The organism is Lysinibacillus sp. FJAT-14745 (assembly GCF_001275675.1).
Taxonomy (GTDB): Bacteria; Bacillota; Bacilli; order Bacillales_A; family Planococcaceae; genus Lysinibacillus.
This window is the reverse complement of the sequence record NZ_LITM01000003.1, coordinates 56766-142725: the sequence shown is the minus strand read 5'-3', so window position 1 is coordinate 142725 and position 85960 is coordinate 56766. Positions and strand designations below refer to the sequence as shown.

The 85960-nt window shown below is 36.4% G+C and carries 83 protein-coding genes, 1 tRNA gene and 3 pseudogenes; 56 read left to right on the top strand and 31 right to left on the bottom strand.

From position 1 onward, the window contains the following. The first annotated feature begins 354 nt into the window (after positions 1–354). The 7 genes and pseudogenes from AMS59_RS06325 (at position 355) to AMS59_RS06300 (ending at position 7051) form a co-directional block, all read left to right on the top strand. Complete coding sequence (locus AMS59_RS06325; RefSeq protein WP_053482914.1) at positions 355–843, top strand: nitrous oxide reductase accessory protein NosL; 489 nt, start codon at positions 355–357, stop codon at positions 841–843. 43 nt (positions 844–886) lie between these two features. Beyond that, complete coding sequence (locus AMS59_RS06320; protein ID WP_053482913.1) at positions 887–2293, top strand: nitrous oxide reductase accessory protein NosL; 1407 nt, start codon at positions 887–889, stop codon at positions 2291–2293. Between the two features lie 104 nt (positions 2294–2397). Next, a complete protein-coding gene (locus tag AMS59_RS06315) occupies positions 2398–3048 on the top strand; it encodes a peroxiredoxin (RefSeq protein WP_053482912.1) in 651 nt (216 codons plus the stop codon). 398 nt (positions 3049–3446) lie between these two features. Beyond that, on the top strand, positions 3447–3728 hold the full coding sequence (locus AMS59_RS06310) for a hypothetical protein (protein WP_234007698.1): 282 nt from the start codon (positions 3447–3449) through the stop codon (positions 3726–3728). Then, a pseudogene (locus tag AMS59_RS26905) lies at positions 3689–3781 on the top strand (hypothetical protein); the annotation flags it as partial. The gene AMS59_RS06310 and the pseudogene AMS59_RS26905, both read left to right, overlap by 40 nt. 66 nt (positions 3782–3847) lie before the next feature. Continuing rightward, a complete protein-coding gene (locus AMS59_RS06305) occupies positions 3848–4546 on the top strand; it encodes a hypothetical protein (RefSeq protein WP_053482910.1) in 699 nt (232 codons plus the stop codon). 690 nt (positions 4547–5236) lie between these two features. Then, positions 5237–7051: a methyl-accepting chemotaxis protein gene (locus AMS59_RS06300; protein ID WP_082337407.1), complete on the top strand. Its 1815-nt coding sequence runs from the start codon at positions 5237–5239 to the stop codon at positions 7049–7051. A gap of 400 nt (positions 7052–7451) precedes the next feature. Here the strand turns inward: AMS59_RS06300 and AMS59_RS06295 are convergent, their stop codons facing one another. Next, the gene (locus AMS59_RS06295) at positions 7452–8918 is read right to left on the bottom strand and encodes an amidase (protein WP_053482908.1); all 1467 of its coding nucleotides are present in this window, start codon (positions 8916–8918) and stop codon (positions 7452–7454) included. Between the two features lie 134 nt (positions 8919–9052). Between AMS59_RS06295 and AMS59_RS06290 the strand changes: the two genes are divergently transcribed. Next, positions 9053–9784, top strand: a complete 732-nt coding sequence (locus tag AMS59_RS06290) for a LuxR C-terminal-related transcriptional regulator (protein WP_053482907.1) — start codon at positions 9053–9055, stop codon at positions 9782–9784. 302 nt (positions 9785–10086) lie between these two features. After that, positions 10087–10812: a Fic family protein gene (locus AMS59_RS06285; RefSeq protein WP_053482906.1), complete on the top strand. Its 726-nt coding sequence runs from the start codon at positions 10087–10089 to the stop codon at positions 10810–10812. A gap of 270 nt (positions 10813–11082) precedes the next feature. Here the strand turns inward: AMS59_RS06285 and AMS59_RS06280 are convergent, their stop codons facing one another. Beyond that, on the bottom strand, positions 11083–11505 hold the full coding sequence (locus AMS59_RS06280) for a hypothetical protein (RefSeq protein ID WP_053482905.1): 423 nt from the start codon (positions 11503–11505) through the stop codon (positions 11083–11085). A gap of 251 nt (positions 11506–11756) precedes the next feature. Further along, positions 11757–12098 carry a BRCT domain-containing protein gene (locus tag AMS59_RS06275; RefSeq protein ID WP_053482904.1) on the bottom strand — a complete coding sequence of 114 codons (342 nt, stop codon included), beginning with the start codon at positions 12096–12098 and terminating at the stop codon, positions 11757–11759. Positions 12099–12357: 259 nt separating this feature from the next. On the opposite strand from AMS59_RS06275, the gene AMS59_RS06270 reads away from it, so the two are divergent. Then, complete coding sequence (locus AMS59_RS06270) at positions 12358–13161, top strand: MBL fold metallo-hydrolase (RefSeq protein WP_369814310.1); 804 nt, start codon at positions 12358–12360, stop codon at positions 13159–13161. 117 nt (positions 13162–13278) lie between these two features. On the opposite strand, the gene AMS59_RS06265 is transcribed toward AMS59_RS06270, so the two are convergent. Continuing rightward, complete coding sequence (locus AMS59_RS06265) at positions 13279–13656, bottom strand: VOC family protein (RefSeq protein ID WP_053482903.1); 378 nt, start codon at positions 13654–13656, stop codon at positions 13279–13281. Between the two features lie 639 nt (positions 13657–14295). Here AMS59_RS06265 and AMS59_RS06260 point away from each other — a divergent pair. After that, positions 14296–14565, top strand: coding sequence for a hypothetical protein (locus tag AMS59_RS06260; RefSeq protein WP_053482902.1), 270 nt, complete (start codon positions 14296–14298; stop codon positions 14563–14565). A gap of 301 nt (positions 14566–14866) precedes the next feature. On the opposite strand, the gene AMS59_RS06255 is transcribed toward AMS59_RS06260, so the two are convergent. Next, entirely contained in the window at positions 14867–15358 is a 492-nt protein-coding gene (locus AMS59_RS06255; protein WP_053482901.1) for a hypothetical protein, read from the bottom strand. Positions 15359–15626: 268 nt separating this feature from the next. Here AMS59_RS06255 and AMS59_RS06250 point away from each other — a divergent pair, with 268 nt between their 5' ends. From AMS59_RS06250 to AMS59_RS06225, 6 genes are all read left to right on the top strand, one after another. Beyond that, entirely contained in the window at positions 15627–15779 is a 153-nt protein-coding gene (locus AMS59_RS06250; RefSeq protein ID WP_234007697.1) for a hypothetical protein, read from the top strand. A 220-nt stretch (positions 15780–15999) separates the two neighbouring features. Next, positions 16000–16317 carry a hypothetical protein gene (locus AMS59_RS06245; RefSeq protein WP_053482899.1) on the top strand — a complete coding sequence of 106 codons (318 nt, stop codon included), beginning with the start codon at positions 16000–16002 and terminating at the stop codon, positions 16315–16317. Between the two features lie 6 nt (positions 16318–16323). Then, the gene (locus AMS59_RS06240; protein ID WP_053482898.1) at positions 16324–16719 is read left to right on the top strand and encodes a MerR family transcriptional regulator; all 396 of its coding nucleotides are present in this window, start codon (positions 16324–16326) and stop codon (positions 16717–16719) included. A gap of 184 nt (positions 16720–16903) precedes the next feature. Continuing rightward, a complete protein-coding gene (locus AMS59_RS06235; RefSeq protein ID WP_053482897.1) occupies positions 16904–17671 on the top strand; it encodes a nucleotidyltransferase domain-containing protein in 768 nt (255 codons plus the stop codon). Between the two features lie 477 nt (positions 17672–18148). Beyond that, positions 18149–19630, top strand: a complete 1482-nt coding sequence (locus tag AMS59_RS06230) for a malate:quinone oxidoreductase (RefSeq protein ID WP_053482896.1) — start codon at positions 18149–18151, stop codon at positions 19628–19630. A 228-nt stretch (positions 19631–19858) separates the two neighbouring features. Next, positions 19859–20434: a Crp/Fnr family transcriptional regulator gene (locus tag AMS59_RS06225; protein WP_053482895.1), complete on the top strand. Its 576-nt coding sequence runs from the start codon at positions 19859–19861 to the stop codon at positions 20432–20434. A gap of 14 nt (positions 20435–20448) precedes the next feature. On the opposite strand, the gene AMS59_RS06220 is transcribed toward AMS59_RS06225, so the two are convergent. Then, on the bottom strand, positions 20449–21165 hold the full coding sequence (locus AMS59_RS06220) for a DUF4386 domain-containing protein (protein ID WP_053482894.1): 717 nt from the start codon (positions 21163–21165) through the stop codon (positions 20449–20451). Between the two features lie 211 nt (positions 21166–21376). Between AMS59_RS06220 and AMS59_RS06215 the strand changes: the two are divergent. Further along, positions 21377–22456, top strand: a pseudogene (locus AMS59_RS06215) (ankyrin repeat domain-containing protein). A gap of 241 nt (positions 22457–22697) precedes the next feature. On the opposite strand, the pseudogene AMS59_RS26165 reads toward AMS59_RS06215, so the two are convergent. The 9 genes and pseudogenes from AMS59_RS26165 to AMS59_RS06170 all read right to left on the bottom strand — a co-directional run bounded on the left by AMS59_RS26165 (position 22698) and on the right by AMS59_RS06170 (position 28740). Continuing rightward, positions 22698–23164: pseudogene (locus AMS59_RS26165) on the bottom strand (SDR family NAD(P)-dependent oxidoreductase). Between the two features lie 39 nt (positions 23165–23203). Next, positions 23204–23485, bottom strand: coding sequence for a hypothetical protein (locus tag AMS59_RS06205; protein ID WP_053482892.1), 282 nt, complete (start codon positions 23483–23485; stop codon positions 23204–23206). After that, the gene (locus AMS59_RS06200; protein WP_053482891.1) at positions 23482–24138 is read right to left on the bottom strand and encodes a hypothetical protein; all 657 of its coding nucleotides are present in this window, start codon (positions 24136–24138) and stop codon (positions 23482–23484) included. Before AMS59_RS06200 ends, AMS59_RS06205 begins: the two co-directional genes overlap by 4 nt. Before the next feature lie 160 nt (positions 24139–24298). Further along, positions 24299–24712 carry a MarR family winged helix-turn-helix transcriptional regulator gene (locus AMS59_RS06195; RefSeq protein WP_053482890.1) on the bottom strand — a complete coding sequence of 138 codons (414 nt, stop codon included), beginning with the start codon at positions 24710–24712 and terminating at the stop codon, positions 24299–24301. Between the two features lie 121 nt (positions 24713–24833). After that, a complete protein-coding gene (locus tag AMS59_RS06190) occupies positions 24834–25865 on the bottom strand; it encodes an alpha/beta fold hydrolase (protein ID WP_053482889.1) in 1032 nt (343 codons plus the stop codon). A gap of 38 nt (positions 25866–25903) precedes the next feature. After that, positions 25904–26563 (bottom strand): hypothetical protein, encoded by a 660-nt coding sequence (locus AMS59_RS06185; RefSeq protein ID WP_053482888.1) that lies wholly within the window; start codon positions 26561–26563, stop codon positions 25904–25906. Positions 26564–26566: 3 nt separating this feature from the next. Continuing rightward, positions 26567–26974 (bottom strand): permease prefix domain 1-containing protein, encoded by a 408-nt coding sequence (locus AMS59_RS06180; protein WP_053482887.1) that lies wholly within the window; start codon positions 26972–26974, stop codon positions 26567–26569. Then, a complete protein-coding gene (locus AMS59_RS06175) occupies positions 26971–27300 on the bottom strand; it encodes a PadR family transcriptional regulator (protein ID WP_053482886.1) in 330 nt (109 codons plus the stop codon). Before AMS59_RS06175 ends, AMS59_RS06180 begins: the two co-directional genes overlap by 4 nt. Before the next feature lie 249 nt (positions 27301–27549). Then, a complete protein-coding gene (locus tag AMS59_RS06170; RefSeq protein WP_053482885.1) occupies positions 27550–28740 on the bottom strand; it encodes a M14 family metallopeptidase in 1191 nt (396 codons plus the stop codon). 607 nt (positions 28741–29347) lie between these two features. Between AMS59_RS06170 and AMS59_RS06160 the strand changes: the two genes are divergently transcribed. Both AMS59_RS06160 and AMS59_RS06155 read left to right on the top strand, forming a co-directional pair. Then, positions 29348–32095 (top strand): ATP-binding protein, encoded by a 2748-nt coding sequence (locus AMS59_RS06160; protein ID WP_053482883.1) that lies wholly within the window; start codon positions 29348–29350, stop codon positions 32093–32095. Between the two features lies 1 nt (position 32096). After that, positions 32097–32936, top strand: coding sequence for a protein-glutamate O-methyltransferase CheR (locus AMS59_RS06155; protein WP_053482882.1), 840 nt, complete (start codon positions 32097–32099; stop codon positions 32934–32936). Between the two features lie 70 nt (positions 32937–33006). Here AMS59_RS06155 and AMS59_RS06150 read toward each other — a convergent pair whose 3' ends face one another. Both AMS59_RS06150 and AMS59_RS06145 read right to left on the bottom strand, forming a co-directional pair. Continuing rightward, positions 33007–34146, bottom strand: a complete 1140-nt coding sequence (locus AMS59_RS06150) for a SpoIIE family protein phosphatase (protein WP_053482881.1) — start codon at positions 34144–34146, stop codon at positions 33007–33009. A gap of 180 nt (positions 34147–34326) precedes the next feature. Further along, positions 34327–35334: a hypothetical protein gene (locus tag AMS59_RS06145; protein ID WP_053482880.1), complete on the bottom strand. Its 1008-nt coding sequence runs from the start codon at positions 35332–35334 to the stop codon at positions 34327–34329. 394 nt (positions 35335–35728) lie between these two features. Between AMS59_RS06145 and AMS59_RS06140 the strand changes: the two genes are divergently transcribed. Next, positions 35729–35965: a hypothetical protein gene (locus tag AMS59_RS06140; RefSeq protein WP_053482879.1), complete on the top strand. Its 237-nt coding sequence runs from the start codon at positions 35729–35731 to the stop codon at positions 35963–35965. A 43-nt stretch (positions 35966–36008) separates the two neighbouring features. Here AMS59_RS06140 and psiE read toward each other — a convergent pair whose 3' ends face one another. Further along, positions 36009–36464: a phosphate-starvation-inducible protein PsiE gene (psiE, locus tag AMS59_RS06135; protein ID WP_053482878.1), complete on the bottom strand. Its 456-nt coding sequence runs from the start codon at positions 36462–36464 to the stop codon at positions 36009–36011. A 232-nt stretch (positions 36465–36696) separates the two neighbouring features. Between psiE and AMS59_RS06130 the strand changes: the two genes are divergently transcribed. Further along, the gene (locus tag AMS59_RS06130; protein ID WP_053482877.1) at positions 36697–36921 is read left to right on the top strand and encodes a hypothetical protein; all 225 of its coding nucleotides are present in this window, start codon (positions 36697–36699) and stop codon (positions 36919–36921) included. Positions 36922–37258: 337 nt separating this feature from the next. Here AMS59_RS06130 and guaC read toward each other — a convergent pair whose 3' ends face one another. Further along, positions 37259–38242, bottom strand: a complete 984-nt coding sequence (guaC, locus tag AMS59_RS06120) for a GMP reductase (protein ID WP_053482875.1) — start codon at positions 38240–38242, stop codon at positions 37259–37261. Between the two features lie 568 nt (positions 38243–38810). Between guaC and AMS59_RS06115 the strand changes: the two genes are divergently transcribed. Then, positions 38811–39230: a VOC family protein gene (locus AMS59_RS06115; protein ID WP_053482874.1), complete on the top strand. Its 420-nt coding sequence runs from the start codon at positions 38811–38813 to the stop codon at positions 39228–39230. A 96-nt stretch (positions 39231–39326) separates the two neighbouring features. On the opposite strand, the gene AMS59_RS06110 is transcribed toward AMS59_RS06115, so the two are convergent. Beyond that, complete coding sequence (locus AMS59_RS06110; protein ID WP_053482873.1) at positions 39327–41276, bottom strand: methyl-accepting chemotaxis protein; 1950 nt, start codon at positions 41274–41276, stop codon at positions 39327–39329. Between the two features lie 380 nt (positions 41277–41656). On the opposite strand from AMS59_RS06110, the gene AMS59_RS06105 reads away from it, so the two are divergent. Beyond that, the gene (locus AMS59_RS06105) at positions 41657–42031 is read left to right on the top strand and encodes a VOC family protein (protein ID WP_053482872.1); all 375 of its coding nucleotides are present in this window, start codon (positions 41657–41659) and stop codon (positions 42029–42031) included. A 91-nt stretch (positions 42032–42122) separates the two neighbouring features. On the opposite strand, the gene AMS59_RS06100 is transcribed toward AMS59_RS06105, so the two are convergent. Beyond that, positions 42123–42869, bottom strand: a complete 747-nt coding sequence (locus tag AMS59_RS06100; RefSeq protein ID WP_053482871.1) for a hypothetical protein — start codon at positions 42867–42869, stop codon at positions 42123–42125. Between the two features lie 271 nt (positions 42870–43140). Between AMS59_RS06100 and AMS59_RS06095 the strand changes: the two genes are divergently transcribed. The 5 genes from AMS59_RS06095 (at position 43141) to AMS59_RS06075 (ending at position 47535) form a co-directional block, all read left to right on the top strand. Beyond that, on the top strand, positions 43141–44304 hold the full coding sequence (locus tag AMS59_RS06095; RefSeq protein WP_053482870.1) for an acyl-CoA dehydrogenase family protein: 1164 nt from the start codon (positions 43141–43143) through the stop codon (positions 44302–44304). 13 nt (positions 44305–44317) lie between these two features. Then, positions 44318–45211: a transporter substrate-binding domain-containing protein gene (locus tag AMS59_RS06090; protein WP_053482869.1), complete on the top strand. Its 894-nt coding sequence runs from the start codon at positions 44318–44320 to the stop codon at positions 45209–45211. A 133-nt stretch (positions 45212–45344) separates the two neighbouring features. After that, complete coding sequence (locus tag AMS59_RS06085; protein WP_053482868.1) at positions 45345–46052, top strand: amino acid ABC transporter permease; 708 nt, start codon at positions 45345–45347, stop codon at positions 46050–46052. Between the two features lie 12 nt (positions 46053–46064). Further along, positions 46065–46766, top strand: a complete 702-nt coding sequence (locus AMS59_RS06080) for an amino acid ABC transporter permease (RefSeq protein ID WP_053482867.1) — start codon at positions 46065–46067, stop codon at positions 46764–46766. 13 nt (positions 46767–46779) lie between these two features. Continuing rightward, on the top strand, positions 46780–47535 hold the full coding sequence (locus tag AMS59_RS06075) for an amino acid ABC transporter ATP-binding protein (RefSeq protein ID WP_053482866.1): 756 nt from the start codon (positions 46780–46782) through the stop codon (positions 47533–47535). 168 nt (positions 47536–47703) lie between these two features. Here the strand turns inward: AMS59_RS06075 and helD are convergent, their stop codons facing one another. After that, positions 47704–50010 (bottom strand): RNA polymerase recycling motor HelD, encoded by a 2307-nt coding sequence (gene helD / locus AMS59_RS06070; RefSeq protein WP_053482865.1) that lies wholly within the window; start codon positions 50008–50010, stop codon positions 47704–47706. Positions 50011–50729: 719 nt separating this feature from the next. Here helD and AMS59_RS06065 point away from each other — a divergent pair. The 3 genes from AMS59_RS06065 to AMS59_RS24900 all read left to right on the top strand — a co-directional run bounded on the left by AMS59_RS06065 (position 50730) and on the right by AMS59_RS24900 (position 52516). Continuing rightward, positions 50730–51686, top strand: a complete 957-nt coding sequence (locus AMS59_RS06065; RefSeq protein ID WP_053482864.1) for an AAA family ATPase — start codon at positions 50730–50732, stop codon at positions 51684–51686. A gap of 23 nt (positions 51687–51709) precedes the next feature. Beyond that, positions 51710–52345 (top strand): RNA ligase family protein, encoded by a 636-nt coding sequence (locus AMS59_RS06060; RefSeq protein WP_053482863.1) that lies wholly within the window; start codon positions 51710–51712, stop codon positions 52343–52345. Between the two features lie 96 nt (positions 52346–52441). After that, a tRNA-OTHER gene (locus tag AMS59_RS24900) sits at positions 52442–52516 on the top strand. 131 nt (positions 52517–52647) lie between these two features. On the opposite strand, the gene AMS59_RS06055 is transcribed toward AMS59_RS24900, so the two are convergent. Further along, complete coding sequence (locus AMS59_RS06055; protein ID WP_053482862.1) at positions 52648–53838, bottom strand: coenzyme F420-0:L-glutamate ligase; 1191 nt, start codon at positions 53836–53838, stop codon at positions 52648–52650. Between the two features lie 229 nt (positions 53839–54067). Between AMS59_RS06055 and AMS59_RS06050 the strand changes: the two genes are divergently transcribed. Further along, a complete protein-coding gene (locus AMS59_RS06050; protein ID WP_053482861.1) occupies positions 54068–54988 on the top strand; it encodes a LysR family transcriptional regulator in 921 nt (306 codons plus the stop codon). Between the two features lie 18 nt (positions 54989–55006). On the opposite strand, the gene AMS59_RS06045 is transcribed toward AMS59_RS06050, so the two are convergent. After that, entirely contained in the window at positions 55007–55888 is an 882-nt protein-coding gene (locus AMS59_RS06045) for a LysR family transcriptional regulator (protein WP_053482860.1), read from the bottom strand. A gap of 113 nt (positions 55889–56001) precedes the next feature. Between AMS59_RS06045 and AMS59_RS06040 the strand changes: the two genes are divergently transcribed. Further along, positions 56002–57018, top strand: a complete 1017-nt coding sequence (locus AMS59_RS06040; protein ID WP_053482859.1) for a YeiH family protein — start codon at positions 56002–56004, stop codon at positions 57016–57018. Between the two features lie 123 nt (positions 57019–57141). Here AMS59_RS06040 and AMS59_RS06035 read toward each other — a convergent pair whose 3' ends face one another. Then, entirely contained in the window at positions 57142–57477 is a 336-nt protein-coding gene (locus AMS59_RS06035; protein WP_053482858.1) for a heme oxygenase, read from the bottom strand. A gap of 234 nt (positions 57478–57711) precedes the next feature. On the opposite strand from AMS59_RS06035, the gene AMS59_RS25765 reads away from it, so the two are divergent. From AMS59_RS25765 to AMS59_RS06000, 8 genes are all read left to right on the top strand, one after another. Further along, positions 57712–57993, top strand: coding sequence for a CotH kinase family protein (locus AMS59_RS25765; RefSeq protein WP_234007702.1), 282 nt, complete (start codon positions 57712–57714; stop codon positions 57991–57993). A gap of 78 nt (positions 57994–58071) precedes the next feature. Then, positions 58072–58674 carry an SAM-dependent methyltransferase gene (locus tag AMS59_RS06030; protein WP_053482857.1) on the top strand — a complete coding sequence of 201 codons (603 nt, stop codon included), beginning with the start codon at positions 58072–58074 and terminating at the stop codon, positions 58672–58674. A 492-nt stretch (positions 58675–59166) separates the two neighbouring features. Beyond that, positions 59167–60390 (top strand): ABC transporter substrate-binding protein, encoded by a 1224-nt coding sequence (locus AMS59_RS06025; protein WP_053482856.1) that lies wholly within the window; start codon positions 59167–59169, stop codon positions 60388–60390. Positions 60391–60554: 164 nt separating this feature from the next. After that, entirely contained in the window at positions 60555–61430 is an 876-nt protein-coding gene (locus tag AMS59_RS06020) for a branched-chain amino acid ABC transporter permease (protein ID WP_053482855.1), read from the top strand. Between the two features lie 13 nt (positions 61431–61443). After that, on the top strand, positions 61444–62379 hold the full coding sequence (locus AMS59_RS06015) for a branched-chain amino acid ABC transporter permease (protein WP_053482854.1): 936 nt from the start codon (positions 61444–61446) through the stop codon (positions 62377–62379). Next, positions 62379–63158, top strand: a complete 780-nt coding sequence (locus tag AMS59_RS06010; RefSeq protein WP_053482853.1) for an ABC transporter ATP-binding protein — start codon at positions 62379–62381, stop codon at positions 63156–63158. The genes AMS59_RS06015 and AMS59_RS06010 overlap by 1 nt, the downstream gene beginning before the upstream one ends. Beyond that, positions 63158–63865, top strand: coding sequence for an ABC transporter ATP-binding protein (locus AMS59_RS06005; RefSeq protein WP_049662752.1), 708 nt, complete (start codon positions 63158–63160; stop codon positions 63863–63865). The genes AMS59_RS06010 and AMS59_RS06005 overlap by 1 nt, the downstream gene beginning before the upstream one ends. Positions 63866–64399: 534 nt before the next feature. After that, complete coding sequence (locus AMS59_RS06000; protein ID WP_053482852.1) at positions 64400–64894, top strand: cupin domain-containing protein; 495 nt, start codon at positions 64400–64402, stop codon at positions 64892–64894. Between the two features lie 72 nt (positions 64895–64966). On the opposite strand, the gene AMS59_RS24885 is transcribed toward AMS59_RS06000, so the two are convergent. Both AMS59_RS24885 and rluF read right to left on the bottom strand, forming a co-directional pair. Beyond that, positions 64967–65128: a hypothetical protein gene (locus AMS59_RS24885; RefSeq protein WP_156304571.1), complete on the bottom strand. Its 162-nt coding sequence runs from the start codon at positions 65126–65128 to the stop codon at positions 64967–64969. A gap of 78 nt (positions 65129–65206) precedes the next feature. After that, positions 65207–65908, bottom strand: coding sequence for a 23S rRNA pseudouridine(2604) synthase RluF (gene rluF / locus AMS59_RS05995; protein ID WP_053482851.1), 702 nt, complete (start codon positions 65906–65908; stop codon positions 65207–65209). 357 nt (positions 65909–66265) lie between these two features. Between rluF and adh the strand changes: the two genes are divergently transcribed. From adh to AMS59_RS05970, 5 genes are all read left to right on the top strand, one after another. Further along, positions 66266–67786 carry an aldehyde dehydrogenase gene (adh, locus tag AMS59_RS05990; protein WP_053482850.1) on the top strand — a complete coding sequence of 507 codons (1521 nt, stop codon included), beginning with the start codon at positions 66266–66268 and terminating at the stop codon, positions 67784–67786. Between the two features lie 21 nt (positions 67787–67807). Next, positions 67808–68167 carry a DUF779 domain-containing protein gene (locus tag AMS59_RS05985; protein ID WP_053482849.1) on the top strand — a complete coding sequence of 120 codons (360 nt, stop codon included), beginning with the start codon at positions 67808–67810 and terminating at the stop codon, positions 68165–68167. Positions 68168–68537: 370 nt separating this feature from the next. After that, positions 68538–69500, top strand: a complete 963-nt coding sequence (locus AMS59_RS05980) for a DUF4003 family protein (RefSeq protein WP_053482848.1) — start codon at positions 68538–68540, stop codon at positions 69498–69500. A gap of 42 nt (positions 69501–69542) precedes the next feature. After that, a complete protein-coding gene (locus AMS59_RS05975; RefSeq protein WP_053482847.1) occupies positions 69543–70970 on the top strand; it encodes an aldehyde dehydrogenase family protein in 1428 nt (475 codons plus the stop codon). Positions 70971–71037: 67 nt separating this feature from the next. Next, on the top strand, positions 71038–71517 hold the full coding sequence (locus tag AMS59_RS05970; RefSeq protein WP_053482846.1) for an acyl-CoA thioesterase: 480 nt from the start codon (positions 71038–71040) through the stop codon (positions 71515–71517). A gap of 48 nt (positions 71518–71565) precedes the next feature. On the opposite strand, the gene AMS59_RS05965 is transcribed toward AMS59_RS05970, so the two are convergent. Next, a complete protein-coding gene (locus AMS59_RS05965; RefSeq protein WP_053482845.1) occupies positions 71566–72876 on the bottom strand; it encodes a globin-coupled sensor protein in 1311 nt (436 codons plus the stop codon). 296 nt (positions 72877–73172) lie between these two features. Here AMS59_RS05965 and AMS59_RS05960 point away from each other — a divergent pair, with 296 nt between their 5' ends. After that, on the top strand, positions 73173–73382 hold the full coding sequence (locus AMS59_RS05960; RefSeq protein WP_053482844.1) for a hypothetical protein: 210 nt from the start codon (positions 73173–73175) through the stop codon (positions 73380–73382). A gap of 130 nt (positions 73383–73512) precedes the next feature. On the opposite strand, the gene corA is transcribed toward AMS59_RS05960, so the two are convergent. Then, positions 73513–74472: a magnesium/cobalt transporter CorA gene (gene corA / locus AMS59_RS05955; RefSeq protein WP_053482843.1), complete on the bottom strand. Its 960-nt coding sequence runs from the start codon at positions 74470–74472 to the stop codon at positions 73513–73515. Between the two features lie 53 nt (positions 74473–74525). Further along, on the bottom strand, positions 74526–75209 hold the full coding sequence (locus AMS59_RS05950; RefSeq protein ID WP_053482842.1) for a class I SAM-dependent methyltransferase: 684 nt from the start codon (positions 75207–75209) through the stop codon (positions 74526–74528). A gap of 123 nt (positions 75210–75332) precedes the next feature. On the opposite strand from AMS59_RS05950, the gene AMS59_RS05945 reads away from it, so the two are divergent. From AMS59_RS05945 to ispD, 8 genes are all read left to right on the top strand, one after another. Next, the gene (locus AMS59_RS05945; RefSeq protein ID WP_053482841.1) at positions 75333–75638 is read left to right on the top strand and encodes a DUF4870 domain-containing protein; all 306 of its coding nucleotides are present in this window, start codon (positions 75333–75335) and stop codon (positions 75636–75638) included. A gap of 202 nt (positions 75639–75840) precedes the next feature. Continuing rightward, entirely contained in the window at positions 75841–76311 is a 471-nt protein-coding gene (locus AMS59_RS05940) for a CtsR family transcriptional regulator (protein ID WP_053482840.1), read from the top strand. Positions 76312–76325: 14 nt separating this feature from the next. Beyond that, positions 76326–76874: a UvrB/UvrC motif-containing protein gene (locus tag AMS59_RS05935; protein WP_053482839.1), complete on the top strand. Its 549-nt coding sequence runs from the start codon at positions 76326–76328 to the stop codon at positions 76872–76874. After that, positions 76871–77980 (top strand): protein arginine kinase, encoded by a 1110-nt coding sequence (locus AMS59_RS05930; RefSeq protein ID WP_053482838.1) that lies wholly within the window; start codon positions 76871–76873, stop codon positions 77978–77980. Before AMS59_RS05935 ends, AMS59_RS05930 begins: the two co-directional genes overlap by 4 nt. Beyond that, on the top strand, positions 77970–80414 hold the full coding sequence (locus AMS59_RS05925; RefSeq protein ID WP_053482837.1) for an ATP-dependent Clp protease ATP-binding subunit: 2445 nt from the start codon (positions 77970–77972) through the stop codon (positions 80412–80414). Before AMS59_RS05930 ends, AMS59_RS05925 begins: the two co-directional genes overlap by 11 nt. 105 nt (positions 80415–80519) lie before the next feature. Next, positions 80520–81896, top strand: coding sequence for a DNA repair protein RadA (gene radA, locus AMS59_RS05920; protein WP_053482836.1), 1377 nt, complete (start codon positions 80520–80522; stop codon positions 81894–81896). 300 nt (positions 81897–82196) lie between these two features. Further along, entirely contained in the window at positions 82197–83282 is a 1086-nt protein-coding gene (locus tag AMS59_RS05915; RefSeq protein ID WP_053482835.1) for a PIN/TRAM domain-containing protein, read from the top strand. Between the two features lie 12 nt (positions 83283–83294). Next, positions 83295–83990: a 2-C-methyl-D-erythritol 4-phosphate cytidylyltransferase gene (ispD, locus tag AMS59_RS05910; RefSeq protein WP_053482960.1), complete on the top strand. Its 696-nt coding sequence runs from the start codon at positions 83295–83297 to the stop codon at positions 83988–83990. A 153-nt stretch (positions 83991–84143) separates the two neighbouring features. Here the strand turns inward: ispD and AMS59_RS05905 are convergent, their stop codons facing one another. Beyond that, positions 84144–85802 (bottom strand): SWIM zinc finger domain-containing protein, encoded by a 1659-nt coding sequence (locus AMS59_RS05905; RefSeq protein ID WP_053482834.1) that lies wholly within the window; start codon positions 85800–85802, stop codon positions 84144–84146. Between the last annotated feature and the right edge of the window lie 158 nt (positions 85803–85960).

Sequence of the window (85960 nt, the reverse complement as noted above, 5' to 3'; positions counted from 1 at the left end):
TTTTCGTGCCTGGAATATATTACAGAAAATTCAGTTTAAATATTAGCGTGGAATTATTTTAATGCGACGCTAGTGGTAAAATAAATTTAATAAACTGATAACGCAAAGCGAAAACTCCGAACGTATTTGTCCCTACAACAATTACGATAAGTGAGTTTTCGCTTTTATACTTTAGTAAACTGTAAAATTGTTGAATTTCTATAATGACGACCCTAAATTACGATAATGTCCCATATTAAATAATTTATCATGACGAATTCTATTTTGATGAATTTTTTCTATTATTTCACAATTTCTTTCATCTTATTTCACATTTATTCTGTATTATTGGAAATTGAAAGGGGATTGTAAACATTGAAAAAACTATTTGCATTAGGAATTATATTGTTAAGTATCATCTCTGTAGGTTTTATCGACAATAAGCACAAAATGAGTGCTGAGGCAGCTAAGTCTAGTTTAGAACAAGATGTACCTGATAATACAAATTGCGCATTTTGTAACATGGTTGTTTACCAAAAAAAAGATAAAATGGGTGTTTTTGCGGCACAGGCAATTAAAAAGAAAGGGAAGGTGGTTTATTACGACGACATCGGTTGTCTTTTATACGATGAAGAAAAAAGTAAAACAAAAAATAAAAAGTATGTTCGTGATTACAAAACATTGAAGTGGGTTCAAGCTGAAAAGGCGACTTATGTTAAAACATCACTAGCTTCACCAATGGATGATGGCTATATATATTTTGAAAAAGAAACTGATGCGAAGAAATATATAGCCAAACATTCAGGTACAAAGATTGTCCCGTTTAAAACTGTTCGAAAAGAGAGTATTGAGAAATATCAATAAGTATATTTTAAAAACACAATAAATTTTGGAAGGAAAATATAGAATGAGAAAATATTTAAAATTTGGATTGCTTGTATGTGTAATTTTAGTAGCATTTTTAAGTGGTAATCAAAATTCGACTGTATTTGCAGGAACTACAAATGTCCAAGCTATTAAAAATGGAGAAGTAGTTTATTATAAGAATGTATTTTCATTGTTATATGATGAATTAAATGAAGGAGTTACACTAACAAAAAAAGTTCAGGATTATAGTACAAAAAAGTGGGTTGCGTTAGATTCGATAACGATTGTTAAAACTAATACTTCAAAAAATATTTATTTCTCAAAAGAAGCAGACGCAGATCAATATATTAACGCTTATAAAACAAAAAACAATGTAACATTAAAAAAGGTTGAACTAAATACAATTAAAACTAGTGCCAAGGAAAAATATGATAAAGAAGCACCAAGTATTGTATTAAATGTGAGCACAACAAAGCCAACGAATACAGATGTTACAGTGAATGTAGATGTTACAGATAACAAGGAAGTGACCTTGATAAAATGGGCAATTGGTACAAAGCCAGCAAAAAAATTTTCAAATGTAGGCACAACATTGACAGATAACTCATTTACAGTAAGTGAAAATGGAACATATACAGTTTATGCTTTAGACAATGATGGTAATAAAAGAACAAAATCAATCACAATATCAAATATCGATAAAACAACACCAGTAATAACACTTTCAATACCTGAAAGTGATGTAACAGCAGTAAGTAAAAAAATACAAGTTTCAACTACTGATGATACTGGGATTCAAGATCAAAAATGGGCATATGGAAATAAAGGTGTAGAATACTTCGTTGATAAGGGTTCAAGAATAGCACCATTACAAAATGCGAATCAAAAGGATAAAATTATCGCACTAAAAAATGGCGTTTATACAGTGTATGCTGAAGATAAAATGGGGAATAAAGCAGTAAAAACAATTACAATCGATGGAATTTCTGAATTTACAGAAGTAACACAAACGGGTGTACATTGTGAAGTATGTCGTATGGATCTTCATAACACTGACCCAAATAAAGTGTATTCTGCCAAAGCAATTGACCAAGAAGGTACTACACATTATTTTTGTAGAATTGGATGTATGTATCATCAAGAACATGCAAATGGTATAGCATTTACTAATAAATATGTTCGTGATTATAGTGCAACAGCACCACGCTCAAATAACTGGATTGCAGTTGAAAATGCAGTAACTGTAAAATTTAATAAGAGTGAAACAGCCAAAGGAATCATGGGTTGGAATCTTTTCCACTTTACAGATTTATCAAGTGCAGCAAACTACCTAGGTGTGGGCAAAGAAAATGTAGTAGCTGAAAAATTAGAAAATATCATTGAATATACGAAAACGAATAATAAGGGAATGAATTATCAATACGAGGTTGATAAAGTAGCGCAGTAATTTTAAATAACAAAAATTTAAATACCATTTGCGACGGATAGAAAAGCGAAAACTCATGTATCGTATTTGTTGTTGAGACAAATCACGTTAGGAGTTTTCGCTTTGTGTCATTAGTTGAAACAATCTGTTTTATCATTTATTCCTTATTAATTTACAAAATTGGAGGTATTACATTCGTGGTTAAGAATCTGATTTCCATTATTATTATCATGGGTTTAATAACGATAGTTGTAATAAATGTTCTTGGTAATGAAAAAGAAACTGTGAAAACAGCTGAAACAGCTAAAAAAACCGAATCAGCATCTACTAATGAAAAAGAGGATACTACATATCAAGTAGAGTATGTAGCACCCGATTTTGAGTTGAAAACTGTAAAAGGTGAAACAGTACGTTTATCGGATTATGTAGGAAAAAAGGTAATTTTAAATTTTTGGGCAACATGGTGTCCACCTTGTAGAGAAGAAGTGCCGCATATGCAAAAGATTTATGAAGAGTATAAAAATCAAGGTATTGAAATTTTAGCGGTTAACGTAACAAATAAGGATAAAGGGGAAGAAGCGGTTGCTCAATTTGTGAAAGAACATGGACTAACTTTTGAAGTATTGTTAGATGAAGAAGGGTTTGTAGGTAGTAAATATCAAGTATTTACGCTGCCAACGACCTATATGATTGATACCAAAGGCAACATGATTGACATCATCGAAGGTCCAATGAATGAGGCATTGATGAAAGAATTAATTAACAAGGCTGAATAATAAAAATTATAAAGGACAAAATAACTTTTTGAATATAAACATAACTAAAATCCAAAATTAAGATATATACATAAGTAGAGTATTGATATTATGAAAAAATGTAATAAGTGCAATATGCAGGATTCTTAAGTTCAACTTATATTGTCGTGAAGCACGTGTAGATAAAGTGATTGTTAACTTTCTCCATACGTGTTTTTTATTTCCCTAATATAATACACCAAATATTGTATTATATTAGGTCATTTAGTATTTTACTAAATATCTAAAAAAGTTTCTGGAGGGTTTATTCTGAACATAGAGGTAAGCTATGTTTATCAATGTTTTTATGTTTCCTTGTACTAAGCGTGATGCCATTGAAAGATGTACACGCGTTTGAATGGGATGACGGGAAAATTGTTTTGGAAAAAGGAGAGGTAAAGCTAACGCTGCAACCTGGTAAAAGTGTATACATACCTATCATCTATCATTTCATAGTAGATGGTGATCACACATCCATTTGGAAAAACTTGAAGACAAAAGAAACAGTCGATCAAGGAAGTTCTGAATATGCAAACTGGGACGGCGAAGTGTCAAGTACGCTAGCGGTAACGATTAAAAACACATCATCGAAATCTATACTTATTCAAGGGAATTTAGGGAAATATCAATTAACAACAAAAAAAGTTCGTTTTCAGATGTAACGACAGATCACTATGCGTATGAAGCTATTGAGTGGGCAAAAGATAAAAAAATTATCGGAGGCTACGAAAATGGGAGATTTGGTCCGAATGATAACGTAACAGAAGCACAATTTACGAAAATGATTGTAAGTTATTTTGGATTAGAAAACACAACGAAACAATTGCCCAAATATACGGCGAACACATCATGGTCAGATGATTTTTACAATCGTTTAGCTACTTATTCGGTGCCGATGAATGGTTATTTTGATGATTCAATCCGAAATACAGCTGTAAAACGTGGTGTTGTAGCGCAAGCATTAGCGTATTTATCGGAAGGCATGTCTATGTATAGTTTAAATAATTCCGTTAATTTTTTACTTGAGTCAGGTATTTCAACAGGACAAGGCACTGTTGATATGAAAGATGTATTAAGCATGTTCGGTTATAAAAATAACTTAACACGTGCGCAGATCGTTACGTTTTTATATCGTATGGAAAACAAAAAATATAATCGATTAAGCACTGATGTTAAGAACGTTTATAGTCAATCAGCTTCTCTTTCAATCACAGAAGTAGCAAACACAGGAAAAGATCGAATTGATGCTAGGTTACGACTTGGCAATAATAGTGTGGAAAAAGCGGGCAATCCCCAAGGTGTGACAGTAGAGCAAGCAGAAAAAATTCTTCGCGAAGCACTTTCATTATCACCTACTTCAGAAGGACCAGATTACATTTTCCAAGTGTACGAGTATAATGGTACTCATAATGCTACACTAGATTGGTATGGAGTGAATATGCAAACTGGAAAATGGTATGATTGGTTAATGGCACAATGATTAAATTAATTTGTACTAATTTTTTCTAACGATGAAAAGGCAGCTCATGTTATCGCTAGTAGCAATGAAAATGTTTGAGAAATATTGTTGTTTGGTTAAAAGAGGGACTAACGAATAATAGTAATTTAGTTTGCAATCAAAACCGCACTTAGATTAATAGGGTGAACCGTATCATAAGTAAGTGAGGTATCTAATTTACTTACGATTAATTGTTAATAAAGTTGAAAAAAGCTGTGAGATGACAGTCTAGCTAAGAGATTAGTTGGGCTGTTTTTATTTTCTTTTGCTATGTATAATGCTATGACACATAGAGATTATGAAAATACATCTTCAATTATTATTAAATTTTATCCGGCTGAAATTGTTATAGAAAACCCTGGCTCTTTCCTGACAGCGAAAATTCAAGTAAAGAAAATTTAGATTATTTTCTAATATGGCTCAATACCTTTGCTGCTAACTTTGATGAACATACGAGGGATAAAGGGAGAACTAAAATAAACTTTGCTCCAAATATTTTATAATTGTATAATTTATGTATAACTTATGTATAACTGGTTGATTTGAAACAGTGTATTACTATGAATATTAAGCCCCCCACCACAATAAAAAGGATTACAATATTTGCGTGAAGCGGGGATCTAATCGTAACTATGTGTATTATTATAGATAAAAGCTAAAATAGGAGGTGGAATGAAAATGGGTTTTCCCTTGATTGGAAGAAAAAAATTATTAAATACCAGGAGGACAACTAAGCGCTCTAAAAAAGAAAAATCTAGAAGTTTAGTATTTACGAGCTCGTTATTTCTCTCCGCCCTCATAATTATCGTTATCGGATTAATGATTTCCCTGTCCATACGCGATCAACGTGGGGCGTACTTTCACCAATTTGATGAATATGGAAAAGTATTCAAATCCATAACTCAACAAAATGAACCTCTTGTTGCCGAAGCAACGAAGACAATTCTTGAGCATCAACCATTGGAGGGAAAACCATTCGAGGAACTCCCCAATATTTTGAATTCTATGAAGTCCAATCATATGGTAGCGGATGTCTATTTATTAACACCGGACATTATCAAGAAGGATGGCAAAGAATACTTATATAACTCAGAATATGGTCGGGATCCAGTTGAATATGCTGAAGAGTTAGGTACGTTATATGAAATAGATTCGGAATTTCTTAAAAGTTACGAAGATGCAATGAGAAACGGAAGCACATTAACTGATGTTTACACTGATAAAGGTGGAACTTTCATCTCGTATTTAGCGCCGATTAATGACGGAAGCGGGAAACCAGTTGCGTTGTTAGGTGTCGATTTCGATTACGGGATTGTTAAAAAGGAACTTCAACGGATTCTATGGACGAATATCACGGTTGGTATTTTTTTTGTACTTATGTTAATCGGGTTGGTTGTATTCATTCTTCGTAAAATGTTGCGCCCGCTTGCACGTTTAGCTGAAGTGTCTGAACATGCTTCGAAAGGCGATTTAACCGTTGAAATTCCTGTACTGAACCATAATGAGATTGGTAAGGCTGCAAATTCATTTAATCAGATGATTAGCGGACTTCGGGTATTGACCCATAACATACAAAATTCTTCGAATGAAGTTGCTGTATCTTCTTCTCAATTACAAGAAAGCGCTGCCCAGACCGAAGCAGCTACACAAGAAATCACAGGTGCCATTCAAAACATTGCTGTTGGGCTAGATGAACAACTTCGCCATACTAATGAGTGTCAACAATCAATGAAGGAAATGGGAATGGGTATTCATAAAATCGTAGATGCATCCTCCGTCGTCTCAGAATTGGCTTCGGTTACAGCAGATAGCGCAAATGCAGGAATGAAGGATATAGAAACAACAGTTGCTCAAATGAGCACAATTGAACAAAACTTGAAAACATCGGTCGAAGCAATCCATGGACTGAAGAAATTAAGCGATCAAGTTAGTGAAATGGTTACATTGATAGGTAGCATTGCTAATCAGACCAATTTGCTTGCACTTAACGCATCGATTGAGGCATCGCGAGCAGGTGAGCATGGTAAGGGTTTTGCTGTTGTGGCTCAAGAAATTCGTATACTCGCTGAACGGTCCAAAATCTCTTCGGAGAAAATAACTGACCTACTCCACGGCATCAGCGATCACACGAGTAAAACAGTGGTTTCTTTGGATAAATCAATGACAGAAGCCCAGGCAGGTACACACATTGCGAATAAGGCAGGGCAAACATTTAGTTCGATCGTGGAGTCGATTCAGAAAGTGTCCGATCAGATTGACGAAGTATCTGCTGCTTCGGAACAACTGTCATCAGGAAGTGAGTTAGTTGCAGCTTCACTAACAGTGCTGGAGGGTATCGCAGATTCATCTTCAGCCGACTCCGCTCACATCGCCGCTTCATCAGAAGAACAACTTGCAGCCATGCAAGAGGTAGCCAATTTTGCAGCTATGCTTTATGGGCTGGCGGATGAATTGAAACAGAGTGTTGACCGTTTCCGTGTAAAGTAGGTTACTTGTTAAAACCTCACTTAGACATGTTACGGAGAACCGTATCATGAGTAGAATTGTAGATGTAAATAGAAACGGAAATAGCATTTGAGCAATGGCTACAAGAAATAGTTTAAATGGTTATATCCAACTAACAGGTAGCAAGAGTGAAACGAAGGGGTTCAATTTATGTCCTAGTTAGAACTAAAAAAAGAGCTCATTCTATAAAATCATCAGAGAATAGGAGCAAACATTGTAGGTATCTAAAAAGGGTGTATTTTTTCATTTAGTGGGGGTACTTTTCACCAATTTCCTTGATTAGCATTAAAAAAAATTGTTGATATGGCAACGTTTTAAATATTGTACATGTCCGTAAACTAGAAAAAAGTAGGTACAAGAAAAAATCTTGTACCTACTTTTTTTATGTTGTCGCAATTTCCGCAACTTCTGCACCCACATGTACGGGTGGTTTACGATCTTTCCATGGAACAGATTCTTCTAATTGTTTCCCAAGCTGTAGAAGGGTTAGCTCATCTGCGAAGCGTCCTGTAAATTGCAGCCCGATTGGTAAGCCAGACGCACTCATCGCAAGCGGCAATGATAACGATGGTTGACCTGTTGCGTTAAACAAATTGGTAAACGGCGCGTATGTGAAAATTTGCTCTGTCCATTCAATCGCCGAGATATTTGGATTATCCGCATTTAGCTCGCCAATTTTCGCTGGTAATGTGCCAATTGTTGGGCTTAAAAGCACATCATAATCTGCAAAGAATGTCGCTACTTGACGTGATACAAGTGCATTCGTATTAATGGCTTCTAAAAGTGCGCTAGCTTTTAAGTCTTTGCCATATTCATAGCATTGCCAAATGGCTGCTTCGATATTATCGCGTGAGGGTGTTTTACCTGTTAATTCTGCTGCCCCCATAATCATTTTACAAATATTCGCTGTCCAAATATCTACTGTTGCGCGTGAAAATAGTGCTTGGTCGTAAACAGGTCGAGCTTCGACTACTACATGCCCTAACTCTTCTAATAATTTTACGGCCTTATGTACGGCCTCGATACATTCCGGATCAACGAATGCACCAGAATTTGTTTCTGTTGTCCAGGCGATTTTTAGTGGACGTACCTTTTGCTGAATGGCTTTACTGTAAGGCATATCTGGGCTTTGAATAATTGAGTAGCATCCTAAGTCTGGCCCAGCTACTTGGTCCAGTAATGTAGCGGTATCACGAATGGTTTTTGTCAGCGCAAATTCAATGGCTAGCCCATTTAATGCCTCACTATTATAAGGACCCATTGGCACGCGACCACGTGAAGGCTTTAAGCCAACGACACCACTGCATGATGCAGGAATACGAATGGATCCGCCTCCATCATTACCATGCGCGATTGGGACGATACCACTTGCGACAGAAGCGGCTGCACCGCCACTTGAACCACCAGGGCTATGATCTAGATTCCATGGGTTACGTGTTGGCCCATAAATGACAGCTTCCGTTGCGGCATTATAGCCGAACTCTGGTGTTGTGGTTGTACCGCTTAACACAAAACCAGCGTTTTTAAATCGTTTCATTAATTCACTATCGACAGACATTACAGCATTTTCTGCAACACGACTGCCCATACTATGTGGCACACCTTCCGCATGGAGTACAACTTCTTTAATTACAAATGGGACACCTGCAAATGGTTGATTATCATTTAAAGTTGAAATCGCTTTGTCAGCCTGATCCTCTAACACGCTTACAACGGCATTAATCGAAGGATTAACCTTTTCAATACCTTGTAGCGCCAATTTTGTAAGCTCTTGTGGTGTCACTTGTTTTGTTTTTACTAACTCCGCTAATCCAAGACCATCATATGATGCATATTCTTGTAAATTCATCTGATCACCTCATTATAGTTTTGACTTACAAATTCATTTTAAGTTGAGATGAAAGAAATTAATACTACCCAAAAGGATAATGCGTTATGAACGAGAATATATGAGTTTAAAATAGAAAATAGGAGGAAGTAATATTGTATGAGCATAAAGAGGTGGAGTATTTATTAGACGCAACGTTTAAGATTTCGAATATGAATATACAACAAACAGGCGAAGACTTTAAATTGAATATGTTGCAAGTATTGAGTGAATGTTTTCAATATGAGCATACGTTATTTTGGGAAGTGGCAGATGGCGAGTTAAATGAACAGCCTGCCTGTTTCAATGTAGAGACATATACGGTACAAAATTATCTACATGAATATAAATATTATGATCCTCTACACCCAGTGAATATGCAAAACCAACCCGATATTCAATTAATGCAACGAAATGAAGTAATATCAATGAAGAAAAAACGGTATTATGTTGAGCACTTTTTACAATTAAATGATTTTATAGATGAAATGGTTATGTATCTGTACAATCAGCAAAAGCCAACAGCGGCTATTGGCTTTTTACGAAAGAAAGGGGAAGCACCATTTACAGAGCAGGATAGCCGAAAGTTATTGTATGTAAAACGGTCGATTGAAAATGTATATTTATTACATCAATATGTTCAGCCAGACGAGACATTGCAAACTACACAACGTGAAAAAGAGCTGTTAATGTATTTATGTAAGGGATTCAAAAATGCAGAAATTGCCAGTTGTTTATATGTCAGTGAAAATACAGTAAAGAAGCATCTACAAAATTTGTATCGAAAATTTCAAGTAACTTCCCGAACGCAGCTTGCATTAAAATATGCAGAAAGCTTTCGAGCATAAAAATAAGATGTTGCCAATCGATAAAAACTGAGTGCTATTTTAACCAACAATCCCACCTTCTTGACCTTTCAGACCCCTCGCATCCAATGTTAGAAAAACTTAAAATGATTATTTATAGCCCTATCCTGATATACTATCGAATTACTTGAAAGATTGTTCAGCCTGTTTCAATTTATTGAGCTCCTTTAATATCGTTTAACCGACCGTTTGCTTAAAAGAAGTGAAAATGTAAATAGGGTTTAAACTATAATAAATTTAACTTTTCAAGTAAGATTTAATTAACAATAAAAGGTGGTGAGATTGTGTTTGAAAGAATAGATGAAAAGAAGGCGGCATTGGATGCTAAGCGACCGTTACCGAAATATACGGTGCAAAGTTTGCGCGAAAAGTTGTTTTTAGAATGGACGTATAACTCGAATGCAATCGAGGGTAATACGCTAACGATAAACGAAACTAAGGTAGTGCTTGAGGGAATTACTGTCGGAGGCAAAACGATGCGAGAGCATTTAGAAGTAATTAACCATCGAGATGCAATATCGTATGTTGAGGAAATTGTGCGAAAAGAAGAGCCATTTTCAGAGTGGCAAATAAAAAATTTACATCGATTAGTGTTAAAGGGAATTGATGATGAGTATGCGGGCGTGTACCGAAATCAGCAAGTATTTATTTCGGGAGCAGGCCATACACCACCAGAGGCGATCAAGATTCAAGAACAGATGGATCAATTAATGAAATGGTATGATGGGGATGCGCAAAGTTTACATCCAATAGAACGTGGTGCGATGTTGCATGCGATTTTTGTCGGCATCCATCCATTCATTGATGGTAACGGTCGAACTTCGAGATTATTGTTAAACCTTGAGTTAATGAAATCAGGATATCCGCCAATTATTATTAAAGTAGAAAATCGACTAGCATATTATAATGCGTTAGATAAAGCACATACAACTGAAGATTACCGTGATTTTATTGAGCTAGTAGCTACGGAAGTAGAATCTTCATTAAACCTTTATCTAAGCACAGTGTAAAAATAGAAAACCTTCGTTATTCTCAGCGAAAATCTGATAGAAGTTAGTAGAAAAGAGCCTTTCTAAAAGTATGTAAATGAAATAATAAGCTGTATAGAAAGTTTGATTTTTAAAAACTTCTATACAGCTTATTTTTTTTAATCCTTATATAATGTTTTAAAACATGCATCTCAGTTCATCGATCAACACTCTTAAAAAAATCGATCATGTATGCCACAAATTTGCACGGGGCATATACATAATCAAGATGCATAGTAAGAGCTTATATCGTTAACTTTTTATTGCCAGGCCACTAAAAGAAACTGGTCCAACAATGTTTGCTTGTGTGTTAGGTGTAATATTCTCAGCAAAAACCTGATAGAAGCTAGTGCCAGCTGGTAAATTGGAATCAATAGCTTGGAATGTAAAGATGTAATTTTGTTCTGAACCAGCAGATTCTACGCCATCTTGAGTATTATAGATTTCTTTCCCGTTACGGAAGACTCTAAATATAATTTGGGAAATATTTGTAACTCCTGCCACACCGATGCTTGCAAGTAGCTCAACGTGATTATTTCTTGAAGCGGTGCCTGGAATGTTTATTTGAATCGAAGCTAAAAGAACTCTAAATGGAGCCTGTGGAATTGGAAAAGCAGTGTTTGGGTTAAACGTACTTAGAGGTTCAGTTGCTTGGTAATCAAGAACTTGCGCCATTTTATCACCTCCTTTTGCTAGGATACTATAAGATATGTTCTATATTAGAGCTTTGATTGTGTAGTAAACTAAGCCGTGTTATTTTATTAAACTTGTTTAGTCAACTGTTCTAGTTCTTCTGGAATTGTGAGCTTTCAAATTAAAATCATTTAGATTTATTATCATAGTTTGAGGGAATAAAATAGGTGAAAAGGTATGTGAACATAGTTGTTTTGCATACCTTTTTAGATGAGTTGGATTAAAAATGGTGTTTAAATTGGAGGCAGATCTTCTTTTTGCATTGAAATGAGCCAAATAAAATCATCCTCAATAATAATTTGAATGTCTTGGCCGAGGCTAATCAATTTCTCGGCTTTTAATTGTTTCGTACTTATACCGCGACGTTTGTCCCCAAGAATAACGAAATCGGTTTCTTGTGTCAAAGTCCCTTGCATAATCCCTCCATAAGCTCGTACTTTTTTCGCAGCTTCTGAACGTGTCATAGTGGAAAGGGCCCCAGTAAAGACGATTTGTTTATTATAAAACGGATGCATCAAGCATTCGGATGGGGCAGAAAGTAAGATGACTTCTGTGTTGTCCTTATTGTTGTTCATGTTGGTTCTCCTTGATGAAATGAAAGATTTCTACCTTCATGGAGAATAGTATCATATAGATCTCTTCTTCATGATTACTTGTATCAACAGATATAAAACTAAGAGTATGTGAAAAATAAATTGATTTCGCGTACTTTTTCCAAAAGAAGGATATTGTAAATGTTACTCGAACTATAGAATAGAGTGACAAAAAAATAAAAGTTCTTGTTCAAAAAACTAGCTCATTAGCACGAGAAAAATAAGGCGAAAAGGATGGTTCATGGTGATTCAATTCCAAAAAGAAAATATTACAGTTTTTCAAAGCGTATTATATATGACTACCTCGGCAATCATTGAAACTAATGAAGCAGTAATTATGACAGATCCTAATTGGTTACCTACTGAAATTGAAGAAATTAAGAGCTATATCAACGAGATTATAGGTGATAAACAATTATATATTATTTACACACATAGCGATTTTGATCATATTATTGGGTCTGGGGCATTCCCAGAAGCTAAGGTAATTGCATCTAAACAATTTGATGAAAATCCTAACAAAGAAGACAGCATTCAAAAAATTAAACAGTTTGACCAAGGATATTATTTGAATAGAAACTATTCAGTTGTTTATCCAACTGTAGATATTATTGTTTCAGAGGATGGGCATAAATTAGAATTAGATTCCCAAACCATAACATTTTATCAAGCACCTGGTCATACGAATGATGGTTTATTTACAGTTATTGAGCCTTATGGTCTGTTTCTTTCTGGCGATTATTTGTCAGATATTGAGTTCCCGTTCATTTTTAGCAACTATAAAGACTATGTAAATACGGTCAATAAAGCTGAAAATATTTTGCTAAATCATCATATAACGACCCATATACCTGGACACGGTTTAACAACACAAAATCAACAGGAAATTCGAAAAAGGATAAACGATTCTAAGTATTACTTAGAGCAGCTTCTTCATGATAATGGAGAGTTAGAAAGATATTTAAGTCTAGAGTATCCATTTTTTGAAGGAATGAAAAGCATCCATACTGACAATAAGAAGATGGCTAAAGAAAATGTGGAGTAGATAAGCTTTAGAGGAAATATACTTGAAGGACCGAATCGAGTGCGATTAACTCTAGAAAGTGAAGTATTAAAAGGCTCATTAAAGGAGACCGACCATTTTAGACGGTCTCTTTTTTTCTTAAACTTGTACCTCACTCATGAATGCATGAGTATTATCTTCTGTATCTTTAAAAAATACCATCCATGTTTCGGTTTGTCCCATTTTTGCTACTACATGTGGTTCGTCGATAAACGTAACATTTTTATTTACTAAATCCTCATATGTCTTGCTCATATTTTCAACTTGAAAATAAATAATTGAACTAGAATAAATGAATTCGTCTTTTTCTGGCAGGCTTAACAAAAGACGCAATCCATTACAATCAAAAAATGCCATGCTATCAGTATTAAATAAAAGTGAAAGCCCCAGTTTTTCTTTATAAAAGTGTATTGCTCGATCTAATTCTTTAACTGGGATTCCGATTTGTCCGACTTTTTGAATCATATTCATTTCCAATGAGATTATCCCCTTTCAAATATGAAACTTGTCCTGATTGCGCTGAAGTAATAATAATTAAGGCTTCAATCAGTAGGCATTGTGGCTATCGACTTAATAATACACTATAAGAAAAGCATTCAGTGCTTATTTTTTTCGTTTTGAGAAGGTAAAACTGAGCCACAAGTAAATTTTTATTTTTAACAAATACTTGGATTCAAATGAATATCTTTGGTAATGAATAGGTAATTTTTCTTAATTCTTTTGATTATGTATATATAGTCAATTTTAGATTACTTAGATATTAGTTAATTCATCCGTACATATTTTCTGCACATTGTCCAATACTATATCTAGATTACAGGTGTGTTGATTAACCATTTTTATACATCCAAAGAGGCTGATTTCCGCTACGGGCTACTCGCTTTCCTGCGGGCGAGCGTCGAGCCGCTTCCTCCGCTTCGCTCCGTGCAGGGTCTCGTCTGTCTCGCTTTCCCGCGGGAGTCGAGTAGCCCTACGCTACAATCAGTTAAAATGGAAATATATTGGCAAAGTGGTAACGAAAAAATCCTTTTATCGCTCAATAATAAACTTATTTTTTCCTAATCAACACGCCTGTCTAGATTATTTATTAAATTGGCACGAAGGGAAGAGGCAAAATTGGCTAAGCACTCAGATATGAGCTGGAAACAGGATCATCCAAGCACTTTGTTTGGGAACTCTGTCCAAAAGGCAGAGCGTTTGTTGAAGCATGCAAAGTCACATCCGGAGGAGATAGCGATTGAGCATGCTTTCAATCAAATCGAACATGCAGAAAATGCATTCATGAATGCAAAGCAATTTGGTGAGCATTTGGATACAGTCCAACAAAATAAAGAATACTTAGAGAAGATCAAGCAGCAATTACACGAAATGCAAGGCAAACAGTAGATAGAAGAAATAAAAATAATGCTTTAAGCGGTTTAAGCCCTATAATCTAAAGGACTTAAGCCGCTTAATTTTATTCTTTTTGTTTGCAGTAAATACACTGTTCGTCGATTTTTTATGTGGAATATTGCGAAGATGAGCTTAATACCTGGGTGATTGAGTACCTTTCCTGGGAAATATTTTATAATTTTACATTCGGTTTAAATTTTGTATTAAAAACAGATGCCATAAATATAGTCGATCATGTAAAGCTTCCAGTCGGAACGAAGATCAACCGCACATGAGGGTAAAGCCACATTTTTAATTAACACCAAACAATTATATTATACGGTGTAGTTTGTGCAGGAATACTTCTTGTAGTAGGTCCATAGATAACAATTAGGTTTCGATTTGCTGGGCTTTTTGAAAAAGGCTGCCCATTTTTAAGCAAGATAAGTGTATAAGCAGAAAGATTTAGTTGTAATTGGCCATCACTACTCACTAATTGGTTATTAAAAAAGTCGACTTTGACATTTTGATAGTTATTTTCCTTTACGACTACGAGTGCTCGATATTGAGGCGGATATATCAAAGGTACAGGTGCGTCCCCATCATAATATCCAGTAATCTGATCACCGATTGTTACAATTTCTTGATTTACAAAATAAGTAGAAGGTGAGACAACAAAATTGACGATGCCCCTAGTACTATCTTCTACCGTCATAAGTTTATAGCAACCTTCCTTTTCTCCATTTTGCCCGATCGGAAAATCATCAATCTGAGTAACGACTCCTCGAAATGATTTAAAATTTACCATAGCCATTCCTTTCTTTATTAAATCTAAATCGATCATTGGTGAGACAAAAGCTTTGATTATTGTTTACCCAAAGGAACTGATTTGAATTCAAAAAAGCAATCTTATAATAAGTACTTTAATACAGCATCATTTTAATTTATGTAACATCTCCAATTTGGGTGACAGAGAGTGATATTAATATTAAAAGGTTAGGTTTCTATATTACATGAATCAATATATACTTAATTTGCAAACTATAAACGTTATTTTTTCAGAGGAGGGGAGCCTATTGAAGTGGATTTCTAAAAATAAGAAACCTCTTTTACTATGCATCATTATTATTATTTTCATTGCTGGGATACTCGATATCAAATATGAAGGATTGTTCTTTCAACTATTGCCAGAGTCTATTCAAAACCGTTTAGCTGATATTTTCAAATAAGTAAAAATGTATTTTCTAGGGCACAGAGAATGGCTATAAGACTCTTTTATTCATAGTTGAATTGGCTTTATGAATTAATTAGCAACAGCAGTATATTTCTTATACTAACGATAGGTAGTAGTTCTAGAGGATTGATTGTGGCTCTTTCGATTAAAATCTGTTGACATGGAGTTAACTCCATCTTTTAAAGTGAATGTATTAAAAGAATGGGGTGATGTAAATGGATATTATTACTTATGTATTGATAGGGTTATACGCAGTATTAACAGGGGTTGCAGGCTTGCATCAATGGAAAGAGAATGGATATCAAATACGAACATTCTTATTTGTGGTCTTATCTATCAGTATTTTTGTAACGATATTTTTACCAAACAAAGCGCTCGTGCTGATGTTGCTAATCCTTGAATTTGTACTATTACATGTACTAGCAGTTGCGGAAGGGTTATTAACAAATAAACAGCTTAGATATAGTCACCATATCGTTCGCTTCATTTTCCATTGTATCCTGCTATTAATGGTTTATAAATTTATAGAATAGTAGGTGATGGTCATAAAAATCGGTGAATTTGCTACATGTACTGATCTTAGTAAAGATACAATCCGTTATTACGAAAAAATGGGCTTATTACATCCGGAAATAAAAAACAAACATCGTGAGTATAATGAGGATCATATTGAAATCATTAGTACAATTCTTAAACTAAAGCAATGTGGTTTTTCACTTCAAGAAATTAAAATGCTTTTTGAATGGTCACAAAATACTGATGAAAATGATGAATTGACAGAAGCGGAAATTCAAAACGTTCAACAACTGAAAATATTATTTCAAAATAAGTATAAGCAGATGATTCAAAGAGAAAATGAGATTAAACAAATAAAGCAAGTTTTACTACGTGCCGATCATAAAATGGAGCAGCTACTAGAAAAAAATAGAGGCTAGATGGGTGTTCTAAAGAGAATGTGGAAAATGCGCTAACTAACAATAGAGAAAAGTGGAACATCAATAAAAAAGATAATATTTTATAATTTAACGCAGCTAATAAGGCTGTGTTTTTTCATTTATAGAGTTAAAGGTTTTTTTTAAAAATACCTGGAATATATTAAAGAAAGGTGATGATAATTTTATGGAAGAATGGAAAATGGCGCTTGATGAGTTTTTAAAAGATTGGAAGAACCGAAATGATGTTGTAGGGGCACTTGTATGTGGGAGTTACATAACAGGAAATCCTTCTAGACGCTCTGATATAGATGTACATATTATTTTATCTGATGATGTTGATTGGAGAGAGAGAGGGAACAGAAATATAAATGGTTTTCTTATAGAATATTTTGCTAATCCACCACAACAAATTCGTAAATACTTTCAAGGGGATTATCAAACCCAAAGAACAATGTCCATGGTTCAAATTATTACAGGAAAGATTTTATTTGATGACACGGGAATACTTAATGAATTAAAAATCGAAGCTGAACATTGGCTAAACAATGAATATGAAGAATTAAATAAAACAGTATTAGAAATAAAAAAATATTCATTATGGGATTCATTAGACAATTTAAAGGATTGTTTTGAACAAAATAGAGTGGATTTCTCTTTTGTATATTTTAACTCATTAGCTAAATTATTTTCTGAGTACTGTCAGTTCTTAAGGTTAGAAAGCATTCCGTACGATCAAGTACACTCTTATCTTGTAGATCCAGTATATTTAAAAAAATATCTAAAAAGTGTTTTTCCTGATTCGATATTTAAAGAAATGTTTTTAAAAGCATTACTAGAAGTGGACAAACAAAGGATGATGGAGGCATATGAAGAGTTAGTAAACCATGTATTAAATCAGATGGGTGGTTTTAAGATAGATGGTTGGAAAATAAAAAGTTCTGTCGAAAAATAGGATGAGATTTGATTTTTTGGTCAGAATAAAAAAAGAAATAATTTTAAAATAACAGTAGAAAGTATTGGGAAAATTCGGTATATTTTTATATGTAGTGGGGCTGGTGCAAAAACAAGACTGGTTCCATATTTGTATGTTATTATATAGATATAATAATTAAAAAATCATCATTATTATATGAAAATGCTAGCCAATTTTAGGACAATTATTCCATAAGACTTAAATAAAGGTTGGGTATATTAGTGAGGGTAAATGAGGTTTTTCTCTTGATTTATTAAGGAAAAGGCTTGAAAAATGCACATAATTCTCATATAGATAGTTGATATTTTAATCTTTATGTAATTATGATACACTGCAATAAGGTAATAATTGATACAGAAAAGGTGTACTCCTAGGTTACTCCGTGGCTTACTGTGACATCTAAGCAGGAGAGCTTTACATCCTTTCTGCAAATCTTAATATATAAGGAAGGTAAAAATGAGTAACAGACAAATTAAATCAGATGTTATCTTAATTGGTGCCGGAATCATGAGTGCTACTTTGGGGACAATGCTCAAAGAATTAGCGCCAGATTGGAAAATTACAGTGTTTGAGCAGCTCGATAAAGCTGGTGAAGAAAGTTCTCACGAATTAAATAATGCGGGAACTGGGCATGCGGCACTTTGTGAGCTTAACTACACTTCAGAGAAAAAAGATGGATCAATCGATATTAGCAAAGCGATTAACGTTAATGAACAATTCCATGTTTCAAAACAGTTCTGGTCTTACCTTGTGAACAACCAACTGATCAATAATCCACAAGACTTTATTATGCCTTTACCTCATATGAGCTTAGTACAAGGTGCAGACAATGTAGAGTTTCTAAAAAAACGTCATGAAACAATGACAAAAAATCCTTTATTCCAAGGCATGGAATTTTCTGATAACCCAGAAAAACTAAAGGAATGGATTCCTCTTATTATGCAGGATCGTCCAGCAGATGAAGCTATCGCTGCGACAAAAATTGACACTGGTACAGACGTTAACTTTGGTGCATTAACACGTATGTTATTCGACCACTTAAAAAATAAAGACGTTGACATCAACTACAACCATAGTGTTCAAAGCATGAAACGTACAAGCGATGGTTCATGGGAAGTACGAGTGCACGATAAGGATGGCTGTAAAATGGAATACCATACAGCAAAATTTGTCTTCCTTGGAGCTGGTGGAGGAAGCCTAGAATTACTTCAAAAATCAGGCATTCCTGAAGGGAAACATATTGGTGGATTCCCAATCAGTGGTTTATTCTTAGTATGTAAAAACCAAGAAGTTGCTGAACAACATCATGCGAAAGTATACGGAAAAGCTAAAGTTGGTGCTCCACCAATGTCTGTTCCGCATCTTGATACACGCTATATTGATAACAAAAAATCATTACTATTTGGACCGTTCGCAGGTTTCTCACCTAAGTTCTTAAAAACAGGTTCAAATATGGACTTATTTGCTTCTGTAAAACCGCATAATATTACAACGTTATTAGCGGCAGGGGTTAAAGAAATGGGATTAACAAAATATTTAATCCAACAACTTATGCTATCTAAAGAACAACGTATGGAAGAACTACGTGAATTCATCCCGAATGCTAAGAGCGATGATTGGGATATTATCGTAGCTGGTCAACGTGTACAAGTTATTAAAGATACTGAAGCTGGCGGTAAAGGAACACTTCAATTTGGTACTGAAGTTGTAAATGCTTCTGATGGCTCAATCGCTGCATTACTTGGAGCTTCTCCTGGTGCTTCTACTGCTGTACACGTTATGCTTGAGGTAATCAATAAATGTTTCCCTCAACATGTTCAAGAGTGGGAATCTAAAATTAAAGAAATGATTCCATCTTATGGCAAGTCATTAGCAGAAAACCCAGAGCTTCTTAAGAAAATTAATGAATCAACTGACGAAGCGCTTCGTTTAAAATAAAATCTATGTAGAAACAAAGGATGTAAGCATTTGTTTCTACAAAATATAATATAGAACCTTCATTCTAATTTTGGAATGAAGGTTCTATTTTTTTTTCACAAATCATTGAGGAAGAATGTGTTGCAAAAAAATAAGCTGTAATGAGAACTTTCACTCATATTAACTAATATATTAAAATAAGCATTAATTAATGATAGATGCGATGAAAAAAGTTGAAGGGAGAGTAAGATGAGAAAAATATTGATGAAGTATATGACGAAGTATTCGACTCTTAATGAAGAACAACAACAAGCGATTGTTGAAGAGATAGAAATTGAGGAATTTAAAAAAGGAACAGTCCTACTAAGGCAAGGAGACCTGCCAACTAAATGTTATTTTGTATTAAAGGGATGTATTAGGCAGTATGCTGTAGATGAAACCGGAAAGGAAGTCACGTCCAATTTCTATACAGAAGAACAAGCCATTTCGAATATGAATCATCATAAACAGGATAAGTCATCCTCGTACACTTTCTCCTGTTTAGAGGACTGCATATTGGTAGTAGGTGATCTTGTTACTGAAAAAGATATGTATCACAAATATACACAATTGGAAGCAATGACTCGCATGATGATAGAGCATAGCTTTGGTGAGATGCAAGATGAATTAGCTTCTTATATTGCATCTACACCAGAGGAACGCTATAAATTATTATTACAGAAACGACCTTATTTAGTTGACCGTGTACCCCAGCATCAATTAGCGAGTTACCTTGGTATTACGCCAGAATCCTTAAGTAGAATTAAGAAACGAATTAATAAATAAATGTTAGGAGGATGTTATATAGCTTTAGAGACTTTTCCTCCTCTAATTAGCAACCATATACCAAAGCCTAACTCTCCTAAAATCATAGGTACATTAAAAATAAGTTTAAGAATTGAAATAACTTCATCATATTGTGAAAAAAACACGATAAATACATTAATAATGATATAGCCTATTGCGGCAAGCAATAATAAAATGCTAATGACTTTAGGGATTTCGGATGATTTGCAAGCAATATAGCCTATAACCATAAGATGTCCTCCAAAAATAATTAAATCAATAGCCCAAATCGTTTCAAATGCTTCAAGAAATAACATGACATGTGACTGAAGTTGATCAATATTAAATGAAAAATTACCTATGCCATTAGAAAGAAGTAATACAAAGACTAAATTTAGAATGGCCACACCTAATATAGTCGTATAGGTGAGACGGAGCCATGCTGCGAGCAATGCAAGGTTTCTATTAATGGGCTCTAAAAAGGTGTAAAACGCCCAAGTAACCACAATGTCAGCAATTAGGATGATCATCCAGCCAAAAATTTCAGCTTTGAAAAGCATAGTTGATGACGTTAAGTTATTAAAAATGGCACTAGCATCTCCTTGCAGCACAAGGTTTTCATGGACAAAACCATAGGAAAAAAATGCGGCAAGTGCCATGATGATGAGAGCTGTTCCCCCAATTAAAGCCGATTTTCGTCGATTGGAATGTCCGTGTATTGTTGTACTCATACCAAACCCTCCTTTTAAATGTTGTTTTTATTTTAACTGGATGATTATGATGGAGCATTGACTTAAATCAAGGGATAAAAAATATTAAATAATGTTACGAATCTTGCAATCTCCACGACATTTTCCCATTTTCCTGTAAGGCTTATGGACCGTTGTGTTCTATAAAGTTGTTTTCTATACTTTTCATAAACTCTTGGAAGGAGCAGAATGGATGATAAAGCTAAAAGATATTGGGAAATTTAATGAACTGCCGGAAATTGCAATGTATATATACAACGGAAATATTCCTGCTTTACTGGTTGCTATTGAAGAGGGGTGGGATATTGAAGAGGACATTATATTGAGTAAACATATCTCGTTAAGTCCGTTAGATTTGGCGCTTATTTCGCAAAGATTGAATGTTGTAAAGTTATTAGTAGAGCTTGGTGTCAACTTGAACGTTAACAACAATCCAGCTTTTTTGCAGGCTGTTCGTTATTGCAAGGAGGATGTAGTTCGCTATATTGTGGCGCATGGAGCGAAGCTGGACATGCTCAATCAAGTAGGGTCTGGTGCCTATTCACAGGCCTACTAGGGTAATAAAAAAAATATTCCACTCATTCATGAACTAGGTTTGAATATAAAGCAACATGGTGGGCCCGTATTGCGTCAAGCTGTGTCGAATCATGATATGAAGATCCTTACATATTTACTCGATCAAGGGGTGGATATTAATTATAATCAGCCGAATATGGTTTACCCTTTTGGAGCGACGCCATTAACAGAGGCAACACGAATGGGAAATCTAGCAATAGTGAAATACTTGGTTGAGCGTGGCGCCAACGTTTCTCTAGCAGAAAAGGATGGCGACCGTCCATATACAATTGCAGTTGGCAATAAAAATATAGCTCTGGCCGACTATTTGAAATCACAGGAGCCATCTGAGCTGCATGATTTAGAAAACAAAAAATATGAGCTAAAAAAATATAAATTGAGCGATGAGCTGATTAGCTTTCTAACAGGAGATAAGCTGCATCTTGAGCTGGATACAAATGATTTTGAAATCAGATATATCGACTTTTTCACACTAACAGATACTATTGAAATGAAGATTGGTCGTCAAAAGCTACTACGTTTGTCAGCGCATGTCGACAATTATTCAGATTTACAAATAGTATGGAATCCAAAGAAAGAAGGGCAAATTGGCTGCTATGATGTGGAGCATCAGGAGTATGCTGATTTGTGTAGCTTTAAAGAATTTCTTGTAAAGCCTGAAACATATCTCATCAATTTTCTTGAAGGGGAGCTGTAAAGGAGAATAACCATATTTCTTGTCACGCGACCTAAACCATTTCAACATGAGTTTCTTGAAGTGAATGAAGCATCTATTTTTTCATCAGGCTATCCGGGAAAGTCCCAGCCGGAACGGAGATCAACCCCTTATTTTACCGAAGAGCCATACTTTATTTACTAGTTTTTCAACAACATGAAGCTCCTCTTTTACTTTTAAGAGGAGCTTTTAGGTTTATTGTAATAATTAAAGTCTGTTTTTATTAATGTAATATCGATCCGCCATCAATAATTAATTCAATGCCAGTTCCAAATTTTGCTTCATCTGATGCTAAGTAGAGAACACTATAGGCAATATCAGATGGTTTTCCTAGAACATTTAAAGGAATTCCTGCTAATGTTGCTTCTCTTACTTCTTTGTTACTGGTAAACATTTCAATCATCGGTGTTTCAATTGTACCAGGGTGTACTGAATTCACACGAATATTATATTTGCCGTAATCAAGCGCAACATTTTTAGTTAATAGTCTAAGCCCACCTTTGAGCTATTGTAAGCAGCATTTCCCACACCGTTTATGCCAGAGAGTGAGGATATATTGACGATACTTCCACCACCGGCTTTTTTCATTTCGGGAAGGACAGCTTTTATACCTAAAAGTGGGCCTTTTGCGTTTATGTCGAGAATGTTATCCCAAGTAGATTCATCTAAATCTTCAAGTGGTTGCGTAATTAGACCAGTAATCCCTGCAAAAAAGGTGTGCTTCTAATTTTAAAATTTAACCTTGGAAAAACAAAATTGGATAGAGCGTTTGATATATATTGAGCAAAAGAACAGGAGTAAGGATACAAGGAGGGCTAGGGGAATACTGAAGATAACTGGAAGCTCAACGCCAGGCCAAATGCTCATCTGTATTTGCTCAAGACCTAATGTTCGTAAAATACCTGCTAGTATTGACAGTAATGCACTAAGGATTAGCCCTGCATAGAGGACAGATAATACGAAAAGGGCTAATGAGTAAAAAAAGCCTTGAATGATTTTTATGAATGTCATTCCTTTTCCCTCCGTATAATTTGCTGTACCTTGGCGTTTTTAGCAATCGAATAGCTTTTTGTATAATAAAGGGTTTGTATATGACAATTATCGCCTACTGCTACAATATCTCCATCAACGATTTCTGCATCTGTATAGGAAAGATGTATTTGTTCACCTTTAATACATTTACAATTCAGCTTTTTCTTTAGAAAAGATATAGATAACGTATCTTTTTCTACATGTATCACATCTGCAATAAGCTTTCCAATCTCATTTCCACCAGACATTTTTAATTGAAAATGTTTAGCCTCTATTTCACTCGCTTTAACACAACCGACTGCATGAAACTGTTCTGCTTGTAAGTTTTGTTCAATGGTCAACTTCCCAGAACTATTCAATTTAGTTACTCGCCCATTACGCATATTTAAGTTCCCGGCATTTTTAACCTCATAAATTTCACAAAAATCTTTTATAGAGCATGATCCTGTACTATTTAAAATCTGCGCTTCAACACGGGAATGAAAAGAACTATGACCATGAGTAGAGATATTTTTTACGCGTATTTCTTGATGTAAAGTAACAAATCCACGGATATTTAATTGCTCACAGTCTGCTGCTATGTCTTTAATAGTGCCATTAGTAAGGGTTACTGTACGTACTTTTTGAATCACGGATAATCACCTCATGTTAATTTAATTAATATATATTTTAATTATTAAAACATATATCAATTAAAGTATATGTCGCTTTGCTTTGTCAAGAACAAAAAGTTTGCCATAAGCTTTTTATGTATTTTCTGGGCAATAAAAAAAGGACTTCAATTTTGAAATCCTAAATAATTTTTTTCATTAACTGATTAACCTCATGCAATATTGTTGCCAGGTCTATCAGTTTTTCCTGTGGAAACTTTAAAAATAAATCTTGAACTTTCAATTCACCGCTATTAGTTAAAACCATTTTTACAACACGACGATCTTCTTTCTCTCTAACCCGCTCTACTAATTCTAATTTTTCAAGTTTATCGCACATCGATGTAACGGCTCCTGGTGTTACACTAAAGAACTCAGCAATTTCTGTTGCTTTCATACCACCATTAATCTTTAGCTGAAGTAGGAGAATCAGTTGGTTTTGAGATAATGATTCTCCCTCAGATAAGAGATTTACAAACATTTTTGATTTATACTGTATTTCAAGCATCTCTTTCATAATCGTTTCTACATTGTGCAAATGCTCATTTTTTGACATAATATCACAGCCTGTTAAAATATTTAATAATTAAATTATATAGCAAATAAATAATATGGGCTACTATCGATATCCATTGGAACGGATATCGATAGTAGCCCATGTTTTGATGAAGAGCCAATTATTTCACAAACGTATCGCACATCCATTCATAAAATTTTTCCTTCTCTTCAAATTGTGGATAATGAGCTGATTGTTCATATGCAATAAAGTCTTTTTTATCGGCTTCAATCATATCAAAGTATTTTTTTGCTGCATTAGATGAAGTTTGATAATCATATTTACCCATAACAAAATAGCATGGTAGTTCAAGTTTTTTTACTTTAGTAGGTAATGGGTTTATCATTACTTCCTCTAATAGAGTTTTTTGCGAATTGGAGATCCCATAGTTGTAACGAATGACATCTAATAAGTTATACTCACGACTGAATAACATACTTATGATATTCCCATCAGGGCTATCAATAAGTCTTGAAGCTCCACCATATTTCGCAATATAGTCCCGTGGAGTAAACATCTCACCATTCTCAATTTGTTCAGTTAACCCCTGTAAATATAAAACATCATCCGTATTGCCAGCATTTTCAGCTTGCTGAATAACGTAGTTCAAACCGTCAATCTCGCTTCCAACTGTATCACTCATCTGTCCAATTCCAACATATGCTGTAAATTTTTCAGGAGCTTTAGAGGCAGCTTGCGTTGCAATATACGTACCATAAGAATGGCCAATTAATATTACCTTTTCTTTGCCTAGACGATCTGATATATAATCCGTCAAGGCCAATAAGTCATCTACGAGTAAGTCTGATGAAAGATTAGAGTAATCTTCAAAAAAATGATATGATTTTCCGCTTGCTCTTTGGTCGTAATTCACAACCGTAAAATTGTTTTCCAATAAGTTTTGATACTTACTGGCATACGGTATTTCCGAACATGCAGGTCCTCCATGGACAAAAATAATAACGGGATTATCTTTATCTTTGCCACGTATCATAACTTCATGATTACTTCCATTTAACTTTACTTGCTCTAATGCACTTACACTGTTATTACCTTTTATATGGGAAGTCCATGTAGGGAATAATAGTGCTGTTACGATTAATATAATTGTAATTATTCCAGTATATTTTATAAATTTCATGATTTTTTTCATCTAATTACCTCTGTGAAAGTGAATTATAATCGAAATTTTTAGACTTTTTCAGGGAGAGTTGTTGAATTGTACATTTTTCTTTTATAAACATAAAAGTACATGCTAAGGGGCCACCATAGGGCTACAAAGATTGGATAAAACGCCCATATTACGCCTGGTGAAGAGACAATATTTACTGTAATAAAAAAGATACTGATAAGAATTGTAGCGGTAACAGAGAATGCTACAAACGTTTTTCTTTGTGCGTGGTATATAGCTAAGGGCCACCAAATTACTAAAAATGATGGATAGATCGCCCAAGGGTATGGATGGGATAAAATTATATTTAATAAAGAGTAATAAATAATGGTACTTGCACAGCCTATCAGTGCAATTTTTAATGTTTTTGCTTTTTCCTCTAAATACATAAGAATTGGCCACCAAATGATTGGATAAACCGCATAAATGAACCATATATAATCTGGCGAGTATAAATAATTTTCAATGATAAGAAAAGCAATAATCATGGCGCTGCAAACAAGAGAATATTGTTTATACATTCTTTTAGACATAAAGAATAACGTTATTGGCCATAGCAAAACAAGTAAGCACGGATAGATAAACCAAAGCTCCTGAGGTGACGTCGTATAATTGACGATTCCTAAAAAAATCATTGTCATCAAACTACCTACAATCGAAAAGCTAATAAAGTTTTTCATGTTTTATTCACTCCATTTCTTACGTGACCAAACGAAGTACATAGATAATGGCCACCATAATATTGCGAAGATCGGATAGATTGCCCAAATTGTATGTGGTGTATAGTAAAGATTAATAAAAATAAAAAATGCAATAATTAAGCCACTACCCCATATAGAGAATTCTAAATTTAATTTAGACATGCTTTTCTTTTCGGGCTCCTTCACGCCTAATTCCTTTTTTAAATCCTCAATATCTCCAAACTCCACGATGGCTTTGTTGATGGCATCCTCTTGTTCTTTTCCTTGATCCATTAAATAAAATACTTTTTCTTCAAGATTTTGAATGATTTCTTGTTTCACCATCTCTGTTTCTTTATTACGAGGAATGTCTTTAAAAAGCTCATCAATATGATTTTTAATTTTTTTCATTCTAAGCCCTCCATAAATAAGTCGATAATTTCTTTTACTTCCGACCACTCTTTTACTAGCTCATTTAAATACGCTTTACCTAACGGGGTAATACGGTAATACTTTCTTTTGCCTCCGTGTGAAACATCACCATAATAGGCTTCAATAATTTCCTTTTTCTCAAGACGTTGAAAAACTGCGTATAAAGTTGCTTCTTTAATTTGAAAACGATTATTTGTGCGGATACTTATTTCCTGAGAAATTTCATAGCCATAACGATCTTTCTCTAAAATTAACCTTAAAATAATGGAATCTAAGTGTCCGCGGATGATGTCACTTCGAACCATAAGTCACCTACTTCTTTTTATTGCTCTATCTGTCAGAGTAATGTTAGCAAATATTACTCTACCTGTCAAAGTAATTTTTCCAAATACGTCCAGAAAATTACCGAGAGTAATAATTAGGGTTAAAAAATCCCCATTCACTTTAAAAGCGAAAGGGGAGTGGGCACATTATCTTAATTCGATTTTATAAACAAGATCGTTTTTTTACGAAACAATAAAATCAAACAAAAAATCTTCATGGGGACTATTCTATTACATATACAATGCTGCAAGGAATATACCTAATGTTTCTTCATAGATGTCCTCGAATTGGCTAAGTGGGAGTGGATTTGTACCGCTACCTAACTCAACGGTAAAGCCAGGTCTACGCCAATCCTGGATAAACCAATCTTTATAACCAGCATAACTGCCTGCTGAATTGATAGGCTCGTAGCCACTAACCCGGCTAAACTCATTAACAAAGATTTCTGACTCTGGTGGTTCGAGATTTTCGAAACCCCAATAAATCACTCTACCTTGTGTATGAAACGCAAGAACTCTGGCGAAATCGCGTTTCTTTGTTAAGTCAGCCATAGCAATGGCCTCTGGCTCGGACAAAGGTCGTTGTCCTCCAAAATCTCTTGGTCCAGGCGTTTTAGGATTTCGGGCATTTTCGAACTCCCACTTTGCAGGAAACTGATCATTCAAATCGACACCATTTATATTAGCCTTCCAACCTGAGAAATCGGTGCTACCGTCATTCCAAGTAATAAGCTGATTTCTTAATACTTCGTCATTAGGTGGCCCTTGTATGACTAAATCGACACCATCGGGATTGACCATAGGAACTATAGAAAGGATTGTTTGCTGGTAAAGTGGGAGTGCAGATAAACCGCGAATTGTACTTTGATTGGTGAGAGAGAGTAAGTAGTCGTTTATAAAAGTTAATATAATCGGAGTTGTAATCCATTCATTCGCATGAAAGGAGCCGTTATAATGGACGCGCTTAGTTCCGTTTCCGATGAGAAGCTCTGGAATTTCATGCTGTAAAACAGAATGTCCAATTGTGGAGCTCTGTAGAAATGGATAAGCATCGAGTAGTTTTTTGATATCATTCATCATGATAGTATAAGTATAATTTTGTTTACCATTGACGAGCCTCCATGTGATTCGTTGGGGAATGCGAATGGTCTGTCCAATTCGTAATTGATTTGGATTAAGACCAGGGTTGACAAGCAAGATGGCTACTAATGGTAGATTTCTGCTTTGTGCTATTTGCCAAAAGGTATCTCCAAGTCTTATTTGATAATTGACTGTAACAAACCCCGGAATTCGGATGCGTTGTCCAACCCTTAAAAATGAAGGTTTAATATTTCGGTTTGAATCTATAATTAGTTGAAGAGGTATCTTAAACACTTCACTAAAATGCCAAAGAGAATCTCCTGGTCTTACGTAAATGTCCACACTTGTTCTCTCCTTATTATCAATTATGCCTCTGCAAAATTGGCCAATATAATATGTATATGAAAAGAATATGAGACTTATTAACTTTTAATGGATCATCACAGGAAGTTAGGTATGACATTTGTTAAAACGTATTCAATGAATAAAAGTTGATTGTAGTGGAGGCTGGGCGACTCCTTGGGGATTAGCAATAGAGGAACGAAGGCTAAAAGCATCACGTCCTGTGATAACGCCTTCGTGACCAACATCCTGTTGCCCCGAGACCCTGCAGCGAAGCGAATGTTTTCTGTGCGAAAGCGTAGTGCTAACGTAGCGGCAGCAACAAAAGCGGCTCATCGGACGCCCCCAGGAAGCTCTGCTCTGCGCGAAAGCGAAGCGTCAGCGGCAAATGTTTTATCTGTGCGAAAGCGAAGCGTCAGCAACAAAGCGCCCAGTCGGAACGGAAATCAACCCCACGTTATGGTGATGAACTCTTTCAATGTAAATTTTGTTAAGTATTTGTCGGAAAGAGATTACTCTCTTAATCTAAGCGGAAGAAACTTAGTTACTTTTTGATGTACAATGATACTAGTTATAGAGTTTATGACAGATAAAGGTAGGAAAACAAATGTTAAATAAATTAAAGATAGGTATACGAACTAAAATTACGTTAGGCTATATTGTTATCATACTTTGTTTACTTGCATCAGTGATCATCTTAAATAATCAAATTACTTCTTTACAAAAAGAAAGAAATTATATTATCAAGAGTGACTCAAATGTACATGCTCTAACCAATCGCATTGAAAAAAACATTTTAGATATGGAGTCAAGCCTTAGGGGCTTTATTATTACAGGTGAATCAAGCTATTTAGAGCCTTATAACAAAGCTAGTGAAAGTTGGAAATCTGATTTTGATGAACTTTATCAGCTTTTAGAAAATAAACCAACACAACAACAGGAGCTAAATGAGATAAAGGCGACAATAGAGCATTGGATTACAACGTCAGAAGTGCCTTCTATTAAATTTAAAAAAGAAAACAATACAGAAGCGTTATATGAACTCTATAAAGTAGATATGGGTCGCAAAGATATGGCAACAGTACGAGATCAGTTTGAATCACTCCGTTCAGCGGTAATTGCAACTATGCAGGCTAAAGTAAATGATTTGGACAAGAGGACTAGTATTGTAACACTTACACTGCTTGGCATACTTGTATTTATTTCAGTTGTTGCGATTACTATTGCAAGTGGTATTTCTCGTTCAATCGTAAAAACGTTAACAGAGGTTACACGAACAATCCAAGAAATCGCTGCTTCCAAGAGCAGTAAAAAAGGAAGAATCCATGTTAGAACAAATGATGAAATCAATGCCCTTGCAACTGCTACAAATGAGTTGTTAGATGCGCTTGAGAGAAGAGAATGGCTACAGTCGAATATCGCAGAAATTGTCACAAAATATCAAGGCATTTCTGCCATTACTAAATTAGCTGAAACCTTCCTTTCAGAAATAGCGCCAAAAACGCAATCTTCCCTTGGTGCATTTTATGTTCGTGAAACTACTGATAATCATATACAGTTTGTAAAAAAAGCTGCTTTTGCAGATGCAAGGGATGACGTTGGAATTGGGAGCTTTAAACTGGGGCAAGGCTTAATTGGACAATGTGCTTTAGAAAAAAAGATTTTAATTGATAATGATATTCCAGAAGATTTCCGTTTAATAGGCACTGGTTTAGGGAAAGTATCACCAAAAGGTATTTTTATCGTCCCTATTGTATTTGAAAATGACGTAATAGCTGTTGTTGAATTAGCTACAACGACCGGCTTTAATGAGCTGCAGCAGGAACTAGTGAAACAAGTTATCGAAACCTTTGGATTAACGATCAATAGTGTCCTAGGGCGTATGGAAATTGTCCGTTTGTTGAATGAATCAAGAGCTTTGACAGAGGAATTACAAGTACAATCTGAAGAGCTTCAGGCACAATCGGAAGAATTGCAGATGCAAACAGAGGAACTGACAATGATTAATGAACAATTGGAAGAAAGAACAAAAGAGGCAGAGTTAAAGTCGAGAGAAATAGAACAAGCTAAAAAAGAATTAGAGAAAAGTGCGGAGCAGCTGTTACTAAATTCAAAGTATAAATCTGAGTTTTTAGCCAATATGTCACATGAATTGCGAACGCCACTGAATAGCATATTAATTTTATCTGAAATGTTAGCTGAAAATAGCCAAAGCAATTTATCAGAAGAGGAAGCTGAATTTGCAAAGGTTATCCACTCTTCAGGTGAAGATCTGCTAGTATTAATTAACGATATTTTAGATTTATCAAAAGTAGAGGCAGGCAAGCTGGATATTAGCTTTGATGAAATGAATATGAGCGAGGTTCCTGTACAAATCGAGCGAATCTTTGCGCCTGTAGCAACGAAACAAAATCTACAATTCAATATTTCGAAAGACAGAAATGTAGTAGATGTTTTCTATACGGACGAAAAAAGATTCCAACAAATATTAAAAAATTTATTATCAAATGCCTTTAAATTTACAGAGCAAGGTTCAGTTAATCTTGACATTAAACAGTTTGGCCAAGAACAGTTAACAAATAATATGCAGGATGTTAGTGCCGACTGGTTAGAAATCACTGTTTCAGATACGGGTATAGGTATTCCAAAGGACAAGCATCAGCTAATTTTTGAATCATTCCAACAGGCCGATGGGGCAACAGTGCGTAAATACGGTGGAACAGGTCTTGGTTTGTCCATTTGTAAAGAGCTTGCAAGATTACTTGGTGGCTGGGTTTCTTTACAAAGTGACGAGGGGCAAGGGAGTACATTTACACTGACAATCCCAAGCTTGCCCAATGGAATCGAGGAGCAAAAATACCTTGAGCTTGCTATTCATGAGGTAGGGGCTACTAATGAAGTACATGAGTTAGAAGAGGAAGAGCAGCTATCAGAAGTTCAGGAATTTTCTCAACATGAGGTAGAAGTCTTTCAAGGGAAAAATATTTTAATTGTAGATGATGATTATCGTAATATCTATGCATTAAAAAATGCGCTCGAAAAACGAGGCATGAATATCTTAGTTGCAAAAGATGGAATAGAGTGTTTAGATATTTTGCAATCTAATGATGAGATTGACCTTATTCTGATGGATATTATGATGCCAAACTTGGATGGCTATGAAACGATGTCGATTATACGCAAACAACTGAAGATTACAGATTTACCGATCATTGCTTTAACAGCGAAGGCCATGAAAAATGATCGAGATAAATCATTAGAGGCTGGTGCTTCAGATTATATTAGTAAGCCATTAAATTTAGATCAATTAATATCCGTTTTAAGAGTATGGCTAGTTTCCAAAGGGAGTTTATAAAATGGACCGATTTCCTTTGCAGCAAAAAAAGCATACAGATTTAGAAATTGATTTGTTACTTGAGGCTATTTATCGTTTATCGGGATTTGATTTTCGACAATATAATCGTTCTTCTATATTACGAAGGATTTATAGTAGGATGAGGATGAGTAATATTCCAACGATTTCTCGTGTACTTGAAAAAGTAATACACGAAAATGAGTTTTTAGAGCTACTATTGAATGATTTTTCTATAAATGTTACTGAAATGTTCCGTGACCCTAGCTTTTTTAAGGCTTTTCGCCAAGAGGTTGTACCGTATTTAAGAGATTACCCTGAAATTCGGATATGGCACGCAGGATGTGCCACAGGTGAGGAAGTATACTCCATGGCTATTTTGCTAGAGGAGGAAGGGTTAATGGATAAAGCAGTTATTTACGCTACAGATATGAACGAACAAGTATTGGAAAAGGCAAAAAAGGGAGTATTTCCGATTAGCAAAATGCAGGCATATACGAAAAACTATATGTTTGCAGGTGGCCATCATACTTTTTCCGAATACTATAAAACAGATGATCAATATGCTTATTTCCATCTGTCACTGTTGAAAAACATTATATTTGCACAGCATAATTTAGTAACAGATCAATCGTTTAATGAATTTCATGTCATTATGTGCCGAAATGTTTTAATTTATTTTTCACCTGAGTTACAAAACAAGGTTCATCGTTTGTTTTCCGGAAGCCTAAGTGATAATGGATTTTTATGCTTAGGTGATAAGGAGACACTACGATTTGAAGATATTATTTCAACATATAAAGAAATCGTAGACAATGAAAAAATATTTCAGAAGATAAAGTAAGATAAAAAATGGGCTGATGCCTAAGTTTCTCCACAGTAGAGACTTAGGCATCAGCCCTATCTTAAGTAGTTTACGCCTGTGCCTGAATCATTAATACACACATATCATCTGGTTGGTTTTCTTGTTGCTCCTTAGGTAGTAAAATGTCGATTAGACGTTGAGAATAATCCCATTTCGTAGATAGTAGCGTTTGCAAATGCTTCTCTGACTCTATTTCATTTGGTCCCATTGCCTCTAATACGCCATCCGTATATAAAACAATTTGCACATCCTCATTGTAGTGAATGAATTGCTTTTGTACGTCGATCTCATCGAAAAAGCCGACTGCACAGCTTCCTCTATTTAATGGTACGAGCGTTTTTTCATCAACTAGAGCATAGCCAGAAGGGTGACCAGCGTTCACATATTCAATTGTTTTTTGTGCTGTATCTATCACTAAATAAATAGCTGTGAAATAAAACAGATTGTCGTCTTTTCCGTTTTGCAAAAGTGTCATATAACGGTTTAACTCTTTAATAACTAATTCAGGATCTACTAATTGTTTAACGGCTTCTCTTAGGACAGAGGAGATAAACATACAAACAAGTGAAGCAGGGATACCATGTCCCATCATATCAAGCAAAATGATGGCGTATCGGTGATCGTCTATTTTATGCCAATAATACATATCCCCTGCTAAATTAGAGGAAGGAAGATAAGATACCTCTATTTGAATATTAGTGTCGTTTAAAGGAGCATTCAAAAGGCTTCTTTGTACGTGTGTTGCTAGATCTAATTCGTATTGTATTTTCTTTTCTTGTTGAGTATGCCAATCTAATTCAGCTTTCAATCGTAATGCAACTCGAATTCTAGCAAGAAGCTCGGTTTTATTGATCGGCTTTGTAATATAATCTACTCCCCCGACATCAAGTGCTTCTGCGAGTTTATTTTTATCTTCTAGAGCTGTGACAAAGATAATTTGAATATCTTTCAATCGTTCATTTTGCTTAACACGTTTACAAGCCTCAATACCGTCAATTTCAGGCATCATTATATCTAATAAAATTAAATCCACTGAATTTCCTGTTGAATTTGGTGCATCTAATTGTAAATAATCAAAGAGCTCATAGGCAGATGTTAGAGAAACACAGTTATCATAACCTGCATTTTTTAATACTTTTTCAATGACAAATAGATTGACCTGATTGTCATCTACAAGAAGAATAGTCATAAATTATTTCCCCTTATTCTGTTTGAATTAGTGCAGATTATTATGAATGTATTAACTCTATTATTATACAAAACATTAGAGAATAACGGTATTTTAAGGAGTATTTTAGTAGGTCAATAAATATATGAATGAGTAAAGAGCCAACAAGAAAGAGTCAGCTCTCAAAACTTATATTTCTTGTCAAATTTTAGCCTTTTTAAAGCCACTATAAATATCAAATGCATTTGCGATGATGGCAATAGCGATGCTTACGAATAATATTCGGTCTATAGCAAACAAGATCTTAGCAGAAGTCGTTTCCGTAATTGCCGCGATATAAGGTACCGCGGGACTGTGTATGAGATCGGGGTGAATAGCCATGAGGATAAAAACAATGACTCCTGTACATTGAAGGAGTGCATTAGCTACGGCGATTAACATTGTCCATTGACCAGCCTTCAATTTCCAACATGTTAAAGCAACACTTAAAACGATACAAAATAAAACGATTGGAGCGAAGGACAGTAAGACATCCTGATTGAATATAGGCATAACAAATTTAAAGCCACCTTTATTGTGAGATGTATAGATGCCTAAAAGGTGATTAGCATTGAAATAGACAAAGGCAAAAATAGCAATGCCTAAGAAACTGAAAATATTATCATTCAGTGAAATAGTTTTTTCTTTAGGAATTATTTTAACTTTTGCTAAATCATCAGGTGTCCATTCTGGATGGTCTTTTATAAGGGGGATTCGAATGTTTTTTCCTCCAGATCGTTCAATGACAATGAAAGCAACTGTAATCCAGAACACTACGTAGATAATTACTGAAATAATATGAGAAATCGTTATGGAAACTGTTTTAATAATCGTAGTTAGGAGTGCACCTTCTCCGTTATAAAGCACAATACTTTCTATCATCTGTACAATAACTGTAATAATAATCGCCCAAGGAACAACTAATTTTATTGTTCTAGTATAAGTGTCAAACACTTTTGGACCGATTAAAAATTGTGGTGTGTCTTGGTAGCTTGCTGCGACTTCTACAGGATTTCCGAGCTTTTTAAGAACTTCCTTTATATCTGATTCTGAATAATCTTCAGGTAACATATCTTCAATGGTAGATTTTAGTTCTAGGCTGGTTTTATCACGCTTATCTTTGCTTATCCTTTTAGTTACTTCATGAATATATACATCAATCAGATTCACTCTTTCCGTCTCCCTTCAATCATTCATGCAGTTCTCTGCTCAACACATCATATTTCTGGGCTTTACATTTAGTTGTACCCCACTTCTAATCAACGAGCCAACGAGAATAGTGTACTCAGTTCATTGTTACTGTCGATTTGCTCAAGACGTTTAATAACGGTACAGCTATTAAACGGTGTATGCAAAACAATATGCACGTATGTTCCACCTCGTAATTCCTTTGTTTATACAGCTAATAAGGAGCTCACCTTAATCACCTTAGGGTTTAATACTGTCAACATACAGTACATTTGTATGTGGTAATATATGTTATTATCGAGGGCTGAAATTAATGTGAAAAAAATTATGAAAAGAGCGTGCCCTACACTAAATTTAGTGTAGGGTGGGGATGTCTATGAAAGTGGACTTTATAAATTTTCTTGATATTGTGGTGGGTGCTTATCGAGGAAGGATAGGTAGTTTACGGCCAATAAAAGAGCAGCTAAAGGCATTCTTTATGCACAATCAAAACAATGGTGCATCCATTCGTTATTATGGGCTATGGGAAGATAACAAACTAGTTGGTGGTATGCAACTCCAGGATTTTGAAATGAACCTTAATTTCCTTCATAAACAAGAAAAGATAGCCTGAGAATAAATAGCTTATTGTAATAAAGTAATTCCACCGTATAAAGCTATTGTTCTTTTTTCATAAAAAGTGATGAGCGTACAGGTCGTTCCAGCGGCGTAATGTTAATAATAAAATAGCTTATAATTAATATTAAAATAATAAGTGAATAAATTAGGGTGTTAGTGGGATGGTCATGTTCTACGATAATTAATCGAACCATGGCCGTAATCCCTATATATATAAAGTACCTTAGTGGAAAATGATAATTCTCTTTAAAATATTTAATAATCATAGTGATAAATTCAAAATACAAAAAGAAAATAAGAATATTAGCAAGGAAAAGTTTATAGTCTCCGCCATCATTGTTGAATATTAAAATTTTAAGAAATTGGAGGAGTTCTTTGCAAAGTAGGAAGGATAAAATGAGTGCTAAAAGTACAAGGCAAATATTTAGAAACAATTGTAAAGATTGCGGTACAGCCTTTATTAATTGTAAATAAGTCGAGTTCTTTTGGTTCATCGAATTCCTCCAATCTTATAAATCGCCCTAAGTGAATATGAAAACTGAGAACATATAATCATATGGTTGATCGTCACTCTTTTATGATTTGAATATAACATTTTATCGTAAATGTAGTAGTGTTTATTTGTAAAGTTTTGGTATATATTCATGAAAGAAAGTTTTCAAAAAAAATTAGCTGTATGCTAAAATAGATGTGCATGAAATATAAAATTTAAAAGGGGTTTTTAAAATGGCTAAAGCAGCAAAAGCAGATGCAAAAATTACACCAGAGCGTTTAGAAGAAGCATTAAACGTACGTGATCGTCTAATTATCGAGTTACTTGTACAAGTACTTGATGAAAAGCTTGTAATTGAACGTCCAGTACTACGTGAGCGTGTAGCAAACCTTGTAGACCTTTCTGATCATGATGCAGAATTAAAAGAAACGCTCCACGCTGTTATTAACAAGCTATAATTTTAAGGGAAATGCTACGCTTTAATTGGTAGCATTTTTTCTTTTGTTAAAAATATGCATTTTAAAATAAAAGAACGGTAAGCCAAGAGCCAAAACCGCTTGGCTAACCAGAAGACCTGATCAGGAAAGAGCCAAAACCACTCGGGTAACCGGAAGACCTGATCAGGTAATGGCCAAAACCGCTCGTGTAACCCGAAGAACTGATCAACCAAGAACCACCAAGAACCACAATTGCTCTGCCCAATATAAAACTCCTTCAGAGAGAATAGAATAACGAAATCCAAAGAAAATCCCCAACAAGAATTTGCTTCATTCTTGTTGGGGGTTCCCCTAGTTGTTAATATACTTTATCTCCATTAAAAATAGAGTTTTTTACAATTACATAATCTACATTTCGGATGGCATCTAGTTTATTGCCACCTGCATAGGAAATAGATGATTGAAGGTCTTGCTGCATTTCAACTAAAGTATCTTTGATGCTGCCTTTATGTTCAACATACATCTTTTTACCTTCAACATTTTTACGTTCGCCTTTTTGGAATTCAGAAGCAGATCCGAAGTATTCCTTCACAGTTTTACCGTCGACTTCGATTGTATTGCCAGGTGACTCTTCATGGCCTGCAAATAATGATCCAATCATCACCATTGAAGCACCAAAGCGAACAGATTTTGCAATATCTCCATGTGTACGAATACCACCATCAGCGATAATTGGCTTCGTCGCAGCTTTCGCACACCAGCGTAGTGCAGCTAGCTGCCAACCACCTGTACCAAAGCCAGTTTTGATTTTAGTAATACATACTTTACCTGGTCCAATACCAACTTTTGTTGCATCTGCACCAGCGTTTTCAAGTTCACGTACTGCTTCAGGTGTACCCACATTACCAGCAATAACAAAGCTATTCGGTAGATGTTTTTTGATATGTTGAATCATACGAATGACAGCATTTGAATGGCCATGTGCAATATCGATTGTAATAAAATCAGGCGCTAAATTCGCAGCTTCTAATTCTTCAATAAATGTGTATTCTTCATCTTTTACACCAACACTAATTGATGCGATTAATCCACGACCTTGCATATCTTTGATGAAATCGATACGTGTCTCTGGGTTAAAACGGTGCATGATATAAAAGTAACCGTTTTCAGCAAGCTTCACAGCAAGACTTTCGTCGATAATTGTTTGCATGTTTGCTGGTACAACAGGAAGTTTGAATGTATGACCGCCTAAAGTTACAGAAGTATCACATTCTGAGCGACTTTCTACAATACATTTTGCGGGAATTAGTTGAATATCCTCATAGTCAAATACGTTATCCATTATAAACACTCCTAAAATACGAATATTTTTTAAGTTTTAATTTAAATCGTTCGTCATTTGGTAATTTACATCATTTTCGAGTAAATGTCAAAGCTTTTATCTAAATAAAAAAATATCAGGAAAGAACAGGAATTAAGGGAAACATCAGGCGTGTTGATTAGGAAAAAATAAGTTTATTATTGAGCGATAAAAGGATTTTTTCGTTACCACTTTGCCAATATATTTCCATTTTGACTGATTGTAGCGTAGGGCTACTCGACTCCCGCGGGAAAGCGAGTAGCCCGTAGCGGAAATCAGCCTCTTTGGATGTATAAAAATGGTTAATCAACACACCTGGGGAAACATAAAGATATACCATTTTTCCGAAACAGTAATGAAATGTAGGATTTAGCGATTGTTAAAAAGATAACAGTGAACATCCCGTAAACTTTATGGGGAAGTAAGCTATTATTATGATTCTTCAAAAGAGGAAAAGTAGTTTTTGATCGTTTTATCTAAAATTTGTATTATTATTTGTTATCCATGTAAAATAGAATTGTTTCGAAAAATGACAAAGGGAGTGTTGGAAATGGCAGTAGAGGCCTACTTAATTTTTAATGGGAATTGTCGAGAGGCTGTATCTTTTTATGAGAAAGTTTTTAATACGAATAAACCTGAAATTATGACATTTGGAGATTCACCACAGAATCCAAATTATCAATTACCAGAGGAAGCAAAAGATCTTGTGATGCATACGCGACTTTCGATTTTTGGCAGCACGGTAATGTTTTCTGATACATTTCCTAGTAACCCATTCACGGTTGGAAACAATATAACGTTAGCTGTAGTCTCAGACGATGAGGATCAGATGCGAAAAGCTTTTGACGGTCTTAAAGATGGTGGTAAGGTTAAAATGGAGCTACAAGAAACGTTTTGGAGTAAATGTTATGGCTCCCTTACTGATAAATTTGGTATTCTATGGCAATTCAGTCATGAGGAAAATAAATAAATAAAGATCAATTATGCCTCGGCATAATTGCGTGACATTGTTAATATTGAAAAGCACGATGTTTGGAAAATCTCCATTAACATCGTGCTTTTCTTTTTAGTATTTAAAACGATTTACATAGCTTTGTAATTCATCAGCCATATCTAGAAGTGTTCTTGCGGCTGTAGCCATTCCCTGCATCGAGTTTAATGTTTGTTCAGTTGAAGCGGCAACTTCCTCTGACGCGGCTGCATTTAATTTTGCATGATCAGTGAGCTCGATAGCAGTTGCAGAAACTTCTTCGACTACCGCTGACATTTCCTGAGCGGATGCAGATATATCCTCCATTTTCGGAGCAATATCGTGTAGACTCTTAATAATGTTTGCAAATTTTTTACTTGTATCTTCTGTTAGCTGTAAACCATCCTGGACATCCGCTGAAGCTTTAATCATTGTTTGAACAGATTTAGCCGTTTCTTGCTGAATGCCAGTAATGAGTGCAGAAATTTGCTCTGCTGATTGATGGGATTGCTCTGCTAACTTACGCACTTCATCAGCGACTACTGCAAAGCCTTTCCCATGCTCTCCAGCTCGCGCTGCCTCAATAGCAGCATTAAGGGCAAGCAGATTTGTTTGGTCTGAAATAGCACTAATAATTTCTAAAATAGAACCAATTTCTTTTGTTCGATCATAAAGTGATTTAATCATCGTATCTGATTGTGTCACAGATTCATGAATAGAAATCATTTGATTAACAGTTTGTTCGACTGCTTGGCCGCCTTCTTCGGCCAATTTTATAGCATGGCTAGATAAATCTGAAACCTGCATAGAGCTATCAGCGACCTCGACGACTCCTTTTGCGATTTCCTCAATAGAAACAGCATTTTGATCAATACCGGTTGTTTGTTTTTCTGTACTGATAGCAACCTGTTGCATAGCTTCCTTAACTTGCTCTGAAGCAGCTATATTTTGTTCGGCATTCGCAGATAATCCATGCGCCGAAGTCTGTACGTGTTGGGAGCTTTGATCCACGTTATGAATAAGTTCTTTTAAGTTAGTCTTCATAGTGATAAAAGCTTCCCCAAGTTGTCCAATCTCGTCTTTAGTATGAATGTCAATAAACGCTGTCAAATCGCCCTCACTAATTTTTATAGCGCTTTGTTTAAGTCGATTGATCGGATTAACGATCGATTTTATCATGAATAGCATAAAAATAATGCCGACAATAATAGAAATAGCGATGATTATTAAGTTGATATTAAAGGTCGAAGCTGCGGCTTTTGCAGCCTCGGCTGTAAACATAGTACCAACAACTTTCCAACCCGTTAGTTTATTTGTAACAAATTGTAGCTGACGATCTTTTTCTATAATGGCACCACTATCTTGTTCATAGATTTTAGTAATATAGCTTTCCGTTGCTTCAGCACCACTTTCTTTATCTGGGTGGGCAATATAATTCTTATTGCTATCTAAAAGTGAAGCAAAGCCGGTTTCTCCAATATGTATATCATTCGTGATGGTACTAAGTTTAGATATATTTAAATCTAACCCTATTACTCCTGAGCCATCTGGTAAAGCCTGAGTAATCGTCAGAACGATATCACCTGTAGTCTGTGTAATGTATGGAGCTGTAATAGATACTTGGTCTTTGCTATCTAAAGCTTGCTTATACCACGGTCTCGTCCGCGGATCAAACCCACTAGGGTATTTTTGAGCAGGCTCATCCAGTAGTCTGCCATCAGAAGTTCCGATATAAATCAGTTCCACCTCTGGATGCATGTTCATGTATTCGTGGAAAAGAGATTTAAGTTCTGGAATTTTACCTTCTTGTAAATAAGATTGATTGAGTTTTTTAGTAAAGTATTGAACGTCCTTCACTTTTGGCTCGATCGTGTTGGTAATATTCGTATTAAGCATGCGCACGCTTTCGGTTGCGCTTGCTTGTTGTTCTTCTGAAATTTGCTTTCCAGCACTTCGGTAAGACACAATTCCAATTAACAGTGTTGGGATGATAAGCATTGCTAAAAATGAAAAAATGAGCTTTTTCCTTAAACTTAGTTGTTTCACTTGAATGATCCTCACTATAATATTATTTGTATTTTAAACTTTGTTATCACCGAAAATTGAGTATGTGATAATGGCTTAGGACCAATCTTCTGTTGCTGACGCTACGTTAACACTACGCTTTCGCACAGAGAACATCTACTGCTCTAAGAGCCTCATCGGATAATATACGCCCATGTTATGGTGATTGGTCTATACTTTACCGTTCTAGGGAAATAATAGACAACTAGGCTCATTTTATCAAAAATAAAATAAAAGTTAAGTATTTTGTAATAATTGTGTCCGGAATCGGCTGAAAGAAGTTAAAACAATAACCGTTAGATAGGACATATAAAGCTACTTTTTGATATATACTAATGCTCAAAAGAGGAGGGAATTGTTTCATGATTCGACAAATTGGACAAGTGATGTTATATGTAAATGATCTGGATACTGCCGTGAAGTTTTGGACAGAAAAAATTGGATTTGTAGTAGTTGCTGACCAGGAAGAGGGCGGAGTACGTTGGATTGAAATTGCTCCAACTAAAGAAGCTCACACTACCTTTGTTCTTCACCATAAAGAAATCATTGCAAAAATGCAGCCTGAATTAAATTTAGGAACACCTTCTATTATGTTTTATGCCGAGCATATAGAAAATTTATATCAAGATTTTCAAGCAAAGGGCGTTAAAGTAGGAGATTTAGTAATGATGCCAATGGGTAGGGTTTTTAATTTTGCTGATCATGAAAATAATTATTTTGCATTAGTAGAGAAATAAACCTTCCTATCAGTAGAAAAAGCAAATTCGAATCTGTCCGATTTCGATTGTTCTGTACGGAAATCGGGCAGATTTTTTTCTATATATCAAATTACTTTAAATCTTCTCCAAAAATCCCTACAGTTTGACGGTCAACTTTAAATTCATGGCCATCCCATTTCAAAATATTTTCTACATAACCTAATCCATCGGCATGAAATCTTCCTGCTATAGCCTGATAAGCTAAAATCTCATATATTCCATCACGTTCATAGTCTACTGGATACAATCCGCTGATTGGATCTACCCACCCTTCAATAGGTTGCTTTAGTGTACCATCTTGATGATAAATTTCCGCTAAATAATCCGGACCCTTGTATTGTAAATCGATGATATATTGCTTTTTTGGATTCATGCTTCGAATGGCCACTTTATATTGATTTTGATAATTAACGCTGTACTTTAGTTTATTATTAAACGATTCTGCATCAAAAATTGAGCGAATTTTGCCGTTTATTGAGGCAAATATTTCACCGTTGATAATACCTCCACTACCTCCTGTGTCAGAAATGGCTAAAATATCTTCTAGATGATTGCCGGTAAAGTCACCTAAAAATATAGTTGGGTTATAGCCGACGCTTTGTTTTAACATTATTTTTTCGAATTGGTGCGATTGTCCGTAAAAAATAGCAAGCGTTAGGTTTTTCCACAAAGGGCTATCTGGAGTTTTAGTCCCCATCAAAAGAACAGTTTCAAGTAAGCCATCTCCATTAATATCTCCAAATTTCGTTTGAATAACCTGAGGGGTCATAGGTGAAATAGCGATATTATTCAAAGATGGATTCATATTATTAGTCATACAGGCACCTCTTTCTTTAGTTTTAGCATATGTTATAAACGTGGCTTGGTGAAAAAAAGAAGATGTGCAAGTAATGAATATAAAACTTATAAAAAAACTTGTAATTAACCATTGACATTTTTAAATGCGAAAAGTATCATAAATGTCAACGAATCAGAAAATTCAGTACCAATCATCATCTCTCTACTAAAAAGTAAGTAGAGATTTTTTTACAACATTAATTCTTAGTAAGTGTATACGTTTTATACATTTTGGGGAGAAGGAGATATTCTTGAAGAATTTATTTATTAAAACAAAGCAGCAGCAGTATTGGCTAGATCAGCTAGCATCTATTTCTGAGTCAATCAAGGCTGAGGCTAAAGAAGTAGATGAACAATCTCGTTTTCCATTCGAAGCACATAAACTACTTTTGCAAATTGGTTATCCAAAACTAACTTTACCGAAAGAATATGGCGGTGAAGGATTATCAGTCTATGATATGGTACTCGTTCAAGAAACGTTAGCAAGCTATGACGAGAATGCTTCACTCTCACTAGGATGGACATTAAGCGTTGTAGGCGAACTATATGAGGAAAAGCTATGGGCAGACGATATGCTAAGTTCCTTTGCCCAGGAAATAAAGAACGGTGCCATTATAAACAGGGCTGCAAGTGAAGCGGCAACTGGGAGTCCAACACGTGGAGGGCGACCAGGAACGAATGCTGTTTCAAAAGAGCAAGGTTGGCTCTTAAATGGACGTAAAATCTTTACGACAGCCTCTCCGGTGCTAGATTATTTCTTAACATCAGCGTGGATTGAGGAAAAAAATCAAATTGGTTTTTTCCTTATTCATAAAGATGCTCAAGGGCTTTCAATTGAAGAAAACTGGGAAATGTCAGCAATGCGAGGCACAAGTAGCCACGACCTAGTTTTAAAGGATGTAATTGTCCCTTCAAATCATTTAGTAGAGTTACCGAATCACCCAAGTGGTGGCAAGATAAATGGTTGGATTCTACATATTCCAGCAACATACTTAGGTATTGCTCAAGCGGCTCGTGATTATGCACTGCATTTTGCAAATCATCATCAACCTAATAGCTTGAATGCTCCGATTAGTACATTACCGAATGTGCAGCAGCTTCTAGGCGATATTGAATTGAAGCTATATCAAGCACGCTTTGTACTGTATGGAGTTGCCGAGGCTTATGATGACCCAGCTAGACGTGAGCTTTTAGCAAATGAAATGGCGGTTGCTAAGCATACCGTAACAAACTTGGCGATCGAAATCGTCGATAAGGCAATGCGTGTAGTAGGTGCGAAAAGTCTACAATTAACAAATCCATTGCAGCGCTACTATCGAAATGTTCGCGCAGGGCTTCATAATCCACCGATGGATGATATGACAATTATTAAATTGGCAAATGCCGCAATTGAACAGCAAAAATCGCATGAATAAGGGGAAATGATATATGTTTAAACAAAAGAAAAAGATTTTTCAACTAGCAGCAATCGGGTTGGCTTCACTTGCTATTTTAGCAGGTTGTAATTCAGGTGAAGCTTCAGATAAAGCTTCAGATAAAGCTTCAGATAAAGGCTCAGAGGCTGGCGTGAAAGTACGTACAGTGAAGGTTGCATATGATCAGGCGTCTAAGCCTATTAGTTATATTGATGATAACGGAAATCCAACAGGCTACGATGTGGAAGTTATGAAGCTAGTGGATGAGATGTTACCTGACTATAAGTTTGAATTTGTAGGCACGACTAGTGATGATTTACTAATTGGTGTTGAGCAAGGGAAATATCAAGTAGGAATAAAAAATGCCTTCTTTACGCAAGAACGTACAAAAAAGTTTATTTTCCCTAAAGAATTTTTGGGCTTAAGTAGTGCTGGTTTAGTATTACGTAAGGAAGATGAAGGTGTAAAAACATTAGCTGACTTTGCGAAAAAAGGTTATTCATTAGCACCAATCGCTGCGAATAATGCTCAGTACACAATTATTGATGAATATAATAAGGCCAACCCAGACAATAAAGTGAAATTACAGGCTGGAGATGCATTTACTGTCGATGTCGTGCAATGGGTAAATGAAAAACGTGTCGACGGTGGTGTGATGATTGAAGGTCCATTTAAACAACAAGTTTTAGCAGAAGATGGCCCATATCATAATTTAAAGGATGACGTAGTGTACAACGAATTTGCCGTTATTAAAACATGGCCGTTATTCAATAAAAAGGAACAAGAATTTGCAGATGCTTACGATAAAGCTATAGCAAAAATTAAAGAGCAAAAGAAAACAAATGAATTAAGCACTAAGTTTTACGGTCGTGATTTATTTGAAGTGTTAGATTCTGTGAAGCGCTAATACTAATTTCTCTTTTAAAGAAAAGTGTTACAGTTGGTACCGGATAAAAGGCTGTTGAGTCAGTAAACTCAGCAGTCTTTATTCATACAAAAGAGCATTAAAATCCAAACATTTAATAAAAGTTGGTGAGGAAATGGAGAAGTATTTTGATGCATCATACATTTGGAACTCAATTCCTGTATTATTGCCGTTTTTAAAAGTTACCTTCTTAGTCGCAGGGTCTTCCATTGTGCTAGGTACAATATTCGGCTTACTATTAGCGGCAGCCAAGTTAAGTTCAATAAAATTGCTGCGAAAATTAGCGAACTTATATACAACAATTATGCGTTGTACACCATCTATCGTCTTATTATTCCTCGTATATTATGGTGTGCCAGCGTTAGCGGAAAACTTCGGCATCAATCTCCACTCAATCGAAACAGCCATTTTCGTAGTCGTAACGTTCACTTTACAGTTTGCTGCGATTATGTCAGAAGTTATTCGTTCTGCCTATTTAGCGATTAATAAAGGGCAATTTGAAGCGGCTGTTAGTGTGGGATTAACGCCATTTCAGGCCTATCGACGTATTATTTTCCCACAGGCACTCGTGATCGCATTACCGAACTTTGGGAATGGAATGATTGCGTTATTACAAGAAGGGGCGCTCGCTTATACAATCGGCTTAATTGATATTGTCGGAAAGGCAAATTTAATTATCGCAAGTAATATTAATGCACATGCATTAGAAATATATATTGCTTTAGCGATTGTTTATTGGGTGCTGTCGATTATTATCGAAAAATTCTTCGCTATGCTAGAAAAGTTCTTTGGTAAGGGGAAAAAGACATTAGAAACAACGTAAGGAGGCGTAACCATGAATTATCAATTTTTAGTTGAAACATTTTTTGTTGCATTATCAGGTGTACCTATCGCACTCCTTGTGACAATTGTTGCTATGTTTGTTGCTCTACCACTTGGTTTTCTACTAGCGCTAACACGGGTCAATAAAATCCCAGTGATCCACCATATAGCGAAAATTTATGTCTCCTTTGTTCGAGGTACACCTATAATCATTCAAATCTTTATTATTTATAGTAGTGTCCCATTACTACTTAAAATGATTTTTGAAAAATATAATATTGCCTACGATATTTATAAAATCAATCCGATTTGGTATGCATTTATCGTCTTCGCATTTAGTACAACGGCCATATTAATTGAGGTATTTCGTTCTGCTTTAAGTACGATTGAAAAAGGTCAGCTTGAGGCTGCTCATGCAGTAGGCTTATCAACATTTCAAGCTTATCGCCGTATTATTATTCCGCAGGCTTTAGTAGTAGCGATGCCAAATATTTGTACGGCTACAGTCAATCTTATTAAAGCGACGTCTTTAGGCTATGCAATGTCCTTACCTGAAATTACCTTAAAGGCTAAAGTAGCTGCCAATGTTGGCTACAATTACGTAGAAGCATATATTGATATTTTCATAGTGTACTTAATTTTATGTAGTACGGTTGAATACATTTTTAAACGATATGAAAAGCATTTAAGTAAATTCAAAGTGGCAAAATCCTAAGGGGTGAATGAGTATGTTAGAAATTAAAAATATCTATAAATCATTTGGTGACAATGAAATTTTAAAGGGTGTCGATTTAGCTATTGATAAAGGTGATGTTGTTGTTATTTTAGGCCCTAGCGGCTCAGGAAAAACAACATTATTACGTTGCATTAACTTTTTAGAGAAAGCTGACCAAGGACATGCGACATTTGGTGATATCCAAGTAGATTTTCAAAATGTGAAGAAGAAGGATGTCCATTCGATTCGTCAACGTGTAGCCTTTGTATTCCAAAACTACAATCTTTTCACGAATAAAACAGCGCTAGAAAATGTGACAGAAGGGCTTATTATAGGACGTAAAATTCCAAAGGCAGAAGCGATTGAAATTGGCAAAAAGGCGCTCGATAAAGTAGGCTTATCAGAAAAATATGATGCCTATCCAAATCAATTGTCTGGAGGTCAGCAACAGCGAGTCGGTATTGCACGAGCGGTAGCGTTAAATCCTGATATTATTTTATTTGATGAACCGACTTCTGCACTGGATCCAGAACTAGTAGGAGAAGTCCTTCAGGTTATGAAGAACATTGCAGCAGAAGGAACAACCATGCTTGTTGTCACACATGAAATGGGCTTTGCAAAAGACGTAGCAAACCGTGTAATTTTTATGGATGGCGGTGTCGTTGTAGAAGAAGGAAGTCCTCATGATATATTTGTGAATCCGAAAGAGGAGCGCACGAAGAAATTCTTAAAACGTGTTATTCCGGAGGATTATACGTACTACATTTAACTTCTTGCAGAAGTTAAAGCCTCCGGCGGATGTCACGGATTCAGCAAGGAGTTCTTTGTGCAAACACAAAGCCGAATCCGGACGCAATTATGCCGAGGCATAATTGATAGAACAAAAGAAGAGAATCTGCAAGCCTCAATGGAGGGATGCAGATTCTCTTTTTTGAAATTAAAGCTCTAAAAAATGTGTTAACTTGTTAATGGAATAGATGTGCAATTCGTGCATAGCTCGCGTACAAGCTGTGTAGAAATAATAACGTTCTGTTTCTCTAGAATAATTAGCTGCTGAGGCATTGTATAGCAAGACAGCGTCGAATTCAATTCCTTTTGCCATATAAGCTGGTAACAGTAAAATACCTTTTTTAAATTGTTTTGTATGATGGGTAATGAGTTGAATATCTACTTGGTCTTTCATTTTATCAAAAACCTTTGTACACTCTTGCTCTGTTTTACAGATGACTGCAATTGTTTCAAAATTTTGGGACAAGTTGTTAATCTTTTCGACAAGCTGTTCCATTAAATGTATTTCATTCGACACAATCGTGATAGTTGGTTCGGGACCAGTTCTATTAAAGGCTTCTACTTTGGCGTCCTCATGTAAAATCTTTGAAGTAAGGTGAATAATTTGTTTTGTTGAGCGATAACTTTTCGTTAGTATCATTTTTTCTGCTTGTTCACCATACAATTGTGGTGTCAGCAGTGAGGGGTTATTAAAGGTATGAGGATGGATAGTTTGATGTCCATCACCCAATATAGTCATACGTGCACGTGGGAATAATTGTTGTAAAACAAATAGCTGAAAAGGAGAATAGTCTTGTGCTTCATCGATTAAAACATGACGAATCATCGTATTTGTTCGTTGACCTTCTATTTTGTCCTGTAAGTATAAAAATGGAGCAGCATCTTCATATGAAATAATACGCTTTGCTAAATTAGGGAGTGTATGTTGACAGATTTCTTCCCAATGGTCGGGTAAAAAGTTCTGTAAGTGCTGATGAATAGAGTTGTTCATGTCAAACAATTGACGATAAATGCCTAACATATGAACGAACTTTAATTGTTTCACAGATTGACGAAGTGGCTTAAACTGCTTTTTGACAATTTGGATAGCTATTTTCTTACGCTCTTGCTCAAAATCATCAAAGGTGTTTTCTGAAAAACGACCTTCATGTAAAAGCTCGCTATAGGTTTTTGTATACTCTTCAATGTCTAAAAGTTCACTAGCTTCTTCTACCCATTCTTTCGCCCGTTCTGCTTTTTCAATTTTCGATAATCGTTGTAATAACCAATCTTTTACCAACTGCAGTCGATTTGGGATAGGAATTGTGGAATTGAACGAATAAAAGTATTCAGCAATTTCTTGAGCTGTAATAATTCTTTCTCCGCGAAAAACAATATTTTTAAACAGCAAACCTTCATGTGCAAGGAACTGAATGTATTTGTCCATCAATTCTCGATATTGGAGGCTAGCTTTAAAAGAAATAATCGTAAGCTTCATTTGGTAGAGTGAGTCATCTTTCTCTGTTAAAAGTGACTCCAATTGTTCATAAGGGTATTCCAATTGGAACTGTCGACCTAAACGTTTTGTTGCATATTCGGAGAAGGTTAATTGCTGCATATTATCTTCACCTAAATCCGGTAAAACGGTATGAACATATTGATTAAAAAGCTGATTAGGTGTAATCAATAAAATTTGATCTGCAGTAATTTGGTCTCGATAATGATACAACAAATAAGCAACACGTTGGAGAGCAACAGCTGTTTTTCCACTACCTGCGACACCTTCTACGATGAGATAAGGAGTGTTGACATGTCGAATAATTTGATTTTGCTCAGCTTGAATCGTTGCTACGATGCTAGGGATATGTTCGTTTGCATTTTGAGCGAGAATATCAAGTAATAAGTCATCACCGATCGTTAAACCTGTATTAAACATCGATTGCAAATGACCATTCTTTATAATAAATTGCCGCTTTAAAAGCATCTCACCTTGAATTTCGTCAGTCACCGTTTCATAAGTAGCTGGGCCAGGGGTGTAATCATAATACATACTTGCTATAGGGGCTCGCCAATCATAAATTAGTATGTTTTCATTCTCTTCATCCAGTAAGGTTGCTACACCGATATAAATCTTAAAAGGTTCGTTATGACCATCCTGTAAAAAATCAATGCGAGCGAAATAGGGTGATTGCAGTAAACGGTCATAAATTTTTACATCCTTGACGACACGTTGCTGAGCATGCTGGGAATCAGATAAGAGCTCTGCTTGTTGTTTGATAGCATAAAAGGTTTCGTCTATATCCTCAGGCGTATCTAAATTCACTCTAACGTCGTCCCAAAAGGTTTTCTTTAACGTTAAAACATTGTCTTTAACAGCCTTTTCTTTTTGTAGTAACTCCTCTTTTTTGTGGCCAACTGTGTTAAAACAAAGAACAAGATACTGTTTTTCTTCTGTCCATTCATATTGTTTTTCCAACGTTACTCACATTCCTTTCAATATGGATTTAGAATCGGGAAATTTATCATACAGCTAGTTCAGAAAGAAGTATAGTCTAGTAATTTTGTCAAATTTATGATATAATATATTTATAAGGAAAAATCAAATTTTTAATAAAAAAACTGTTCCGGAAAAGTTGGAGCAGTCTTTTTTTATAGTCTGATTTCCCCTTTTGAAGAATGTTGCTTTTTATGGATAGTCTCCGAAATTTTGGTGTGACATCGTGTATATAAGCTGATCTTTGTTCTGGCTGGGTGTTTTTGGGGCGTCGGATGAGTCGCTTGGGTTGATAAGTGTTTTCTGTGCGAAAGTGAAGAGCTAACGCAGCGTCGGCAGCAAATGTTTTCTCTATGTGAAAGCGAAGCGACAGCAATGTGATGTTGGTTAACGAAGGTGTTATCACAGGGTGTGGTGTTCTTAATCTCCGGTCCCGTACTCGCTTCGGGGGCTCAACTGTGACCCGAGGAGTCGCCCAGTTCTGCACCGACCAACTTATATTCATGGTGTACGCTTCAACAAATGTCGTGTGCGACTTATATCATTTTAACCCTCAAAAATTAATCCCTATACTTTTAGCGTTAAGTTGATGATTAATTTTTGATAAAAAACAGCTCCGAAAGTAAATGAAATAGAGGTTAATTGCTAACTAAAGAATATGTTTCTATAAACGATATAGATACTTGAAAGGGGGTGAGAAAATGAAGGTGATATTTACGGTTGGGTTACCTGGGAGTGGCAAGAGCACGTTTGTTAAGGGGCTAGCAAAAAGCGAAAATGCGCTTATTCTTTCAAGTGATGCCATACGTCAAGAGTTATTCGGTGACGCTACAAGGCAGAATTCACGAATAGTATTCCGTGTTTTGTATGAGCGTTTGAACGAATGTGTAGCTAAAGGACAATCTGTTATTGTTGATGCGACAAATATCGAACGAGAACGCAGGATGTTTACGGTAGGTAAATTGTCGGATGGTGTGAAAGTTTTATGCTATTATTTTGATACACCTTATGCGTTATGTGTAACAAGGAATCAGCAAAGAAAGAGGAAGGTTCCGTTAGTGATAATGGAAAAGATGAGAAAGAATTTAGAGTTTCCGATATTGGGAGAAGGATTTGAAGAGGTGCATATTGTACATGAAACGAGTCCATATGAAATCTCAAAAGAGCAATTTATTTCACTAATCCAGAGCCAACCCACATATGAGGAGCTTTTTCAAAAGTTAAGATCAGTCCAACCATTTAAAGAAATTTATCGATTTAATCAAGAAAATCCTTATCATCAATTTTTACTTTGCCAGCATACGTATTTTGTTTATGACTATATGAACGAATACTATATGGAGAGTGACAAGTTAGCGCTACAAATAGCTGCTTTATTCCATGATGTAGGCAAACCGTTTTGTAAAAAATATAAAGAATTACAACAGAGATATGGATATTATGGCCATGAAAATGTATCTGCTCAAATGGTATGCCATTTTTTATTAGAGCTTGGCTTTGAAGAAGACTTTGTTTTAAAGGTTGTTAATCTAGTACAATTTCATATGTTAATTCAATATGGGGGTGATAGGGGATCAAGTAAGATTTATCATTTATTAGATGGTGACTTATTAACAAAGCTTTATTTCTTTCGTGAAGCAGATCAATTTGCGAAGTAGATGTAGACAAAGGAAGTGAGTTTATGACCAATTTGATGAAATATCCAAGAAGCTTTCATTTGCCGTGGAGTAGAGGGTATACACATGATGACAAGGTTGCTAAAAATGTTGATCATTTTATTGGAAAAGAGGTTGTTGTAACCGAAAAATTAGACGGGGAAGGAACAACACTTTATCAAAACTATATGCATGCTAGAAGCTTAAATTCAGGAGATCATCCGTCGAGGCATTGGGTGAAAACGTTTCATGCTACATTTGCATTCCAGATTCCAGAAGGCTGGAGATTATGTGGTGAAAATGTTTATGCCAAGCACTCCATTTACTACAATGAGTTAACTAGTTATTTTTATTTATTTAGTATTTGGAATGAAAAAAATATTTGCTTGAGCTGGGATGAAACAGTCCATTATGCAGCTGAATGGGGGATTAAAACGGTACCTGTATTATATCGAGGCATTTTCGATGAAGAAAAAATAAAGAAGACGTTTACAGGGAAATCACTTCTTGGGGGTGAGCAGGAAGGGTATGTTATTAGAAACGCGACTGCCTTCCATTATGATGATTTTCGATATAATCTAGGGAAATTTGTGAGACAGAATCATGTTCGAACAAGCGAGCATTGGTTAAATGAAGAAGTGATTCCTAATCAATTGAAATAAGCTTTATTTGAAAAGATTGAATCTACTATAAAAAAAGGACTGAGAACAATGTAATTCTATACATGAAATTAATAATAAATAATAAATAATGAATATGAGGAAGTATGCAATGGCAGCGTGTCCCTCTCTTTACAGAATAGGGTCTTACAGGTTCGATTCCTGTCATCCTCACTAAATGACATAATTGAAAAAAGGGGTTTACCTGTTTGCAATTTTGTGGACATAGCGTCGACATTGAAGCAGGTTCACTTTTAATAAAAGAACGCCCATAATGTAAAATGGGCGTTCTTTTTTATAGCTTTTTACTTTGTATAGTTATCGAAATAACCTTGAATATAAATCATCGGTGTTCCTTTGTCACCTGAACCTGAAGTTAAGTCTGAAAGAGAGCCAATTAGGTCTGTTAAACGACGAGGCGTTGTACCTTGAGCAGCCATTTTCCCAGTTAAATCTTCATCTTTGTTTTGGATATACTCAGAAATTGCTGCTTTTAATTCTTCGCCACGAAGATCCGCAAAATCGTTATCTGCTAAATATTTTAGTTTTACTTCGTTTGGCGTGCCATCTAATCCAGCAGTGAAAGCTGGAGAAACAACCGGGTCAGCTAACTCCCAAATCTTACCTACAGGATCTTTGAATGCACCATCACCATAAACCATTACTTCAACTGTTTTACCAGTAGCCTCTTTGATTTTTGCTTGGATGCCATCAACAATCGGTTGGCAAGTATGTGGGAATAATTTTACGCTATCTTCAGTAGCTTTATTTGAACCAAGTAGACCATACTCCGCATTAAAGCCTGAACCATTATTAGATTCAGATAAAATATTATCAAGACTGTATACTTTTTCAGCGCCATTTGCCATTAAAATACGTTTTGTACGTAAGCGTGTATGAATATCACAAGTTAAAACACTCTTCGTAAAATCTAAAATTGTTTTTGGGTTATTTGAAAAAATAACTTCACAAGAAGCGCCTTCAGCTTCGATTAGTTCTTTATAATATTCAATATAATCTACACCTGTAAATGTATGTTTTTTATAGCCGAAATGCTCACGGAAATCAATCTCTGTTAAAGTATCAGTCCAAGGATTAATCCCTTTTACATCTAGCTCATCGATATCAACTAGGTGATTCCCAACCTCATCAGATGGGTAGCTAAGCATAAGTACAACTTTTTTTACGCCTTTAGCAATACCACGTAAGCAGTTAGCGAAACGATTACGGCTTAGAATTGGGAAAATAACACCAACAGTATCGTCACCAAATTTAGCAGCTACGTCAGTTGCGATGTCATCAATGGATGCATAGTTACCTTGTGCACGCGCTACGACAGATTCTGTTACTGTGACAATGTCACGATCTTCAATGGAATAGCCTTCAGTCTTTGCTGCATTTAATACCGTATCAACAACGATTTGCTCAATATTATCGCCTTCGTTAATAATTGGACCACGAAGACCTCTTACTACTGTACCAACTACACGTTCCAAAATAATCTCTCCTTATTAAATAGATAAATGTATGATTAATAGTTATGCCTCGGCATAATTGCGTCTGGAATCGGCTGTAGGAGCTTCGCAAAGCCCCCTTACCGATTCCTTTTCGCCCACTGAAAAAAGTTAAATATTGTGAAATTAAACCAATATGATTTTACTATACGCCCCTTTAATGATATAAGTAAAATTAATAGTTCGTATAATAGCTATAAGAGGTGCTTATATGATAGGAAAATTAGATTTATATCGCGTTTTTAGTATTGTTGCTAAAAATAATAGCTTTTCAAGTGCGGCTAAATATTTATATATGACTCAACCAGCTGTTAGCCAAGCTATGATGCAATTAGAAAAGGAGCTAGGTACACGTCTCTTTAATCGCACACCTAAAGGAGTGACGTTAACAACTGAGGGTAAACTTTTATATGAGTATACAAATTCAGCGTTAGGTCTTTTAGATGCTGGTGAGGAGAAGTTGCTAGAATTCAAAAATTTAACAACAGGTCAGTTGAAAATTGGGGTAGGGGACACTATTTCGCGTTTCTTTTTAATGCCTTATCTAGAGACGTTTCATACAATGTACCCAAATATAAAATTACAAATGTTAAATGGAACGACTTCGGAAATTTGTAACTTTATTAAATCTGGTGAGGTTGATATAGGACTTTGTAATTTTCCGATAGAAGATCAGACATTACAGTTAACTGCTTGCACAGAGGTTCAGGATATTTTTGTATGCGGCGAGAAGTACAAAACGTTAGCATCAAAAAGTTTAAGCTTTGAGGATCTGTTAAAGTTTCCACTTATTTTTTTAGAGAAAAAATCAAATTCAAGAAAGTATGTAGAAGATTATTTATTTACAAGAGGGATCTTCATTGAACCTGAGTTTGAGCTTGGTTCACATGATCTAGTGCTGGAATTTGCACGCAGTAATTTAGGGATTGCTTGTGTAACGAAAGAATTTTCTAATGATTATTTGCAGCGAGGGTTTTTATATGAGCTAACATTAACAGAAAGTATACCAACACGAAGCATTGGCATGTGTTATTTGAAAAGCGTACCTTTATCTCGAGCAGCGTTGAAATTTGTAGAAATTATTGAGCAAAAGCAGGAACGTAAACGTCTAAATCCAAGAATTATAAAGTGAGCTTAGCGGCTTAACCCGCTAAGCTTTTTTTAATAGTGCCTCTATAAGAATGTCAACATTGCGTTTGTTTTTCATTGTAGGTGAGTACAAATAAGAAAATGTTCGTATAAAATGCTGTTCCTTGAGAGGTAAGATTTTTATATCGTCATTTTTTAATTCACGCTCAATGACACTAGCAGACAGTAATGAAAGTCCAAGCCCTTGAATAACGCTTTCTTTCACACCTTGATTGCTGCTAATAGTAAGAAGTGAACCTACTTGGAGCCCATTTGCTCTAAATAAATGATCTAAATAATAACGTGTGCCAGAGCCTTCTTCACGTGCAACCCAATTCTGCTGCTGTAAGTCCGTAACCGTAATAGTTGCCTCCATGGCAAGAGGGTGATTACTCGTACTGACAATAAATAACTCATCTTGCATAAACGGTTTAATAATAAGTTCATGGTCATGTGCCTGTCCTTCAATAAGACCGATATCGACTTGTAACAATTTTGTATATTGAATGATTTCCTTCGTATTGCCGATAATAACTTGAAGCTCTAGTTGAGGGAATTGCTGCTGCAAGCTCGCTATGATAGGAGGCAATATATATTCGCCAATTGTAAAGCTAGCGCCAATTACAAGTGTACCTTGAATTTCATGATGATAGGTTAAAATATCTTCCTTTGCCGCCTCCGCGATTGCCATCATTTGCTTAGCTCGTTTATATAAAATTTCTCCAGTTGGTGTGATTTGAACAGATTTTGGTGAACGGATAAATAAGGTCGTTTGAAATTCTTGCTCTAAGTTTTTAATGTGTAAACTGACACTTGGCTGTGAAATATGAAGTATTTCGGAGGCCTTCGTAAAATTATTGACCTCCACCAATGTGATGAATGTTTTTAAAGCATCAAATTGCATAGTATCACTCCTATCATTAGAAATATTAATAATTACAATTATATATATGTATTTTACTGATGGTTAACTTTTTAATAAAGTAATAATCATCAAGGATGAAAGAAGTGAACAACATGGATAATGGCCAGCATAGGTTAAAAAGTTTCCTAACCTCAGCGTTTATGAAGGGGATAGTGTTGACACTCATTATTGCCTTAGTAGCAAAGTATATTTCGACATTTCCGTTTTTCTCAATATTAGGACAGCTTGTCATTGCCATTATATTAGGTATGGCTTGGAGAGCGGCCTTTAAGGTGCAGGATTCTTGGCAAACAGGCATAACATTTTCAAGTAAAAAATTATTACGCCTCGGCATTATTTTTCTAGGTATGCGTTTAAATTTAGCGGATATTTACAATGCTGGCGCGAGTGTCTTTCTTATTGCGTTGATTAATCTGGTATTTGCTTTAGTGGTTGTATATGGCTTAACGAAGGTATTTCATGTTGATAAGAAGCTAGGTATATTAACAGCTTGTGGCACAGCCATATGTGGAGCTGCTGCTGTTGTTGCCATTGCTCCTCAAATTAAAGCAAATGAAAAAGAAACGGCAGTGGGCGCAGCGATAGTCGCATTACTAGGGACTGTATTCACATTAGTCTACACAGTGTTATACTCTGTATTTAATTTAACTCCTACTGAATATGGTATTTTTGCGGGAGGCACCCTGCATGAAATTGCTCATGTTATTGCAGCGGCCTCAGCTGGTGGAAATGAAGCCATTGATATGGCAGTTATTGTGAAGCTAACACGTGTTGCATTGCTTGTACCAGTAGCGATAGTCATCGGTATTTTATATCGAAGAAATGATAAGGAGCAGGAAAAAGAAGGGTTTTCACTGTCGATCATTCCATGGTTTATTCTTGGGTTTTTAGCGATGAGTGCTATTAATTCGTTAGGGATTGTACCAGCTAATGTAGCGCAAGCATTTGTAAATATCGCTTATATTTTAATTGGGATGGCGATGGCTGGACTAGGTTTAAATGTAGACATAAAAACCTTTAAACAATTAGGCGTAAAAGCGTTTATTGCAGGACTTATCGGTTCGGTTTGCTTATCAATACTAGGCTATGTTTTAGTTATTTTCATGTAATAAAGAATTGAAAAAAATCCTGCATTTTCGAAAATGCAGGATTTTTTAGATAGAATCAGAAGATGTTTTAGTTTTTATCCTACTACCTCATAAATAGTGGAGTTATGGTATACAAATCGAAAATTAGCGTGATGCCTCAATTGAAGAAGCTAATTCAGCTATAACTATTTTGCTACCAATCATTGGACTGTTTTCAGGTTTTCCTCCCTCAGAGCCTTGTCCAGGACGGTGATGAGCTGCAGCGAATGCATCGCTGTTACGCCAAGCTTGGAAATGCTCCTTAGACTCCCAGTACATATTGACGCTCATTTCGTCATAAGTCGGATCATCAGTTGAAACTAATACCTCCACTTTATGGAAGCCTTCAAACTGTTGTAGAGGTCCTGGCTTTGTAAAGTTCGGTGCCATTTTTGCAGCAAAGCCGGGTTTTACTTGAATACGATTTGTAACAATAATCATACTTTTTCCCCCTAATCATTTTTTAGTTAACTATACGAATGAATCGTCAATGATTATCATTCGCAATCAATAATAATTCGCCTAGGAAGACCTTGTCAATAGAAGAGCAATGTAAATTGCAAATAGCTCGATATTTTAAATGTATGAACCAAGACCTAAATAAAGAAATATACGCCACTATATGAATGAACAGACTCAGTAGGTTCTGACATTTAATTGACATAATCCGATGATATAGAGGCGCGGCCGCTATTAAACGCCTTACTTTTCAATGAAGAGTATCGTGCTAAATATGAAGGCTATTTAGAAGTGATAGCAACTAATTACTTAACAGAAGATAACGTACAAAACATTACCAAAAAATTAGCATTGCTATTAACAACGTATGTGGAAGTGGATCCTACGAAAATTCTCTACAACAGAACAGTTTATAGAAGCGGGAATCTATTTTTAAGCAGCTGCCTGGGGAACTTGTCTTTGTTTTTAAATTTAACCGAAGAGGTCGTTAAAAAATAACCATATCCAAAACTTTTAAGTATGGTTTTTGCTGTTTATCGTGCTAAAATGAATCATTCTTTTTTTAGGAGTAATAGTATGAATGAACATCAATTTGATAAATATTTGCATATTAACACAGTGGGCGAACAATACGGCTTCCCTAAACTAGCTCATTACCATCGCTATGAACCAACACCGTATGTTGGCTTAGAACAATTATTTTCGGAATATGAAATGCCTGATAATCCAGTGTTTATCGATATGGGATGTGGAAAAGGGAGAGTCCCTATTTATGTACATGATAAATTTCATATTCCGACAATTGGGGTAGAAATGGATGCAGGTTTTTATGCAGAGGCTGAGAATAATAGAAGGGGCTATCTTCAAAAAAAGAGTGCTCAAGCTCCGATTTCCTTTATTCATACAATAGCGGAGGACTATGCTATTCAACCAGGCGACACGGTTTTCTTTTTTTTCAATCCGTTTTCAATCCATATTTTCCGTACAGTTATTCATAATATATGGAAGTCTTATGAACAGCATATGCGTGAAATTCATATTATTTTATACTACCCACCGTATGATTATTTACAGTTTCTACATCATGGGACGCCTTTTGAATTAATACATGAGGTTCATCTTGAAAATGAAACAAATATTAACGAACGCCTCTGTGTATTTGCATTGAAAAAAGCTTAGAGCTGTAGAAATAATCCAGCTCTAAGTTTTTTTAATAAGATTTAAAGACTAAGATAAATTAGAAAAAATAATCTTATTATGATCGAATGTTACTTTATTTCCCTGGGAATAAATAGTTAATGATAATTCCAAATTAATACTTCCCGAGAACGTTTTAGTGCCTTATATCCTAGAACTAGCAATTTTCGAAAAAAGGACTTTTTGTAACGAGATTTTATCGTAAAAAAATAATCGGAAATGATAATTTTATATTAATATTCATTTTAAATTAATAGATAATTCTTAAATTACTAATTATACTGAAAAATCACTCTAGACTAAATATAAAGAATGTTTTACAATGTAAAAGGTTTAATTGAATAATATATTGATTTAGTTATAGATAGTTATAAATTATTATTTTGGATATTTTTGTTATTGAGGAAATGTCATGGATTGTTTATAATTATCAGAAATATCTAATATTTGAAAAAACTTAGGGGGAATATAATTATGAGAGAGAACAAAAAGCTTAAAAAGTTTGGCTCACTTCTAGTTGCATCTTCACTACTTGCAGGCGTTCTTGCTGGCTGTGGTAACGGAGGTAGTTCAAGTTCAGGAGGAGGATCATCATCAGGCGGTGGCGGTTCTTCTGACGGTGATACGATTAAAATCGGTGCAAACTTAGAGCTATCAGGTAACGTAGCTTCCTATGGTTCTTCGATTGGTGTAGGTGCAGACCTTGCAGTGAAAGAAATTAACGATAAGGGCGGAATCGGCGGTAAAAAAATTGAGCTTATTAAAGTAGATAACAAGTCTGAAAACTCAGAGGCTACTGCAGCAGCTCTTAAACTAGCAACACAAGATAAAGTAGTAGCAATGCTAGCACCAGCAACTTCTGGTAATACAGTTGCTACTGTTCAAATTGCAAACAGCAATAAAATTCCAATCGTTACGGGCTCTGGTACAGCTCCAAACATTACAGTTAATGATGATGGTAGCGTTAATGAGTATGCATTCCGTACTTGTTTCATCGACCCATTCCAAGGGATTGTAGCAGCAAACTTCGCTTCTAATGAATTGAAAGCTAAAAATGTAGCTATTTTTGCGGACAACGCATCTGATTATGCAAAAGGTTTAGCAAAATCATTTAAAGAAACAATTACAAAAAATGGCGGGAAAGTTGTAAAGGAAGAAGCGTATGTAGCGAAGGATACTGATTTCCGTACACAATTAACAAATATTAAAGGTGAGAAGCCAGACTTTATTTTTATCCCAGGATACTATGAAGAGGTCGGTTTAATTGTTAAACAAGCGCGTGAAATGGGTATCGATGTACCACTGATGGGGGCTGATGGCTGGGATTCACCAACATTAGTAGAGCTAGCCGGTGCGAAAGCGTTAAATAACACATACATCACCAACCACTACTCTGCAGAAGACCCAGATCAAAAAATTCAAGACTTCGTAAAAGCGTTTAAAGCAGCGAACAATGATAAAGCACCAGATGCATTCAATGCACTTGGCTATGACTCAATTTACTACATTGCTGATGCTATTAAGCGCGCAGGCTCTACAGATGGGGAAGCTATTAAAAAGGCTTTAGCTGACACAAAAGATCTTTCTTTAGTAACAGGTACTTTCTCGGTTGACAAAAATCATAACCCAATTAAAACAGCAACAGTTCTTGAATTTAAAGACGGTAAACAAGTGTTCAACTCTAAAGTTAATCCTTAATGTTTTCTAGGCAAGGGGAGGCGGGTAAACACGCCTTCCCTTTTAGTTTTATAGACTAAGTAAAAAATTTTTTAAGAGGACACAATTTACTCTATTTTCAATAATAACATATAGAAGTAAGTCTATTTTTGCATTTTTCAAAAAATAAAAAGGAGTGAACGCTCATGGAATGGATACAGCAGCTTGTGAATGGTATTTCACTAGGTAGTATCTACGCATTAATAGCGCTAGGGTATACGATGGTATACGGAATTATTAAGCTAATTAACTTTGCCCACGGCGATGTCTTCATGATTGGGGCATTTATTGGCTTTTATGCAATTGCTAAATGGGAGCTTGGCTTCTTTCCAGCACTGTTATTAGCGATGGTGGTCTGTGCAATCTTTGGTGTTTTAATTGAACGTATTGCTTATAAGCGTTTGCGAAATGCCACGCGTATTGCGGCTTTAATTACTGCAATCGGTGTATCACTATTAATCGAATATACGACTATTTTCTTCAGAGGTGCGCAACCTGCGGCATATCCTGATGTCATTACTAATAAATCATTTGATGTTTTCGGTGTTCAAATCAGTAGTACATCAATATTAATTTTATCTGTCGCAATTGTACTGATGGTTCTTTTACAATTCATCGTACATAAAACAAAAATCGGGAAAGCGATGCGTGCGGTTTCTCATGATGCCGATGCAGCACGTTTAATGGGCATTAATGTAGATAATACAATTTCAGCGACATTCGCAATTGGTTCTGCTCTAGCTGGTGCAGCAGGTGTTATCTTTGGTGTTTACTATACAAAAATCGATCCATTAATGGGTGTTATTCCAGGGGTTAAAGCATTCATTGCGGCAGTACTTGGCGGTATTGGTATTATTCCTGGTGCCATGGTTGGCGGTATGTTGCTTGGTGTTGTGGAATCATTAGTAAGTGCACTTGGTTTCTCTCTATGGCGTGATGCAGCGGCATTCGTTATTTTAATTTTAATTTTAATCTTTAGACCATCGGGTATCTTTGGTAAAAATGCCCGTGAGAAAGTGTAGGTGAGCGGTGATTATGAAAAAGTCTAAAGTTTTCTGGGGCTATGCCGTATTAGCGCTAGTCATCTATGCAGTTGTTCAGGTGCTTATTTCAACGAACATTCTCGATATTTACTATCAAAATATGTTGATTACAATGTGTATTAACATCATGCTTGCGGTCAGCTTGCACATCGTTATTGGGATTACTGGTCAGTTCTCGATTGGGCATGCCGGCTTCTTAGCGGTAGGGGCATATGTTTCTGCCATTATTACAACTAAATTAATGCTTCCGTTTCCATTAGCAATTTTCTTAGGGGCACTTGCAGCAGCAGTAGCAGGTTTAATCGTAGGAATTCCAACATTACGCTTAAAGGGTGACTACTTAGCGATTGCAACGCTAGGCTTTGCGGAGATTATACGTATTATCTTTTTAAATACGGACTATGTTGGTGGCGCGGCTGGGATGCAGGTTCTATATTTATCAAACTGGACTTATGCATTCATCGGTGTTGTTCTAACAATTCTAGTCATCTCAAACTTTACGAATTCTCGTCATGGACGTGCATGTATCTCGATTCGTGAGGACGAAATTGCGGCAGATGCAATGGGTATTAACACAACCTACTATAAAGTTGTAGCTTTCGCGATTGGTTCCTTCTTTGCTGGTCTTGCAGGGGCCATTTTTGCACATAACTTTTACATTATTCAACCGACAACTTTCGGTTTCTTAAAATCATTTGATATTTTAATCTATGTAGTTCTTGGGGGCTTAGGAAGTCTTTCAGGATCTGTCATAGCTGCAGTTTTCTTAACAGTAGTCTCAGCATATCTAGCAAACTTCCCAGAAACACGTATGATTATTTACAGTTTAGTATTAATAGTCGTAATGCTATACCGTCCAACAGGTTTGATGGGAACTAAAGAAGTTACGGATTTATTTAAGTTTGGTAAAAAAGGAGGTACAAAATAATGACTGGAGACCTTCTTATCAATGTTGAAAACATGGGCATTCAATTCGGTGGTTTAAAGGCGGTACAGGGCGTTAATATGTACCTAAATCAAGGAGAACTAGTGGGTCTTATAGGGCCTAATGGTGCTGGTAAAACAACAAGTTTTAACATGCTTACCGGAGTGTATAAGCCAACTGAAGGCACGATTACATTTGACGGTACAAAGTTGAACGGGCTTGCACCCTATCAAGTAACACAAAAAGGTATTAGCCGTACATTCCAAAATATTCGTTTATTTAAAGAGCTATCTGTTTTAGATAATGTTAAGGTAGCGAACCATTCGCTTGCAAAGCATTCCATGTGGTCTTCTATTTTCCGCTTGCCGAATCATTTTAAAGGTGAGGCAGAAATGGAGCATCAATCTATTGCGTTTCTAAAGATCTTTGGCTTAGATGTTTATAAGGATGAGCTTGCGAAAAATTTACCTTATGGGATGCAACGCCGTTTAGAAATTGCTCGCGCCCTAGCTGCGAATCCTAAGTTGCTTTTATTAGATGAGCCAGCAGCAGGGATGAACCCGCAGGAGACGCATGATTTAATGGAATTAATAGCGTTTATTCGTAAAGAATTTGGCTTAACAATTCTTCTAATTGAGCATGATATGAGCTTAGTTATGGGGATTTGTGAACGTATATACGTGCTCGATCACGGTCAATTAATCGCTGATGGGACACCAGAAGAAATTCGCAACAATCCAAAGGTAATTGAAGCTTACCTTGGCGAGGAGGTTATCAGCTAATGTTAAAAGTACAAAATATAGATGTATTTTACGGTAACATTCAAGCATTAAAGGGCCTCTCTTTAGAAGTAAATGAGGGTGAAATCGTAACGTTAATTGGTGCAAACGGTGCTGGTAAAAGTACATTATTAAAAACATTGTCAGGCTTATTAAAACCAAAGGGTGGCATCATTGAATATGAAGGCTTCTCTATCGCAGGGAAGGCTGCACAGACAATTGTAAAATCAGGCATTTCACATGTTCCAGAGGGGCGCCGTGTTTTTGCCAATATGTCCGTTGAAGAAAACTTAGAGCTAGGGGCATATCTTCGTAACGATAAAGCTGGCATCAAAAAAGATCTGGATCATGTGTATGAATTATTCCCACGTCTTTTGGAGCGTCGTAAACAGCAATCAGGTACATTATCTGGTGGTGAGCAACAGATGCTAGCGATGGGGCGAGCATTAATGGCAAAACCAAAATTGTTATTAATGGATGAACCTTCAATGGGGCTTGCGCCACTCATGGTAAAAAATATTTTTAATATTATTGAGCAAGTCAACAAAGAGGGTACAACCGTATTACTTGTTGAGCAAAATGCGAATATGGCCTTATCAGTAGCAAATCGTGCGTACGTACTTGAAACGGGACGTATAGTATTATCAGGGACAGCAAAAGAGCTTCAAGAGAGTGAACAAGTAAAGGCAGCTTATTTAGGTGGTTTATAGAGGGAGAAGACGTCTCAATTTCTGAGGCGTCTTTTTTATGAGCGAAGGGAGTAAAAAAGACGGATAGACCAGTTAAAGTGAAGGATAAAAAAGGCTAAGGCGACGGAAAGAAGTCAAAGCGACGGAAGGAAAGACTAGAGCGACGGGAAGAACAGTCAAGGTGACGGAAAGAAGGGGCAAAACGACGGAAGGAATGATCAAAGCGACGGAAAGAAGTCAAAGCGATGGATGGAAAGACTAGAGCGACGGAAAGAACAGTCAAGGTGACGGAAAGAAAGGGCAAAACGACGGAAGGAATGATCAAAGCGACGGAAAGAAGTCAAAGCGACGGAAAGAAAGACTAGAGCGGCGGAAAGAACAGCCAAGGTGACGGAAAGAAAGGGCAAAACGACGGAAGGAATGATCAAAGTGACGGAAAGAAGTCAAAGCGACAAGAAAGAAAGGCCAAAACGAAGTAGAATGTTCAGATCGACGAAATAGCAGTAGCATTCGTCGTTTATTATTTGGTAATGTGGACGAAAGGAGTGATGTTTTATGAAGTATTCAGCACAGTATTTTATTGAGAAATTAAATTTAGCAGAGCATCCAGAGGGAGGGTATTATATATCCTCATTTAGAGCATCTGAAGATATGGCTGTAAGGGATGTACAAAGACCAATTTATACGAGTATTTATTTCTTACTTCGTTCACAAGATATATCTCATTTGCATCGCTTGAAATCGGACGAGCTTTGGTATTATCATGCTGGCAGTCCGCTAACAGTCCATATGATTTTCCCGGATGGTATATATGAGGCGAAGAAGCTTGGGTTAAATGTTGAGGCAGGAGAAGTACCACAACTAGCAGTACCGAAAAATACTATATTTGGCTCATCCGTAGAGGATGCAGATACATATAGTTTAGTAGGCTGTATGGTTGCACCAGGCTTTGATTTTGAAGACTTCGAATTATTTACACAAGATGAGCTTTTAGCTGACTATCCACAGCACGAGGAAGTTATTCGAAAAATGGCTTACACGAAAATTTAACTTATTTTAGCAGGCATAATTGATTAGAAGAAAAGTAGCCGTCTCAAAATTAGTTGAGACGGCGCTTCCTATTTACCACGAAATAGTTTCTGGATATTTAGCTTTAATTTCGATTTCATGTAACGATTTTTTTGTAGTAATCGCCGCTTCCATGAGTTGTGATTTTAGTATTACATACTCATCGTCTTCTAACATTAATCGGAGAGCAAACGCTGCTAAATGTCTAAATCCCAAAAATCGCCGCTAATACGTGCTCCTGTTAACGGCTCAGTACTTCGAATTGACAGCATAGTTCAATCCCCTTAAAGTGCTTTATTTTGGTGTGTATTTAAGTAGTCTGAATAGTTCTGTTCGTTCTTTATCTGTTAAATCGCGCCACTGTCCAACTTTTAAATTGCCAAGCTTAATATTCATAATACGAATGCGTTGTAGACGCTTAACGGAGTAGCCAAGTGCTGAACACATACGACGTATTTGACGATTTAAACCTTGCTCTAAAACGATTTTAAAGACTTTATCAGATATTTTTTCGACATAACAAGGTAGGGTTGTAGTATCTAAAATATCTACACCGGCCCCCATTTTTTTGATGAATTGCTCCGTAATAGGTTTATCAACTTGCACGATATATTCTTTTTCGTGATGGTTTTCCGCACGTAAAATTTTATTGACGATGTCACCATCATTTGTCAGTAATAATAGCCCTTCTGACTCTTTATCTAGCCGTCCAATATGGAAAATGCGAAGAGGGTGATTGACAAAATCAACGACATTTCCTTTTATATGACGTTCAGTTGTACTTGTAATTCCTACTGGTTTGTTTAAGGCAATATATACGAGCTGTTCTTCTTTCTTTACCTCTTTTCCATCAACACAAACCAGATCACCAGCTTCTACTTGACTACCGACTGTAGCAAGTTCACCATTAATTGTTACTTTACCTTCTTCTACCCATTTATCCGCACCGCGACGAGATACGATACCTGTTTCACTCAAATATTTATTAATGCGCATACTGTTCTCCTATACATTTATATTATTTTTAAGTATACATTATAGTTGGTCACACCGTGAATCTTAGAAGCTTTTCTAGCAAAAATAGCTCTTCGCCACAGCTTACACAATCCACTCCAGGAAAATGTTTTTCGTGAGTCTCTTCTTCACTCATACTTCGTTCCATGTGCTTTCATAGCAACCTACTTGTAAAGATTTTAGTGTTAATTTAAAAATATTTAAAAAAGTTGAAATTATTTTTCGTTTCTGACAATATATTGAGTAAGAGGGTGTCTATGAAAATATCGTTATTTCGATAAAAAATAACGATATTTGTAGATTATTTTCTCATTATTTTGTGTAAAGGGGAGAAGTAAAATGGTTTATGCATTTCCAAACGCTGAAGGGTCGGTAGTTCAATTCAAAGAGAAATATAATAATTACATTGGTGGGGAATGGACACCTCCAGTGAAAGGACAATACTTTGACAATGTTACACCTGTTACTGGACAAGTTTTTACACAAGTAGCTCGTTCTACTGCTGAGGATATTGAATTTGCACTTGATGCAGCATATGCCGCAAAAGATGCATGGGGAAAAACATCCGCAACAGAGCGTGCAAACATTTTACTTAAAATTGCGGATCGCATAGAACAAAACTTAGAAAAGTTAGCCGTTGCCGAAACATGGGATAACGGAAAAGCGGTACGTGAGACATTAAATGCAGATATCCCTCTTGCCATTGATCATTTCCGTTATTTTGCGGGAGCTTTACGTGCACAAGAAGGCGCAGTAAGTCAAATCGATAATGATACTGTCGCTTATCATTTCCATGAGCCAATTGGGGTAGTAGGTCAAATTATCCCTTGGAACTTCCCGTTATTAATGGCTGTTTGGAAGTTAGCACCTGCACTTGCAGCTGGAAACTGTGTAGTGTTAAAACCTGCAGAGCAAACACCAACTTCGATTATGGTGCTCGTTGAATTAATAGAAGATTTATTGCCAGCAGGTGTACTAAATGTTGTCAATGGCTTTGGCTTAGAGGCAGGGAAGCCACTAGCATCGAATCCACGCATCGGTAAAATTGCCTTTACTGGTGAGACAACGACAGGTCGCTTAATTATGCAATATGCTTCACAAAACCTTATTCCAGTTACATTAGAATTGGGCGGCAAATCGCCAAACATCTTCTTTGAGGATATTATGGACGAAGATGATGCCTTTTTAGATAAAGCAGTTGAGGGCTTTGTATTATTCGCATTAAACCAAGGTGAAGTATGTACATGTCCTTCTCGTGCATTAATTCAAGAATCTATTTACGATAAATTTATGGAGCGTGTTTTACAGCGTGTTGAAGCGATTAAAGTTGGGAATCCACTTGATCCGAATACGATGATGGGTGCGCAAGCTTCAAGTGAGCAAATGGAAAAAATCCTTTCTTACTTAGATATTGGTAAGCAAGAAGGTGCCGAATGTCTAATTGGAGGAGAGAAAAATAATGTAGGATCAGGCTTTGAAAATGGCTACTACATTAAGCCAACTGTCTTCAAAGGGCACAATAAAATGCGTATTTTCCAAGAAGAAATTTTCGGGCCAGTTGTTGCTGTAACAACATTTAAAACAAAAGAAGAAGCGTTGGAAATTGCGAATGACACATTATACGGTCTAGGTGCAGGTGTATGGACACGTGATATGAATACAGCTTATCGCTTCGGTCGAGGTATTCAAGCAGGGCGCGTTTGGACAAACTGCTACCATGCTTATCCTGCACATGCGGCGTTCGGTGGTTATAAAATGTCGGGTGTTGGTCGTGAAAACCATAAGATGATGTTAGCGCATTATCAGCAAACGAAAAACCTATTAGTTAGCTACAGCGAAAACAAACTTGGTTTCTTCTGATCAATAGGGAGGTGCATGAGCGTGGTCGAACGTGTTATAGCAACAGAAGAAGCGCTAGCACTAATCGAATTATTGAAAGAAAAGCATGGACCTGTTATATTTCATCAATCAGGTGGATGCTGCGACGGCTCTTCGCCAATGTGTTATCCAGAGGGCGACTTACTATTAGGTGATCAAGATGTTTGCCTAGGAGAGATTGGTGGTGCTCCCTTCTATATGCATAAAAATCAATATGACTATTGGAAGCATACACAAATAATCTTGGACGTTGTCGATGGTAGAGGTGGTATGTTTTCACTTGAAGGCGTCGAAGGTAAACGATTCTTAACAAGGTCAAGAGCCTTTTCAACAGAGGAGTTAAAGGAATTAGGGTTAATTTAACTTCTTTCAAATGTTTTTTGTAACGTAAGTGAAACGACAGTTACAGATGTTAAAGCCTCCGGATGCAATTATGCCGAGGCATAATTGATTGCTTTTAGAGACAGCGGCAAAAAGTATTGCTGCTGTTTTTCTATGTTCATTTTTCTGGAAAAGTGTATGTATTACGTAATACCAAAATAATCGTAATCAATCTTGTTAGGTTTCGAATAAGGACTCTCTACTGGTCATTTCAATCAAACATCGGCTCATTAAACGCCCCTCCCAGGAAAGCGACCAGACGGAACGGAAATCAACCCCTCGTTATGGGAGCCAAAATGGATGAATCCTTTTTTGTTTGATTACGTAAATATGGAAAAGGAGCGTGTTAAACATGGATTTTGTTATGATTGAAAATCAGTTTACAAATATGGTGGAGGATGTCTCAAAGGCTGTCGGATGGACGGTAGATCGTAAAATTGTGTTAGCCATTGCTAGCAAATATGTGGCATCTGGGAAACTGTTTGATTCCGTTAAATATAAAGAAGTATTACAAGAAGTGAAAAAGCAAACGTCATGGACATCTCCGTTAAGAACAGCGGTAGGCTATAGTATTGCTGCGAATTTGATGGAGCAAGAGGATGCAGAACTAGCGGTGAAAAATTTACTGAACAACGTTAACATAATGAAGGAAGCAAAATTTAGAAGTGGGAATTTTAGTTTTATTGGTGCACAGTTTTTAACGGAAGAGGAACGTGAGAAACGTGCACATGCACAGGCAGCGCGTGCATTATTTGATGCAATCCGTAAACATCATAAGTTTTTAACGTCATACGATGATATTCCTTATGCAGTATTGTTAAGTAGCCCATCTGATGATGTTGAGCTACGTGCGGAAACAATGAATCGTTATTATAAAGAATTACGTACATATAATTTTAATGCGGGTAATGAGCTTCAATGGCTATCGCAAGTGCTGACTTTCTTATCACCTCAATATGATAATAAACTAGTGCCAAATGTTGCGACAATCCGTGACACACTAAAGAATCAGGATGTAAAGGTCAAGACGATGCACTATCCATTACTTGGCTTTTTAGCAATCCTCGAAGTGAATCAAGTACAGCTGCAACAGATTGTTGATTTATATCATGAATTAAAGGGTATGAAACTTTTAAAATGGCATCGTGAATTTGTGTTATTTATGGCCATACAAATTGCAATTTATGATATGGCGCAAGTGCAACAATCCTTATCAATGACGATCATGTCATCTATTGAATTATTGATTCAAGCACAGCAAGCAACGATGTTCGCGGCAGTTAGTGCAGCAGCTGTAGCATCAAGTTCTTCGTGATACAATAAAGAAGAACTTGATTTTTGGAGGTGCATTTGCAGGATGAAGGAAACAAAACTTTGGATTAATGGCCAGTGGCAGAACACAAAGGCAACATATGAGTTGAAATCACCCTATAGTGGTGAGGTTATTGCAAAAGTAGCTAAGGCGTCAATTTCTGACGTTGAGCAAGCAATAGAAGGTGCACAGGAGGCATTCCAAACGTTTAAAAAGACAACAGCCTACGATCGCGCCGAAATATTATATAAAGTGGTCGACATTATGCGCCAGCGTAAAGCGGAATTAGCTGAAATTTTGGCCTTAGAGGCGAGTAAGCCAATATCAGCAGGTTTAACTGAAATAGAACGCACAATAGCAACCTACCAATTTGCTGCGGAGGGAGCTAAGCAAGCAAAGGGTGAAATGGTACCGATGGACGCTGCACCTGGGGCAGGGGATCGTATTGGCTGGACAAAACGAGAACCTCTAGGTGTAATTTCTGCCATTGCACCATTTAATTTTCCATTTAATTTAGTGGCACATAAATTAGGTCCTGCTTTTGCAGTTGGAAATACAGTTGTCTTAAAGCCGGCGACGCAAACACCATTAAGTTCGATCGTGATGGCGGAAATTTTCCAACAAGCGGGGCTACCTAATGGTGCGCTTCAAATTATTACAGGTAGTGGTGGGGAGCTAAGTGATACACTTGTGACTCACCCTCTTGTGAAAAAGGTGACATTCACTGGAAGTGGTAAGGTTGGACTAGGCATTAAAGAAAAAGTAGGCTTGCGTAAAGTCACTTTAGAACTTGGTTCCAATGCAGCAGTAATTGTCGAGCCATCGACACCAATTGATAAAATTATTTCGCGTTGTGTCGGTGGTGCCTTTAATTTTGCTGGACAAGTTTGTATCTCCTTACAACGTATTTATGTACACGCATCTATTATTGATGAATTTACAAAGGCGTTTGTAGCTGAAACAGAGAAATTAGTGGTAGGTGATCCACTAGATACAAATACGGATGTTAGTGCAATGATTAATCCAAAAGAAGTTGAACGTATTCGTCAATGGATTGAGGAAGCAAAGTCACAAGGTGCGGTAGTTGCAACAGGAGGAACATTCACAGAACGTACTTTAACGCCAACTGTTATGACAAATGTGACGTCGGATATGAAAATTGTTTGTCAGGAAACATTCGCGCCAATCGTCTCAATTGTTTCATATGAAACATTAGACGACGCTATTCGACTAGTGAATGAGTCGGAACTTGGCTTAAATGCTGGAATATATACGAATGTGTTACAAGATGCATTATGTGCAGCGGATGAAATACAGGCAGGTGCTGTTATTATTAATGATATTCCGACATTCAGGGTTGATAATATGCCATACGGTGGCGTAAAAATGAGTGGCTACGGACGCGAAGGTATTAAGTGGGCAATCGAGGAAATGACAGATATGAAATTTATTACAATGAAAAAATTGTTCTAATTTGCATCAGCTCTTTTTCTGCGATACGATGACGAAAGAACATTCATGAAGGGAAGCTGCAAGAACTATGACAAACAACGCAATACCAATGGGCCAGTCACGTACTGTTCAAACACGTCTCGTATTACCGCCAGATACAAATAATCACAACTCCATTTTCGGTGGAAGAGTGTTAGCTTATATTGATGAAATTGCTGCTATTACAGCAATGAAGCATGCAAAAGGGCATGTAGTTACAGCCTCTATTGATTCGGTTGATTTTTTATCGGCAGCACATGTAGGGGATATTTTAGAAATTGAAAGTATTGTTTCGTCAACGGGACGTTCTTCAATGGAAGTTTATGTTCGGGTTATTTCACGAAACATTGAAACTCGTGAGGAAAAATTAACGACAGAATCCTTTGTAACGATGGTTGCAGTAGATGATGATGGAAAACCTAAGCCAGTTCCTGCAATTTATCCTGAAACAGATGCTGAAAAACGTCTGTTTGAAACCGGCCCTGCAAGAAGAGAACATCGTAAACAAAAACGGGAATTACCGCATTAAAAATGAAAAGGGAAATTGACGTATACTGTCAGTTTCCCTTTTTCGTGCTTACATTTTTAACTCATTTACCACATTAATTAGTGAATCGGAAGAAGAGGAAACTAGTGTAGCCCCTTGTGACAGTTCAGTAATCAAGTTAGAGATTGCTGAAATATCTCTTGATGTATTTACATACTGCTGTTGAATGCCAGAAACAGCATCGGCGATATCATTAAATGATTTAGATAAACTGTTTTGTGTATCTACGCTATGTTGAATCTTTTGATCAACGTTAATAACTGAATTCGACATTGTTGTAATATTACTTTCTGTTTCTTTAATGAGATGAGAAACATTTTGTACAGCATTTTTTGTTTCTTCTGCAAGCTTACGGACTTCCTCTGCTACAACAGCAAAACCTTTACCGTGCTCACCTGCACGAGCAGCCTCGATAGAAGCATTCAATGCTAATAAGTTCGTTTGATCGGCAATGCCTGTAACCAGCCCTACAATTTCTGATATTTTTTGAGAAGATGTACGTAGCTGGTTCATCGTCACTTCGAGACTGTTTACACTTTGTAAAATAACCTGTATTAAATCATTTTGATCTTGTAGCTGCTGCTGTCCACGTCTGGATTTTTCCTGTGTATCAGCAACGAAGGTTAAGCCTTGCTTAGTAGCTACTGCGATATCGTCTGTTTGAGAAGAAATGACTAATAAAGAAGCTGCTGTTTCTTCGCTAATTCCATTGAGTTCCTCTGCCGTTTTTTGAATGGTAGTAACAAGTGCATTTTTTGTGTCATCAGCTGCTGTACGAATGCGTTCTTCTTCTTTTTCATACGCTTCGATTACAAGTTGCTGCTCGAAGTTAATGATTTTACAGAAGGCATTGATAGCACGTATTGCATCATGCTTCGATAGATCTAACTCATTTGTAAAGCGTGTAAATGTCGTCGTTAATGACTGGAATGAGGCGATATACCACTTCGATTGTAGACCAATTCGAACATGGGTTTCGGCAATTGCCTTCCGTTCATCAATATAAGAGTTATTAATACGACTTTCGAAAATATCACTCAAATGCTTATGTAAAGTAACTTTTAAACGATCGATATGTGACGTTCTGTTTATAATATCTAACAAATTTTGGCTCAAACTAATGGCTGCATAAAATTGCTCCACCATTTCAGGAACTAAATCCTTAGCTAAGGGCTGTAGTTGTTTAATGATGGCTAAATCCTCAATTGTTAAATCTAAAAGCTGCAACTGTTTTTGAAGTTTTGGATGGTTTGATACATCCAATTGGACATTATTCTTATAATTTTCAGGTGCTAATGTAATTGAGTAACTAGAATCGTTCTTTTTTGTAAACCAACTCATTGTTGTTTGCTCCATTCTTAATAAATGCATAGAAAGTATATAAAAAATCGAATTGCTTAGTTTGTTAATTTTTCGAAATATATGGTATTTAGTCTATTCTACTATCTTTTGTAGTAAATTTGGTTAAAATTTTAGTTTATTTCTTTATTTTTTTATAGGTATTATAGATGATTGTCGATTAAAAGTCATGAAATAGACTATTAAAAAGGTAATAGGTAAATTGAATTTGAAATAGGAAACCTGTAAAATACGAACTGTTTAGGGTGAACGTAACAATAGTTTTGAGGAGGTATTACATGGAGAAGAAGCGTTTCAAATTTGTCATTCCGGTTATGGTAATTGTAGCAATTGGATCGGTGTACATGTTACGAAACTACTATGCTGAAGTACCAGACTTAGATCAACTATTAATTACTATCTGTGCAACATTAGTATCTGGGGTACTTGCATACTTTTTATTTCCACAGCAAGGCGAAGATAAAATTGATGATCGCGGTCCTTATTAACAGTAAAAAGGCACCTTAGAAAAATTTCTTCTAAGGTGCCTTCCGTTTGTCGACAAAAGAATAATTGGCTAATTGTTTGGCTTCAATCTGTGACGTTGGTCCCGAAGGAATTGCTATAGCAACATCACTTTTAAGATTTAAATAAACCGAACCATCCTTTAAGTTTAAAGACTCCCAACATAAATAAAACAATAAGAATCATAATTGCGAGTACAATAAAGTAGCTATATTTTCCGTGTAGCTCTGGCATATAGTCAAAATTCATTCCATAAACACCAGCAATAAATGTTAGAGGAATAAAGATTGTTGAAACAATTGTTAAGGTCATCATAATGCCATTCATGCGACTAGAGCTCATCGCCATATAGCTATCACGCATATCAGCTGTGAGCTCACGGTTGGATTCGATCATTTCGGTGAGTTTAAGCAGATGATCGTAAATATCTCCGAAATAAGCTCGTTCTGATTTCTTAAGTGAAAATCGGTAAGAGTTAAGGATACGATATAATAGATCACGCATTGGTAAAATGGTGCGTCGCAGATCAAGCAAATCACTACGGAATTCAAACACAACTTTCATAGCATTGGGGTTACTTTGATAGGTAAGCTCATCTTCTAGTGCATTTAAATGATCCTCAATCTTATAGACAAGTGGGAAATAGCTATCAACGATTTTATCGATTACCTGGTATGTTAAATATACTGTACCGCGTTCCCAATTCTTTGGCTGTTTTTCTAACATCAATTGTACTCGATCTATTTCCGGAGCTACGTTTTTATGAAATGTGACAATGAATTTATTAGAAACAAAAATGTTTACTTCCTCAGCTATTAATTCTTCGTTAACTCTTTGGATAACAAAGAAATGGAAATCATCATAAAAATCGAGCTTTGGCCGCTGTAAACGCATTAAACAATCTTCTATAGCGAGTGGATGAAAATGAAAAAATGTATCTAACAGTAGTTCTTCCTCATCAGTCGGGCAATTAAAATCGACCCAGTACCATTCAAATTCGTTTTTGTGTATATCTTCAAGCGGAAATTCCTTTATAAGCTTTTGGCCTTTTGTAATTCCAATTGTGCGTATCACAGCATTCACCTCAATTTTCGTTCATTCTATCCTAACAGGTGTAGATATCTTCATCAGATATTTTCTTTAAAACATATCCAACCGCCAAACAAAGTAGTAGCAAAGAATCTAGATGGTTTTGTAAAGCCTGCCTGTTGTAATAGTGATAAAATGTCCTCTTCAAGCATAAATGAAAGAGAACGTATGGATTTCTCCATTTCCGCTACGTCTGATGGTGATAGCTTTGTATGTTGCAGCCAATAAGCACGCCATAAATCAAATTGTAGCTCAGTTTCTAAGGAACCGGGTTGCCCGTATTTTGAGACGAGGACAAATGGGGCACCAGGCTTTAAATTATTCGCTATTTCTTTTAATGTTGCAAGCTTCTCTTGATCATCTTGTATAAAATGAAGCACTAATACACAGCTTGCTGCATCAAACTTTACTGCGGGTAGCTGAGTATCCAGTATAGTTCCTTGATATAAAGAAATATTATTAGGTATGGATTTTAAACGTTCACCAGCTATTTGTAGCATCGCTTCTGACGGATCAATGCCAACAAATGACCAATGAGGTCTTTCCTCAGCGAGCTGTAAAATTTCATTGCCGCTTCCGGAGCCAACTACTAAAAATTCAGCTTTTTCATGTAACGCAGATTGGTAAAAGGTTTGTGTTAAACGTAGCATTGCATCATAGCTAGGTAGTGTGCGACGAATACCTTTTTCGTATTCGTTTGCAAGTTTGTTATTAAACTCCATCGAGTATCACATGCCTTTCAAAAAAAATTTATAAATCCAGCTTACATTTGAAACTATTTAAAGCAAATTTCCGTAAAGAGTAGTACATAAAATAAAAAAAATTAAATGGAAGGATTGATATAAATGGAAACTAAATGGTCTAAGGTAATCATACACGCAAGTGCGTTTTTTGCGCCATGGTTAGTACCAATTATATTTTTCTTAATTGGCTCGGATGAAGAGATAAAGAGTATTGCTGTGCAAGCCTTATTGTTCCAAGTTGTGATGGTGGTATTACTTACGATTTCGGGTATTTTAAGCTTCCTAATCATTGGCATACCGTTCGTAATTGTTTTTGGTATTATGTATTTTATTGCGCCAATTATCGGTATTGTGAAGGCTCTATCTGATGAGTCTTGGCGTTATCCAATTGTTGGTCGCTGGGTATAATTTTTATAGACGCAAGTATATGCTAGTTGCATATGCTTGCGTTTTTTCTATTGCTGAAAAGGGTATCTTATAGCTAAGGACAGCCGCTTGATTTTTTCTGTGTGCGAATTAATTGCAATTATTTTCAAGCGTTTTGTATAATATACTCAAAGAAAGTCAAAGATAGTCAAAGTCAGTGGAGTAAGCGAGGTGTATTCCTAAAATGCGTAATATATCAGACATCATAGAAGGCTACTTAAAGCAAGTACTTGAATTAGGTGGAGAAGGGCATATTGAAATAAAACGTAGTGAAATTGCAGATAAATTTCAATGCGTGCCCTCACAAATAAATTATGTAATTAATACAAGATTTACTGCCGAACGAGGGTACCTTGTTGAAAGCAAACGTGGTGGTGGTGGATACATTCGAATTTTACGTGTCCGCGCGAATTCACAAATTGATCTAATCGATGATGTCCTCAGGCAAATAGACGGTGGGGCATCGCAAACAATGGCAGAAGATTTAGTTTATCGACTAATTGATGAGCAGGTAATTTCAAAGCGAGAAGCGAAAATAATGTTAGCAGCAGTTGATCGCTCAACTATAGATTTGCAACTCCCGTTACGGGATAACATTCGAGCAAAAATTTTGAGAGCGATGCTAACAACGATTAAATATGAACAGCAAAAATAAAAGAGGTGATGGAAATGATATGCGAACATTGTAAGCAGCGTAATGCGACAGTTACCGTAACACAAGTTCAAAGTGGCCAAAAGGTGGAGCACCATTATTGTGACGTCTGCGCCTCGCAGTTCCATCCATTTCATGCTGAATTTAAGCAAGAGCCAATATCTATTCAACAGCTATTATCCAATTGGTTTGGCTCACCTACATGGCAGCAACAAAAAGTGGGTGAAAAACAGCAAGCACAACCACAACCGCAAACATGTCCACAATGTGGATTTACGTATAAACAGTTTTTAAAAGAAGGTAAATTTGGATGCCCTAGCTGCTATGACACCTTTAGCGAGCACTTACCGAAGCTCTTTAACCGTATACAGGCTGGTCCTCAACATATAGGGAAAATGCCTGGTGCTCGAAATAATATTCATGTCATCAAAAAGCAAATTGAAGATATTCGTAAACGTATGAGGATTGCTGTAGATGAAGAACAATTTGAAGAGGCAGCTAAGCTTCGTGATGAAGTGAGGGAACTTGAGAAGCAGCTACAATTTGAAGGTGGTGATGTGTCGTGATGATTGAACCGTTTTTAGAACGTGCTACACCAATTTGGATGAGTGTGGAGGACGATTATTCAGATATTGTCATTAGTACACGCATCCGCCTTGCTCGAAATCTAGATGGTTATCGCTTTCCATTAGCCTTTACAGAGGATGAAGCATTACAGGTGGAACAGGCAGTTACACATGCAATAAAGGACAGTACAGAACTTCGAGAAAATTATTCATATTTTGCTATTAAAGATTTAACGTCTTTACAGCGTCAAATACTTGTAGAAAAACATTTAATTAGTCCTCAGCTTGCAAAGAAAGAGCGAGATGGTTCCATGCTCTTATCAGATGACGAATCAACTAGCATTATGGTGAACGAAGAAGACCATTTACGCATTCAATGTATGACAGCGAGTTTTCAACTTCAAAAGGCTTACGAGCAGGCCAATAAAATCGATCGTGCCTTAGAGAAAGCTTTGCCTTATGCATTTCGAGATACATTTGGTTATTTAACAAGTTGCCCGACAAATATTGGTACTGGTTTGCGAGCATCCGTCATGATGCACCTGCCAGCCCTTACACTTACGGGTCAGATGAACCAAATCATGAATGCAATGACGAGATTAGGAATGACGGTAAGAGGAATATATGGAGAGGGTAGCGAAAATATAGGGAATGTTTACCAAGTATCAAATCAGATTACACTAGGGAAAACAGAGGAAGATATTTTAGCGGACATCGAAAGTGTCGCTGAAAAAATAATTCAAAAAGAACGGCATGCAAGAGGCAAGTTAATGGAAAAAGCAGAACTTGCCTTAGAAGACCGTGTATACCGTGCTTTAGGTACTTTAACACATGCTCGAATTTTAACGAGTGAGGAAGCGGCTACCTGTCTATCCAATGTTCGTTTAGGGGTAGATTTACAGTTAATTGAAGGTATTAAAGCGACCAAATTAAATGAATGTGTAGTCAGTATGCAGCCTGGATTTTTACAGAATTATGCAGGGGATGTTTTGCCGCCTGCTGAGCGAGATCGCGTACGAGCTGAAATGCTTCGTGAGGCACTATCTCGAGAAAATATGAGTAAGCCTATTATTCGGGGAAAAGGAGAGGATTCATTTGATGTTTAATCGTTTTACACAACGCGCGCAAAAAGTATTACAGCTTGCACAAGAAGAGGCAATTCGTTGGAAACACGAATCAATTGGAACAGAGCATATTCTATTAGGGCTTATCCGTGAAGGTGGCGGTATTGCTGCGAAAGCATTAGAAGCCATTGATATTAGTCCTCAAATGATTGAAGCAGGTATTGAAGAGCTTGTAGGAAAAGGTAAAGAGGATGTTGGTCCAATAGTCCATTACACGCCTCGAGCTAAAAAAGTAATAGAACTATCAGTCGATGAATCACGTAAATTAGGTCATTCCTATATCGGCACAGAGCATTTACTATTAGCGCTTATTCGTGAAGGTGAAGGTATAGCGGCCCGTGTATTAAATAATGCAGGTGTCGGATTGAATAAGGCTCGTCAGCAAGTGCTATTGTTATTAGGCAATAACGATAATGCTCAATCTGGTCAACAAGCTGCACAGGCTGCCAATACACCAACATTAGATAGCCTTGCGCGTGATTTAACGCAAATTGCTCGTGAAGGCACTTTAGATCCGGTCATTGGTCGAAGCAAGGAAATTACACGTGTTATCGAGGTTCTATCTCGCCGTACAAAAAATAACCCAGTATTAATAGGGGAGCCAGGTGTTGGTAAAACAGCTATTGCTGAAGGTTTAGCACAGCAAATTATTAATAATGAAGTGCCAGAAATTCTTCGTGATAAACGTGTTATGACACTTGATATGGGGACAGTTGTTGCTGGAACAAAATATCGTGGTGAGTTTGAGGATCGCTTGAAAAAAGTGATGGATGAAATTCGCCAAGCAGGAAATGTTATTTTATTTATCGATGAATTGCATACATTGATCGGTGCAGGTGGTGCAGAAGGTGCCATTGATGCCTCAAATATTTTAAAACCATCTTTAGCACGTGGCGAACTTCAATGTATTGGTGCAACGACATTAGATGAGTATCGCAAATATATTGAGAAGGATGCGGCATTAGAGCGCCGTTTCCAACCAATTCAAGTTGATGAGCCAACAGTAGAAGAAGCGATTCTAATTATTCAAGGCTTACGTGATCGTTATGAAGCACATCACCGTGTGAAAATTACAGATGAAGCAATTGAAGCGGCAGCAAAAATGAGTGACCGATATATTTCTGATCGTTTTTTACCAGATAAGGCGATTGACTTAATCGATGAGGCGGGTTCTAAAGTACGCTTACGCTCATTCGCAGTACCACCAAACTTAAAGGCGCTTGAAGATAAGCTTGAAAATGTGCGCTCTGAAAAGAATGCAGCTGTTTCAGGTCAGGAATTTGAAAAGGCAGCGTCATTAAGAGATACAGAGCAAAAGCTAAAAGATGAAATTGAAGCTACGAGAAAAAATTGGAAGGAAGAACAGGGTAAAGCCGAGTCAAAAGTTACAGTGGATGATGTAGCAGCGGTAGTATCTATGTGGACTGGAATTCCAGTATCAAAAATTGCTTCAGAAGAATCTTCTAAGTTATTACAGCTTGAAGAAGAGTTGCATAAACGAGTTGTAGGTCAAGGAGAAGCAGTAGAAGCAATTTCTCGCGCAATTCGTCGTGCAAGAGCGGGCTTAAAAGATCCGAAACGACCAATTGGTTCATTTATTTTCTTAGGCCCTACTGGGGTTGGTAAAACAGAGCTTGCTAGAGCATTAGCTGAGGTTATGTTTGGCGATGAGGACGCAATGATTCGCGTTGATATGTCTGAGTACATGGAAAAACATTCAACTTCACGTTTAGTTGGTTCACCTCCAGGCTATGTAGGCTTTGATGATGGCGGTCAACTAACAGAAAAAGTTCGTCGTAAACCGTATTCAGTAGTATTACTAGATGAAATTGAGAAGGCTCATCCAGATGTTTTCAATATCTTACTTCAAGTCCTTGAAGATGGCCGTTTAACAGATTCTAAAGGTCGAGTGGTAGATTTCCGCAACACGGTTGTTATTATGACATCAAACGTTGGTGCAGATGCTTTAAAATATCGTAAAAACCTTGGTTTCAACGTAGGTAGTACTGATACGAAGTATAAAGATATGAAGGGTACAATGCTGGAGGAATTGAAAAAAGCATTCCGCCCAGAATTCTTAAACCGTATCGACGAAATGATCGTCTTCCACTCACTAGAAAAAGAACATTTAAAAGAAATCGTAGCGATGATGGCGAATGCTTTAACAAAACGTCTGAAAGAGCAAGACATTTCGTTAGAGTTAACGGATTCTGCTCTAGAGAAAATTGCAGAGGAAGGCTACGATCCTCAATACGGTGCCCGTCCACTACGTCGTGCATTGCAAAAACAAGTAGAAGATCGTTTATCGGAAGAACTGCTAAAAGGCAATGTAGAGAAGGGTAACCAAGTTATCATTGATTACGTGAATGATGAGTTTGTTGTGAAGAAAAAAGAGGGAGTTTCTACTTCTAAGTAATTCTCCCACATACAATTCAAAAAGACAGCGAGGCTTTAAGTGCCAAGCTGTCTTTTTTTATGTACAATAATAAATATAAGAACAAATATTCGAGGTGGATGCAATTTGGCAAAGAAAAAAACAAAATTTGTATGCTCAAGCTGTGGCTATGAATCCGCAAAATGGATGGGAAGATGTCCGGGATGTGGAGAATGGAATAAGATGGTTGAAGAGGTGGAGGTCGTTGCAAAGGGGCCACGTGGGGCATTCCAACATTCTGCTACTGTTACCCAAAAGGCTCTCCCTATTATGCAGATTGAAGCTGCTGAGGAATCACGAGTGGCAACAGAAATGGGTGAGCTTAACCGAGTGTTAGGTGGCGGCATCGTGCCGGGTTCTCTTGTGTTAATTGGAGGAGATCCTGGGATTGGGAAGTCGACGTTATTATTACAAGTATCTGCGTTGCTATCGAATAAGGGACATCGTGTGCTCTATATTTCTGGTGAGGAATCTATCCGTCAAATAAAGCTACGTGCAGAACGTTTAGGAGTGGTATCACAGGAGCTATATATATACTCTGAGACGAACTTAGAGTTTTTAAATCAGACTATTGACGATGTGCAGCCAAAGTTCGTTATTGTCGATTCTATTCAAACTGTTTTTCATCCGGAGGTAACGAGTGCACCTGGTAGTGTATCACAAGTGCGTGAATGTACCGCAGAACTTATGCGAATTGCAAAAACAAAGGGAATTGCAATTTTTTTAGTGGGACATGTAACAAAAGAGGGACAAATTGCAGGGCCACGTATTTTGGAGCATATGGTTGATACGGTATTGTATTTTGAAGGAGAACGACATCATAATCACCGTATTTTACGCAGCCAAAAAAACCGCTTTGGCTCTACGAATGAAATTGCTATCTTTGAAATGCTTCAAGGGGGCTTAAAGGAAGTGTTAAACCCGTCTGAGTTGTTTTTACAGGAGCGTTCACAGGGGGCGGCAGGGTCAACGATTGTAGCCTCGATGGAAGGTACACGGCCAATTCTAGTTGAAATTCAGTCGCTTGTAACACCAACAAGCTTTAATTACCCGAAACGAATGGCAACGGGTGTCGATCAAAACCGTGTGCAACTACTTATGGCAGTCCTTGAAAAGCGAATGGGCCTCATGCTACAGGCTCAGGATGCATATATTAAAGTTGCTGGTGGCGTGAAGCTTGATGAGCCTGCAATTGATTTAGCGGTGTTGACAAGCATCGTTTCAAGTTTTAAAGATCAAGCTGTCAGAGCAACAGATTGCTTTATTGGGGAAGTAGGTTTGACAGGCGAGGTGCGTCGTGTATCTCGTATTGAACAACGTGTGATTGAGGCAGCAAAGCTCGGATTTAAACGGGCCTTCATACCGGCTTCGAATATCGGTGGATGGGATTTCCCACAAGGTATTGAGATAGTTGGTGTGGAAACGATCAAAGATGCATTGAATGCTTGCTTTAGAGAGCTATAAATAAGCTTGTGCATGTTGGACAATGTTCTAACATGCACTTTTAATTGCAAGAGTAGGTTGGAATTCATAGATAGGCGGTAGGAAACTCAAAGAGGGAAAGTGGCGTCTAAAATAATGTCTGTAGAAAGGCTTGTTTAATGCCCAGTGAACACTAAAGGGCATTTCTAATTTTAGTGTGAAGGATTTCAATTCATTAGAATCGAAATGATCAATTAAAATAAGAGGGATTGATGGGTTCATAAAAGATTTTCTACAGTAAACTATGTATAATTATATATTAAAAATAGGAGGTGACAGTTTATGAAAAAATTTGTTCAAATTGCTTTTTTACTGATTGGAGGAGCATTAGGCCTTGTTTTCTTACCGCCATTATACGAATTGCTTCATTTATCATCTAATCCTTGGCTGGATAATCCTTACGTATCAGTAGCTTTAGGAGCGCTTTTACTGTTTACATTATCGTTTGCCTTTTCAGATTATTTTGTAAGGCTCATTAGCTGGATGGAAGAAGTGTTATTTAAAGTACCTGTTGGGGATTTATTATTTGGAACACTTGGGCTTATTATCGGATTAATCGTTGCTTATTTCTTAGGCTTTGCAATTGATAGTATTGATTTACCGAAATTTACAAAGGTTTTACCAGTTATACTGTCATTTGTACTTGGTTATTTAGGGTTCCGTGTAGGCTTTAAAAAGCGAGATGAATTAATCCAGCTATTTACGTTACGTGGTAACAATATGAAGAAAAAATTAACAGAAGGTGTAGAGCCGCAAGAAGCACGAGGAAACTATAAACTGTTAGATACTAGTGTTATTATTGATGGTCGTATTGCAGATATTTCTGAAACCGGCTTTATAGAAGGTACACTAGTTGTACCCCAATTTGTCCTTACTGAGCTTCAGCATATTGCTGATTCTTCGGATACATTAAAGCGTACAAGAGGTCGTCGTGGTTTAGATATTTTAAAGAAATTACAAGATGAGCGTACGACGAATGTTGAGATTACTGAAGAGGACTTTGAGGATGTGCAAGAGGTTGACTTAAAGCTAGTACGTCTTGCAAAGAAAAGGGGTAACGATACACAAATTGTTACAAACGACTTTAACCTTAACAAAGTTTGTGAGCTCCACCACGTTAAAGTGCTAAACATCAATGATTTAGCAAATGCAGTAAAGCCTGTCGTTATTCCAGGCGAGGATATGCAAGTGATGGTCATTAAAGATGGTAAAGAGCATAATCAAGGGGTTGCTTATTTAGATGATGGCACAATGATCGTTGTTGAAGGTGGACGTAGCTATATAGGACAGGCAATTACGGTAACTGTAACGAGTGTTCTTCAAACATCAGCAGGTCGTATGATTTTTGCTAAACCAAAGGATGACTAGGAAGTGGGAAATGTGCAATATGAAGTAGTGTTGCCTGCTGCGGGAAGCGGAAAGCGAATGGGTGCAGGGCAAAATAAGTTGTTTTTAAATCTTTTAGAAAAACCGATCCTCATACACACACTGGAGGTATTTGAACAGGACAGCCAGTGTACAGGTATTTGGCTTGCTGTGAAGCCAGAAGAGCGTGTATTTATTCAAGAAATGCTAGAGGGGTATGGAATTACTAAAGTTAAAGGTTTACCTGATGGTGGTGCAGAACGGCAGCATTCCGTCCATTCGTGCATGAAAGAAATGAAGCAGGTCGAAATTGTGCTTGTGCATGATGCTGCGCGTCCATTTATCACGCATGACATTATTGCGAGTCTTGTACAAAGTGCGCATAAATTTGGCGCTGCGATTGCGGGAGTTCGTGCGAAGGATACGATGAAAAAAGTACATGATGGTGTTATTGAAGAGACGATTGATCGAGAAAGTTTATGGATGATTCAAACTCCACAAGCATTTCAATTTGATTTGATTGTAGAGGCAGAGGATGTCGCTGAGAAGGTAGGTTTCCTTGGTACCGATGAAGCAATGCTTGTTGAACGTCTCGGCCATGAGGTCCATATTGTGGAAAGCAGCTACGAGAATGTAAAGATGACGACACAAGAGGATTTAGTCTTCGGTGAAGCGATATTGCGTAAACGTGCTTCGTATGAGAGTAATTGAAGTGACACCCATAGGTAAATAAAAGAGCAGCTATACAAAATCCCGTAAAGAAGTAGCACTATAACTTCTTACGGGATTTTATTTTAACTTCTTTCAGCAATGTTCTTAAATGACTCAATTCCTCAAAGTGTAAAGCTGTTAAGCAACTCTTTACTATTTCATAATACTCTTTAATTCCTCCATAAAAGCACGGCGTTTTGGATACGCTTGTAGTAAGTCTAAAATCAATTGCTCTGCTTCGACGGCATAGCCAGCCTTACGCATAATATTGATAGAACGGCAGACAGCTTTATAATTTTTTCGATTAGCGGAAGATTGAGCATCGATAGTGATGGCGTCAATGAAGAGTGCACAAACTTCTTCATAATACTGCTCTTTAATGAATTGATAATAGTGCTCTATTCGTGTTGGGTATTCTTTGCAATAGTCTAGAATACGTTTAGTTTGTTGTTCCTCTACAATAAGCCTTGCATATAAGTGCGAATTGGTAAGGCTATTTAATAATTCTTCTAGAACCTCCGGCCATTGTTCGGAAGAGTGAAGAGCTTTGAATTCCTCGTAAAAATCATATTCACCCGTTTGCAATAGTTTTAAAGCCAATTCGCGCATTTCTTCTGTATGCCCTAAATGCTGATGAGCTATAAAAGCATAGCGTTGCCACATGCTCACAATGCCAGGAAGTTGTTGATCTTGCTGGAACCCATCCGCTGTCAATTGTAATGTTTTTTCATATTCGCCATGGTTAATAGCAGATTGAATAAGTTGTTCACGCATATGGTAGTCCTCGATATGCTTCTCCAAAAATGCCTCTACTTCTTTACTACTGTATTTATTCTGTAATAAGTGAAGCTCAACCTGTTTTAACTCTTTATTAATATATTGTGCATGCCAATCATCTGATGTACTTTCCATTGAATGAATAAGGGTTTTAAACTGCTCTTCAATCGCATCATACAAACAAAGAGGAACACAGGCGTGGAGCAAATGAATTCGCCAGTCTATCCAACCATTTAACTCGTGTTGCATTGCTTTTTGAATAACAAGTTCATATACTGTTTCATACTGCTTTTTTGACCAAAGGCTTGCTCCTTCTTCAATCGCCTGACTAATTAATTCAAGACTTTCATTAATGGCATCACCGAAATGACCATCGGAATCATCACCATATTGTAGTGCCTCTAATGTATATTGGAAGCACAGAAAACTAAGCTTAATAGCTGTAATATAATTCTCTTTGTCGATAAGCTCCTCTGCTTGTTGAAGTGTTGTGATGATCCCTTTTACCGCTTTCGATGCCCGATGACGTGGGATAAAACCGCTGCGTCCCTCTTGCCCACTTTTTAGATGCTGGACAATTATTTTTTTAGCGGCCTTTACTATATCTGCTGGCTCCATTAGCCGCATTTCTAATTCTTGCAAAAAAATAGGGGAGTTTTTTCCAACTGTTAGAATTAGGCTTATCAAATTTTCTTTAGTTTGTGTTGTTAGTAATTGCTGTAATGTTGATTTTTTGGCTTTAGATGATCTAGATACCGGTACAGATGGATTGTTAAGCTGTTCCTTAATCGCGTATAGCACAGCGGCCATATGCTTGCAATCATCATCGTAAGGGCAGTCACAATTCGCATATGTAATATCGCCATTTGATGTGATGACGACATCTACAGTATACGGTTCAGTTCCTTCAACCTTAGCCTGCCAATGGCTATTGTCAATTTGCATGATATCAATGACATGATCTTTTACATAATAATCGTGCCCACGTTGGACAATTACTTTTTTAAACTGCTTTTCAAAAGTATTGATGTTCATTCCTACACCGCCTTAGTTTATTAGACTAATATTAGCATAACAAAAAAATGCGAGGAGAAAGAGAACCAAAAATTATATATAGCTTTGTCGAGACACTCATTTCCTAGGAAATATGTTAAAATGTGAGGGTATAATATAGAGTAAATATAAAAGTGAAG

What these genes read in the sequence shown, in the direction of transcription:
- AMS59_RS05945 (WP_053482841.1), top strand. Translation starts at nt 75,333, where the DNA reads ATGGAAACTAAATGGTCTAAGGTAATCATACACGCAAGTGCGTTTTTT.
- AMS59_RS06155 (WP_053482882.1), top strand. Translation starts at nt 32,097, where the DNA reads ATGGACCGATTTCCTTTGCAGCAAAAAAAGCATACAGATTTAGAAATT.
- AMS59_RS06255 (WP_053482901.1), bottom strand. Translation starts at nt 15,358, where the DNA reads ATGGTAAATTTTAAATCATTTCGAGGAGTCGTTACTCAGATTGATGAT.
- AMS59_RS06030 (WP_053482857.1), top strand. Translation starts at nt 58,072, where the DNA reads ATGAATGAACATCAATTTGATAAATATTTGCATATTAACACAGTGGGC.
- AMS59_RS06275 (WP_053482904.1), bottom strand. Translation starts at nt 12,098, where the DNA reads ATGAACAACAATAAGGACAACACAGAAGTCATCTTACTTTCTGCCCCA.
- AMS59_RS06320 (WP_053482913.1), top strand. Translation starts at nt 887, where the DNA reads ATGAGAAAATATTTAAAATTTGGATTGCTTGTATGTGTAATTTTAGTA.
- AMS59_RS06205 (WP_053482892.1), bottom strand. Translation starts at nt 23,485, where the DNA reads ATGACATTCATAAAAATCATTCAAGGCTTTTTTTACTCATTAGCCCTT.
- AMS59_RS06075 (WP_053482866.1), top strand. Translation starts at nt 46,780, where the DNA reads ATGTTAGAAATTAAAAATATCTATAAATCATTTGGTGACAATGAAATT.
- AMS59_RS06090 (WP_053482869.1), top strand. Translation starts at nt 44,318, where the DNA reads ATGTTTAAACAAAAGAAAAAGATTTTTCAACTAGCAGCAATCGGGTTG.
- AMS59_RS06160 (WP_053482883.1), top strand. Translation starts at nt 29,348, where the DNA reads ATGTTAAATAAATTAAAGATAGGTATACGAACTAAAATTACGTTAGGC.
- AMS59_RS05905 (WP_053482834.1), bottom strand. Translation starts at nt 85,802, where the DNA reads ATGAACATCAATACTTTTGAAAAGCAGTTTAAAAAAGTAATTGTCCAA.
- AMS59_RS06220 (WP_053482894.1), bottom strand. Translation starts at nt 21,165, where the DNA reads ATGAGTACAACAATACACGGACATTCCAATCGACGAAAATCGGCTTTA.
- AMS59_RS06230 (WP_053482896.1), top strand. Translation starts at nt 18,149, where the DNA reads ATGAGTAACAGACAAATTAAATCAGATGTTATCTTAATTGGTGCCGGA.
- AMS59_RS06065 (WP_053482864.1), top strand. Translation starts at nt 50,730, where the DNA reads ATGAAGGTGATATTTACGGTTGGGTTACCTGGGAGTGGCAAGAGCACG.
- AMS59_RS06240 (WP_053482898.1), top strand. Translation starts at nt 16,324, where the DNA reads ATGGTCATAAAAATCGGTGAATTTGCTACATGTACTGATCTTAGTAAA.
- psiE (WP_053482878.1), bottom strand. Translation starts at nt 36,464, where the DNA reads ATGAACCAAAAGAACTCGACTTATTTACAATTAATAAAGGCTGTACCG.
- AMS59_RS06140 (WP_053482879.1), top strand. Translation starts at nt 35,729, where the DNA reads ATGAAAGTGGACTTTATAAATTTTCTTGATATTGTGGTGGGTGCTTAT.
- AMS59_RS06010 (WP_053482853.1), top strand. Translation starts at nt 62,379, where the DNA reads ATGACTGGAGACCTTCTTATCAATGTTGAAAACATGGGCATTCAATTC.
- AMS59_RS06130 (WP_053482877.1), top strand. Translation starts at nt 36,697, where the DNA reads ATGGCTAAAGCAGCAAAAGCAGATGCAAAAATTACACCAGAGCGTTTA.
- AMS59_RS06235 (WP_053482897.1), top strand. Translation starts at nt 16,904, where the DNA reads ATGGAAGAATGGAAAATGGCGCTTGATGAGTTTTTAAAAGATTGGAAG.
- AMS59_RS05975 (WP_053482847.1), top strand. Translation starts at nt 69,543, where the DNA reads ATGAAGGAAACAAAACTTTGGATTAATGGCCAGTGGCAGAACACAAAG.
- AMS59_RS05935 (WP_053482839.1), top strand. Translation starts at nt 76,326, where the DNA reads ATGATATGCGAACATTGTAAGCAGCGTAATGCGACAGTTACCGTAACA.
- AMS59_RS06295 (WP_053482908.1), bottom strand. Translation starts at nt 8,918, where the DNA reads ATGAATTTACAAGAATATGCATCATATGATGGTCTTGGATTAGCGGAG.
- AMS59_RS06300 (WP_082337407.1), top strand. Translation starts at nt 5,237, where the DNA reads ATGAAAATGGGTTTTCCCTTGATTGGAAGAAAAAAATTATTAAATACC.
- AMS59_RS06105 (WP_053482872.1), top strand. Translation starts at nt 41,657, where the DNA reads ATGATTCGACAAATTGGACAAGTGATGTTATATGTAAATGATCTGGAT.
- AMS59_RS06225 (WP_053482895.1), top strand. Translation starts at nt 19,859, where the DNA reads ATGAGAAAAATATTGATGAAGTATATGACGAAGTATTCGACTCTTAAT.
- AMS59_RS05950 (WP_053482842.1), bottom strand. Translation starts at nt 75,209, where the DNA reads ATGGAGTTTAATAACAAACTTGCAAACGAATACGAAAAAGGTATTCGT.
- AMS59_RS06040 (WP_053482859.1), top strand. Translation starts at nt 56,002, where the DNA reads ATGGATAATGGCCAGCATAGGTTAAAAAGTTTCCTAACCTCAGCGTTT.
- AMS59_RS06115 (WP_053482874.1), top strand. Translation starts at nt 38,811, where the DNA reads ATGGCAGTAGAGGCCTACTTAATTTTTAATGGGAATTGTCGAGAGGCT.
- AMS59_RS06050 (WP_053482861.1), top strand. Translation starts at nt 54,068, where the DNA reads ATGATAGGAAAATTAGATTTATATCGCGTTTTTAGTATTGTTGCTAAA.
- AMS59_RS06150 (WP_053482881.1), bottom strand. Translation starts at nt 34,146, where the DNA reads ATGACTATTCTTCTTGTAGATGACAATCAGGTCAATCTATTTGTCATT.
- AMS59_RS06245 (WP_053482899.1), top strand. Translation starts at nt 16,000, where the DNA reads ATGGATATTATTACTTATGTATTGATAGGGTTATACGCAGTATTAACA.
- AMS59_RS05970 (WP_053482846.1), top strand. Translation starts at nt 71,038, where the DNA reads ATGACAAACAACGCAATACCAATGGGCCAGTCACGTACTGTTCAAACA.
- AMS59_RS06015 (WP_053482854.1), top strand. Translation starts at nt 61,444, where the DNA reads ATGAAAAAGTCTAAAGTTTTCTGGGGCTATGCCGTATTAGCGCTAGTC.
- AMS59_RS05940 (WP_053482840.1), top strand. Translation starts at nt 75,841, where the DNA reads ATGCGTAATATATCAGACATCATAGAAGGCTACTTAAAGCAAGTACTT.
- AMS59_RS06025 (WP_053482856.1), top strand. Translation starts at nt 59,167, where the DNA reads ATGAGAGAGAACAAAAAGCTTAAAAAGTTTGGCTCACTTCTAGTTGCA.
- AMS59_RS06185 (WP_053482888.1), bottom strand. Translation starts at nt 26,563, where the DNA reads ATGAAAAACTTTATTAGCTTTTCGATTGTAGGTAGTTTGATGACAATG.
- AMS59_RS06175 (WP_053482886.1), bottom strand. Translation starts at nt 27,300, where the DNA reads ATGGTTCGAAGTGACATCATCCGCGGACACTTAGATTCCATTATTTTA.
- AMS59_RS06085 (WP_053482868.1), top strand. Translation starts at nt 45,345, where the DNA reads ATGGAGAAGTATTTTGATGCATCATACATTTGGAACTCAATTCCTGTA.
- AMS59_RS05960 (WP_053482844.1), top strand. Translation starts at nt 73,173, where the DNA reads ATGGAGAAGAAGCGTTTCAAATTTGTCATTCCGGTTATGGTAATTGTA.
- AMS59_RS05965 (WP_053482845.1), bottom strand. Translation starts at nt 72,876, where the DNA reads ATGAGTTGGTTTACAAAAAAGAACGATTCTAGTTACTCAATTACATTA.
- AMS59_RS06020 (WP_053482855.1), top strand. Translation starts at nt 60,555, where the DNA reads ATGGAATGGATACAGCAGCTTGTGAATGGTATTTCACTAGGTAGTATC.
- adh (WP_053482850.1), top strand. Translation starts at nt 66,266, where the DNA reads ATGGTTTATGCATTTCCAAACGCTGAAGGGTCGGTAGTTCAATTCAAA.
- AMS59_RS06000 (WP_053482852.1), top strand. Translation starts at nt 64,400, where the DNA reads ATGAAGTATTCAGCACAGTATTTTATTGAGAAATTAAATTTAGCAGAG.
- AMS59_RS06280 (WP_053482905.1), bottom strand. Translation starts at nt 11,505, where the DNA reads ATGGCGCAAGTTCTTGATTACCAAGCAACTGAACCTCTAAGTACGTTT.
- AMS59_RS06305 (WP_053482910.1), top strand. Translation starts at nt 3,848, where the DNA reads ATGATTGTAAGTTATTTTGGATTAGAAAACACAACGAAACAATTGCCC.
- AMS59_RS06100 (WP_053482871.1), bottom strand. Translation starts at nt 42,869, where the DNA reads ATGACTAATAATATGAATCCATCTTTGAATAATATCGCTATTTCACCT.
- AMS59_RS06180 (WP_053482887.1), bottom strand. Translation starts at nt 26,974, where the DNA reads ATGAAAAAAATTAAAAATCATATTGATGAGCTTTTTAAAGACATTCCT.
- AMS59_RS06195 (WP_053482890.1), bottom strand. Translation starts at nt 24,712, where the DNA reads ATGTCAAAAAATGAGCATTTGCACAATGTAGAAACGATTATGAAAGAG.
- AMS59_RS05980 (WP_053482848.1), top strand. Translation starts at nt 68,538, where the DNA reads ATGGATTTTGTTATGATTGAAAATCAGTTTACAAATATGGTGGAGGAT.
- guaC (WP_053482875.1), bottom strand. Translation starts at nt 38,242, where the DNA reads ATGGATAACGTATTTGACTATGAGGATATTCAACTAATTCCCGCAAAA.
- AMS59_RS05915 (WP_053482835.1), top strand. Translation starts at nt 82,197, where the DNA reads ATGAAAAAATTTGTTCAAATTGCTTTTTTACTGATTGGAGGAGCATTA.
- AMS59_RS06005 (WP_049662752.1), top strand. Translation starts at nt 63,158, where the DNA reads ATGTTAAAAGTACAAAATATAGATGTATTTTACGGTAACATTCAAGCA.
- AMS59_RS06035 (WP_053482858.1), bottom strand. Translation starts at nt 57,477, where the DNA reads ATGATTATTGTTACAAATCGTATTCAAGTAAAACCCGGCTTTGCTGCA.
- AMS59_RS06060 (WP_053482863.1), top strand. Translation starts at nt 51,710, where the DNA reads ATGACCAATTTGATGAAATATCCAAGAAGCTTTCATTTGCCGTGGAGT.
- AMS59_RS06080 (WP_053482867.1), top strand. Translation starts at nt 46,065, where the DNA reads ATGAATTATCAATTTTTAGTTGAAACATTTTTTGTTGCATTATCAGGT.
- AMS59_RS06190 (WP_053482889.1), bottom strand. Translation starts at nt 25,865, where the DNA reads ATGAAAAAAATCATGAAATTTATAAAATATACTGGAATAATTACAATT.
- AMS59_RS06045 (WP_053482860.1), bottom strand. Translation starts at nt 55,888, where the DNA reads ATGCAATTTGATGCTTTAAAAACATTCATCACATTGGTGGAGGTCAAT.
- rluF (WP_053482851.1), bottom strand. Translation starts at nt 65,908, where the DNA reads ATGCGCATTAATAAATATTTGAGTGAAACAGGTATCGTATCTCGTCGC.
- AMS59_RS06270 (WP_369814310.1), top strand. Translation starts at nt 12,358, where the DNA reads ATGGTGATTCAATTCCAAAAAGAAAATATTACAGTTTTTCAAAGCGTA.